General features: G+C 46.8%; 64 protein-coding genes, 4 tRNA genes, 1 rRNA gene and 1 riboswitch (1 of these 70 running past the window's edge). Of the genes, 53 read left to right on the top strand and 16 right to left on the bottom strand.

Translation table 11 applies throughout. The features are described from left to right. From AC58QO_RS21845 to AC58QO_RS21800, 10 genes are all read left to right on the top strand, one after another. Positions 1-98, top strand: a 23S ribosomal RNA gene (locus AC58QO_RS21845); the annotation flags it as partial. A 68-nt stretch (positions 99-166) separates the two neighbouring features. Then, positions 167-239, top strand: a tRNA-His gene (locus AC58QO_RS21840). 16 nt (positions 240-255) lie between these two features. Continuing rightward, positions 256-327: transfer RNA gene (locus AC58QO_RS21835), tRNA-Gln, on the top strand. 14 nt (positions 328-341) lie between these two features. Continuing rightward, positions 342-423: transfer RNA gene (locus AC58QO_RS21830), tRNA-Leu, on the top strand. A gap of 243 nt (positions 424-666) precedes the next feature. Then, positions 667-2,037 (top strand): aldehyde dehydrogenase, encoded by a 1,371-nt coding sequence (locus tag AC58QO_RS21825; RefSeq protein ID WP_497269180.1) that lies wholly within the window; start codon positions 667-669, stop codon positions 2,035-2,037. Positions 2,038-2,066: 29 nt separating this feature from the next. Further along, positions 2,067-3,257, top strand: coding sequence for an amino acid deaminase/aldolase (locus tag AC58QO_RS21820; RefSeq protein ID WP_497269178.1), 1,191 nt, complete (start codon positions 2,067-2,069; stop codon positions 3,255-3,257). After that, complete coding sequence (locus tag AC58QO_RS21815; RefSeq protein ID WP_497269176.1) at positions 3,254-4,567, top strand: D-arabinono-1,4-lactone oxidase; 1,314 nt, start codon at positions 3,254-3,256, stop codon at positions 4,565-4,567. Before AC58QO_RS21820 ends, AC58QO_RS21815 begins: the two co-directional genes overlap by 4 nt. Positions 4,568-4,596: 29 nt before the next feature. Beyond that, positions 4,597-5,814 carry an MFS transporter gene (locus AC58QO_RS21810; RefSeq protein WP_497269174.1) on the top strand — a complete coding sequence of 406 codons (1,218 nt, stop codon included), beginning with the start codon at positions 4,597-4,599 and terminating at the stop codon, positions 5,812-5,814. A gap of 281 nt (positions 5,815-6,095) precedes the next feature. Then, positions 6,096-7,529, top strand: a complete 1,434-nt coding sequence (locus AC58QO_RS21805) for an ADP-ribosylglycohydrolase family protein (RefSeq protein WP_497269172.1) — start codon at positions 6,096-6,098, stop codon at positions 7,527-7,529. A gap of 224 nt (positions 7,530-7,753) precedes the next feature. Next, positions 7,754-10,267: a carbohydrate-binding protein gene (locus AC58QO_RS21800; RefSeq protein ID WP_497269170.1), complete on the top strand. Its 2,514-nt coding sequence runs from the start codon at positions 7,754-7,756 to the stop codon at positions 10,265-10,267. A 50-nt stretch (positions 10,268-10,317) separates the two neighbouring features. Here the strand turns inward: AC58QO_RS21800 and AC58QO_RS21795 are convergent, their stop codons facing one another. Next, positions 10,318-12,648 (bottom strand): helix-turn-helix domain-containing protein, encoded by a 2,331-nt coding sequence (locus AC58QO_RS21795; protein ID WP_497269168.1) that lies wholly within the window; start codon positions 12,646-12,648, stop codon positions 10,318-10,320. 285 nt (positions 12,649-12,933) lie between these two features. Between AC58QO_RS21795 and AC58QO_RS21790 the strand changes: the two genes are divergently transcribed. The 9 genes from AC58QO_RS21790 (at position 12,934) to AC58QO_RS21750 (ending at position 24,344) form a co-directional block, all read left to right on the top strand. Next, positions 12,934-13,845 (top strand): ABC transporter permease, encoded by a 912-nt coding sequence (locus AC58QO_RS21790; protein ID WP_497269166.1) that lies wholly within the window; start codon positions 12,934-12,936, stop codon positions 13,843-13,845. Between the two features lie 17 nt (positions 13,846-13,862). After that, a complete protein-coding gene (locus tag AC58QO_RS21785) occupies positions 13,863-14,741 on the top strand; it encodes a carbohydrate ABC transporter permease (RefSeq protein WP_497269164.1) in 879 nt (292 codons plus the stop codon). A 68-nt stretch (positions 14,742-14,809) separates the two neighbouring features. After that, on the top strand, positions 14,810-16,393 hold the full coding sequence (locus tag AC58QO_RS21780) for an extracellular solute-binding protein (protein WP_497269162.1): 1,584 nt from the start codon (positions 14,810-14,812) through the stop codon (positions 16,391-16,393). A 60-nt stretch (positions 16,394-16,453) separates the two neighbouring features. Then, positions 16,454-19,012: a glycoside hydrolase family 2 protein gene (locus tag AC58QO_RS21775; protein WP_497269160.1), complete on the top strand. Its 2,559-nt coding sequence runs from the start codon at positions 16,454-16,456 to the stop codon at positions 19,010-19,012. Between the two features lie 113 nt (positions 19,013-19,125). Beyond that, complete coding sequence (locus AC58QO_RS21770) at positions 19,126-20,082, top strand: hypothetical protein (RefSeq protein WP_497269158.1); 957 nt, start codon at positions 19,126-19,128, stop codon at positions 20,080-20,082. 131 nt (positions 20,083-20,213) lie between these two features. Beyond that, entirely contained in the window at positions 20,214-20,420 is a 207-nt protein-coding gene (locus AC58QO_RS21765; RefSeq protein WP_497269156.1) for a hypothetical protein, read from the top strand. Between the two features lie 281 nt (positions 20,421-20,701). Continuing rightward, on the top strand, positions 20,702-20,848 hold the full coding sequence (locus AC58QO_RS21760) for a chemotaxis protein CheB (protein ID WP_497269198.1): 147 nt from the start codon (positions 20,702-20,704) through the stop codon (positions 20,846-20,848). Positions 20,849-21,006: 158 nt separating this feature from the next. Further along, positions 21,007-21,897 (top strand): phosphate/phosphite/phosphonate ABC transporter substrate-binding protein, encoded by an 891-nt coding sequence (locus AC58QO_RS21755; RefSeq protein ID WP_497269154.1) that lies wholly within the window; start codon positions 21,007-21,009, stop codon positions 21,895-21,897. Between the two features lie 35 nt (positions 21,898-21,932). Next, positions 21,933-24,344 (top strand): bifunctional diguanylate cyclase/phosphodiesterase, encoded by a 2,412-nt coding sequence (locus tag AC58QO_RS21750; protein WP_497269152.1) that lies wholly within the window; start codon positions 21,933-21,935, stop codon positions 24,342-24,344. A 38-nt stretch (positions 24,345-24,382) separates the two neighbouring features. Here AC58QO_RS21750 and AC58QO_RS21745 read toward each other — a convergent pair whose 3' ends face one another. Next, positions 24,383-25,693 (bottom strand): aminotransferase class I/II-fold pyridoxal phosphate-dependent enzyme, encoded by a 1,311-nt coding sequence (locus AC58QO_RS21745; RefSeq protein ID WP_497269150.1) that lies wholly within the window; start codon positions 25,691-25,693, stop codon positions 24,383-24,385. Between the two features lie 748 nt (positions 25,694-26,441). Then, the gene (locus AC58QO_RS21740) at positions 26,442-27,023 is read right to left on the bottom strand and encodes a GNAT family N-acetyltransferase (protein WP_497269148.1); all 582 of its coding nucleotides are present in this window, start codon (positions 27,021-27,023) and stop codon (positions 26,442-26,444) included. 130 nt (positions 27,024-27,153) lie between these two features. Here AC58QO_RS21740 and pdxR point away from each other — a divergent pair, with 130 nt between their 5' ends. After that, complete coding sequence (pdxR, locus tag AC58QO_RS21735) at positions 27,154-28,710, top strand: MocR-like pyridoxine biosynthesis transcription factor PdxR (RefSeq protein WP_497269146.1); 1,557 nt, start codon at positions 27,154-27,156, stop codon at positions 28,708-28,710. Between the two features lie 138 nt (positions 28,711-28,848). Continuing rightward, entirely contained in the window at positions 28,849-30,288 is a 1,440-nt protein-coding gene (locus tag AC58QO_RS21730; RefSeq protein WP_497269144.1) for an NAD-dependent malic enzyme, read from the top strand. 1,124 nt (positions 30,289-31,412) lie between these two features. Here AC58QO_RS21730 and AC58QO_RS21725 read toward each other — a convergent pair. Together AC58QO_RS21725 and asd are read right to left on the bottom strand one after the other, a co-directional pair. Beyond that, positions 31,413-32,672: an MFS transporter gene (locus tag AC58QO_RS21725; protein WP_497269142.1), complete on the bottom strand. Its 1,260-nt coding sequence runs from the start codon at positions 32,670-32,672 to the stop codon at positions 31,413-31,415. 30 nt (positions 32,673-32,702) lie between these two features. Then, entirely contained in the window at positions 32,703-33,491 is a 789-nt protein-coding gene (gene asd, locus AC58QO_RS21720; protein ID WP_497269140.1) for an archaetidylserine decarboxylase, read from the bottom strand. 203 nt (positions 33,492-33,694) lie between these two features. Between asd and AC58QO_RS21715 the strand changes: the two genes are divergently transcribed. Together AC58QO_RS21715 and nagZ are read left to right on the top strand one after the other, a co-directional pair. Then, a complete protein-coding gene (locus AC58QO_RS21715; RefSeq protein WP_497269138.1) occupies positions 33,695-33,991 on the top strand; it encodes a transposase in 297 nt (98 codons plus the stop codon). 79 nt (positions 33,992-34,070) lie between these two features. Further along, positions 34,071-35,360: a beta-N-acetylhexosaminidase gene (nagZ, locus tag AC58QO_RS21710; protein WP_497269136.1), complete on the top strand. Its 1,290-nt coding sequence runs from the start codon at positions 34,071-34,073 to the stop codon at positions 35,358-35,360. Here nagZ and AC58QO_RS21705 read toward each other — a convergent pair. Both AC58QO_RS21705 and AC58QO_RS21700 read right to left on the bottom strand, forming a co-directional pair. Continuing rightward, on the bottom strand, positions 35,347-35,490 hold the full coding sequence (locus AC58QO_RS21705; protein WP_497269134.1) for a hypothetical protein: 144 nt from the start codon (positions 35,488-35,490) through the stop codon (positions 35,347-35,349). The two genes, nagZ and AC58QO_RS21705, sit on opposite strands and share 14 nt — an antisense overlap. Continuing rightward, positions 35,484-36,584 (bottom strand): YheC/YheD family endospore coat-associated protein, encoded by a 1,101-nt coding sequence (locus AC58QO_RS21700; RefSeq protein ID WP_497269132.1) that lies wholly within the window; start codon positions 36,582-36,584, stop codon positions 35,484-35,486. Before AC58QO_RS21700 ends, AC58QO_RS21705 begins: the two co-directional genes overlap by 7 nt. A gap of 218 nt (positions 36,585-36,802) precedes the next feature. On the opposite strand from AC58QO_RS21700, the gene AC58QO_RS21695 reads away from it, so the two are divergent. The 13 genes from AC58QO_RS21695 to AC58QO_RS21635 all read left to right on the top strand — a co-directional run bounded on the left by AC58QO_RS21695 (position 36,803) and on the right by AC58QO_RS21635 (position 49,160). Continuing rightward, on the top strand, positions 36,803-37,993 hold the full coding sequence (locus AC58QO_RS21695; protein ID WP_497269130.1) for a glycosyltransferase family 4 protein: 1,191 nt from the start codon (positions 36,803-36,805) through the stop codon (positions 37,991-37,993). A 91-nt stretch (positions 37,994-38,084) separates the two neighbouring features. Next, positions 38,085-41,417, top strand: coding sequence for a WIAG-tail domain (locus tag AC58QO_RS21690; RefSeq protein WP_497269128.1), 3,333 nt, complete (start codon positions 38,085-38,087; stop codon positions 41,415-41,417). A 225-nt stretch (positions 41,418-41,642) separates the two neighbouring features. After that, positions 41,643-42,362 carry a sugar phosphate nucleotidyltransferase gene (locus AC58QO_RS21685; RefSeq protein ID WP_497269126.1) on the top strand — a complete coding sequence of 240 codons (720 nt, stop codon included), beginning with the start codon at positions 41,643-41,645 and terminating at the stop codon, positions 42,360-42,362. Then, positions 42,362-43,363 (top strand): dTDP-glucose 4,6-dehydratase, encoded by a 1,002-nt coding sequence (gene rfbB, locus AC58QO_RS21680; RefSeq protein WP_497269125.1) that lies wholly within the window; start codon positions 42,362-42,364, stop codon positions 43,361-43,363. The genes AC58QO_RS21685 and rfbB overlap by 1 nt, the downstream gene beginning before the upstream one ends. Then, positions 43,360-44,247 carry a dTDP-4-dehydrorhamnose reductase gene (rfbD, locus tag AC58QO_RS21675; RefSeq protein WP_497269123.1) on the top strand — a complete coding sequence of 296 codons (888 nt, stop codon included), beginning with the start codon at positions 43,360-43,362 and terminating at the stop codon, positions 44,245-44,247. Before rfbB ends, rfbD begins: the two co-directional genes overlap by 4 nt. After that, positions 44,241-45,329 carry a CgeB family protein gene (locus AC58QO_RS21670; protein WP_497269122.1) on the top strand — a complete coding sequence of 363 codons (1,089 nt, stop codon included), beginning with the start codon at positions 44,241-44,243 and terminating at the stop codon, positions 45,327-45,329. Before rfbD ends, AC58QO_RS21670 begins: the two co-directional genes overlap by 7 nt. A gap of 23 nt (positions 45,330-45,352) precedes the next feature. Then, positions 45,353-46,498: a CgeB family protein gene (locus tag AC58QO_RS21665; RefSeq protein WP_497269120.1), complete on the top strand. Its 1,146-nt coding sequence runs from the start codon at positions 45,353-45,355 to the stop codon at positions 46,496-46,498. 47 nt (positions 46,499-46,545) lie between these two features. After that, on the top strand, positions 46,546-46,926 hold the full coding sequence (locus AC58QO_RS21660; protein WP_497269118.1) for a hypothetical protein: 381 nt from the start codon (positions 46,546-46,548) through the stop codon (positions 46,924-46,926). Positions 46,927-46,977: 51 nt separating this feature from the next. Next, a complete protein-coding gene (locus AC58QO_RS21655) occupies positions 46,978-47,472 on the top strand; it encodes a glycosyltransferase family A protein (RefSeq protein WP_497269196.1) in 495 nt (164 codons plus the stop codon). Next, positions 47,438-48,166, top strand: a complete 729-nt coding sequence (locus tag AC58QO_RS21650; protein WP_497269116.1) for a glycosyltransferase family 2 protein — start codon at positions 47,438-47,440, stop codon at positions 48,164-48,166. Before AC58QO_RS21655 ends, AC58QO_RS21650 begins: the two co-directional genes overlap by 35 nt. Before the next feature lie 60 nt (positions 48,167-48,226). Then, complete coding sequence (locus tag AC58QO_RS21645) at positions 48,227-48,514, top strand: nucleoside-diphosphate sugar epimerase (protein ID WP_497269114.1); 288 nt, start codon at positions 48,227-48,229, stop codon at positions 48,512-48,514. 5 nt (positions 48,515-48,519) lie between these two features. Next, a complete protein-coding gene (locus AC58QO_RS21640) occupies positions 48,520-48,882 on the top strand; it encodes an alpha-helical endospore appendage domain-containing protein (protein ID WP_497269112.1) in 363 nt (120 codons plus the stop codon). Further along, entirely contained in the window at positions 48,879-49,160 is a 282-nt protein-coding gene (locus AC58QO_RS21635) for a hypothetical protein (RefSeq protein WP_497269110.1), read from the top strand. The genes AC58QO_RS21640 and AC58QO_RS21635 overlap by 4 nt, the downstream gene beginning before the upstream one ends. A 32-nt stretch (positions 49,161-49,192) precedes the next feature. Here AC58QO_RS21635 and AC58QO_RS21630 read toward each other — a convergent pair whose 3' ends face one another. Both AC58QO_RS21630 and AC58QO_RS21625 read right to left on the bottom strand, forming a co-directional pair. Beyond that, positions 49,193-50,182: a ketoacyl-ACP synthase III gene (locus tag AC58QO_RS21630; RefSeq protein ID WP_497269108.1), complete on the bottom strand. Its 990-nt coding sequence runs from the start codon at positions 50,180-50,182 to the stop codon at positions 49,193-49,195. Positions 50,183-50,406: 224 nt separating this feature from the next. Then, positions 50,407-53,400, bottom strand: a complete 2,994-nt coding sequence (locus AC58QO_RS21625; RefSeq protein WP_497269106.1) for an efflux RND transporter permease subunit — start codon at positions 53,398-53,400, stop codon at positions 50,407-50,409. Positions 53,401-53,681: 281 nt separating this feature from the next. On the opposite strand from AC58QO_RS21625, the gene AC58QO_RS21620 reads away from it, so the two are divergent. Beyond that, positions 53,682-54,458 (top strand): peptidoglycan-binding protein, encoded by a 777-nt coding sequence (locus tag AC58QO_RS21620; protein ID WP_497269104.1) that lies wholly within the window; start codon positions 53,682-53,684, stop codon positions 54,456-54,458. A 519-nt stretch (positions 54,459-54,977) separates the two neighbouring features. Here the strand turns inward: AC58QO_RS21620 and AC58QO_RS21615 are convergent. Both AC58QO_RS21615 and AC58QO_RS21610 read right to left on the bottom strand, forming a co-directional pair. Then, positions 54,978-56,009 carry an anthranilate phosphoribosyltransferase gene (locus tag AC58QO_RS21615; RefSeq protein ID WP_497269102.1) on the bottom strand — a complete coding sequence of 344 codons (1,032 nt, stop codon included), beginning with the start codon at positions 56,007-56,009 and terminating at the stop codon, positions 54,978-54,980. Next, the gene (locus tag AC58QO_RS21610) at positions 56,006-56,656 is read right to left on the bottom strand and encodes an ANTAR domain-containing response regulator (RefSeq protein WP_497269100.1); all 651 of its coding nucleotides are present in this window, start codon (positions 56,654-56,656) and stop codon (positions 56,006-56,008) included. The genes AC58QO_RS21615 and AC58QO_RS21610 overlap by 4 nt, the downstream gene beginning before the upstream one ends. A 470-nt stretch (positions 56,657-57,126) precedes the next feature. On the opposite strand from AC58QO_RS21610, the gene AC58QO_RS21605 reads away from it, so the two are divergent. The 4 genes from AC58QO_RS21605 to AC58QO_RS21590 all read left to right on the top strand — a co-directional run bounded on the left by AC58QO_RS21605 (position 57,127) and on the right by AC58QO_RS21590 (position 63,674). Continuing rightward, entirely contained in the window at positions 57,127-58,368 is a 1,242-nt protein-coding gene (locus tag AC58QO_RS21605) for a nitrate/nitrite transporter (protein ID WP_497269098.1), read from the top strand. Positions 58,369-58,710: 342 nt separating this feature from the next. Beyond that, positions 58,711-61,137, top strand: a complete 2,427-nt coding sequence (gene nirB, locus AC58QO_RS21600) for a nitrite reductase large subunit NirB (protein WP_497269096.1) — start codon at positions 58,711-58,713, stop codon at positions 61,135-61,137. 33 nt (positions 61,138-61,170) lie between these two features. Next, positions 61,171-61,521 carry a nitrite reductase small subunit NirD gene (gene nirD, locus AC58QO_RS21595; RefSeq protein ID WP_497269094.1) on the top strand — a complete coding sequence of 117 codons (351 nt, stop codon included), beginning with the start codon at positions 61,171-61,173 and terminating at the stop codon, positions 61,519-61,521. Positions 61,522-61,565: 44 nt separating this feature from the next. Continuing rightward, positions 61,566-63,674: a molybdopterin oxidoreductase family protein gene (locus AC58QO_RS21590; protein WP_497269092.1), complete on the top strand. Its 2,109-nt coding sequence runs from the start codon at positions 61,566-61,568 to the stop codon at positions 63,672-63,674. Positions 63,675-63,940: 266 nt separating this feature from the next. On the opposite strand, the gene AC58QO_RS21585 is transcribed toward AC58QO_RS21590, so the two are convergent. Further along, a complete protein-coding gene (locus AC58QO_RS21585; protein ID WP_028556998.1) occupies positions 63,941-64,162 on the bottom strand; it encodes a helix-turn-helix domain-containing protein in 222 nt (73 codons plus the stop codon). Between the two features lie 194 nt (positions 64,163-64,356). On the opposite strand from AC58QO_RS21585, the gene AC58QO_RS21580 reads away from it, so the two are divergent. Genes AC58QO_RS21580 through AC58QO_RS21570 form a run of 3 tightly spaced genes read left to right on the top strand, consistent with a single transcriptional unit; the run spans position 64,357 to position 66,804 of the window. Continuing rightward, positions 64,357-65,031, top strand: coding sequence for a DUF6483 family protein (locus tag AC58QO_RS21580; RefSeq protein ID WP_497269090.1), 675 nt, complete (start codon positions 64,357-64,359; stop codon positions 65,029-65,031). Positions 65,032-65,084: 53 nt separating this feature from the next. After that, positions 65,085-65,816 carry a class I SAM-dependent methyltransferase gene (locus AC58QO_RS21575; RefSeq protein WP_497269088.1) on the top strand — a complete coding sequence of 244 codons (732 nt, stop codon included), beginning with the start codon at positions 65,085-65,087 and terminating at the stop codon, positions 65,814-65,816. A gap of 10 nt (positions 65,817-65,826) precedes the next feature. Next, a complete protein-coding gene (locus AC58QO_RS21570; RefSeq protein WP_497269087.1) occupies positions 65,827-66,804 on the top strand; it encodes an MBL fold metallo-hydrolase in 978 nt (325 codons plus the stop codon). A gap of 376 nt (positions 66,805-67,180) precedes the next feature. Here the strand turns inward: AC58QO_RS21570 and AC58QO_RS21565 are convergent, their stop codons facing one another. Continuing rightward, entirely contained in the window at positions 67,181-68,143 is a 963-nt protein-coding gene (locus AC58QO_RS21565) for a phosphatidylglycerophosphatase A family protein (RefSeq protein ID WP_497269085.1), read from the bottom strand. 317 nt (positions 68,144-68,460) lie between these two features. On the opposite strand from AC58QO_RS21565, the gene AC58QO_RS21560 reads away from it, so the two are divergent. From AC58QO_RS21560 to AC58QO_RS21550, 3 genes are all read left to right on the top strand, one after another. Continuing rightward, the gene (locus AC58QO_RS21560) at positions 68,461-69,507 is read left to right on the top strand and encodes a GerMN domain-containing protein (protein WP_497269083.1); all 1,047 of its coding nucleotides are present in this window, start codon (positions 68,461-68,463) and stop codon (positions 69,505-69,507) included. Between the two features lie 193 nt (positions 69,508-69,700). Further along, positions 69,701-70,459, top strand: a complete 759-nt coding sequence (gene rph, locus AC58QO_RS21555; protein ID WP_497269081.1) for a ribonuclease PH — start codon at positions 69,701-69,703, stop codon at positions 70,457-70,459. Further along, the gene (locus AC58QO_RS21550) at positions 70,443-71,090 is read left to right on the top strand and encodes an XTP/dITP diphosphatase (RefSeq protein WP_497269079.1); all 648 of its coding nucleotides are present in this window, start codon (positions 70,443-70,445) and stop codon (positions 71,088-71,090) included. The genes rph and AC58QO_RS21550 overlap by 17 nt, the downstream gene beginning before the upstream one ends. A gap of 71 nt (positions 71,091-71,161) precedes the next feature. Here AC58QO_RS21550 and asnB read toward each other — a convergent pair whose 3' ends face one another. Next, positions 71,162-73,006: an asparagine synthase (glutamine-hydrolyzing) gene (asnB, locus tag AC58QO_RS21545; RefSeq protein WP_497269077.1), complete on the bottom strand. Its 1,845-nt coding sequence runs from the start codon at positions 73,004-73,006 to the stop codon at positions 71,162-71,164. A 190-nt stretch (positions 73,007-73,196) separates the two neighbouring features. On the opposite strand from asnB, the gene AC58QO_RS21540 reads away from it, so the two are divergent. Further along, positions 73,197-73,310: a DUF4023 family protein gene (locus AC58QO_RS21540; RefSeq protein ID WP_082595252.1), complete on the top strand. Its 114-nt coding sequence runs from the start codon at positions 73,197-73,199 to the stop codon at positions 73,308-73,310. 220 nt (positions 73,311-73,530) lie between these two features. Further along, positions 73,531-73,662 carry a hypothetical protein gene (locus AC58QO_RS21535; RefSeq protein ID WP_497248594.1) on the top strand — a complete coding sequence of 44 codons (132 nt, stop codon included), beginning with the start codon at positions 73,531-73,533 and terminating at the stop codon, positions 73,660-73,662. Between the two features lie 55 nt (positions 73,663-73,717). On the opposite strand, the gene metE is transcribed toward AC58QO_RS21535, so the two are convergent. Together metE and AC58QO_RS21525 are read right to left on the bottom strand one after the other, a co-directional pair. Beyond that, the gene (gene metE / locus AC58QO_RS21530) at positions 73,718-76,018 is read right to left on the bottom strand and encodes a 5-methyltetrahydropteroyltriglutamate--homocysteine S-methyltransferase (RefSeq protein ID WP_497269075.1); all 2,301 of its coding nucleotides are present in this window, start codon (positions 76,016-76,018) and stop codon (positions 73,718-73,720) included. A 151-nt stretch (positions 76,019-76,169) separates the two neighbouring features. Then, positions 76,170-76,369, bottom strand: a riboswitch (cobalamin riboswitch). A 168-nt stretch (positions 76,370-76,537) separates the two neighbouring features. Next, positions 76,538-76,611: transfer RNA gene (locus AC58QO_RS21525), tRNA-Arg, on the bottom strand. Between the two features lie 165 nt (positions 76,612-76,776). Between AC58QO_RS21525 and AC58QO_RS21520 the strand changes: the two genes are divergently transcribed. The 4 genes from AC58QO_RS21520 to clpX all read left to right on the top strand — a co-directional run. Continuing rightward, positions 76,777-77,688, top strand: a complete 912-nt coding sequence (locus AC58QO_RS21520; protein ID WP_497269073.1) for a hypothetical protein — start codon at positions 76,777-76,779, stop codon at positions 77,686-77,688. 110 nt (positions 77,689-77,798) lie between these two features. Then, the gene (tig, locus tag AC58QO_RS21515) at positions 77,799-79,100 is read left to right on the top strand and encodes a trigger factor (RefSeq protein ID WP_497269071.1); all 1,302 of its coding nucleotides are present in this window, start codon (positions 77,799-77,801) and stop codon (positions 79,098-79,100) included. A 195-nt stretch (positions 79,101-79,295) separates the two neighbouring features. Then, a complete protein-coding gene (clpP, locus tag AC58QO_RS21510; protein ID WP_068665411.1) occupies positions 79,296-79,886 on the top strand; it encodes an ATP-dependent Clp endopeptidase proteolytic subunit ClpP in 591 nt (196 codons plus the stop codon). A 12-nt stretch (positions 79,887-79,898) separates the two neighbouring features. After that, a protein-coding gene (gene clpX, locus AC58QO_RS21505; RefSeq protein WP_497269069.1) for an ATP-dependent protease ATP-binding subunit ClpX crosses the window boundary here: on the top strand, positions 79,899-80,915 show its 5' portion. It continues 252 nt past the right edge of the window; 1,017 of the gene's 1,269 nt are visible here — the first part of the coding sequence; the start codon lies at positions 79,899-79,901; its stop codon lies off the right edge, out of view.

Genomic DNA, 80,915 nt, shown 5'->3' with positions numbered 1-80,915 from the left:
TGTAAGACCCCTTGTAGACGACGAGGTTGATAGGTTCGAGGTGGAAGTGCGGCAACGTATGCAGCTGACGAATACTAATCGGTCGAGGGCTTAACCAAAATTCCTAAGTAAATACTTTACGTTGAAGTTTCGTATCTAGTTTTCAAGGAATAATATTCCTACTGTGGCGATCGTGGCGAAGGGGTTAACGCACCGGTTTGTGGATCCGGCATTCGTGGGTTCAAGTCCCATCGGTCGCCCTTTTCCCTTATCTAATGGGGATTAGCCAAGCGGTAAGGCAACGGACTTTGACTCCGTCATGCCTAGGTTCGAATCCTAGATCCCCAGTTTACTTCCTATAAGCGGTCGTGGTGGAACGGCAGACACACCATCTTGAGGGGGTGGCGCTCACAAGGCGTGAGGGTTCAAATCCCTCCGACCGCATCCCAGTTTTACAATTAGCAACCCTTACCTAGTAAGGGTTTTTCTTTTAGTCCTGAGCAATCAGGGCTTTTTTTATTTTGCCAAGAATTATGGAGGAATCTATGGGGTTATTTCGTATTATTGTCACTGAGTGGATTGGGATGGTAAAATGATTGGATTAAGTATGTGTACAATACAGCTATTTGTAAGCGTTTGCAGAAGTGACGCAGCCGAGATATAAATATCCGAGAGGAGTAGAGCCGTATGGCGATAAGCCAATTGATGGATCAGCAAAAAAGGTACTATCACACAGGTGCTACGCGAGGGCTCGATTTCCGGATTACACAGCTCAAAAAGCTGAAGCAAGCAATTGTCGAACGGGAATCAGCGATTATCGAGGCGCTTCGCACGGACTTGAATAAGGGAGAGAAGGAAGCGTACGCATTTGAAATAGGCATCGTATATCAAGAAATAGCGCATGTCATCAAGCATCTGAAACGATGGATGAGGCCGAAAAAAGTGAAATCGCCGATGACGCATTCGGGAAGCCGAAGCTACATCATCCCTGAACCACTGGGTGCGGCACTTATCATTGCACCGTGGAATTATCCGTTTATGTTGGCTTTTGATCCATTGGTGGGAGCGATTGCGGCTGGGAATACGGTTGTGTTGAAGCCTTCAGAGCTAGCGCCAGCGGTATCCGCTGTGATGACCGCGATCATACGTGCGACCTTCGAACCGCAGTATGTGGCCGTTGTGGAAGGCGGCGTGGAAGAAAGTCGCGTGCTGCTGGAGCAGCCGTTTGACAAAATCTTTTTTACGGGCAGCGTAGCCGTAGGGAAAGTTGTGATGGAGGCGGCATCGAAGCGGCTCACGCGAGTCACGCTAGAGCTTGGCGGAAAGAGCCCCTGCATCGTACATCATGACGCGCATTTAAAGCTGGCGGCGCAGCGTATCGCTTTCGGGAAGTTCTCGAATGCGGGACAGACCTGCGTGGCTCCAGACTATTTGCTCGTGCATCGGAGCGTGAAAGATAAGCTGCTGGCTTATCTTCAAGAAGCGATTGTCTTTTTCTATGGCGACAAGCCGCTGCAAAGCCCTGATTACGGCAAAATTATTTCTCGCCGACATTACGAGCGGGTGCATCATTTTTTGCATGACGGGAAGGTCGCTATCGGTGGGCAGGCTGACGATCAGACGCTGCAAATTGAACCGACGGTGCTTGAAGATATCACATGGGAAATGCCCGTGATGCAAGAGGAGATCTTTGGCCCTATTCTTCCTGTCCTGACCTATGAAAGCCTAGATGAAGTCGTAGGCATGATCCTAGCTCGGCCGAAGCCGTTGGCACTGTATGTATTTTCGGAGGATAAAAAGGTGCAAGATGCCATGCTTGAGCGAATTTCATTCGGCGGCGGTTGTGTCAATGATACGCTGATGCATTTTGGTTCGACGCATCTGCCTGTAGGCGGAGTTGGCGAGAGCGGAATGGGCAGCTATCATGGCGAGATGAGCTTTCACATATTTTCACATATGAAAAGTATATTAAAGCAGACGACGAGGTTCGATATTCCTTTTCGGTATCCGTCTAGCAAAATCGGGTTGAAAATCATTCGTATGCTGACTAAGCCATAAATACGGCTTAATAGGAAGAGGTAAGTCTCATGATAGGATCCTATGAGTATTATAAACAGATTTTCAAGGAAGTACCGAAACCATTCGCATTCGTAGATTTGGATTTATTGGACGCTAACATCAAGGCCATTGCGCAGGAAGCCGGGGGGAAGAAAATACGGGTGGCGAGCAAGTCAATTCGCTGCCCGGATGTGCTTCGCCGTATTTTGGCAGCTGACGATGTGTATCAGGGGATTATGTGTTATACGGCGGCGGAGGCTGCTTTCTTAGCGAGGCAAGGATTTGATGATCTTTTACTGGGTTATCCGCAGTGGCACGCAGAGGCCATAAAAGATGTAATTTCGCTGATTGGCGAGGGCAATACGATTACGTTCATGGTCGATTGTATCGAGCATGTTGTGCAGTTAGAGCGTCTCGCAGCGAAGCTGCAAATAACTGTACCCATTTGTATCGACATCGATATGTCGACCGATTTTCCTGGGCTGCACTTTGGCGTGTGGCGATCCCCGTTAACGCGCTGGGAGCAGGTTCGCCCTGTGGCTGAGCGGATCGTCGAAGCGAGTTGGCTGCGGCTTGACGGTATTATGGGGTACGAGGCGCAGATTGCCGGTGTTGGCGATAACGTGCCTGGGCAAGCTGTGAAAAATGCGTTAATCCGCAGGTTGAAAAAGTCCTCCATTCTCAAAGCTGTGAAGTGGAGAGAGGAAGTGACGCGTGAGCTTGAGGCAATGGGTGTCGAGCTTCGTTTCGTCAATGCGGGTGGGACAGGAAGTATGGACAGCTCGCGGAAAGAAGCATGTGTGACTGAGATCACGGCAGGTTCTGGCTTTTACGCACCAGGCTTGTTCGATAACTACACGTCCTTTCGCTATAAGCCTGCTGCGGGGTATGCAGTAGAGGTGGTGCGCTGTCCACAGCCAAACATCGTGACTTGTATGGGCGGCGGTTATACGGCCTCGGGGCCAACGGGGTTAGACAAACGGCCTAAGCCGTATTTGCCGGAAGGTCTGGAGCTATATCCGTTGGAGGGCGCAGGTGAGGTACAAACACCGCTGCGCGTGCGGGGCGAAGTCCAGTTGGAGCTGGGCGATCCGGTGTTTTTCCGTCATGCGAAGGCAGGGGAGCTGTGCGAGCGATTCCTTTCGTTATATGCCGTTTCGCAGGGCAGCATTGTAAGTACATATCCAACATATCGCGGTATGGGGGCGTGTTTTCTATGATAAGCAAATCAGGGACATGGACGAATTGGTCGGGAATCGTACAGGCATCGCCGCAGACGGTGCTTTATCCAGACTCTATAGAAGCGGTGGTTGACGCGGTTCTGCTTTGCAGAAGAGAAGGACGCAGACTGCGGGTTGTCGGTACGGGGCATTCTTTTACGCCGATTGCGGCATCTGATGATGTGCTCATCACGCTGGACCGCATGCAAGGCTTAATCGAGGTAGACGCTGAGGAACAGACCGCGACGGTATGGGCTGGCACGAAGCTCAAGTTGCTTGGCGAACTTTTGTTCGCCAAAGGGTTAGCACAGGAAAATCTCGGCGACATCGATGTACAGTCCATTGCTGGAGCAATCAGCACAGGGACGCATGGCACTGGTCAGCAGTTCGGCAACATAGCTACGCAAGTGGTTGGACTGACGATGGTGACTGGCGCAGGGGAAGTTCTCACTTGTACACCTGTGACTCACCCTGATTTGTTTAAAGCGATGCAGGTATCCCTTGGCGCTTTGGGTATTATTGTGCAAGTGACGCTCAGGCTTCAACCCGCCTACAAAATGAAGTATGAAAGCAAACGCATGCCACTGAAACAATGCTTGCAAGAGCTGTCTGATATCGCGGGCGGACATCGGCATTTTGAGTTTTATTGGTTTCCTTATGCTGATCCGTGTCAGCTGAAATTCATGAATCCGACGGATCAAGCGGTGACGAGCCGAAAGGTGCGTGATTACATCGGGGATGTCCTACTCGAAAATACGGTTTTCGGTCTATTGTCCGAATTATGCCGTAAGGTCCCGAAGCTCAGTCGGACGGTGAGTCGGATATCCGCATCGCAAGTGCCCGTGGGAAGCAAAGTTGATTACAGTCATCGACTATTCGCGACGCAAAGACTCGTTCGTTTTAATGAGATGGAATACAATCTCCCAGCGGAAGTCATGCCGGCCGTCATTCAAGAAATGCGCGAGAAGATGTCAAGGGACAAGTACAACGTTCATTTTCCGATCGAGTGCCGCTTTGCCAAAGGGGACGATATCTGGTTAAGCCCGGCGTTCGGACGGGATTCATCCTACATTGCGATTCATATGTATAAAGGGATGCCGTATGAGGACTATTTTGATGCGATGGAGGAAATTTTCCTGAAACACGGCGGCAGGCCGCACTGGGGCAAAATGCATTCACTGATGACCGCAGATAAGCTGAATGACAGGTATCTGATGTGGCAGCCATTTTGCCGCATTCGAGAAAAGTTGGACCCGGATGGGATTATGCTGAACGGGTATCTGGAAAAGATTTTCGGCGTGACAGGATAAGGTTGACAAGAAAATGGGGAGGTGTCTGGATGATGGAGCCAAGTGCAAGTACGCCTCAATCTCGCTGGTCGGTCGTCACTGCTTACGCGTTATTGGCGGCGGTAACTCAGCTGCTATGGGTAACATTCACACCCATTACGACGGCTGCTTCTCAGGAGTGGCATGTTTCTGTTGATGCCGTAGGCTGGTTATCACTCGTATTCCCGCTTGTCTACGTACTGCTGTCTATTCCTTTTGGTGTGGCGGCTGACCGTTGGTTTCGAAGATCGCTGCTCATCGGCGGTGCATTGACTGCGATCGGAGGACTTATCCGCATACTGCCTGGCTACGAATATGCTTTCATCGGACAGATTGTGATCTCCGTAGGTCAGCCGCTTGTACTCAATGCGGTGAATAAATTAGCAGTGCTCTATGTGCGTCCAGAGCAACGAGCCTATGCGATTGCGGCAGGTACGGCCAGTTTGTTCGTCGGTATCCTTGTCTCTACCGTTACCGTTCCTTTTCTAATGGCTTGGCAAGGGATGTCGGCTGTCCTATGGTCGCAAGGCGCCATTAGCGTAATTGCAGCCGTGGCGATGCTTTTGACGCTAAGACGAGCGCCAGTCTTTGAGGTCGATGCGGCTGCTGAGACGAGCAGCGCGTTCGGGTTCAGCGCGATTGCGACCCTCTGGTCGCAGCGTTGGGTAAGATTGTACAGCCTGCTATTGTTCGCAGGCTTCGGCATTTTCATTACGCTGGCGACATGGCTGGAAGTGTTGGCCAGCGCGATCGGCTACAATGCCCAGCAAGTCGGCATTGGTATTGGGGTTATGACGGCAGCGGGTATTGTCGGCGCTGCGGCCCTGCCACGATGGGCGCTGCGCGGTCAGCGCGCGCGAGTGGTCGTACTCTTGTCACTTGTGGTGAGCGTGTTCCTTCTGTTCGGGCTCGCAGTTGGTATGCCACAGTGGGTGTTCATCAGCTTGCTGGCGGTGTGCGGTTTTCTTCTTCTTGCCGATCTGCCTGTGATGCTCTCGCTGGCAGAGGCCAAATCCGATCCGCAATCGGTTGGCGCCGTCACAGGCCTGCTGCTGCTGTTTGGCAACTTAGGGGGCATCGTGCTTTCCTTGGTTGTTCAACTCTTGTTAAACAACCGAAGTGTTGCGATCGGCACGTTAGCTGCTGTCGCGATTCTCATTTTGCCAGCGGTTAAGTGGCTGCAGACGGCAGCTTCGATGACGCCAAGTGAAAAAAGCGAACTCATGTAGCCAAGCGGAGTAGACAACGCAATTTGAATCCGTCATGCCATGGTTCACATCCCTCCGACCGCATCCCAGTAATACAATCAGCAACCCTTACCTAGTAAGGGTTTTTTATGTTTCTGAATGTAAGAATCGCCATTCCTAACCTCACCGCTAAAAAAGAAGTAATCAGTGAAATTCGTAGTAAGTCCTATTTGAAAAGTGAATAGAGCTGTAGATTTAGGAGTTGTGACAGCGCCTAGGAATGTCTACATTTATAAATAGATCACTACTAGGAGGAATTCCAAATGCTCATACCATTCCATGAATTACGGAAAACGTGCGAGAATCGCATCCGTATGCTTGAAACCCAAGGCCATGATATATCCGGCCTCCAAGAGCAGCTTGATCGTGTTCCTGATGGCTATGATCCGCTTCTTGCTTTCGGCCGCTCGATCGTGGACATACCCATGCGCCCCGAATTTCCATATCAGGAGCCGAACGACCTTGATTGCATTCGGGACGAGCGCCCCGATACACGGCGAGATGTGGTTCCTGGTTATCTGAATGAACTCGAAATTCGTGACAAAGTATATGGCGGTGTCTACGGTCGGATGCTCGGTTGTATCCTAGGCAAGCCGTTCGAGATGGGATGGACATTGGCGGACATTCGCACGTACCTTGAGGGTGCAGACGCTTGGCCGCTAACGGACTTTGTACCCGCCTATAGTCCAACGCAGCGAAACCCTCTTCGTCGAGATTGCATAGAAAGCACGAAGGGCTTCGTGACGCATGTCCAAGCGGACGATGACATTAACTATCTCGTGCTTGGTTTGAAAGTGCTGGAGCAATTTGGGCCAGGCTTCCGCACCCAAGACATGGCGAATCTTTGGAAAGAGAACATTCCCTATGGTTGGAACTGGGGGCCAGAGCACACCCGTTATTGTCTGCTAACCGGCCTGTGGTGGGATCACGATAATAAACTGCCGGAAGGCAAGGAATGGAATGATTTTGTCGCTTTGTTCAACGATGGGGAGGAATTAATTGGCGCCATGATTCGAGGTGACGCTTTCGGCTTGGTTAACCCTGGTCGGCCGGCGATTGCGGCTGGGATGGCTTGGCGGGACGGACGTTTGACGCATGCCAAAACCGGTCTGTACGCGGAGATGTGGGTTGCATCGGCGGTAGCAGTGGCATTCCATGAACCTGATCCGGCGAAAGTTGTGCAAGCGGGAATTAATCAGCTTCCGAGGAACTCTCGATATGCGGCTTGTCTCAGCGAAACGCTTGATTGGGCTAGTCATGATAAGGATTGGCTTAAAACGTACGATAGGATAAACGCCAAATGGGGATATCTTGGCTTCAATGGAACGTTTAATGAGAGCGCGGCGATCGTCAATTCGCTTGTGAACGGCGTGGACTCCACCGGGAGAGTCGATTTCGAGAAAATCATTTGCTCTCAGGTGATGCAGGGTTGGGATTGCGACAGTGCCGGAGCGACTGCTGGCTGCTTAGCGGGGGTTATGGCGGGAGTTCGGAATATACCGGATAAATGGTTGGGAAGCGTACGTGACACGTTTCATTCAACAGTTGCAAGCGAGAAAGAAACACGTATTAGCGCGCTAGCTGAGCGGATGTACCAGATGAGCCGAATCGTCCGGGCAGCTGTGCCGGCTGAAGAGATAGCGAACAAGAAAAGTAACCCGGATGAAGTTTCGAAGCATTTTACAGTGAAGGAGTAGCTTATGATTAATCCAATAAAAAAGAAAGAAACAGAGGAAATCGTAGTAAGCCAGCTTTGAAAAAATGATGAGAATCGTGGATATGAGAGTTGTGACGCAGGCAATGTATTTCTATGATAGAACCAAACGAGTAAGCGCTTACTTGTTTAATCTTCGCAAAGGAGGACTGTAATATCAATGGAAGTGAGGTTGGGCAAATATCTTAAAGACGAGGAGAGTTAACGATGAAAAAAAGGGTTATCTCATTCGTACTGACTTGTTCCATGCTTTTCACTTTATTAGGCATAAGTTTGACTTGGGATCAAACATCGATCGTTGAGGCAGCGGATTATACGGCAAAGCTACCGAAAATGCCTGCAGCTTCATCTGTTGTTGTTTTGGATTTGACGAAGGATAAAAGCGAGCATGCTTGGGAAACCACAGAGGCTCTTCTGGCAATAACCACTATTCAAGGCATCGTGAATCGGACCAGCAGCACCAAAATTTACTTGGTCAATGCGCCTCAGAAGTGGACTGGGGTGTGGAATCCTTCAGCAACAGATCAAATGGCTCTGGATGATGGTCTGGTGCCCGTTACGAAAACGTATCCAACGCTTAATCAAAGTAAACGTTTCCCCGTACTTAGTTATTTGGTACAGAATTATTCTTCTTACCTAACAGGCAAGGTTATGTATCCCAGCTTGTCCACGACTGTAAATGATAGCGCGGTTATGGCAGCGATCACGGCAGCTGCCCAGACGGACGCCATTCCCTTGTCATCGGCTATAGAGTCGTATTTGTCAGCCGAGGGAAAAACGTATACGCAAGTCGCGGATACACGGGGATTCACGAACGAAATTGATGCATTTCGTTGGGCGAAGAACAACTACTTTCAAGCGGATACCACGAAAGCATTCGTTGCTAAGCACGGCTTCAAATATTGGGGCGGCAGCCCTGCGCTGGTGCCAATGATGTTTGATTATTTTGTTTCAAGTAAAGCATTCATTTACAGTTTAGATTCGAATAAACCTACGGAACGAGCGGAAGTGGCAAGCCTTCTAAACACGAGTAATTACCCTGCTGGTACCCCTGTTCTTGGGGAGATTAATGGTGAAGGGGTAGAGCTCCAAGAAATTGAAGATCGTGGCTATTTCTTCACGTTCTTGGACGGAGCGAACTATTCCGTGCACAGCTCTTTTACCTCTGATCCAGCAGCGATTACCGCTCCATCAGCTCCGACTGCAGCGACCATTCAAAACAATGGTGCCTATGTCGCATTTTATATCACAGATGGAGATAATTTGAGCATTGCGGCTTATAACCATCACAATTACTGGCGAAATTCTTCCTACAAAGGTCAGGTGCCCGTAGGTTGGTCATTGCCGCCGTTGTTGCTGGATATTTACCCCAAAAAGATGCAGTGGCTTTCCTCACATACTTACAATAACGCTTATGAACTTGTAGCGAATTATAACGACGGCAGCGCACCGAATACGACAGCTGGGGAGAGCGCATTTACGTCGGCCTATAAGTATTACATGGATAGCTCCAATGGTTTATTTAAAACAATGAATTATTTTGATACATCGACTGCGGCAAATGCGATTATTACGTCTATTAATCCGTTTTTTTCAATACGAGGCTATCAAGGGGCAACGAACGGTAACTCAGTTACATGGTCTTCCCTCGGTCAAATTTCTCAAACGACAATAAGTGGTTCGACACAGAATGGTGCCACGCCGCAAGAGATCGCAAATGCAGCCAAATATGTGGTGGACAGTACGCCACAGGGAACGCCAGCCTTTGTCGTCGTTGCAATAGGTGATGGGGGGCATTCCGGTGACCCTGCTGAGGATGCTGCACTAGCCAAGAGCATTCTTCTCGCTAACAGCAATGGCCGTAATTATCAATTCCTGAGGCCAGCGGATCTCGCAGCCACATGGAAAGCGTACTCCTCACCGGGATCTACGACGAGTGAATACGAGGCAGAAAGCGCCACACTTACGGGTGGAGCAACGATTTACAGCAACAGTGCCGCATCGGGCGGTCAGATTGTCGGCTCTTTCTATCAAGGTGGGGCAATTAGCTTTGCCAACGTCGCCTCAGGCAGTTCCGTGCAAGTTCGCTATGCCAATGGCAGCGGTGTTCAAGGTAAAGCGAGTCTGTACGTAAACGGTATGGATGTTGCGCAGTTGACGCTACCTCCAACGGCGAATTGGAACACCTTCGCTACAGTGACTGTTAACACAGCCGTCAGCGGAACAGTCAAAATCCAGATCGACGCGGATGATGCCAGTGCCATGGGCGGCAGCTTTATTACTGCGGGCAACATCGATAAAATGACAGTAGCAGGATCAGGCGGAGGTGGTGGCGGTCAAACCAACTTCGAGGCGGAAGCGGCGACATTAGCCGGAGGCACAGCTATCTTCAGCAACGGCGGCGCTTCTGGGGGACAGATCGTGGGCAGCTTCTATCAAGGCGGATCGCTGACGTTCAGCGGTGCAGCAAACGGAAGCAGTATCACTGTTCGTTACGCCAACGGGTCAACGATTACTGGGAAAGTAAGCCTATATGTGAACGGAGTAGATGCAGCCCAAATCAGTTTGCCCCCAACAGCCAATTGGAACACATTTACTACAGTCACAGTTAACACGACTGTAGGCGGCACGGTGAAACTCCAAATTGACGGGGACGATGCGACCGCGATGGGCGGCAGCTTTATTACGGCTGGTAATATCGATAAAGTAACGATTAACTAAATGCAGCAAAAAGGAGAGGGCATATCGCCCTCTCCTTTTTGCTGTGCATGTTAACTAATATATCGGCTCTGTTGATGTTCCTTTCGGTATTGAGCAGGGGTTACACCGTAATTTTTTTTGAAAATGGTGTAAAAGGAATTAAGTGCAGAGAAACCTGCGATTCTGGATATTTCTTCTACGGTTTTGTCAGATTCGATTAATAACCGTTTGACTTCTTCCAATCGCAGACCTGTGATGTAATCGGATAAGGATTGATTCATGATTTCCTTGAACAAGGGGCGTAAATACGGAACGGACATCCCCAGCGAGTCGGCGACGAATTTGGAAGAGAGGTTGACGTTGCTGATATTCAATTCAACAACATGTCGAATGTCGTTGATTAATTTGGTATGTCTTTCGGATTTGTTACTTTGGGTTGCCTCAAAGGCACAGCCTATCAAGGAGATTAACCATGCCAACACGTTTTCGGTTGTCTCTAAGGCATCCATCTGTTTCTCGATATGCGTTAGATTCCATAAGTGAGATTCGTTGTAATCATGGCGAACTTGCCTCATGGTTTTACCTAAATTGATCATGAAATGGGTAAGGGCAAGTCTAATTTCATAATAGGAGTATTGTGAGATATGTCCAACGAATTGCTTGAGGTGATGGATACATTCCTCTTGGTGTCCAAGCTTTAATTCCTTCAATACGGAACGCTCAAGCTCCTCCGGATAAATATACTCCATTTCGTTCCTGATCGAAGAATCTTCAGTAAAGAGCAGTTGCCCCCGGCCGCTTTTAAAGCGTTCGTTTGAGTGCTCGAGAGCTTGCAGGTATGCCTCAGGAAGGTCCGTAAACTGTTGTAGGTAGCTGCTGACAACAACGGTAACGGATAGCGATAAATACTGAGCAAAATGACTCTGAATTTGCTTGAGCGTATTAGATAAATTGGACGAGTAGTGCTCGCTCTCCAGATTAAAGACAGCAACGATATGGTCTCCCTCCATGCTTACTGTTTCAATTGCAGGCACGGCGAGATCCTCCCTGACTATATTTTGCATGGCATATTTAATAAGACGTTGATTCCGTGTGTTATTCGTTTCACAAAACTTAACATAATGGTCGATGCGGAACATCACGATAACAAGGGATTGAGGGGTTAACGTAATTTCATGTTCTTGCAATGCTTCCTGCAGTTTCTCCATGGGTTTCTCCACAGGGTGTATGAAAAGTTCCTTGATAAACATTTCTTTAGCTGCCATTCGATTGTCCCTCCAATATTTCGAGAGACGGCCAAGCTGTGTCTCCTGCTTATTGAAAATGTGGGATAAGTAGGACAGCTCGTTAGGTTGTTGAAGATTAGGGTCATCCGCTTGGATGACGTTGTTCTTCTTGACATCAGCAATGAGTTCCTCGAGTGGGGAATAGATTTTACGGGATAAACGCCATATCATCATCAAAAGTGAAAGAAAGAATGCGATGTAGAAAGCAATCGTCAAATTACGAAGTACATACAATTTTTTGAAAACCGTATTCTTGGGTATGAGCTCGACCATGGTCCATCCAGTGATACCTTGAAAAGGAACAAAAGTCAGCAGGTAGTCATCGCCATTAACGACATGCTGGACCCATCCTTTATCCTGATCGGAAGCCTGAGTTAGCGCGGGTAGCTTCTGTAATTCTGGAGCAGCCTTGTTGCTGGTTACTAAAACATGGTTTTCATTAAATAAACTGATTTCATTGCCTGCCTCACTGTCAACTTGATTGCCTACATAGGACTGAACTTTCTTCAAGTCAACGTTGAGCACGAAAGAAGAAATAGAGCGATTCGCTTCATAAGAGATAATAATAGAAAGAAGGCTCTTGTTGTAGGGTTTGCCGATCAAATTGGTATCCAAATTGCGCGGTAAAAAGGTAACCTGATATGCCTGATTCAGTGAGCGAATGGTATCTATGACCTCTTTGTCCCAGAACTCATCGACGGATTGCAAGCCAGCGTTGGATGTCATGACGGAATCGGTATACCCATTCACAATGTAAACGGATTCAATAAAGGGGTTGAATTTAATGATTTCCTTAAATCGCATCCAAGTTTGGTTATCCTCATAGGAATCTTTCATATTCATCAAGGCATAGGTTGTAATTTCCGTTTTCTTGCTCCAGTTAATCGCATAAGTGGAGACTGACCCCAGCAACAATGAAGCCATATTGGCTCGTTCCTTCATTAAGGTTACGGAGTGCTCTGCGATCTCATCCGATGCAGATCGAGAAAATAACGCGTAAATAAAAAACGTACTGATGGTCATGGCCCCTAGACTGATACTTACAAAATAAATAAGAATACGCATATAAGTTTGTCTGTTTTGTAAACGTAATAACATGCGTCGTTTTGAAACCAACTGAACCCCTCCGTAATCAGTTTCAACCAGGAACTATAGCTAATCATAGCATATTCCTTGATTCATCATGAAGAAGTGAGTGATTTTCTTATTGTACTCGTTTCATGATCTGTGTTTTTCTGAGTCATATGCGTTTTTCGGAGACCAGTTTCAGAGCAATACGGAAGCTCCTGTTCATTTCGACAATTTCCATAATGGCTGTTGCTTGGTAAGCTTTGTTTGTGAGCAAGACGATCAGCTTTACAGCGAGAGATCCTACAAAGAAAGAGAAAGGAAGATTTGGGAATGAGCTTGTTAAAAACGATGAAAAAAAGTCCATTTATATTACTAATGGCAGTACCGGGGATCTTGTTTTTGCTTCTCTTTAACTACGTCCCTCTATATGGGTTGTTAATTGCCTTCAAGGATTTTAATATCTCGAAAGGTATTCTTGGCAGCGACTGGGTTGGACTTAAAAACTTTGAGTTTTTCTTGTCTTCGGATAAATTTTTTCTGGTCATTAGGAACACGCTCGTTCTAAATGTGATGTTCATTGTGTTTACGAATGTCTTCGCAATTGCGATTGCAGTACTATTAAATGAAATTCGCGTCCAGTGGTTCAAACGCGTGTCACAATCACTCATATTCCTTCCATACTTTATGTCTTGGGTGGTTATAAGTATGATTGTGAACGCCTTCCTAGGGGGACAATCCCCGACGTTAAATAACTGGTTATCTGCGATTCATTTGCCTGAAGTCAATTGGTATTTTGAAGCTAAATTATGGCCGTGGATCTTAACCGTCATTCGTGTATGGCAAGGAGCAGGATATCTGGCTATTATTTATTTGGCAGCCATTAGCGGAATATCGGAAGACATGTATGAAGCAGCTCGAATAGATGGTGCATCCCGGTTTCAAATTGTGCGACGCATAACATTGCCGCTTCTGGTCCCAACGATATCCATATTGATCTTACTGGCGGTCGGCAGGGTGTTTAACGCTGATTTCGGTATGATCTATGCGATTATACAAGATAATTCCACCTTATTTCCAACAACAGATGTCATTGATACCTTCGTTTATAGATCCATGAGACAACTGCATGATTTCGGAATGTCGTCAGCCGTTGGATTATTTCAATCCATAATGGGATTTATATTTGTACTTATTGCTAATGGAATTGTAAAAAAATACTCGCGAGAATCCGCACTATTTTGAATGAAGGAGGGGCTGGAATGCAAGAAAGCTTCGGAGATCGCATTTTTAAATGTGGAGCCTATGCGTTTATCTTATGTTTTGCGTTATTTTGTTTGACGCCGTTCTGGCTTATGGTTGCAGGTTCATTAAGTACGGAGAGAGATCTGCTCTTACATGGATACTCGATTTGGCCGAAGGAGCTATCATTCAGGGCATTTGGAGCAGTCCTTCAGTCGCCTATCATTAAGTCCAGTTTTTTTATTTCAACGTTCATTACAGTAATCGGTACGCTATTAGGACTGACATTTGGTTCCATGCTTGCCTATTCGATATCCAATCGCCGAAATCCTGTGCGCAATGTGATCGGATTCTATGTGTACTTCACGATGCTATTTAGCGGAGGTATGGTTCCGTTCTATATCCTGATGTCTAATTGGCTCCATCTGTCTAATTCGTTATGGGCGCTCATACTCCCCATAGCTGTTCAACCTTTCTATGTATTTCTGATGGTTAGCTTTTTCCGTACTATTCCGGAAGAGTTGGAGGACGCAGGAAGAATAGATGGAGCTAACGAGATGACGATATTTATCCGAATTATGATTCCGATATCAACGCCTATTCTGGCTTCGGTAGGACTATTCTTAGCACTCGCTTATTGGAACGATTGGTTTATGGGGTTATTATTTATCACTGATGATGCCAAATACCCGCTCCAGCTCGTATTGCGACGTTTAATCTCGAATATCGAAGCGTCGAAGAGACTAATGCCGGCGGGGGCAAATTACGTGACCGACTTCCCGAGCCTTGCTGTTCGGATGGCTACCACGCTAGTTACTATTGGCCCCATTGTTTTCTTGTATCCTGTGCTGCAGAAATATTTCGTTAAAGGTTTAACGATCGGTGCGCTCAAAGGCTAATCCAATGATCTCGGCTCTTACTGAACTCTGTTCAGTTCAGCATAAACAAATTGAGGAGGAATACGAACATGGCAGCAAATAAGAAGGGGTTCGCAAATCGGAAGGCAATGCCAGCATTGTTAACGATCCCAGTCGTCATTGCAATGGCGTTAACAGGGTGCAGCAAACAAGAAACGGTTAGTCCAACTGCCACGGAAGCGCCAAAGTTAGAAAGCACAGCAGCGGCAACAACAACACCGAAGCCCGCAGCGCCGATTGTTGAGGTTAAAGGGCTTTTTCCAGGGGATACGCCCAAAGACTTTGAAGTTGTCCTGAACGCTGTTAACCAAAAGCTAGCTAAAGACAATGTGGGCATTAAATTAAATGTTCAATTTATTCCATGGTCTGATTATGGGGATTTGGTATCCGTTAAAGCATCCGCAGGCGAAAATTTCGACATGTTCCTAGATGCTCCTTGGCTTCATATGAATCAAATGATTACCAGTGGCTCTATTCTTCCGCTGGATACCTATATCAGCAAAGAGAAGACACCGAACCTGGTACAATCCATTCCGCAACAAATGTGGAGTGCCAACAAATTCGAAGGCAAGGTATACGGCATTCCTCTCGGTGTGGTACAAGGCAAGATTAACGGATTTGTTATTCGCAAGGACTTGCGGGAGAAATATGGCTTAGGCCCCATCAAAAGTCTGCAGGATATGGAAGCTTTCTTATATAAAGTCAAACAAAATGAAAAAGATATCGTTCCATTCGGCTTAAATACAGGAGATGCCAGTCTGCTCTGGGAGAATTATTTCTCGGATACCGCATGGGAAAAAGTAAATAAGTATATGCCTATCGGAGTTAATTATTTTGTTGGTTCATCTGAAGGCAAGATTGCTCCTCTATCCGATATACCTGAATTCAAAACTTTTACCGAAAGAATGTCGAGATATTATAAAGACGGTATCTTCTCCAAAAATATCGCGCAAGAAGAAAATACGCCTTCCTTGTTCAATCTTGGGAAATTTGCGGCAGTCAAATATGTGGCGGATGGTGAAGAAGGCAAGAAGTATCTGGATGCTATGAAGCTTCCTGGTGCAAAGCTTGAAATTGTTCCGGCCTATACGATGGAAACGCCAAAGCCGTATTCGGATTTTAAACAGTGGAACTTCCTTGTCGTGAATAAAAACTCCAAAAACCCTGATAAAGTGATTGCTTTGTCTGAATGGTTATCTATTAAAGAAAATCACGATTTACTTGAGTTAGGTATTGAAGGAACTCACTGGAAAGCCGTTGGAAATGATCAATACGAAACGATAAAAGGCAGCGGATACTCTTTCCCTGGTTTCGTTCTGACCTGGAGACCGACCCTAGTTCGTACGCCTACTTCTATGCTGCCGGAGGATAAGAAATGGTTCGACTACGCACGTAATGCGGAGAACTTTACAGCTTCTCCATTTAGCGGATTTGCACCAAATACGGAATCCATCAAAACAGAGGTAGCGAAGGCGACGCCACTAGACAACGAATTTTTCAAGCCACTCAACATGGGTGTGTTGGATTCTGCGAAAGGAATCCCTGCTGTTCAAGCAGCGGTAACCAAAGCAGGAGGCAAAGTCATCACGGATGAGCTGACCAAACAATATGAAGCATTTAAGGCCAAAAAATAAATGGAGGAGGGGCCGATTATCGGCCCTCTCTTTTTCGTTGAAGAAGTGAGGAGCTTAATCATGATCAATCGCATTGTGCTAAGCAGTATAGACTGGAGTCTGACGGGATGGAATAGGAATCAGTGGAAGCCCAAGCTTTCCATGGAACTCGGATTTGCGATTAACCCTATTCTCCCGAAAATGCAGGCATCCGTTCCGGGTTCTGTCCAGATGGACTTAATTGCGGCAGGTTGGCTGCCCGACCCGAATCAAGGCCTTCGAAGCATGGAGATGGAATGGGTTAACCATCGGGATTGGGTCTTCGAAAAGACGTTCGAGCTTTCCGACGACTGGATCAAGGATCGATGCGAACTGGTATTTGAAGGTCTTGACGATAAGGGACATATTTATCTGAACGGTGAAGAACTTGCGACTTTCGATGGCATGTTCAAGCCCGTGAGAATCGAAGTAAGCTCCCGACTACACATGGGAAAGGGAAAAACGAACCAGCTGCAAATCGTATTCCTACCCAGTCCAGAAGTTGATGGTCAGATCGGGTATTCCAACGAGATTAGTCGACTGAAATCACGGTTCAATTACGGTTGGGATTGGTGTCCTCGTATCGTCCCGGTTGGAATCTGGAAGGACGTGATGTTGAACACATATAATGATCTTAAGATCGTCGATTATTATCCAGAATCCCGTGTAGAAGACAATGGAATAGAGGGAACCGTACATTTCAAAACGGAAGTGGAAGTATGGAAATCAGGCAGGTATGCCTTCGAATATCGCGTCGATAACGATAAGGACCAAACTGTTTACTATGAGCGGGAAATTGTGCATCTTCAGGGGGGCGCTCGTAAAGCGGAGCATCAGGTCACAATGAAGGAAATAGAGCTGTGGTGGCCGAACGGTTATGGCAATCACCCGACATATCAAGCAAGTGTAGCCATTTCCAATGAGGAAGGTCATCTTTGTCATTCGGATACCAAACGAATCGGTTTCCGCACTATGGCATTCGTACAGAACGAAAGTTCACCAACAGCTGCACTGCCATACACCTTGCTTATCAATGGTAAGCGAATCTTTATGAAAGGTGTGAATTGGGTGCCTATCACCCCGTTCTATGGAAATGTATATCGTGAACAGTATGAACATCACTTAGGGCGGTTTAAAGAAATGAATGTGAACTTGCTTCGTGTTTGGGGCGGAGCAATTATCGAGAAAGAGGCGTTTTACGATTATTGCGACCGTAACGGGCTTATGGTTTGGCAAGAATTTCTACAATCCTCAAGCGGGTTGAACAATTGTCCACCGGATAACCAAGTTTTCCTTTACCAACTGGAGGAAGTCTCACGTGCGGCCGTGCTGGAGAAGCGATCGCATCCAAGTCTGATGATTTGGTGTGGAGGGAACGAGTTGATGTGGGAGAAATTTCAGCCGGTTGACGAACGTCACGGGAATATTGCCATGCTAAAAAAGCTTGTTGACGAGCTTGACCCAAGCCGCAGGTTCCTCCCCGCTAGTGCCTCGGGACCCCGGTTCTGTGCAAGTGAAGTGGATTTCGGAAAAGGTGTGCATCACGACGTACACGGACCTTGGTTATTTATGGGGGAAGAGCAGCATTATTCGTTCTTTAATCATAACGATTGCTTATTGCAAACCGAGGCGGGCACACCTGGCGCTTCCAGAGTAGAATTATTGCAGAAGTGGGCTGATCGGCTAACGCCTTGGCCACCGACGAAGGATAATGCCTATTGGCTTCATCGAGGTGCTTGGTGGATTCAATGGGACCAGCTTAGTGAGCTATTCGGCCAGTGGGATGCTAAGCGAGATGAAATGGCCCTCTATTGCCAGGCTAGCCGATTCGTACAGATGGAATCCTTGAGGTACATGGCGGAAGCTACCCGCCGTCGTGAACCCATCACATCTGGATTTATCGTCTGGATGGGTAATGAGCCTTTCTCTAATAATGCGAATACATCGCTGCTCGAGTATGACGGTATGCCTAAGCCGGCCTACTATGCGATGAAGAAAGTCTTCAGCGGTCTGCATGTGTCTGCAAGATACGACCGACTATCGTATGCGCAAGGCCAGGACTTCCTTAGTGATATTTTTCTGCATGATGAGACTATGGGGTTGTCCCGAAAAGCGCATAGAATTCATGTGGAGCTAATTCGCGTAGATGGTTCCGTGATTCAGCGGCAAGAGTACCAAGTAGATGACAAAGTATACAACAAGTATGCAGGCCAGATAAGGTGGCACGTGGAGACTGTTCCGGAACAAGTGTTTTGCATGCGTCTGACAGTCACGGATGTCAATCATCAGGTTCTTGGAGGGAATGAATACGTATTTACCGTGGATGCACCAAGTCCGCTTGAGCCCTTCAGACGCCTGCCATCAGCAGATGTTCAGGTTAGACTAGGAGCACAGCCTAATCAAATTGTTCTCACTAACACGTCATCTGTAGCAGCACTGGCGGTTTATCTTATTCAAAAAGTTCCTCAGGAGCTAATCCATCTTGATCGTAATTACGTAACGGTGTTCCCAGGCGAGGAAATTGTGATTACTTCTTCTCATCCGATCACGCTGAATGACTTTTATTTGGAGGGTATGAATCTCTCGACAAGATATGAATAGGAAACAGGGCAGGGATCATTCGATCATTCCTTGCCCTGTTTTTTCTATTTTCATTTCCCAATTCTTAGCTTAAAATGACGGAAGATCAAACTACGAACATAGGGGTGTGACCCGTGACTCAGCATAAGAGTGTTCAACGCATTTTAGACGAAATAGGCAAGCCCAATTTGATAGACGAATTAAGCCAACAAATCCCTTTATCTGACCTCACCACGATAATGCTCGCATTATTTAGCAAGAAGACGAGTGAAATGTCTCCCCGTGAATTGATGAATGCCTTTGCAACGAATCGATTTGTGGAGCCATCATCTACAAATCCAATCGTTCTGAAGCAAATGGAAATTGACATGCTGACCATGGCTCAATTGGCAGCCTACAAACCCATTCAACTATCACCAGTTGCTCCACTAGGCTCTTGTTCAGTTGTTGCTCCAGCGAGTCAAAACAAGATTGTATCGGCCCTGAGGGGGACTGAGGTGGTGTCGGACGCCACCAATGTATTAGCGCTGCAAATCTGTAAGCTGCTAAAAGAAGGCAAATTATCAAATCGGGAACAGACGGTTAAATATTGTACAACACACCGACTTGTGAGAGCACAACAATTTACGAGTCCAGGTTCCCTAACACACTTCAGTCTATTTCATATGGTTGCTTCTGGGAAAGATAGCGGATCCTATGCCTTTGAGAAAAAGACACTAGTTGAACAACTTCGCATCTATCAAAGCATATTCCATACTTTATTTCAAACCACGATCAAGGTTAGATTCAAGCAGCTTGAGGGCTATACAGATTCTAGAGGGCTCATTGAACATCTTAGTGAACACATCAAAGAGCAGTTGCCAGAAATCATGACCTACGAAAGCTCAGATAAGGCAAGTAATCCCTACTATAAAGGCGTCCAGTTTACGATTATTGTAGAGATAAACGGACGAGAGCTTCTGATCGGGGACGGTGGTTTCGTAGATTGGTCGCAAAAGTTGCTAGGAAATCACAAGGAAAGAATGATGATAAGTGCCATTGGCTTGGATCGACTTATAGAAGCAACGTTGAAAGACAGCGACGACATATAGTCGTTGTTTGTTGAGTGCCCATTCAGTTCGAATGGGTTTTTCTTACCACATTAGAAAACTAAACTATATCAATGGAAGGAATTATTCATTATACCGAGAAGTAATATGTATACTACATTCCAGGGGGGCACATGGTTATCATTCATCGAGATGTCGATTTTACGAACGCAATGTTGTTTGCAACCTATATCATGGTGTTGTTAAATGGAAAAATGATTGACGGAGGCCTTGTTGAGGAGTTCGACGATTCCGAGGTAAAGGTGGGACGTGGTCGATATTCCCGGAGCAGCTCAACCTTTGTAATAGCGCCGCCTCCACAATGCCCGACTTCAATGTGAGCACTTTCAAAAGTATTCCCAGAGGACGTTCTATTGAAAAATAGAACGTCTTTTTGTCGTATATAGTTTCCAATGAAACTGTTTAATAGTCTTTTTGGACTACCTACTCATAGGCATATATAACTATTTACTTATTATTTTATCGGGATTATAGTCATGGTAATATATTCCTTACAAATTCAAACATTTTTCTACATTTACTGATTATTCAGAAGATATTTCCAAGCGCTTTTATCTACCGAAAGGAGTGAGTGGATGAAGGTGCAACCTGAACGTTGGCGATGCGAACGAAAGGAGCGCGTACGATTAGGCAAGATGAGCAATCTTCCATCGTCTATGGGATGCCCAGGGTAGCGAAACAACTTGGTGCGCTTGAATACGAAGTGTCATTGCAAGCAATCGCTGGGAAGTTGGCTTCTATGTTGTAAAAGAACAAATAGGGGCATCTGAGCAGAAGAGACATTAAGCATGTGTTTTACAATTGGTTAACAAAAAAACGCAATATTTAATGTTATATTACTAGTAATGTCCTACTAGTCCGCATAAGCTTTCAAGGCTAGCTTCCAGAGGAAGCTTTTAGGAGAAAATGATGAAGCGACAAATCAATCTTGCAGTACTGATTATATTCCTTGTAACCAGCTTAACGATGGGTTGTGCTAGACCTCCAGCCAAATTAACAATTGGGCTTATTCCTTCAAGTCAACCGGAGACGATGCAGAAGAATTTTATGCTGATTAAAAACTATTTGGAGCAACAGACCGGGTATGAGATCGAAGTTTTTGTATCTAAGGATTACGCTGGCTTGATTAATGCTATGAATGAGAAGAAGGTAGATATCGCCTGGTTGGGAGCTTTCTCATATATTGCTGCTGAGAGTGAAATGAAGCTGGAACCTTTGGTGATTCAACATAGGGTCGGGACAGGAACCGGTTATCACTCTCTCATCGTGGCTCGGAAGGATGCAGGGTTCAGCACGATTGACGAGTTGAAAGGTAAAAAATTTGCTTTCGTGGATCCTGGTTCGACTTCAGGCTTTGTGATCCCCTATTCGCTGTTTCAAAGCAGAGGCTTGGATTATACGCGTTACTTTAATCAAGTCATTTACTCCGGCACACATGACAAAGTGATCATGGATGTCATGGAGAAGAGGGCAGATGCAGGTGCTTTAGAAGATTTAACTTTAAATCGATTGATTGAAAGCGGTAAGGTTAAGCAGAAGGAAGTCACTATTCTCTGGAAGTCTTCACTGATTCCGGGCTCGCCTTTTGTAGCGAGGGCAGATATTCCTAAGGCTGCCAAAAATAAATTCAGGCAAGCCATGACGACGATGCATGAGAAGGCTCCAGATGCTATTGTGGCATTTGATTCCAAGATTGAGAAGTATGTTACTTTCGATGATAGCATGTATAACGAAATTAGGAATATAGCGACTTTGCTTGGGAAGCAGTTTATGATCGATAACTTCTTAAGGAAATAAATGCATCCTTTGATATAGCAGAAGGAGAGGTAAGCTTGAAATGGAATAGCATTAAATATAAAGCGACAGCCTTATTAGTGATAATCGGATTAGCTTCAATGGTGATTTTCTCTTATTTTTCCTACATAAATACGAAAGCAAGTCTCGAAAAAAAATATTATGATCAGTCCGAACTGGTGCTTAAGCATTCTAGCCAGCAATTTCAAAATATGTTCAGCCATGCAGATCAGTTTATCAAAGAGTTTGCTCAAGTCAAAGAGATTCAAAATGTGCCTACGACGTCCGAACCATTTTGGTTGAAGTCACTTATTGATTTAATGCAAAAAACGATACCGAACAGCAGTGGCATCAAGTTTGGTGTTGTGAATGGCAAGGTATATATAGGCTTATCTGATGATCTTCCTGCTAATTACGATCCTCGGGAGCAAATTTGGTACAAACAGGCTTTACAGACAAATGGGCGGACGGTTTGGTCCGAACCGTATCTAGATTATTTGGATCAAAAGATCATTATGACTGCGTCTCGTACCGTTCAAACAAACTCTGGAAATCTCGTAGGTGTCGTAGGTGTAGATTTCGACTTATCCTCCATCAGCCAAATCATTGGTCATGCGAATATGGGGAAGCAAGGGTTTGTTTTGCTATTGAATCCCAATGGAACAGTCATTGCCAATGAAGAAGGGTACTGGATCGGTGAGCGACTCTTTGGAGACGAGATGGCGCAGATTGTAAAAACGGCTGAAACCGAGCAAACGGCGTATCGCATAAAAGGGAAATCCTACTATTTGAAGCTTGGTACATTAACGCCGAATGGCATGATGGTTGTCACGGGAATAAGCAAGCAGGAAATTAATCAGGACTTATGGAGGATTCATTTGCCGGTCTTTATGATTGGTTTATTTTGTTTGGCCGTGTTTGGTCTCTTTGCATACTTCTTTGCGTTGAGGGGGATAGCTCCAGTAGTGAGACTGGTAACGCTAATGAAGTCGGTAGAGCAGGGAAACTATCATGTACGTGCTAGAGTCGATAGTTATGATGAGGTAAGGGCGCTCGCCAATGGTTTTAATCATATGATCGACGGTATTCGAAATCGAGACCAGGACTTAATTGCATCTAAGGAGAAGAATTACAAATTAGCTTACTTTGATGTCTTAACTAATTTGCTAAATCGCCGAAGCTTAATGGAATCGATAAGTGAGTCTATTAAACGCGCTCATGATGCTAACATAGCCTTCATTTATATTGATTTGGATAATTTCAAGTTGATCAACGACACATTGGGGCATTTGGCAGGTGATGATGTGTTGAAAGCGGTTGCTGATCGATTTCAATCCATCCCTTATGGAGACAAAATGATCGCTCGGATCGGTGGAGATGAATTTATTATCGTTCTGAATCAAGCGGAGGTCAGAGATGATGTAGAAGCTATTTTACAATATATTATTACCGTGCTTATGACACCGATTATGATAAAGGGACAAGCTTACCAGATTTCATCGAGCATTGGGGTCGCCTACTATCCCGAGCACGGTGACCATGCGGAGGAATTACTGCAGAAATCAGATATGGCGATGTACCGAGCTAAACAGAATGGGAAGAATCAGTACAGTATCTATGATGAGAGCATACAGATCCAAATTGCTCGAAAATCAAGAATTGAACATGGGATCAAGGAAGCGCTGCGAAATGAGCAGTTTGAGCTGTACTTCCAGCCCATTTATGAATCTGAAAGCGGGAGAATCGCGAGTGTCGAAGCCTTGCTACGGCACCATTCGCCGGTATTATCTGAAGTATCTACGTTTGAGATTATCCAAATTGCAGAGAAGTCGGGAAGCATTGTCAATATTGAGAAATGGGTATTCAATCGTGCTTGTATGTTTGCAAAGCAGTTAAATGAAGGTAGAAGTCATATGGTAAGAGTGACAATCAACGCATCTGGTCATCATATTATGCAGCCTGAATTTGTAAGTAATGTGCAAAGCATTCTGAACGATACAGCTGTTAATCCTGAATGGATTGGAATTGAGATCACAGAAACGGTGATGATGGAATCTTTCGATTCCAATAAGAGGAAGCTTGAACAGCTGAAAGACTTAGGTATTAAAATGTTGTTAGATGATTTCGGTACGGGTTATTCTTCTCTCAATTATTTAAAGAGCCTGCCGATCGATTATGTAAAAATTGATAAGAGCTTCGTTGATGCCTTGTCTCATTCCGACAGTGACAGCCGAATTATGAAGACGATTATGAAGACCATTGTTGAGCTGTCCCATAATATCGGACTAAAGGTCATAGCCGAAGGAGTCGAACATAAGGAACAATTGGATGTATTGCGTCAATATGAATGTGATAAAGTTCAGGGTTATTACCTCAGTAAACCGATAAGTGCAGAGGCTACTTTGAACTTGCTGAAAGAATATTCGCCCATGATAAAAAGCACTCTCTAACACTGATGAAGTTAGAGAGTGCTTTTATGTTACAGCAGTTATTTATGTGTGGCAACTGCCTCTATTTCTTTAACACTTTGATAAATAAGGTTGAACAACTCTTCCAAGTTGCCTTCTTCGATGCAAGAGAATGCTACGCGAAGGTCAGTCTCGCCTAGCGCGATTGTACCTACACCATGCTGATTCAGCAGATGCACACGCAACGTTTCGGCATCAACAGTTTTGAGCCTCAAGCACATGAAATAACCGGAGTTGAAAGGGTAGTAGCCCCATACATCGTCGAACTTTCCGCTGTCCAAGATGGACTTCGTACGGTTCGCGCGGCCTTTCATGATTTCGTATTTCTCTTGCTTCTGTACATTGAATTCTGGTGAATTCAAAGCATGAAGCACGAAGGTTTGCGATGGATGCGGTCCGCTGGAAATCGTGGCACGAATGATCCCCATTGTTTTCTGCTCGAGCGCACTAAGTAGTGCATCGCTTTGACCCGCATACGTAATGAAGCCTACACGGAAGCCCCAAACGTATTCTTCTTTGGTTGCTCCGTCAACTTTGACAGCAAGCACGCGCGGGTGAAGGTCAGCCAATTGACCGAACAAGGATTCATGCAAGGAATTTTCAAAGAAAAGTCCGAAGTAAGCATCGTCGGTTAGAACAACAACGTTAATGCCAGCTTCTGCTGCTTCATGAATCGCGGCAACAATCGCGTTACCGTCTTCCGCGTCAGGTGTGTAGCCAGTTGGATTGTTAGGGAAATTCAATACGACAATCGCTTTGCCTTTGGACTTCTGAGCGAGAAGCGCTTCACGCAAGCCTTCGGAATTAAAACGCTCTTGCTCGTTATAGAGCGGGTAATTCACGATTTGAGCGCCGCGGCGAATCTCGAAGGTAAGCTCGTAGTTTTCCCAGTTTTTATCAGGGATAATAACGGCATCACCCACATCAGCAAATAGGTCAGCTGCGATACTTAGACCATGTGTCAAAGCATTCGTGACAATCGGATTACCGATGAGCTTACTGCCAATGCTTGGATTCTCTTCGAGCATTTTTTTGCGCCAAGCGGTACGAAGCTCAGGCTTACCAGCAGGTGGAGCGTATTCATATATATCTTTAGGGTTGTAGGTGGAGAGTGTGTCTTGAATGACCTTCAGATGCATAGGCTGACCATTCTCGATGGCAATACCGATCGTTGCATTGAATTTCTTGGCTTTGGCCTTCGCTTCAGCCGATTGGCTAAGAATGCCTTCTTTCGGGAAGTAAATCGATTTACCTAATGCGGATAGCATGTCATGTACGTGAGAATTTTCACGTTGCAGGGTCTCGTTTAGCTGTCTTGCCAAAGGATTCATAAGAGTGGGTCATTCCTTCCAATGAGCGATTCATTTTTTCCCAGTTATTATATCACTTTCATACCTATACGTCACTGCGCTAAACAAATTTTCCGAGGATTTCTAGCGTGCTTACTCGGTACTGTGTGTTTTTGGTACCCATATTGTTACTTTGGGCCAATTACAGACGACGAGAATCTCTTTAAAATAAGGAAGAGCATTGTAAAATCACTCTAGGAAATGCAGGTGAGTGTTCGTGAAATGTACCTATCAATACAAGGATCCTATCATAAAAAGAGGAATGCTTGGTACGGAAGACAATCAATATGGATTCGAAGGCGGCACGGTAATTAGGCTGGATCATACCTACTATTTATAAGAGGGGCTGGTCCCCAACCCAATACACAACGTGTAAATGTAAAAGAAAATGAAATAAAAATGATCAAAAATGCTAAAGTGCACTTATTTTCGGGGGAAACGGCTAAAGATTGAAGAATGCGTGCGAAAGTGCAACCTTTTGGTCGAAAATGCGCCAAAATGAGGAGTGTCGGCAGAAATAGTTGCACTTTCGCAAGCATTTTAGATAGAGAGGTTCATTTGATAAAAAAGGTTGCACATTTACATTTTTCAAGTTGCGCAGCTGTATTCACGACACGAACAAGGTGCTTAAAAAGAGGGTTCCTAGCCACTTAGATGGCTTTTGGGAAACCTCTTTTTAGTTTGTAATAAAAGCAACAAAAAGGAGTAGATGATAGTTTCCTTCTTCCGCTTATCTATTCAAAAAACCCTCCAACCGTTGCTTAACCTGCGGCCACTCTTTATCGAGGATACTGAACATGACCGTGTCACGCACATAGCCGTCGTGAAGCACACGATGCTGACGAAGAACGCCTTCCTTTTGAGCGCCTAGACGAGCAATTGCGGTTTGAGAGCGTTCGTTACGAAGGTCTGTTTTGAGTTGGACACGCAGCAGGTTCAGAGTCTCGAAGCCGTATTGGAGCAGCAAATACTTGCATTCTGAGTTGACGCGTGTACGCCAGACTTGGGGGTTGTACCAGGTATGACCAATTTCTAATTGGCGGTGCGGGGCAGAAATATCAAAAAATCTCGTACTGCCTACGATTTTCTCCTGCTGCTTATCATAGACACTGAAAGGAATACTTTTCCCGGCCTGCTGCTCTTCTAGTGCTTGATGAACGAATTGTTGGACATCGACTAGTCGAGCTAGCGGAGTCATGTAGGACCAGATAGCTGGATCATTGGCTGCCTCGGCTAATTCTGGCATATGCGATTCTTGCAGGGGAAGCAGTGTTACGCGAGTTCCTTCAAGGGTTGGTGGTCGTAGATTCATGGTTTGTATTCTCCTAACATGTGAAAAATAGAATGTGGTTTTAGCTAGCATACGGTATGATTGGATTAATAAAAAGAACCAATATGACTTAATTTATATGTACCACTACAAAGTGAAAAGTAGGGATCTTATGGCTATATATGTGCCATTTCAAGTGTACCTCACACGGTATCCTAGTAAATATGCCGCCTTGTATCATGCGCTTCGCGATGAAATTGTGGGGAATAAGCTGAAGCTGCATACGAAGCTGCCATCCAGCAGGGAATTGGCAGATATGCTAAGCATTTCGAGAGGGACCGTGAATCAAGTGTACGATATGCTGATCGCGGAGGGATATTTGCAGGCGGATGTAGGCAGGGGAACATTCGTTGTATATGCCGATGGTCAGATGCAGCTTCAAGCGCACGCTGGGAAGCAGATTGAATTATCGGCTTGGGGCATGCGGGTGATTGGGACGGCTGGTGCAAGGGAGCAGGGAATAGAAGGGGAACGGGCAAGGACAAGTGAGACTGCTGGCGTAGGGATGCAGGAAGAAAAGCAAGATCGTGTGAATGAGACGGTGAGAGAGGGGAAGCAGCCAGAAAAGCGAGATCGTGCAAGTGCGGAGATTTCGTTCACTGTGGCGCGTCCGCATATGGAACAGTTCCCGCGGGAGCAGTGGAACCGCGGGATGTACGAGCAGGTGCGGCGGATGACGGAATCGCCGCAAGAGGACGCTCACATCGCCGAGGGGCACTACGCGCTTCGCGAAGCGATTGCGCTGCACCTGAGGCGAATGCGGGGCATCGATGCGCCACCAGAACGCATCGTGATCGTCAATGGGTCGATGCAGGCCATTGCCCTGCTGACCCAATTGCTTGTAAACCCGGGCGATCCCGTGGTGCTGGAGCGCCCCGGGTACCAAGGCGCCAGCCGCGCTGTGCTGGCGGCTGGCGGCGTGCCCGTCCACGCGGCGGTGGACGGGCAAGGGCTGATCCCGCAGCCGTGGAACGCGCGGCTGCTGTTCGTGACCCCCAGCCGCCAATTCCCTACGGGGGCGGTGCTGGGGCTGGAGCGCCGCCAGCAGCTGCTGCGCTGGGCGGCGGAGCAAGGCGCTGTCATCGTCGAAGACGATTATGACAGCGAGTTCAGGCACCGCGGGCGGCCGATTGAGCCGCTCAAGGTGCTGGACCAAGAGGGCCGAGTGGTCTACATCGGCACCTTCTCCAAAACGATGCTGCAGGACCTGCGCATCGGCTATGTCGTGCTGCCGGAGGCGCTGCACGACGCTTTCGCAGCCGCGAAGCGGCTATACGAGCCGCACCCGACGGGGCTGCTCGAACAGCGCTCGCTCGCCGCATTCATGGCGAGCGGCGGCTACGAGCGACACCTGCGCCGCATGCGGCGGGTGTACGCGAGCAAGTTCTTGCTCCTGCAGGCGCTGCTGCAGGAGCAGCTGTCCACCCTCTTCGAGTGGGTGGACAGCGATAGCGGGCTGCATCTGTTTGGGTGGTGGCGCGGAGACCTGCGCAGCTACCACGACTATGCAGCCGCATGCAGGGCTGCCGGCGTCTCTTGGACCGACGCCGGCAACTACGCGCTCCCAGACAGGAGAGCAGGCGCCTGCTTCGGATTTGCACATTTGACAGAGACAGAGATCAGGCAAGGAGTCAGTCTGCTTCGGTCGGTTTATGAAGGCCTTTCCTAACTCTGTTCATAAACCATAAAAAGTCTCTATCGCTGCGCAAAAGAAGTCTTTTGGCTGATTGCTTTGATTGCAATAGGTTGTATGTTATTATCTAACATGTGGTCAATTAAATTATTTTTCGTAGGAGTGATCCTTAAGATGGCTGGATTAAATGGCGGAGGCACAAGTGTCATCGTACGTCTGGAAATACATAAAGAACTCGTAACTTTTGGGAAAATTGCTACAGCAATCGGTGATGCGGGCGGAGATATTGTCGCGATTGACGTCACTCGAGCTAGCAAAACAACGACAACACGTGATATTACGGTCAAAGTAAGTGATCCCCAGCATACGGAAACGATTACGAAAGCACTTAAGGTTATTCCAGGTGTTCGCATCATTAACGTATCCGATCAGACCTTCTTGTTACATTTGGGTGGCAAAATTGAAGTTACGCCCAAAGTACCGATTAAAAATCGGGATGATTTGTCCCGCGTATACACACCTGGTGTAGCTAGGGTTTGTATGGCCATTCATGAAGATCCGAGCAAGGCACATTCGTTAACGATAAAAAGGAATACTGTTGCCGTTGTTTCGGATGGTACGGCTGTTCTTGGACTTGGCAATATTGGACCCGAAGCGGCAATGCCCGTGATGGAAGGGAAAGCGATGCTCTTTAAACAAATGGCCGGCGTAGATGCCTTCCCTATTTGCTTAGACACGCAGGATACCGAAGAAATTATCCGTACAGTGAAGGCGATTGCGCCAGGGTTTGGCGGAATTAATTTGGAGGATATCTCCTCGCCGCGTTGTTTTGAAATTGAAGAACGTCTCATTGAAGAGCTTGATATTCCTGTTTTCCATGATGATCAGCACGGAACTGCGGTTGTTATTCTAGCTGGACTGCTGAACGCTGTTAAGTTGGTTGGTAAGCAGTTGGAATCGTGTAAGGTTGTTATCACAGGCATCGGGGCAGCAGGCATTGCATGTACCAAAATGTTGATCTCAGCGGGTGTTACCAATGTCATTGGTGTTGATCGTCAAGGGGCTATTGTTCAAGGAGACGAATTCACGAATAAGACTTGGGAATGGTACGCTGCAAATACGAATCCTGGTCTAGAACGGGGTACATTATCGGATGTCATTTCTGGTGCGGATATTTTCATCGGACTTTCAGGACCAGGGGTACTGAAGCAAGATGATGTGAAACGCATGGCGAAAGATCCGATTGTGTTCGCAATGGCGAATCCAACACCGGAAATCACGCCTGAGGAAGCAGAGCCTTACGTTCGCGTAATGGCGACAGGGCGCTCGGATTATCCGAATCAAATTAATAACGTACTTTGTTTCCCGGGTATTTTCCGCGGCGTGTTGGACTGCCGGGCATCCAAGATCACGCAAGAGATGAAGCTTGCAGCAGCCAAAGCGATTGCAGCAGTTGTGAATGAGGACGAGCTGAACGAATACTATATTATTCCAAGCGTGTTCAATCATGCGGTTGTCGAGAAGGTTAGAGAAGCCGTCATGGAAGCAGCTTATGAATCTGGTGTTGCGCGTCGTCGCAGCCAACGTGAGGCGCATGAACCACAACACGATTAATTGAAAAAAGCAGTTCGGTACAACGCTGGTCACAGCGTGCCGAACTGCTTTTTCTCATGCATCCGCCAAAAGTCTTTGTCATGCGCGATTCAATCGAAAAAATCGAGTTACGTGCGGCGAAAGTGGCAAATGGAGTAATAAGGGTATGGAGCAGAGGCTCGTTCGCAAAAATAGCGCTATGAAAACATCTTATTTACTCGTCTGGTAGAGAATTCGGAAGAATAGCGTTATTATATAGCGTTATTTCGGCATAAACGGTAGGATTCCGTTCTTTTTGATCGAAATAGCGTTATTTTGTAATGCTATTTTTTCGTGGAACATCCATGTGGGGCAATTAGCGTTATGGCGGACCCTTATTTGAAGTCGCATGTGACCGCACCTTTAAGGGGGGGGGACAACCGCCTCTGAAATATACTAGCGCACAAAAATTGTGCTCAAGAGCGGCGTCCCGTCAGCGGCAGCATGCTAGCGCACAAAAATTGTGCTCAAGAGCGGCGTCCGGTCAGCGGCAACATGATAGCGCACAAAAATTGTGCTCAAGAGCAGCGTCCCCGTCAGCGGCAGCATACTAGCGCACAAAAATTGTGCTCAAGAGCGGCGTCCGGTCAGCGGCAATATGCTAGCACACAAAAATTGTGCTCAAGAGCAGCGTCCGGTCAGCGGCAGCATGCTAGCGCACAAAAATTGTGCTCAAGAGCGGCGTCCCGTCAGCGGCAGCATGCTAGCGCACAAAAATTGTGCTCAAGAGCAGCGTCCTCGTCAGAGGCAGTAGGCTAGCGCACAAAAATTGTGCTCAAGAGCGGCGTCCGGTCAGCGGCAACATGCTAGCGCACAAAAATTGTGCTCAAGAGCGGCGTCCCGTCAGCGGCAGCATGCTAGCGCACAAAAATTGTGCTCAAGAGCAGCGTCCTCGTCAGAGGCAGTATGCTAGCGCACAAAAATTGTGCTCAAGAGCTGCGTCCGGTCAGCGGCAGCATGCTAGCGCACAAAAATTGTGCTCAAGAGCAGCGTCCGGTCAGCGGCAGCGACAGTTTCATCAATCGAACTAGCGTAGACTGGGCAGCAGAAATTTTGGCAGGAAAAAAGCCACTTCACAATAATAGGCGAAGTGGCTTTTTCATTTCTTACGCTTGTTCTTCCGTCCATTCCTTCAACTTGCGATCCGTAGGAAGCAAGAATGTGAGTACCCCCAGCAAAGGCAAGAAAGCACATAGCTCCATGACGCGGGTTGTTCCGATGGCATCGCAGAGGTTACCGAGCACGACGCTTCCGATGCCTCCTAGACCAAAGGCGAGACCCGTGATGAGCCCTGATACTGTCCCAACTTTGCCTGGGAAAAGCATTTGAGCATACACGACAGTAACGGAGAAGCTGGATAACAGGATAACACCGATAATGACGAGCAATACATACGCCCAACCGACGGATACATGGGGTAGTAATAAGGCGAATGGTGCTGATCCTAGCATGGAAAAGAAGATGACATTGCGCTTACCGAAGCGATCCGCGATCGGCCCGCCGAAGAAAGTGCCCACAGCTCCCGCTGCTAGGAATAAGAAAATGAAGTTTTGCGCACTGTCGATGGAAATGCCATATGTGTCTTGAAGGAAAAAGGCGAAATAGCCGCTCATCGCCGCGCCATACCAAGAACGAACAAATACAAGGAAAATCAAAACACTGATAGCGAACATGACTTGCTTGCGTCGCTGAGGACTAACGACGCGCTTCACAACGGTTTTGGCTTTCACCGGTGCGTCTTGAAGGACAACTTTGTACCAACGTGCTATGTACAATTGTACAGCGATCGCGACAGCCGCGACGCCGGTAAACCAGATGGATCCGAACAAGCCCAGCGGAATGAAGATCCATTTGGTCATAATCGGAGCCAAGGACTGCCCAGCATTGCCGCCAACTTGGAAGATCGATTGGGCGAGCCCTTTACGGCTTCCGGCAGCCATATGCGAAACACGCGATCCTTCTGGATGGAAGGCAGCCGAGCCTAGTCCGACAAAACAGACAGACAAGAGAACAACCCAATACGAATGTGCAAAAGCGAGCAGCAGCATGCCGATTAACGTCGATGTCATCCCAATTGGCAGCATGTAAGGCGATGGCTTCTTATCGGTATAGAGTCCAACAACGGGCTGCATGATGGATGCTGTAAAGTTGATGGCGAATTGCACCCAGCCGACTTGGGTGTAGCTTAGTCCCATTTCATCTTTCAAAATGGGGAAAATAGCAGGAATTACGGATTGAATCGAATCGTTGAGCAAATGAACAAGCCCGATTGCGAATAAAATCCGATAAACAGTTGGTTTGATATCTCCAATCCCTTGCAAGCTCTTCGAGCTATGGTTAGGAGATGGTGTTGAAATGGATGCCATGGTTTTCTCCTCTCAGGTTCTGTTTCCCGACTAGGTGTCCAAGAAACGTCCGAGGTCTTCGCCCATTTTTACTTTTGAGCCTAGCTTCAGATCAGGACGCGGTTCGAACATCCCATCTTCAAATAGCAGTACAACGGTTGAGCCGAACTCGAAATAAGCGAGCTCTTGACCACGCTCGAGCTTAGTCGGAAGAGGTGTCACATATTGAATGGAGCTCACATTGAGTGCGCCAACTTTGACAACGGCTACTTCTCCAGAGGCATGTTGAATGAAAGTGATCAGACGCTCGTTACGGCTCAGCACGCGTTTCATATGACGAAGGCCGAACTCATTAACAGGATACACTTTCCCGAGTACATGCTCTTTCTCTAAGATATCACCTGAAATAGGTGAATGGATCCGGTGATAATCCGTCGGGCTCAAATACAAGACGAAATAAAAACCATTATTGTAGTTCACCGTGCGCGGTGAGCGGTTAAGCAGCTCGTCAATAGTATAGTCTTGACCTTTGACATTGACGATCAAGCCCTCTTTGATATCACCAATACCTGTAATCATGGCATCCACAGGACTGACAACACGAGTCGTGTCTTCGTGAATCGGACGCAAGCCTGGTTTCAATCTGCGCGTGAAGAAATCATTCAGGGACTTATACTCCTTGATATGCTTCTCAGCATCTTCAATACGAATGCCATAGGTTTGGGCAAAGCGTGGGATAAATAACCGGCTTATTTTGGAACGGGCAAGGGCACCTGTCAGTTGAGAGACCCATTTGCGTGAAGACAACTCGGTCAATAATCGGAAAAAAGGTTTAGACATAGATCATAAACTCCTGTTCATTCGTTGGTTAGGAGGGACTTCGGCATTTGCACAAAGTATCCTATTAGCGGTTCTTCGCTAATCTTGCCACAGAAAGGTAAAAGAATCAATTGCCTATTGCTCATTTTCATAGGAGAGGCAAAGATGGTTTCTGTATTTTCGACAAGAAAAACGTCAATGCTGTTGAAGAGGTGAAAGTGAAGATGTCGATCATTATCGTTATATTTGTTATTTTGATTCCGCTGGTGATGCTGTGTAGTGCTTGGTTACTGCCCCCCTTCAAACCGGTGTTCGAGGGAGCAGCGGTACTATGCGCGTATGTGGTTGGTGTAATCAGCTCCCTGAGTGTGTACCAGATCCTTCGGGATGATACGGTATTCATGACGAATATCCATGTTGTTTTTACGAACAAGCTGTTTCTGTTCACTGGCGCTTATCTAGGTGCTTATGGCATTTATGCCTTGTTGCTTTGTTTTTTGAAAGGTCTTCGAAGTGATTAAAGCCACAATGCAACGATTTCTATGAATGGAGCGTCTACTCTATAGTTGATTGTGAAAGTAAAGACAGGCAGGTGACCCTATGAAACAAGTGTTATTCCCAAAAATGCGACGAATTGGAATCATAGGCGGACTTATGCTTCTAATCACGGGTTGTAATTCACATTCGAACGTTCAGCCAACGGGATCTCCCATACCAAGTACTGCGCCTGCAAGTGTTTCACCGTCATCGAAGCCAACATCTACGCCAATCCCAACGTCTTCACCATCCCCGGTGGCGACGATAGGTCTTCCAAAGTTGACCTTGGATGAGAAGCTGGGTCAGATGATTATTGCGGGTATCGATGAGTACAGTATGAACGAGGAAGCGCGACAATTGATTGCAACCTACCATGTGGGCGGCATTATTCTGTACAAGCCGAATGTGAAAGATACGAAACAATTGGTAAGCCTAGTTAACGATTTGAAAAAGACGAATGCGGCGAACAAGCTTCCGCTATGGCTTGGCGTCGACGAAGAGGGCGGTAGGGTAACGCGTCTGCCTGATGAAATTTCGAAAACACCGACAAGTCAGACGATTGGAAAATCAGGTAAAACGCAATTGGCCCACAATATCGGTCAACTGCTGGGGAAAGAATTGAATGCCTATGGGCTTAATATGGATTTCGCGCCTGACTTAGACATTAATAGCAATCCGAAAAATCCAGTCATTGGCGACAGGTCTTTTGGAGCGAACGCAGCCCTCGTAAGCAGTTTCGGTATTCCGATGATGAATGGCTTGCAAGAGATGAAGGTCGTTCCGGTGGTGAAGCATTTTCCGGGACATGGCGATACAGCTGTAGATTCACATATTGGTCTTCCTGTTGTGCAAAATGACCTGGCTCGACTGCGTAAGTTTGAGCTGATTCCTTTTGCCGATGCGATCAAGCATCAGGCGGATGCTATTATGGTCGCGCATATTCTGCTGCCCAAAATCGATACGAAGTATCCGGCTTCGATGTCGAAGACGATTATGACGGATCTGCTGCGCAAGGAGCTCGGCTTCAACGGGCTTATCATGACCGATGATATGACGATGGGCGCGATTGCGGAAAATTATGAGATGGGTGAAGCCGCCGTCAAGTCTGTGCTTGCGGGCTCCAATGTCGTGATGGTCGGTCACGATCCGCAGAAAGCGATAGCCGTTATAAGCGCGCTGCGTACCGCTGTTGAAGCGGGACGGATACCGATGGACACGATTGATCAGAGTGTGGCACAGATTTATAAGCTGAAACAGAAGTATCAGCTTCAAGATCGTCCTGTGACGGCTCCGGATCCGAAGGTATTAAATGCGGAGGTTCAGCGTGTACTCGCCCCACTTAACGCCAAGTAGGTTCTTGGCAGCAAGCGTAAGGCAATTCGTGTGCTGCACGATGTTCGGCAACTACACGCTTGAACCCAAAAAACACCGTACCACCGAGAACATCTCGGAAGTACGGTGTTTTTTTGTAACGTCTTAGCATGGCGGTGTGCCGCCTCCTAAGATGAATTTGGCATAGGCTATTGGGTTGTAATAGGTAGCCTTCCAACAATCCTGCATGTCTGCTTCACGGAAGCTGTAGCGTTGATCCTTACTGTTGCATTCGATAAATAGGGGAACCCCCTCATTGGTCATGGCAATGTCGAGTCCCAAATCAGCTAAGTTCGGCAGCTCTGTGCTGAGTTGCTGAGCAACCAAGATCGCAAAGTTAGTCATCTGGAGACAAATTTTTTCAGGATCAAGCTGCGGATAGTGTTCGTTCAATATATCGGACAAGGATTTCAACCTCCCGCCATGCGCGACATTCGTGATGAAATGTGATTGGGAGGCTACTTTGGCAACCATACCGGTAACCCCCCATGCACCTTCTGCCCCGCGTTGAACGGATATGCGGAGATCAAAGGGACGTCCCTCAACAGTGGCTAGCGGCAGGCATTGTTGAACCATATAGCTGCTCTTTTGAATCCTCCGGCGGAGAAGGACGGGCAATTGTTGGCGGAACTTGAACGTTCGCCAAGTCCGATTCGTCAGCTTCATATTTACTGGATAGGTAAGCTTCCATAAATGCCCTTGTCGCTCTAATTTCATCACACCGCGCCCGATGCTAGAATTGGTTGGCTTGATAATCAGTGAGTCAAAGGCGTCCATCATGGCTTTCACATTTTCGATGGTTGCTGGAAATGTGCAGGGAAGGTGGGGGCGAATATGCTCGTTTTTCATTAATAGGTCATGTATGCGCATCTTACTATAGCGGTTCCAATGATTAAACAGTGTCACGCCTCTGCGTGTCCATCCATCCAAAACTTTCGCTGAAGCCGTATCTAAATAAATCGCCCGGTTATGAATGACTTTAGGAAGATCGGACCATTTTCTTTTGAAATGGTGGCCATCTTGTACATAAGCGTATACTTTCATAGTTTTCATATGAACATCTTGAATTCGGAAATAACAAGGCGTAAGGCCATAGAGTTTACCGGCATCCTCGTAAAATCGAATAGCTTCGTATTGTGTGTTCCCTAGAGGAATACCTGCAAACAAGGAATCGTTAACTAAAATACCCACATAGGGATTACTCATTGACTTCACTCCCTCTCGAATTGGGGCCTGAATGCTCACCGAAAACGGAATCACTCTTAGTTTATGGAAAAAGAACGCCACTTGTTTGTACAAACGCTGATACTTTCTTGTGAAACCGGGACAGATGCCCATGCTTTAGCACTTTATCCGCATATGTATAGAAGGAAGAAGTGAAATGGGGTGGGTCTGAGCCTCATCTCATCCAGGAGGCTCAGAAATTGAAGACTAAACGGAAGCCCCAATCGAATCGTCTCGTCATCGTCACACCTGGATCTTTTCCAATACCCTCAGGGACTAGCAGCTCGGTCGAGCAGGTGGTTCATAAGACAGCGGAGCAACTGGTTAAGTGCATGCCTGTGGTCGTATTGGGCAGGAAGGTATCTTATCAGCCTGTGAAGGAAATACGCCAAGGTGTAACGTATCAGAGAGTACCTTATCAGGGGCAAGCCGCTTATATTTCGCATGTTGATAGACGAATTGCACAGCTAAGTCCAGGTATTATTCAAGTGGAAAATCGGCCGCGTTTCCTTCCCTTTCTTCGCAAACGATACCCTCATGCCATCCTAAGTCTTGTCCTCCATTCCACTTCATTTATTACTAGGCCTTATATTTCCAATACTTCGTTAGCCAATTGTTTGCTTGCAGCCGATGTCATTATCGTGAATAGCGACTTTCTCAAGCGATTTCTGCAAAAAAAGGCACCAACCGCTGCCCAGAAAATAGTCACGCATTATTTGGGTGTTGATGTCGCGCAGTTTACATCCAAATGGACGAAGGAAGGGACTGAATCCCGCTCCATTATGCGCAAAGAGCTAGATTGTGAGCATCGCAAAATCATTTTATATGTGGGCAGATTGATCCCGAAGAAAGGTGTTCATCATCTGCTGACAGCGATGCAAAGTGTCACTAAGAGCGAACCAAGCGCGAAGCTGGTTATCATAGGTAGTGCTTTCTATGGGTCTAAAAAAGTAACCACTTATGTAAAGCAATTAGTTAAAGCAGCGAAAGCTATGCCTGGCTATGTAAAATTTATTCCGTACGTGAAGCATCAAGAGATGCCCAAATGGGTCCGAATTGCCGATGTTCTCGTCGTCCCTTCCATCGGCAATGAAGCTTTCGGCCTTGTGAATGTAGAAGCGATGGCTACCGGAGTTCCTGTTGTCGCGACGAGAATAGGCGGGATTCAAGAGGTTGTGGAGGATGGACAAACAGGCTGCTTAATTGACCCGAAGGCAATTGAAACGGAGCTCCCAGCGTGTGTCATACGGTTACTGAAAGATGAAAGCCAGCAGCGGAAGCTGGGGGAGAACGGGATCAAAAGGGTGGATGAGATGTTCACTTGGCAGAGAGCCGCAGAGGTTAGGTCATCTTTGTACAGTCAAATGTTGAAGGAAACGGCTCTTGTCTAGGTTAGCGCACATTTTTGGGGGCTAATGTACTTATTAAGGCGAGAATGAATATGTTACCAATGATAAATCTTGGCGAATGGAGAGGAGTCATATGAATAAGCGAAAGATCGGCAACACCCAGAAGGCGAACGTGCATAAAGTGAACTCCAATTTGAACGAATTAAAATGGCTCGATGAATCACCGACAAAGTCAGACAAAGTGGTCGATCAGCCCAAACTAATAGCGAAAACGAATCCGCCTGCTCCGGAGAAGGTGGAGCCCATCAAAGTCTTGTCGGTACCCAAGGTTACCGAACAGGTCACGCCTGACTTATTACTGACGGAGCGTAAAACAGGAAAATTCGTTGACCCGGTTGTTTATACGGATGACATTGTAGATGAAGCGGTAACATGGGATAAACTTGCAAGCCGGTCGATAGATGAGACGAAAATAAAACCGTTTAGCATTGGCGTCAAATCGATCAAAGATGGAGCCATTGAACACTCCAAGCTGGCTCAAGCAAGCGTAACGCGTCCGAAAATTGCCAATCAAGCGATCCATGATGAACACGTTGCACCCAACAGTATTGCGGGCGATAAAATTCAAGATAACACATTGTCTGGAGGGAAGCTGTTCGATAGCAGTATTACATCCGCCAAAATTGCTGATAAATCGGTTGATGCCACGAAGCTGGCAGACGGTGCCATTTTGCCGCAACATATATCAGAACTGATTATTACGAGTGACCTGATTGATCAACAAGCGATCACATCAGATAAAATTCGTAGTGGAGCCGTACAGACGAAGCATTTGGCTAATTATACTATCGACACGGCAAAGCTCATGGATGCTTCCATCACCTCTGCGAAATTGAGAGATGGTGCAGTTACGGAAGAGAAATTGGGGATGGACAGCGTCGGTTCAGCTCATATTCAGGGAGAAAGTATTCTTACGGATCATCTAAGGAAACATTCGATCACCACAGATAATCTGGTTGATCAGGCTGTAACAGGAGCTAAGCTAGCTCCCCAGGCTGTAGATTCGATTCATCTTGCACAATCCGCAGTGAGAGGCGTTCATATTGAGGGCGCTGAGGTAACCAGTTACCACATCGCTGATCAAGCCATTCGGACGAAACATATTGGAGAAGGCGCCATAGAGACGAAGCTCATTCAAGATGGTGCGATTACGGTTGCGAAATTGGCCGAAAAGATCGTAGCGAGTAAACATATCACTCCGCTAGCTATTGAGACTGGCCACTTGAACGAAGAAGTCATTTCAAGCAGCAAATTACAAGATGGTGCTGTCACGGCAGATAAGCTTGCGCAAGGTGCCATTATCGCCAAACACATTGGTTCACATATGATTCGAACTGAGCATCTGGAGGAAAATGTAGTATCTACCTCCAAAATTGCTGCTGGTTCCGTCATTACAGATAAACTGGCAGAAGGCAGTGTCGTTAATTCTAAGATCAAGGATGAAAGTGTCACTTCAGGTAAAATCGCGTACCGCTCCATACTGGCGGCTCATTTGCAGGAAGAGATCATTTCATCCAGCCACATCGTCAAAGGCGCGATTGGTGAGAAACAAATCGATTTGCATGCGATTCATCGCAATCATATTGCAGACGAAGCCATTACAACGAGACATATTCAGGAAGAATGCATTACGACGAGTAAGCTTGCTGAAGAAGCCGTAACAACGGCGAAAATAGCTTCGCTGTCAATTGAATCACGCCATTTGCAAGATGAAATTATTGAGGGTGTTCATATTAAACCGGGAGCAATTACTTCCGATCATTTGGCGCAAGGCTCCATTACACTGGATGTATTCGCAGATCGCAGTCTAGTGGGCAGTAAACTGCAGGAGAACGCCATTTCCACAGAAATCTTAGCAGACGGTGCTGTTACGGAAGAGAAGCTCGCGAATGGAGCAGTAGGCACACAGCATCTTCAAGCGGAATCGGTCACTACGCGTATCATTGAGGATCAAGCTATTACGAACGCGAAGCTAGAGGATCATGTGGTGACATCCGATAAGCTGGCTGATGGAAGTGTAATCAGTACGAAGATTTCAATTAAAGCAGTGAATTCAGAGCATATTATTGACGGTGCGATCACAGCTTCGAAATTGGCAAATGAAAGTGTACATGGCAGCAAGCTGGCTCCCGGTGCGGTCGTTGCACGGCATTTGGCGGATGGCTCCGTTATTAGCTCGAAAGTTGCCTTTCGTGCAATCAATAGCGAGCATCTGGCAGAAGGCTCAGTCGTGGGTACTAAGCTTGCGAATGACAGCGTAGATGGCTCGAAGATCATGCAGGGCGCGATCACAGACGAACATCTGTCACATGGTGTGGTGAATGGGGCGAAGCTGGCGCTTGGTGCTGTAAGCAATCAGCATCTGGTTGCAGGTGCCATTGACAGTGAAAAGTTGGCAGTGAACTCGGTAGACAGCAGTAAACTAATGTCTGGTGCTGTTCAGAACTATCATTTTGCAGATCAGGCGGTATATGGGGCGAAATTGGCTTCTGGAAGTGTGGATAGCAGCAAGCTGGCGGAAGATGCTGTACACACAGAGCATCTGACTGATCAAGCTGTAGTTGGCTCCAAGCTGGCATCCGGAAGTGTGGATAGCAGTAAAATCATGTATGGTGCGATTCAACGAGAACATTTGTCGGACTTTATCATTGATGGATTGAAACTTTCCTTAGGCTCCGTGACAAGCAGCCATCTGGCTCCTGGATCTATTGATGGATGGAAGCTGCTGGATGGCAGTGTAGATAGCACGAAGCTAAACTCGGATGCCGTTGGAAGCGAACATCTTCAAGACGAAGCCGTTACAGGTAGTAAGCTTGCGCCTAGCAGCGTAGACAGAAGTAAGCTCGCTTTCGGTGCTGTGAATGGCGATCACCTTGCAGATGAAGCTGTGACTGGATCGAAGCTGTCCAATAACAGTATTGATGGCAGCAAAGTGATGGACGGCGCGATTGATACAGCACAGCTAGCAGATGGCAGCGTAGACAGTTATAAGCTGGCTCAGGGAGCGGTTACTGATTTCCATCTAGCTACAGGTAGTGTGGATGGAACGAAGCTTCAAGCTGGGGCTATCACGAATCAACATATCGCAGACGCCTCCCTTACTGTGACGAAGTTGGCAGATAGTGTTGTGCGAGCCCCTTCGCAGCAGAGAAATGTGCTGCAGCAGTTTGGACTTGAGCCCTTTGTCATGAAGATTCAAGATGAAACGATTGAATTGGTGCTCCGCTTTGAAGAGGAATATGTGGATACGAACTATGTGTTAACGGCGATCACGAATCATCCAGCGTGCTATGTGATTGTTAGTCAGAAGTCTAAGGGCAGCGCGGTGCTGTCCATCATTCGAGCCAAGTTTTCACCTGATCAACAAGGGATCGTCAATTGGATGGCTATCGGGAAGAGTTTGTAATCGAATAGGAGGGAGTCCTTCCATCAGCAAACAAAAAACGGAGTATCGCAACCTATGCGAGACTACCGTTTTTTGTGTTGAGTTGCGATTCGATAGATAGATGACCAATTTTCAATTTAGGGTTGTTCGTCCAATTTCCGTCTATCATGAAAGCATATGATAGTAGAAATGGATGTGACTATGCACCATACGAAACATAAGAGCAATCGTGAAGGGGGATGACTTGTGAAAGGTGTCGTGCTTGCAGGAGGAACAGGAAGTCGTTTACGCCCTTTGACGCATATTATCAATAAACATTTGCTTCCTGTTGGTGACCTGCCGATGATTCAATATGCCATTCATAAACTAGGTCATGCAGGAGTTCAGGATATACTCATCATCACCGGGAAACAATCTGCGGGCTTATATCTTGATTATTTGGGCAGCGGTGAATCATTCGGCGTCAATCTGACTTATAAGATTCAAGAGAAAGCCGGAGGAATTGCGCAAGCCTTGGCCTTGGCAGAGGATTTCGTGCTGGAGGATGAGAAATTCGTGGTCATTCTAGGGGATAACTTATTCCAAGATCCACTCTCGCCTATGATTGAAGCTTATAAGGATCAATCCAAAGGGGCTATGGTCATTTTAAAAGTGGTAGAAGACCCTAGAAGGTATGGCGTAGCGCAAATGAGAAATGAGCAAATTGTACGTATTGAAGAAAAACCGGAGCATCCAAGTTCCCCTTACGCGGTGACAGGTATTTATTTATATGATTCTACTGTGTTTAACATTATTAAATCGCAGTCGCCTTCAGCAAGAGGAGAGATGGAAATCACAGATGTGAACAATGTGTATGCGGCATCAGGCACACTTTCTCATATGTTTCTCACAGGATGGTGGATTGACGCGGGGACACATGAATCGCTCTTTCAGGCCACTCTTTTAGTTAGGAAGGAGAACTACTAATGCAATCGTTGCTTGTAACGGGCGGTATGGGGTTTATTGGAAGTAACTTTATTCATTATTGGAAGAAACATCATCCAGAAGATCGTGTGATCAATGTCGATTTACTTACGTATGCAGGAAATAAGGACAATGCCACAATGTTGGAGGGGCAGGCTGGTTATCAATTTGTACATGGAGATATTGGCGATGAGGCACTCATGATGAGGCTGTTGCAAGGCATCGATGTGGTTGTTCACTTTGCGGCTGAATCTCATGTAGATCGAAGTATTCATAACCCTGGAAGCTTTGTGATGACGAATGTGGTTGGCACGCAGATATTGCTCGAAGCCGCGCGCCAGCGGAAGGTTAAGAAGTTTATTCATATCTCCACAGATGAGGTCTATGGCACACTTGGGGAAGATGGTGCTTTCAGTGAAGTGACACCATTAGCTCCGAATTCTCCCTACTCGGCAAGCAAAGCTGGCTCTGATCTGCTTGTTAGAGCTTACTATGAAACGTATGGTTTCCCTGCAGTGATTACACGTTGCTCCAATAATTATGGTCCCCGCCAATTTCCCGAGAAGCTGATCCCTCTCTTAATTACCCGTGCCCTTCGCGATGAAAAGATACCCTTATATGGTGATGGATTGAATGTACGAGACTGGTTGTATGTAGACGATCATTGCTCTGCCATTGAATGCGTAATTGCATCTGGTGTACCTGGGGAAGTGTACAATGTTGGCGGTCAGAACGAGCGGACGAATCTGGCAGTTGTCCAAAGCATTTTGAAGATGCTGGGCAAACCCGAGTCATTAATTCAATATGTAGCGGATCGGCTTGGACATGATCGGCGATATGCCATCGACAGCTCAAAGATACGTCGCGAGTTAGGGTGGGTGCCAGCGTACACATTTGAAAATGGATTGCAAAAGACGTTGGACTGGTATGTCCAAGAAAGCGAATGGTGCGCCCGCATTGCAGACGGTTCGTACCGAATCGATAAAGAAGCTGATCCCACTTGAAAATAGTTATTACGGGAGCAGGCGGGCAACTAGGCTATGACCTTAAGCGTGCACTGAGTCCCCTGCATGAGGTCATTTCTTGGGATAAAGAGAAATTGGATATTAGACATGAGCAAGTAGTCATGGAGAAGCTGTTGAACGAACGGCCGGACGTAGTTGTGCATGCTGCTGCTTATACGAATGTTGATAGAGCTGAATTCGAGAAGGAGTTAGCCTATCAAGTAAATGCATTAGGTGCCCTTCATATTTCGAATGCTTGTGAGATTCTTGGAGCCAAGCTCGTCTACGTCAGCACGGATTATGTGTTTGATGGAACGAAGTCCATGCCTTATGAAGAGAACGATATGCCGAATCCGCTCAATACCTACGGAGAATCCAAGCTTCTTGGAGAGAAATTCGTCACAATGAGCTGTTTGAAGCATTTTATCGTACGAACTTCTTGGTTATATGGACTGAAAGGAACAAATTTTGTTACCAAAGTATTGGAGAAGGCGCGCGATAATCCGACGCTATCCATCGTGGATGATCAATTTGGCTCACCTACGTATAGTTTGGATCTGGCGCTTTTCATTCGTGAACTCATCGAAACGGACAGATATGGTCTCTATCATGCCTCAAATCAAGGCGTATGCTCCAGGTATGAATTCGCCCTGCACATTCTCCAGGCGGCTGGCATGAAGGATGTTTCTCTCAAGGCTGTGCCTACTCATTTATTTCCACCAGCGCCAGCACCAAGACCGATGTACACGGCATTTGCACACAAGGCCATACGAGACAATGGGTTTACGCCATTGCGAGATTGGCGATCGGCACTGGATTTCTTTTTACAGGTTGATTATTACGATACAGCTGTTAGAGCTAAGAGGGTGAAGGAAACATGGTGATACGTAACCGTATTGCGGAGGGACGCAGCCAAGGATTTCAGGCTGGTTGGGAAAGTGGCTTTCGCATGGGCAGATGCCAGTTTGCAATCGACACCTGCCACCCAGCGCCAATTCCGTTGCGAGAAGCAAGTGTTCTATTTATCGTTCAAGGGTTTGATGCGATTGATCAAGGTATTATTCAGGGCTTACAGCAGACCGTGCATGTCGTGCATGCAGCCGTAGCTGCCGATATGCTCCGATTAGCCAGAGAGCTTAGGCCGAATCTGGTACTTGTCATGAATGGTCTTCATGTTTTCCCGGTTGATCATGCTCATCACATAGATCTAGTTAGGCAGATGGGGATTCGCACCGCTATCTGGTTTGCGGACGATCCCTATTTTACTGACCATACAGCCGCATTAGCCCCTCATTATGACTATGTATTCACGCACGAAATGTCTTGTGTACCGTTCTACCAAGGGATCGGCTGCGGGCAAGTTCACTACTTGCCTTTGGCGGCTAGTCCAGCCGTGTTTAAGCCTGTGCATGTAGGACCTGAGTATCGAAGCGATATCTGCTTCATTGGCATGGGCTTTCCTAACCGGATCGCCCTTTTTAATGAGCTAACCCCCTTTTTGCTAGGGAAAAAAGTGGTTATTGCCGGGGGGCTCTGGGATCGGCTGGCGCACTATGAGCTGCTCCGACATGGGATTAAGCCACACTTTGTTCCGATTGAAGAGTCCGTTAAGTATTATAACGGTGCCAAAATTGTACTAAACATCCACAGGCTCACCTATCATGAAACCTTTAATAAGAACAGTAGAAATATTCCTGGCCTTTCAATTAATCCTAGGACGTATGAGATCGCTGGGTGCGGCACGCTGCAATTAACGGATTATCGTCAGGATCTGGAACAGTATTATCGAATTGGACATGAAATCGAAACCTTCCATACGACGGGAGAGCTTCTTCATAAAATGAGTCATTACTTAATTCATGAAGAGGCCCGATTGCGTATTGCGATTAATGGGATGAGAAGAACACGCATGGAGCACTCATTCGCATCCCGCTTAGTTAAGCTGTTAGACATTGTATTCGCCTAGAAGGATAGAAGGGAGTGAAGTTTGTGAGTTTTAATAATCCTGCGCATGCGCGAGCACGCGGACATGCTGACGGTTATCAATTAGGTCACGCCAATGGCGTCAGACTGGGACAATGTGAAGCGATCATACAAAAGGCGGTTCGTGACCGTACGCCAAGTCCTGTGTGGGACGTGCGCGTGTTGTTCGTTACATCGGGGAAAAGTTACCCTTACGAGCCATTGGACCTCGCTGTTATTAACAGCCTTCGCCCATTAGTTCGCGAATTAATAATAGGAAACTCTGACAGAGATTCGACGCGAATTGGACATCCCAAGGCCAGTGTTGAAGCGATAGCCGCGAGGTATCGACCTGATGTGATGATTGTGCTGGAAGGCATGAATCTCTCTCTGAATATCGTCGATCGGGTAAGACAAATGGGTATTCGAACCGCGATATGGCTAACCGATGACCCCTATTACACGGATATTACAGCTGGTTTTGCGAGGCACTATGATTATATTTTTACCTTGGAAGTGAATTGTGTGCAGTTATACCGGGAGTTGGGATGCGGACAGGTTCATTATTTGCCGTTAGCTTTTCAACCCGAGATGTTTCGTCCAAGGCCCGTACCGAAAGGGGTTCATCGCGATATTTGTTTTATTGGATCTGCCTACTGGAACCGAGTCGGTGTATTTAATCAGATTGCGCCATATTTAGCGACGAAAAACGTTCTCATCTCCGGAATATGGTGGGAACGGCTCCAGAATTATCGTCTATTAGCACCTCAAATCCAGTTGAACACGTGGATGCCGCCGGACCAAACCGCCACATTCTACAATGGGGCCAAAATCGTCATTAATATGCATAGAGCCTTCGATGACCAAGCGTATAACAATAATGCTCGCCGGATAAGCGGAGCCTCGCCTAATCCTCGGACATTTGAAATTTCTGGTTGCGGAGCTTTTCAATTGACGGACATTCGGGATGATTTAGTCAATTTCTATACACCCGACTATGACATTGTGACGTATGCGTCACCAGAAGAATTGCTGCACAAAATGAATCATTATTTAATTCATGAAGAGGAACGTAAGTTAATTGCTATGCGTGGGCTCTATCGCACGATGAGAGATCATACCTATACCAATCGTCTAATTACGATGCTTTCCGTCATTTTTGGGCCTAGATAAGGGCTGAATAATTCAAGAGAATCATTTAGAAAGATGAGGTGTAGAATGTGATCACGAAAAGAAAGGTTCGCAAGGTGACTGTGGGCAGAAAGATTCGGAAAAAGCGAGTGGGATCTCCAAGGAAAACAGGTCTGAAGAAACGGATCACGGTTAGAAAAAAGGGGCGTGCCATTCGTCGCTTGAGACCCTTAGCAAGACGTAAAGGGAGACGCAGGTTAATTCGAAAGTTAATCCGATTCCCTAGACGTAAGGGGAGTCGAATCGTAGCTCGTCGCCGCAAGGTTCAGCGTCCTATCATTCAAAGTCCAAGAGCTAGGAGAGCCCAATCGGCCTATGATCGAGCATTTAATGAAGCTTACAATTCGGGTTACGGCGTTGGCTTCGCAGAAGGATATACGTGGGAGCTTACGCATCCTACGATTGCTTAAAGTTAAGTCATGAGGTGAGCTCAATTGCTGAAACATAACAGAAGGAAGCGGATGAGGGGGAAGGTCTCCTTAAGAAAGGGAAGCAAACGAAACCTCCGAAAAAAACCGATACGCCGGTTCATTGCTAAGCGTAAGAGAGCTTTTGCTAGGGGAAATAGGACAAGTGTCCATCCAGTTGGTGCAATAGTTATAGCTTCCAATGCAGAAGGAACAATCGTAAACGTGTTGGAGACGTTGAAACGTTTGCCGCTTAAAGAGATCATCGTCATCGTTCACGGCTCTACAGATCGTACGTTAGAGAAGGTTAGAAGCCATTCCCGCGCAATCATTGTTCAACATCCCGAACCTATTGAACAAGATACCGCAAGAGCTCTGGCAGCGAGAATATCGCGGTCGGACTTCTTGCTTTTTATAGAAGGTGACAAGGTGATTAGTGCGGATGAACTGCTTCCGTCTATTCAGAATATGGACATGGGCATTGAAAATGGCACCTTAGCGAGGAGGCAGGAACTTGCAATTAACGAGCATCATTATTCCTACGTTTAATGGTTTAGCTTTGTTGAAAGCCTGTGTCGCATCCATCCGTCAGCATACCTCCGTGCCTTATGAAATTATTGTTGTTGATAATGGTTCTGGGGACGGTACATTGACTTACTGCCGCAATGAAAATCTCAAGCTCGTGGCGCTGCCAGCCAATCTCGGTTTTCCAGCTGCATGCAATTACGGGTTACGTTATGCCGAAGGCGACACCTTAATGCTCTTGAATAACGATACGATCGTAACGCCAAATTGGCTGCCAAAGCTGCTGAACTGCTTATATAGTCGAGAAGATATCGGCATGGTAGGTCCAGTGTCTAACTATGTGAATGGCAAACAAAAAATCCGTATCCCCTTCACAGGGATTTCCAACATGGCTCACATCTATAATCATGTAAATCCGGGGAAATGGCGGGAAACGAAGAGGCTGGTTGGCTTCTGTTTGTTATTTAAAAGAAAGTTGTTTGAGCAGGTAGGGTTGTTGGATGAAAGATTTACACCTGGGTATTACGAGGATGATGACTTATCCTATCGTGCACGAATAGCGGGCTATCAGCTGCTCATAGCAGGAGATTGCTTTGTTTATCATCGCGGAAGCGTTAGTTTTCGTAAAAACAGCCGTCGATCGAAGCTGCTACTGCTGAGACGCAATCGCAAGAAATTTATTCACAAATGGGGCGTTGATCCCTTTAGGTTTATTTAAGCACCGTTTCACAAACTGTCGCATAACGTAGTGTGAAAAAGGTTGTAGGAGGGAGTTGCCGTGGAGGAGCGGGTAACGCGTATTATTTCTCAAATTGCAGCTTCACATAGCCAAATGGGACGGATACTCGAAACACACCGGCATGTGTCTTCGCAAATGGCTGCAATTGCTGGAGATCTGCCTGATTCACATCCTCAATTTGAAGGATTAGAGATGCTGCAGAAGCGTGCTTTACAACTAACCAAAAATGTTACGGCCTATCTAAATAGCCTCGCCGAATTGGAAGAGGCTATGGCGAAGCAAACGGAATTGGTTATGAAGGAAATACACGTACCTGATGAGGAATAGAGGGAATGACATTGGATAGAACGGATCTCTATTTGCAGATGCTTGAAGCGACAGCCAAGCTGCAATATGAAATAAGTCTGATGCTGGAAGCAAGAGTTGTTGAAGCATCGAAGTCGCAGAACTGGATTTGTCAGCATATCAACACGACAAATTTAGAGGGGCATGACCATAAAATGGAAGTAACTGGCGAAATCCATGAGAGTGTCATTGAACTAATAGATGGCATAACGAAGCTGGAGAATGCGCTAAATCGCCAGATGAAGGCGTTACTAGGGAAACATCCTTCAGGCTCCGCTTTAGGATTAGGGTCCGACGACGGGATGGAATTCGGCAGCCTGCTACCTTTTGGTGAGGATGGGAAGCTGTGAAGGAATGGAATAGGGAACGCGTGGAGCTGCACATGATGATCTCGCTGGCGAGGAGCCAGCGAGCATTATGCAGAATTATTGAATCTGTTGCGGATCAAGTGGAGGGCTCTGAACAACTGGCCAGCCATGTCGCGGATAATCTCAAGACGATAAGTGAGTATCAACGTGCCCTGATGTTGAAATTAACGAATCAGAGCAGAAGTACGCGTGTGATAGGTAAGCCCGGTAAGCCCGGTAAGCCTTGTAAGCCTTGGATGAATAAGCGTGTGAAGACTTAACTGGCTGTAACTATAAGCGCTTGAAATCTGACTTAACCCCAGCGAACAATTAATCCTGCATGTGTTAATCCACCGCCAAAACCATAAAGTAACAGCGTGTCACCGGTCTGTACTTTCCCTTCTTTAATGCCCAAATCCAATGCAAGCGGGATGGAGGCTGCGGAAGTGTTGCCGAAGTATTCAAGACTAACCAGCGCTTTTTCAATGGGGATACCGCTTTTCTCACAGATGGAATCAATCATGCGCAGGTTCGCGCTATGAGGGATGAACCAATCGATGGCTTCGAGAGGTAATCCGCTTTTTTGAAGCAGCATCTCGATACCCTGCGGTACGGTTGAAACAGCGAAACGGTACACTTCACGCCCGTTTTGGACAAGCTTTCCGTCTCCGGACAAAGGGGTTCCATTCAGCTCTGTGGCAAGTCCTGTGCGGTATACATGCTTGGCACCCGTGCCATCAGATCCCATGTGATGAGCGAGAAAGGCAGGCTGAGCTTCCTCTCTTTCAACGACAACCGCGCCAGCGCCATCGCCGAATAAGATGCAGGTGGAACGGTCGGTGTAATCGGTGATTTTGGATAAGGCATCGCCGCCGATGACGAGGATCTTCTGATGCACGCCTGCAGCAACGAGTGCACCAGCGGTGTGAAGCGCATAGGCGAAGCCAGCGCATGTGGCATTGAGGTCATAAGCTCCCGCGGCCGCCATGCCGAAATGGCCTTGCACCTGACACGCGACTGGCGTGGATGGTAACTCCGGCGTATGCGTGGAAACGATAATGAGCTCTACATCGTCGAGGGAACTTGGGTAGCGATCGAGCAGATTCTGCACAGCAGCTATACATAAATGACTTGTGAACTCATGCGCTTCGGCTATTCGGCGTTCTCGAATTCCTGTGCGCTGAACGATCCATTCATCATTCGTATCTACCATGCGGGAGAGATCCTCGTTGGTTAAAATGTGTTCAGGCACATAGGTGCCGATGGCTGAAATTCGTGCCTGTAAGGGACGTGAAGAAGGCATGAGTAACACTCCTTTAGAGTTTATATTTAGGAAAAAAATTAGCATCAAGTATTAGTACCAAGTACTAAATTTAGTTTAAGGTATAGTGGAATCTTTGTCAATGGGATAGATAGACAACCTCCATCTATTTCATCCTCGCCACCTTGCCCATCAGCGCACCATACTTAGTACAAAAAAGCTGACCCCAAGCAGATAAATCTGCTAGGGTCAGCTCTATTTACTTATCAAGCATTTTCAAGCCGTCTACGTTGACGCTTTGCTTTTCTAGCATGCAGAAGCTCATAAACCGTTGGCACCATAATCAGCGTGAAGAGCGTTGCTGAAGTTAGCCCGCCGATAACCACTACCGCTAGGCCTCGGGAAACGATACTTCCCTCTTCGGCTTTGGCAAGAACAAGAGGTACCATCGCGCAAATGGTTGCTACAGCGGTCATCAAGATAGGACGCATCCGGGTAGCCGCGGCTTCAAGTAAAGACTCACGAATGGTCATATGCTCTTCGTTTTGCTTCACACGGTCAATCAAGACGATGGCATTCGTGACGACGATACCGATCAGCATCAGGAATCCGAAGATCGAGGTAACGTCGAAGGACGTTTTCGTGATCATCATACCGACAATGGCACCTACCGCTGCGAAAGGAAGGGACACCATACTCGCAATCGGTGCACGGAATGATTTGAACGTAATAACCATGATCAATAGCACGATTCCAATGGAAATCCCCATCGTCATAAACAAGTCGGCAAAATCACTGGATTGCTGAGCAGAAGCTCCGCCAACAATCAAAGCAATACCTGCAGGAAGCTTCAGATCTTTTGTGTTTTCCGTAATTTCTGTGTTGATTTTAGATAATTTGGTTGAGTCTACGAGAGCCGTCACACGTAAGAATTGTTGATTATTCTTGTGTAGAATGGTGTTGGACTCATTGGTTTTTTCGATCTTCGCCACAGATGTGAGGGCAGCTGGACCAGTAGCGGTCATAATTTGAATATTGGAAAGGTCTGATACGGTTGTCGGATTGATCAAAGCATCTAACACAACAGGTATCTCTTTGTTTTCTAGCTTCATGGAACCAATTGGCGTTGGGTTCATCAAAGAGCGGATCGTACCCGCAATTTCCTGTGGCTTAGCCAATGTAGGATCTACTGTAATGGCATAGCCTGGTTTCGTTACATTTTGATTACTCGTAACCTTCTCCACGCCTTCGATATCTTTAATTGCCGCGATTACATCAGCTGCAGCTTGATCAAGATCCTTCGCGGAATCGCCTGTAAGATCAACAGTAATCGCTGAACCGCTGCTGCCATCGAAGCCGCCGGCTCCAGCTTGCAAATCAGCGCCTGGATATTTAGACTTTTGGCTATTGACTTGATCGATAAAATGCTGAGTGTCAACATCCTTCTTCATGAAGACTTGGAAATTCGCAATCGTAGGAGGAGCTACACTGCCCCATTTGGCATTATCCTCGGTATTGCCTTGTTGTAGAATCAGATGATCAAGCTCACTTTGCTCTAACATAAATTTCTCTAGTTCTATCGCTTTTTCACGTACGGTTGCGATCGGTGTTTCAGGTGTGTACGAGAGACTGACAACTAATTGGCTGGCTGTGGAGCCACCAACCGCACCTTTTGGCATAACGAAGTACAGGGCGATTGAACCGCCGAAAAGGATAAGGGAAACTAGAATGGAGATGAATTTATGATTCAAACTCCAAGATAAAATATTTCGAAGACTTGTCGACTCTTTATGTTCCTTTAGTTTCGTATTGCGAAGCAGCCAAGCGCTCATTAGAGGAACGACGGTTAAAGCAACTAGCAAGGAGGAAAGCAACGAATACGTAACCGTTAAGGCGAAAGGAAGCAGGAACGCTTGCAATGATCCTTGTAAGAGTCCCAGCGGCAAGAATACGGCAACGGTTGTAAGGGTAGATGCGGTAATCGCTCTAGCAACCTCACGTGTTGCATCAATGATCAATTCCTTAGAGAATTCGGCCTTCTGCGTTCTTCGGAAAATATTTTCGATAACAACGATACTATCATCGACGAGTCGACCCACGGCGACGGCGACCCCGCCGAGCGTTAAGATATTCAAGGTTACACCTGATTGGGAAAGCAGGAATAACGTTAAGCCGAGCGATAACGGGATGGAGACAATCGTAATCAACGTGGAACGGATGTTTCTAAGGAAGATCAGAATAACGATTGTCGCAAATAATGCGCCGAGCAGCACTTCTCTCATCATGCTGTTAACGGAAGTGACAACCGATTCCGCTGTGGAGTAGATAACCTCTGCAGTGGCATTCGGATATTTTGCCGCGATCTCCTCTGAGATTTTATCAACTTCCTTGCTGATATCAACCGCGTTGGAGCTAGTGTCTTTCGTAACGACCAATGTAAGGGAATCCTTGCCGTTAATGCGTGTTAATGTATCTTTGTTTGCGGTTACCTCAATGGTAGCAACATCTTTTAATTTGACTCCTGGCGCTACAGTTAAATTGCCCAGTGTATTGAGATCGTCTAGGTTCCCGACGACTTTAATCGCACTCGTTTTGCCATCGAGGGGTCTTTCCCCAACATTGACGGTTACATTTTGACCTTGAAGGACACCCATGAGAACTTGGGCAGGCAATTTCGCGTTAGCTAATTTATCTTTGTCTGGGTGGATAATGACTTGAGATACGGAAGTACCACCAAGAGCAACGCTAGCAAGACCTTTGATTTTTTGAAACTCAGGCAAAATTTTCTCTTGCGCAAGCTCGATATTTTGTTTCGTGATGCCATCTTTGAAGTTAAGGGCTACCCAGGAGAGTGGAATCATCGAGGTGTTCAGACGTATAACGAAAGGCTTAGACATGCCTGCGGGGAGAACAATTGAGGAGATCGCTTCTTGAACGCTCGCTTGTGCATCCTTCATTTTAATATCCGAATCAAATGTCATATCAATTTTCATAAAGCCGTCGGATGATGTGGAGAATACTTCTTTCTTACCCGGCACACTGGAGACAGCTTTCTCTATAGGTGTAGTTGCACTATCTAGCATGGATTTGGCATCGTAGCCTTGACCGACGACCGTCACACTAATTTGTGGAAAATCTGCGCTAGGCAGGAATTCCATCGGCAATTTAAAATAACTACCGACTCCTGTTCCTAAAATTAATATCACCAAAAAAATTACTGCTGCTTTATTGCTAAAAGCCCATTTCGTAAACCATGTCACGCGTCTCGCTCCCTTTCATTATCTATCTCTTTATTTCTCTAGGTTTAAGTATAGCAATATCAATCCATAAGCGAATATGGCTTGGGTCGGGTTTCAACTCGGTCTAGAGTCTGAGAAATCCCTTAGGTGTAGAATTCCATCTTTGGAGTGTTATATGTAAATCAGGAATTAGATCAATCGTATTTCAGGATTTGGATAAAAGGAAATCTTAAAGGAAATGCTACCCTTATCGTCCATAATGTGACGAAGATACTGAAGATGACGGGAAGTGAACGTAACGCATGTTACAAGGCAAAAAGAGGTTAATCTGGATAGCCCTCATCTGTGTGGTCTTGTTCAGTGCTTCCACAACGACAGTTTTTGCGTATGGCAAAGGAGCGAAAGGCCCTGATGTCTACGCGGTTCAAGGGATGCTGAAATCTCTTGGTTACTATTCAGGACCGATTACAGGCTATTATGGCAATCAAACACTAGCTGGGGTTAAAGCATTTCAAAGTAGATACGGTTTGGCGGTAACGGGAAATGTAGACGATCAAACGCTGCAATCGATTCTCTGGGCTTATGGAAATCTTAAGATTCCGAAGAAGGCAACACCTACGCCAGTGCCAACACCGGCGCCGACGCCATATACACCAAGCCCTACACCAGCACCGCAGGTTCCATCGACATCTGGATTAACTGTGGAAGAGCAGCAAATGCTCGATCTCGTAAATAAAGAGCGTACAGCTGCGGGGCTCTCACCGCTTGCAGCAGACTTGGAGCTCACCAAAACAGCTCGTCTCAAAAGCCAGGATATGGTGGATAACAAATATTTCTCCCATGACTCACCAACGTATGGATCCCCATTCGATATGATGGAGAAGTTCGGAATCACTTACAATGCTGCTGGGGAGAACATCGCTTGCAATCAAAGTGTAACGGCGGCACACGAAGCGCTGATGAACTCGCCAGGACATAAGGCGAATATTCTGAGTAAAGATTACACGCATATTGGCATAGGCATTGTGGACGGCGGGCCGTGCGGTAAAATGTTTACCCAACAATTTATTGGTAAATAAAATAGCGTAGCAAAGGAGCTAAGTGGCGGGTTTGCGCTTAGCTCCATTTTTTTGAAAAAATAGGATGAGTTCCATTGGGAATCTCTCGAAAAAATCGAGTTACGCGTGGCGACCATGGCAATAGGAGTAGTATAAGTCGAAAAAATCGAGTTACGCGTGGCGAGTATAGCAATAGGAGTAGTGTAAGTCGAAAAAATCGAGTTACGCGTGGCATGAAGGGCAACAGGAGTAGTGTAAGTCGAAAAAATCGATTTACGCTGGCGAGAATGGCAATAGGAGTAGTGTAAGTCGAAAAAATCGAGTTACGAGTGGTGAGAAGGGCAACAGGAGTAGTGTAAGTCGAAAAAATCGAGTTACGCGTGGCGAGTATAGCAATAGGAGTAGTGTAAGTCGAAAAAATCGAGTTACGCGTGGCGAGTATAGCAATAGGAGTAGTATAAGTCGATAAATAACTGCAAAAAGAGTGCCCCCGCCACATACATGGCTTTGGGACACCCTCTCACGCTTAACATATATGAATTATGTCGTTGATACTGGTTTAATTGCTTCGGTCCATTCCGTATACTTCTGAAGCGCAGCGCCTTGCTCAATCGCATGACGGGCCATGTAAATGCCCTCTTCGATGGAGCCTGCTTTTTGGGACACCCACAATCGAACAGCACTATTAAGCAAAACCATATTCAAGTAAGGAAGTGCTGCATCTCCGCGCAAAACGGACAATGTGGTTTCGGCTTGCAGTTCAGCCGTCCATTCCACCTCAGGAACCTCGACCATCAGCTCATAAATTTCAGGATCTACAATGAATAACTCACTAGTCTGATCTTGAATCAGATAAGTTCTTGTTCGCTTATCGACGCCTAAGTCTTCCGAGCCTTCCATACCCTGCACCACGATGCCTCGAGAAACGCCTAATTCAATAAGCAGATTCGTGATTTTCTCAAAAACAGTCCCGTGGAAAACACCAACAGCCATGTATGGAGCTTCTGTGAAGCGCAGCAACTTTTCGGCGGTATTGAACACGGTACGCAAACCAAGTTCTTTGCGCAGCTCGCGCAGCTCACCAAGCGGCGCACACCAGCTCTCGGTTGGTGTGAATAGGAAGCCTGTTCGCGCTGCAGCGGAGATCAGTGCTTCGCGTGAAGCGCCAAGCGCATTGACGCCCATCGCTGCAAGCACATCGGACAGCGTGATGCCCCATTTGGGCGGCATGCTCGGGCTGCCGTGCAGCGTTGTTGGCAATCCGCACGCTGCGAGCACGAATGCCGTTGGCAATGTCGCGATGAACGTGCGCGTACGCCCATCATAAGGGCCGGCACAGTCTATGCTGCCAGCTATGGGATAGGTGGTCACACGCTCGCGCAACGCGTGAATGAAAGCTTTGATTTCATCAGGGGATTCCATTTTAATTCGTTCTGCTACGAGAAAAGCGCCAATTTGGGCTTGTGTGGCCGTTCCAGTTATTATGTGTTCAGCTGCTTGGGCAGCTTCCTCATAGGAAAGATCTCTGGCTCCGCGCTTGCCGCGGCCTACTTCTTTTAATAGAGATATCATCGTTTGCGGCCTCCTTTGTTCTGATCCTGTAATATCTGATATACCTTGACGATGGAGGTGGCAACGTCTACCATTCGCTTACGTTCATTCATGGCTTGTTTGCGGAGAAAATCATAAGCTTCAGCTTCTGAAATGCCTTTGATTTCGCATAAAATTCGCTTAGCCTGATCGACCCACTTGCGTTCCTCAAGTTTGGAGAGCAGTTGTTCACGTTCTTGCTGCCACTCGGTACGTTGAAAATAATGATTTACGCCAAGAAGCAAAGCGGCGTGAATTTCCAGCGGACTCATCTTGGAACCGATCAGCCCATCAATACCTGCATCCATTTTACATTCATTAGAAGGAAATGTGTGTGCATCACACCACCAGAAGAGGGGGAGACTCCGCACAGCAAGTAAGCGTGAACGCCAGTCTGCTACTTGATCAGGACTTACCGATAATAATACAGCATCGACCTTAGGGATGATAAAGGAAATTTCTTTCATATTAGATGAAGAATAAATGCGGAATCCCATATCCTTCAGGATTTCATCAGGCAAATATTCCTTTCCAAGCGTATCTTCCGTTCGTATAGCATATGACGGCTCAGAGGAGGTAGCTGAGCGAGCTGACTTCAACTCGTCGATCAGTATGAATGATTGTAACATGGTAATACCTCCATCTTGAATAGCGTTTATCTCATGACAACTACATGTTAGGTTTTGGGGCTAATTGGAATTATTATACGGCAATACTATAGCATATGCACCTAAATTTTGTCGATATGCTACCCAGATTCTCATGTATAATATTTTTGTGTTATGTTTATTGACATGTAGTTGAGCGCATCGTATAATCAAGTTAGAAATCGGCACAATGATGTGCCACCTAACGAAGGCAATGGCGCCTATCCCCTTACAAGTACGTAAATGGATAGGCTTTTTATGTTCACTTTTATGCAAGGAAAAAATAATCAATCATGCTGATCACGAAGAAGTGGCAGCAGTGGCAATGAGGCCGACGAACATCCCACCTACTGATGGGGTATGTTTGTCGGCCTTTTCTGTCAATGAACAGTCAAACACGGTAGGATAGGAAAAAAGAAGGCGAAAAGCCTCACAAAAAGGAGAGGGAACACATGGTAGATCGGAAAAGTTTTATGCAAGTGGGGCACAAAGGGTCTTTATTCAGTTCATTCTTGTATTTTGACATGAGCTTCATGGTATGGGTGCTCTTAGGACCGCTAGCTGTCATCCTTGCCAAAGATTTTGGATTGGATGCGGCACAGAAAGCCAATTTGGTTGCTTTGCCAACCTTGGGAGGGGCGGTCCTACGATTAGTACTTGGCGTACTAACAGATAAGATTGGTCCTAAACTAACAGGACAGATTGGACTTTCGTTAACCTTAATTCCATTATTCTGGGGATGGCAGTTCGCTAACACGATGGGAGATATGTATTTCGTAGCTCTAATGCTTGGTATCGCAGGAGCAAGCTTTGCTGCAGCATTGCCGCTCGCTAGCAGTTGGTATCCGCCACAGTATCAAGGATTAGCAATGGGGATTGCAGGGGCAGGAAATAGCGGAACGATCTTTGCTACCTTGTTTGCAAATCGTTTAGCACAACATTATGGAGACTGGCACGTTGTTTTCGGTATTGCCATGATTCCAATTGCGCTAACGCTGGTCATATTTAGTATTTTGGCAAAGGATAGTCCGAATAAACCAGCACCAAAAACGATTGCAGAGTACGGTAAAGTATTGAAGCAGAGAGATTCGTGGTTGTTCTGTATTTTCTATAGTGTTACTTTCGGTGGTTTTGTAGGAATGGCATCTTATCTTACGATTTTCTTTAATACACAATATGGACTTTCGCCTGTACGTGCTGCAGACTTTACAACTCTTTGCGTCATCGGCGGCAGCTTCTTCCGTCCCGTTGGTGGATGGCTCGCAGATAAGCTAGGCGGAATTCGCATGTTGATGGTTCTTTACGGAGTTGTTGGTTTAATGATGGCCGGTATCTCGACGCTTCCTGCACTGTCATTGACGACAGTCATGCTCTTCGTTGCTATGATGGCTTTCGGAATGGGGAATGGTTCGGTATTCCAACTTGTGCCACAGCGCTTCAAATCGGAAATTGGTGTTATGACAGGAATTGTTGGAGCAGCAGGGGGGTTAGGTGGTTACTTCTTGCCTAAAATTCTTGGGAATCTGAAGTTATCTACGGGATCATTCACACCAGGCTTTCTGATTCTAAGTGGCATTGCGCTCTCCTGTATCGTGATCATCGCGGTTGTTCAAGGACAATGGAAACGCACTTGGATTGGTGAAGGCGGTAAAGTAAAAGTAGCATCAGCTAGTATGGATACAGTTCAAGCATAAATTCATGTGATGCCGCTGATTCAACTCGGTCAGCGGCAAATACAGTAAAGTTTTTGCTCATGCAGCTTGCCTATCAGGCTGTATGGGCAAAGACGTTACGACTAGCGTCTTTGCCAGTAGATACGAAAGTATAAGTTTTATACTTTTGCTTCGCATCTACCTTGGTAAACGAGTTCGTCCTCGAAGGTCGAAGGAGTCGTTTATCCTTGATTCAATTAATCGAACTGCTCAAGCTCCATATCCCAATTTGTCATTTGGGAGCTTGGCTCCTGAATGACCCTTTTTTCACAACCACTCAAATTCGAATGAATGCCCTAGTAAATGGATGGAAGGATGATCACAATGACAGTCAAAAAAGAGAAGTTAGTCCTGGTCGGAAACGGAATGGCGGGCGTAAACGCCGTTGAACATTTACTAAAGCTGACACCAGATAAATATGAGGTTACGATTTTCGGCAGCGAACCGCATCCCAACTACAATCGAATCTTGTTGTCCTATGTGCTCTCCGGTGATTCTAAAGTCGAGGACATCGTGATTCATCCCTACGAATGGTATGCGAATAATAACATTACCTTATATACGAATCAAACGATCACGAGCATCGACACGCAGACACAAACCGTTACAAGCGATAAAGGACTAACGGTTTCATACGATAAATTAATTCTAGCAACCGGCTCAAATCCATTCATGATTCCTATGCCTGGTGCGGACAAAGAAGGCGTCATGGCCTACAGAACCATCCGTGATTGTGAAATCATGATTGAGTCAGCTAAAAAGTACAAAAAAGCGATTGTAATCGGCGGCGGCTTGCTAGGTTTAGAAGCAGCGCGCGGATTCCTCAATCTCGGCATGAAAGTCGATGTTGTGCATATCGTCGATACGATTATGGAACGTCAACTCGATCGGACGGCTTCCAAAATGCTGCAAGCAGCGCTCGAAGAGCAAGGGATTAACTTCCTGCTTGAGAAGCAATCCGCGGAAATTATAGGTGATAAGCGCGTAACGGGCTTGAAGTTCAAGGACGGCTCTGTAGCTGAAGCAGATTTGATTGTGATGGCAGTAGGCATCAGGCCGAATGTGGCGCTTGCCAAAGAAGCAGGCATCGAATGCAACCCAGGCATCATCGTCAATGATTACTTGCAAACGAACGTGCCGAATGTGTACGCCGTTGGCGAATGTGCGATGCACAGAGGCATCGCGTACGGTCTCGTAGCACCGCTCTACGAGCAAGGTGCCGTGTTGGCGAAGCATTTGGCCGGGGTCGAAACAGGCCCGTATGAAGGCTCTATTTTGTACACGAAGCTCAAAGTATCAGGTGTTGACGTATTCTCTGGCGGTAAATTCGTGGATGCCGAAGGAACCAAAGCGATTCGCATTCATGATGAGTTCACGGGTGTTTATAAGAAAGTCGTCATTCAAGACAATAAAATAATCGGAGCCGTGCTCTTTGGCGATACGGCTGACGGTACGCGACTGATGCAAATGATCCGGGAAGAAACGGATATTAGCGGGATGGCGAAAACGGCGATTCTAACAGACGGTTCAAGTGGCGGCGGGGGAGCGGCTTCCGGTGTTGCTGATATGAAGGATGACGCGATTATTTGCGGATGTAACGGCGTAACAAAAGGGACGATCTGCTCCGCAATCAAGGATCAAGGCTTAACAACGGTCGATGAGGTCAAAAACTGCACAACGGCGTCTCGTTCCTGCGGGGGCTGTAAGCCGTTAGTTAGTGATCTTTTAGCCTTTACCCTTGGATCTTCTTATGATAAAAACGCAGCGAAAGAAATGATTTGTGGCTGTACAACACACACACGTGATGAAGTCGTTAGCGCAATTCGGGAAAAAGGATTATCCCACGTTCGTGAAGTGATGAACGTTCTTGCATGGAAAAATGAAGAGGGCTGCTCCAAATGCCGTCCAGCACTGAATTATTATTTGGGCATGATTAGCCCTGAAACTTATAAAGATGACAGTACGTCTCGCTTCGTCAATGAGCGTATGCATGCCAATATTCAAAAGGACGGCACGTACTCTGTTGTTCCACGGATCTATGGCGGTGTTACGAATCCAACCGAGCTTAAGCGCATTGCAGAGGTTGCTGAACAATTCAACGTTCCAACCGTGAAATTTACCGGAGGACAACGTCTTGACTTACTAGGTGTGAAAAAAGAAGACCTGACCGCGATGTGGGAAGCGCTGGATATGCCATCGGGGTACGCCTACGGGAAAGCTTTGCGGACAGTCAAAACATGTGTCGGCGAAACCTTCTGCCGCTTCGGTACAGGGGATGCGATGGGCGTTGGCATTGAGCTGGAGAAACGTTTTGAACGATTGAATACACCAGCCAAAGTGAAGCTTGCTGTATCGGGTTGTCCGCGAAATTGTGCGGAATCCGGGATTAAAGATTTAGGTGTCGTGTCTGTCGATGGCGGCTGGGAGCTGTATGCGGGAGGTAACGGTGGTGTCAAAGTTCGCGTGGGTGATTTGATGAGCACCGTTAAGACTGAAGAGGAGATCATCGAATATACGGAAGCTTACCTGCAATACTACCGCGAAACAGGCAAATACGGCGAGCGTACGAGCGAATGGGTACACCGTCTGGGCATCGAACATATTCGTGATGTTGTTCAAAATGAAGAAGAACGCAAGAAATTGTGTGAGCGTATGGATTTGGCGCTTTCTGTGACACAAGATCCATGGAAGCAAGCCATCGATAGCAAGAAAATCCAACGTGATCTCTATGAAGTTGTTGAGCTGAAGTAGGGCTAGAGAGATAAACCGGGAGGAGCAGAGAAAATGATCACACAAAATGAGCAAATGGTTTGGGTGCAAGCCGTTTCCTACGAGGAATTAGCTTTTAATACGGGGAAGACGATTCGATATCAAGGAGAAGAGGTTGCTCTGTTCAAATTGAAAAGCGGTAAACTTCAAGCGATTCAGAATCGTTGTCCGCATAAAGAAGGCGTACTTGCCGAAGGGATTGTCTGTGATGACCATGTGTTCTGCCCCATGCATGATCGCAAGATTCATTTGCCTTCCGGACTCGTGCAAGCTCCTGATACGGGCTGCGTGAAAACGTATCTGACCAAAGTGGATGATGGAACAGTTTACATTGGGTTTCCTAAGGCTAAGGAAATGGCGAGTTAATTTTTTCTACTATATAAAGAGATTGATCAGCGGGGGTGGGGTGCGTGAAATCAGCACTTGTCACATTAACGGATGAACAGCCCTCCTCCCATTGTTGCTTTTGCAGTATGCAGTGTGGATTGGAGATTCTACCTAGTGAGAAGACAGAAGGGCTCACGATAAAACCGAGCGCGAATTTCCCAGTTGCGACAGGCCGACTGTGTCAGAAGGGCTTAAACGCATTAGAGCATGTCATTCATTCGGAACGTATTCTGGAGCCTCTTCATAGGGAGAAAGCTAGAGTAGGTCAGTGGCAAACGGTGACATGGGCAAGCGCTTATGCGGATATTGCTGAGCGGATTCATGTTCTGCAATCAGAACATGGGCGTGATGCCATCGGCGTTTATGGCGGCGGCTCCTTAACGAATGAAGTAAGTTACTTACTTGGTAAGTTTACGCGTGTGGCCTTGAGATCCAAATATATCGATTACAACGGTCGTTATTGTATGTCATCGGCTGCTGCGGCGAGTAATCAAGCTTTTGGTATCGATCGCGGGATGACGATGCCTCTATCAGAAATTCCCAATGCGAAATATATCATTCTAGCTGGCACGAATATTGCGGAGTGCCAACCTACGATGATGCCCTATCTATTAGAAGCAAAGAAAAAAGGCGCCGTGATTGTCACAATCGATCCTCGCAATACGATGACCTCCAAAACCGCGGATATTCATGTTCGTCTGCAGCCAGGCTTCGACTCCGTCTTCATCAATGGACTCCTGCATGTGATGATTGAAGAGAAGCTCGTAGATCACAAGTTCATTCAATCACGTACAAGTGGCTTCGAACAGGTGAAGGATGCGGTCAAATCATTTACACCAGCTCGCGTTGAGTATTTAACAGGCGTGCTTGAAGCAGTCATTCGTACAATCGCTCGAGGCTTCGCGAAGGCGGAGACGGGCATTGTACTCACTGCGAGAGGTTTGGAGCAGCAAGTGAATGGTGTTGAAAACACACTCAATTACATTAACCTGACACTGCTCACGGGTAAAATAGGGCGTTCCGGCTGCGGCTACGGGGCTGTGACCGGTCAAGCGAACGGTCAAGGCGGCCGCGAGCATGGGCAAAAAGCCGACCAGCTCCCAGGCTACCGGTTGATCGAAGATCCAGCTGCACGAGAGCATGTGGCGAAGGTATGGGGCATCGATCCGAGCGAGCTGCCGGGTAAAGGTGTCTCCGCCTACGAGCTTCTGCAGAAGATCGATGAGGGAGAAATTAAGGCTTTGATCGTGCTAGGATCGAATCCGCTCGTTTCCAGTCCGAATAATCGCATGGTCGAGCGTGCTTTGCAAAAGCTGGATTTGCTCGTGGTCGTGGATATGTTCGAGACGGAAACCGCTCGCTACGCGCATTATATACTTCCGGCATCCTCCTTTGCGGAGGCGGAAGGCACCATGACTAACCTCGAGGGACGCGTGTTCCATCGGAGGAAGGCTATGGAGCTTCCGGGGAATTGCAAACTCGACTACCAAATCATCAGCGAGCTAGCTAAAGCATTAGGACGTGGCGCGTACTTTCAATATGCGGGTATTGAAGAGGTGTTTCGTGAGCTCGCTGCAGCAACGGCAGGCGGCAAAGCCGATTATAGCGGAATTACCTATGAACGCTTGCAAAAGGAGAAAGGGATCTTCTGGCCTTGCGGGTCGGCTGACCATCCAGGAACACCGCAATTATTTCAAGATCGTTTTCATCATACGGATGGGAAAGCCAAACTATTCGGCATCCAGCCCAAAATGCCAGCAGAGCCCATTGATGCCGAGTACCCTTTCGTGCTGACAACCGGCCGTCTGGCCAACCATTACTTGAGCGGTGCGCAAACGCGCCGCACTGAAGCTTTAAATAAAAAGGCACCCGTTCCGGTTGCCGAGATTCACCCTTCTTTGGCCCAACGGATTGGCTTAAGTGTGGAGCAAAAGATCAGAATCACAAGCCGGCGTGGTTCACTTGTATTTCAAGTCAAGGTCACTGAGGGCATCCAACCTCGTACCGTCTTCGTGCCCTTCCATTGGGGCGACGAGCATTCGATCAACGTGTTGACGAACGATGCCTTGGATCCAACGAGCCGGATGCCGGAGTTTAAAATTTGTGCGGTGCAGGTTGAGCGAGTGGAATAGATGTAGTGTAGGGAAGCGTAACAGCCCAGTTGGGGAGCCAACTGGGCTGTTTGTTGTTCCGAGCTAGGCGGTGCTCTTCAATCTGCTGCGAATAAGGTGCCTGTTTAACAAAGTAACTCTCTAACTTGCTGCCATTGCATCGAATATCCCCTTCAGTTAGAATATCAAACTTGTTTAGGTCTATTTTATCATCTTTCAAACATAAAAGCCCCCGTTCCCCTCCGAAGGAGGGTGGGTGGCTTACATGGATCCCTTTGCTGACGGAATCAGATCTTTAATTCCCCAAGCTTAATCAGTTCTACAACCGCTTGTGAACGACCCTTTACGTTCAGCTTTTGCATGACGTTCGATATATGATTCCTCACAGTCTTTTCACTTATGAAAAGCTGCTGTGCGATATCCTTTGTCGTTTTGTCCTGCACTAAGAGTTCGAATACTTCGCGTTCGCGGTTCGTAAGTAAAAATTTGTTTTTGTGGTCGCTGCCCATGGATGTGTGTCACCCCTCCTTGCTCGGGTATTGGGAATTACAAGGTTAAGGGATACAGTCAAAATTAGTTTATGAAGGGCTGTTGTCAATGGTGCGGTATCTAAGAAAAATAGGCGGAATGTATTTTTGAGTTTCGAGGCGATGCATGGTAAGCTGAAATGAGGTGTAAGTGAAACCGAGAGGGGCTGCTACGGATGTTCAGGCGTGATTATTTGATGCGACAGATTGAACAATTGACGGTGGTGCTGCATCGGATTCTTTTTAATAAGGAACATATCCCGATTGAAGATGCGCAGAGACAGCTGGATGAAGTAAGTCGTCATTTGCTGGGGTTGAATATTCGCTCGCTGCAATCTCTGTCCAGCAAGGATATTCTGGAGTTGCTCTCCTACCAAGGAAGCATTGACACGGCAAAAGCACTAGTCATCAGCGATATGTTTGTGGGGCAAGGAAATTTGCTGCAGGGGCACGAGGAAAAAGGGGAGTCTTATTGGGCGTACCTGAAGTCTTTGGATCTGCTTTTGCATTTGTCACACTCGGAGGAAGTTGAGGCTGGGGATGAGGTTGTTCCAGAAATTGCTGCCCGAGTGGATGCCAGTTTAGGTCATCTTCAAGGTTGGGAAGTTCCAGAAGAGCTGCAGAGACTGCTTTTTTCACATTATGAGAAGATGGGTAATTATGCGAAGGCTGAAGATGTTTTATTTCATTATATGGAGGACCATCCAGAGAAGTCAGAGCTGCCAATGCAGGGTGTTCATTTTTACGAAAATCTTCTGCAGGTAGAGGACGAGCAGCTGATGGCGGGTAATTTTAGCAAGGATGAAGCAGTGGAAGGTTTGCGAATTATGAAAAAGAGGTTGCGCTTATAACATTTTTATTTTATTCGTCGTTTTTTAATCATAAAGTTGAAGGTGTTGACAAGATGGCTTGGTATCAAGAAAGTTTTGGCAATGATTATTTGCTAGTTTATAAACATAGAGACATGCAGGGCGCTTATCATGAAGTGAAAAAAATGGTGAATTGGTTGAAGTTGGAGCAAGGGGCTCACCTACTGGACCTTTGTTGCGGGATGGGGCGGCATTCCATGGCGCTTTCGGAGTTCGGTTTTGAAGTAACTGGCGTGGATTTGTCGAAGGTGCTGCTGCAAGAAGCGGTCAAGCAGGATTGTGAAAGGCATGTGACATGGATTAACGGGGACATGCGGGATGTGCCTTTGAGCGAGACGTTTGATGCGATTGTGAACTTGTTTACGTCTTTTGGTTACTTTGATGAGGATGAGCAGAATGAGAAAGTGCTGCATGAAATGCATCGGCTGTTAAAAAGAGAAGGCCGATTCATTATCGATTTTTTGAATCCAGTCTATGTGAAGGCGAATTTGGTCCCTCAGTCAGAACGAAAAGAAGGCGATCTCACCATTCGCGAGACGCGGGCGATCGAAGAGGGCTGTGTGCGTAAACGAATTGTGATCTCACAAGCGGGTGAACCGGATCGTCATTATTTGGAGCAGGTGAAGCTGTATGAGCGTCCGATGTTCGAAGCGATGCTGAAAAAAGCTGGATTACATATCGATCATGTCTACGGTGATTATGAAGGTCAGGCTTATTCGCCGGAGGCTTCGAGTCGAATGATTTTTGTTGGACATAAGGAAGGATGACAACTCGGATATGAACGTCGTGACTGTACATACAGATGAAATTACACAAGTGAAGGTGCCGTTGCCATTCCCTTTGCGTTGGGTGAATGCCTACCTAATCCGCGGCAGCCGCGGATATACCGTCATCGATCCGGGGCTGCACACCCCGGAAGCTGAGGCGCTCTGGCTGCAGGTGCTGCAGGAGCAAGGGATTGGGTTCGAGCACGTGGAACAAATCGTGCTCACCCACCACCATCCCGACCACTACGGGATGGCCGGTTGGTTCCAGGAGCGAACGGGCGCGCCGGTTCTCCTATCGGAGACCGGATACGCGCAGGTGCAGCTCTTGTGGGGCCCGGAGCAGCCGTTGTCGCCGCTGCTGCTGGAGCTTTTTGCCCGGCACGGCTTCCCCGAAGCCGGGCTGGAAGAGATGACGAAGCACATGGTGAGCTTCGTCGAGATGGTTTCCCCGCAGCCGCAGGTTACCCTGCTGCGTGAAGGGCCTGTGCGCCTCGGCGACCGCGTCTATGAAGCCATCGAGACCCCCGGCCATGCCGCGGGTCATCTCGTCTTCTACGACGCTGAGGCGCAGGTGATCTTTTGCGGCGACCACGTCCTGCCGCAAATATCGCCCAACGTTTCCTTCCTCCCGCAGGTGGAAGAAAACCCGCTCGGCGCGTACCTGAGCAGCCTGCAGGAAATCGGCAGGCTGCCGGTTGTGATGGCTTACCCGGGTCACCGGGAGCCATGGCAGGGCTTTGGCGCACGCGCAGAGGAGCTCGTGCGCCATCACCATGAGCGGCTCGCGCTCATGGAAGGGCAGCTAAGCGCGCCGCTGAGCGCTTATGAGGTGTGCCGGGCGACGTTCGGCGACCGGCTGAGCATTCACCAGATGCGATTCGCGCTGTCGGAGACGATCGCACATTTGATCCTGCTGGAGGCCGAAGGCCGCATCCAGCAGGTAGATCCGCAGGCAGAGCGCGTGTACTACGTCGCGACATCCAAATAACGAAAACCCCTCCAACAATTGATTTGTTGGAGGGGTTTGTTTAATTAGGGGAACCTACATCCCCTATTTGCCCCAATACAGCTCTATCCACCGTGTAGGGGAACGTAGATCCCTTATTTCTCCCCAAATAGCGCCCATAGGTGAGGGTTAAAGGTGTGTAGAGCATGCCTTGGCGTGTGCGCTTCGAGGGAGCACTTGAACTCCCAAACTTACGAGCACTATCCCATTAACTCAGAATAGGGATCGACCGTCATTGTCCTGAGCGAAGGGGATAGTGGCGATAAGATGAGACCGTCAACTAATGACAAGAGCTAGAATCGACGTTCTCCTACATTTCGTAACATGCATATCGGAGCAAACAAGCAGCTGCCACCACTTACTTCAAAGGCTTACTATACGTTGGCGTATGATTATGCGCCAACCGTCCGCAAGCTGCAGCCACAATACCGCATACCATATCATCGATGAATGTATTGCATTTGCCATCCGCATGATCACTATCGAGCTGCTCGATAATACCGATTTTTGCTTTATCCAGATACCCGAAATTCGTCAATGCAATGGTCCCGTACATGAGAGGGACGGCAGTTGCGATGCTTTCATCTACGCCGAAAAGACCTTCGTCCATCCCTACAATGTGATTGTATTGCGGATTGAATTCTTTGGCTTCGACAGCTGTATCAATTTTGATCGCGAGTTGAAGCGCATGAAAGGTTTGCTGCTTGCGAAGCACAGCTACTATATGTTCCTCACAGAGGCTGCGCGGCATATCTGGATTGTAAGGACGCTGCAGCTGATCGAGGATATCGACCATGTCATCCAGAAGCACCCCGCGTGCCTCCAGCAATTGTAGATTGCGCTTGGTGTAATCAACTTTCACATTGTCCGAAATAATCACACTGGCCGTTGACGCGACAATCGCACAAATCCCCTTAGAGATGAAGGATTTAGGTCGTTTTGTCGGAAAAAAGAAACGGAATTTGCAGTCGATGAAGCCAAAGAGGGATATCGCACCGCTTCCGTACAGACCGCAGATCGACATCGCTATGGTGCGATGGACGTTATAAGCGGGATCTTTCATACTGGCTAGCAGCTCAGCATCATGTTTTACTTTTTTCTGAAGCTCCATCAGGGTAGACATGACGTTAAACGTTTCTGTTTTACTTAATACCCCTAATAAGGTGGTTGTGATCAAATCGGTGGGGATTTTCTTAATGCCCTTTATTTCAACCAGCAATCTAGCAACGGCTTCCTCGATGACGGCTTGGGGATAATGACTGAAAACTTCATCGCGAAATTCATTGAATATGAGGGTTTTCTCCTTCAAAAATGTTCTCATCACAAGCACCTCCTTGTTCAAATCTCAGAAAGTATATGCTGCGCCTGATAAAGCCACCCGTCCTAAGCGGACGATGTAATCATTTATTTGAGGTTCATGTTGATATTCAGTATATCATATGAGTTTGAATTGACGAAAATGGGCTGCTTTTACGCTTGAATCATACTTTTCTCCGTTGATGCCACGAAATCTCTCTTTTTTACGAAAAGGTGGACAAAAAGTAGTTATAAATCGGACAAAGCCTCGTATACATAATAATACGAAAAAGCATCGTACAGGCCATGCGAATAGCCAAACTCGAAGGAGGAAATAAGCAAATGAAACATCAACATTGGATTCGTTCAGCCGCTTTAGCGGGGGTGATTGTTCTACTGACCACGGGATGTTCGATTTTGGGCACCGGAAAGAAGAGTGACATCGATGCACCTCCGACAACGGGTGCAGAGGTAGACGCGAAGACGACTTCAGCTGCGGTTACAGTCGACATGACCGAAGATATTACGTCGCAAATGACTGTGTATGTGAAAGACGCCAAGGGCTTTGTCACCCCGATAAGTCTCGCCTTACCTAAGACGGTCTCTGTCGCTAAGACAACATTGGAGTACATGGTGGACGGAGGTCCGGAAACAAGTCAGCTGCCATCAGGGTTCCAAGCGCTTTTACCGAAAGGGACGAAAGTCATAAGCTTAAATGTGAAGTCGGACAAAAGCGCTACAGTTGATTTCTCCAAGGAGTTCCTCAACTACGATGTGAAGGATGAGCGCAAGCTTCTTGAGGCCATTACGTGGAACTTAACGAACTTCCCTACAATTGATAAAGTTCAGCTGCGTGTGGATGGCAAGGACTTGAAAGAGATGCCGAAAGGCAAAACACCACTCGATCTACCATTAGCACGTACCATGGGGATCAACCTAGAGAAAGCGGAGGATACTGAATTTGGTCAAGCGACACCAGTTACCCTCTATTTCTTAAATCAAAATGATCAAAACTACAAATATTACGTCCCTGTGACTCGCCTAGTTAAGAGAACTGATGATGTGGCGAAGGCTGTTGTGGAGCAATTAATTAAAGGACCGGATCAGAAGAAGGGACTTGCAGCTGTCATGAATGCAACAACGATCGTGAACAGCATCAAGCCAGGTGAGGGTCTGATCACGGTTGACTTCTCCAATAAGCTGCTGGGTGCTGATCAGAAGGCTTCTGCGGATGCGTTGCAATCTGTCATCTTGTCATTAACGGAGAATACGACTTTCAAACAGGTGCAAATTAAAGTGGATGGTGCCGTGAAAATAACGTCCACAGATAATCAAAACTATAGTAAGCCTGTCCTTCGTCCAGCGCATATTAATCCAGCGAAGCTTTAAAAACATATCGTAATCACGAACTACTAGGTTCCCCCACTATTCAAAATTAGGGGGAGTAACCTAGTAGTTTTTGATTATTTCTTTATTCCCAGGGTTATTCCGATGCGGCAGGATGCTTTTCCTTAACTAGTTTGATACAATGGGGCGTAAGGATTAGCGCATGAGATGTAGCTACAGGAGGAGAAAGACATTTATGAGAATTGGTGGAAGAACGGATCAAGAACTGCGACCTATGCAAATAACCCCTCATTATATAAAACACGCTGAAGGCTCGGTCCTCATTGAAGTCGGGGATACGAAAGTCATTTGTACAGCTACGATAGAAGAGCGAGTTCCCCCGTTTATGAAAGGGCAAGGGAAAGGCTGGGTAACGGCAGAATATTCGATGCTGCCGCGAGCTACGCAAGTAAGAAATCAACGTGAAGCGGCAAAAGGCAAGCTCGGTGGACGGACGATGGAAATCCAACGTCTCATTGGACGAGCACTTCGTTCCGTTGTTAATTTGGAAGCACTAGGCGAAAGATCCATAACGCTAGACTGCGATGTTATTCAAGCGGATGGCGGCACGCGCACAGCGTCCATTACGGGAGCATTCGTAGCTATGGCTTTTGCGATTAATAAGCTTGCCACTGATAAGAACCTAGCTAAGTTTCCGATCAACGACTTCCTTGCTGCTGTCAGCGTAGGGGTCATTGGAGATACGCCGAAGTTGGATCTGAATTATGAAGAAGATTCTAAAGCAAAGGTTGATATGAACGTCGTTATGACGGGTCAAGGTCAATTCGTTGAAGTCCAAGGTACGGGTGAGGATGCACCTTTTTCCCGTAAAGAGCTTGATGAATTACTAGCACTCGCAGAAGCGGGTATTAACACGATGATTGAAGTGCAGTCGGGTGTGCTAGGACCGATTGCCGATCGTATTCGAGGTGCTCAGCATGCGGCTACAAAGTAATTTTGTCGTCATTGCAACACGTAACGAGGGCAAGGTGAAAGAGTTTGCGAAGCTTTTCGGAGCCAAAGGCTATAAAGTTCGCAGCTTGGCGGATTATACAGATTTACCGGAAATCATTGAGAGTGGCTCTACCTTTGCTGAAAATGCTAGGATCAAAGCCCAGATTATCTCTGCACATCTCCATGTACCAGTTCTAGCGGACGATTCTGGCTTATGTGTAACAGCATTAGGCGGTGAACCTGGTGTGTATTCAGCACGCTACGCGGGAGAAAATGCAACAGATGCTGACAACAATGCGAGGCTGCTCCAAGCTTTAAAAGAGCTGAAGGAGCGAAGTGAGTTGACGGCTGGGGAAGGCCATCCTCCATTGCTGAGCGAGGCTTCCTTCGTTTGTGCGCTCACTTTGATTGACCCTGTGGCGAATGAAATCATCGAAGCAGAGGATGTCTGCCAAGGCTACATCATTCATGAGGAGCGTGGCGAGAGTGGCTTTGGCTATGATCCCTTGTTCTATATTCCATCGCTTGGCCGGACGATGGCTGAGCTGAGCATGGAAGAGAAGAATGAAATGAGTCACCGCGCCAAAGCCTTGCGCATGTTTCTAGATCAACTTCCTGATCAAAACAGCTAAGATACACAGAAAGACCTGCAACCACGTGAATGCGTGGCGGCAGGCCTTTTTTATTTTTTCTTCCATGTCATCTATCGAATAGATATTTTATAAGTTCTTAACCAAGTATCCACTTGAGCCAAGTAAGCGAATAGCTGAGGCCCTGTCATTAACTGCCCAAACCAAGGGAGGTCGAAATCGTTCGACTCCGAGCTGGCGAGTGCGCGAATCTTTTTGACATCGATGAAAGGTAAAAGAGGAGACGACGGATCATCGAGAATTTCCAGCACCCATTTTCGCACGGCGGTTAAATAGTTCGGGTTATGCGTTTTCGGATAAGGACTTTTCTTCCTTGTCAGCACATCTTCAGGCAATACACCTCGTAAGGCTTGACGCAAAATCCCTTTTTCCCGATCGCCGGATGTTTTGATTTCCCATGGAATGTTCCACACATATTCAACGAGTCGGTGATCACAGAACGGGACGCGGACCTCGAGGCCGACGGCCATGCTCATGCGATCTTTACGATCAAGCAACGTAGGCATGAAACGCGTAATGTTCAAATAAGACATTTCCCGCATGCGATTCTGCTGCTTCGTTTCCCCAGCTAACCGCGGTACCTCGCTCAAAGCTTGCTGGTATCGATTACTGACATACTCGACAGGCTTAATCCAATCGACGAAGTCAGGCGCCAGCAAGTCAACTCGATTCGCCAGTTTGAGTGACCAGGGGAACGTATTCGCTTCAAGTGCTTCTGTATTGTGGAACCAAGGGTAGCCACCGAATATTTCGTCGGCCGCTTCACCTGAGATAGCAACTGTCGCACCCTTTTTAATTTCTCGGCAAAATAAATAAAGGGACCCATCGACATCGGCCATCCCTGGTGTATCGCGCGCTATCACAGCTGTCTTCAGAGATTCCACAAGCTCAGGTGTGTCAAACTCGATGTAATGATGCTCCGTGCCGAGGTGATCGGTCATCCGCTTGATCCAAGGGGCATCCGAGTTCGGTTGGAACAGGTTGGCTTTAAAATGCTTATCATTATCCTTGTAATCGACTGAAAAGGTATGAAGCGGTCCTTGCCCGCTTTCTTTGTAATGAGCCGCAGCGAGCGCCGTGAGTGCGCTAGAATCCAATCCGCCGGACAGCAATGTACAGATGGGAACATCTGAAACCAGTTGACGTTCAGCGGTATCGCGAAGCAACTGCCCAACCTGCGCGGCTGTAGCAGGGATATCATCGGGATGCGTGTGGCTTTCGAGCTTCCAGTACGTTCGAATGGATAATCCATTGCGATCAAAAATGGCAAATTGACCTGGCTTCAGCTCTGACATATTTCGATAAATCCCATGTCCTGGCGTGCGAGCCGGTCCCACTGCGAATATTTCAGCAAAGCCTTCAGCACCAACCTCTGCTTTGAAGTCAGGGTGAGCTAGAATCGCTTTTGGTTCAGAGCCGAATAACAATACACTATCCTGATGGGAATAAAAAAGTGGCTTAACACCGAGTCTATCCCGCACTAAGGTCAGGGACTGCTCTTGGTCATTCCAAGCGGCGAAGGCAAAAATGCCGTTCAAGCGGTCAATACATGCTTTTCCCCACTCGATAAAAGCCACAAGCAGCACTTCGGTATCGCACGTCGTGCGGAAGTGGTGACCGCGGAGCTCGAGCTCCTTTTTTAACTCTGGGGCATTATAGAGTTCGCCATTATATACGATGGTATACGTATAGTCGCCTTGTTTACGGACCATAGGCTGAGCGCCATTCTCAGGATCCATAACACTTAGACGTCGATGTCCGAGGGCACAATGCTGTGAAATCCAGGTACCTGAAGCATCTGGTCCACGCAGTTGGAGCGTTTCCGTCATATTTTCTAGAATGGACGGGTACCCGGTCAAGTCTTTCCGCCAATCTATCCAACCCGTTATTCCGCACATAGACGTTCCTTCCTTTCTTTTGAAGAGAGCATAATGATAAAGGGTATGCAAATGAAAGGTATTAAATGTCTGTCCAGAATCCGGTGGAGCAAGCAGGGCGTGCTTTTTGTAGAGATTGGTTGATTAAATTACGGGCTGCTGTGACATTCTAAAGGGGTAATGCCATTCTTTCTTCAGGAGGCGAGTGCTCATGGATAGTCATTTCATTAGCAAGCTGCATGAGAAGCAGAGGAAAGCCGAGAAGAACAAAAGGACACAAGGTGACGGTCATACAGGCAAAAACTTGCCTCATAAGATGCACTAACGTCGTTTGGCATGAGCAAGAGCCTGCAGGGAGTAATCCCTTCAGGCTCTTTGTTATACAGGCTCGGAAAGCGAGCTACTGTCAGCGATCGCCGAGAAATAGGCTCAAAGTCCTAGCTTAACCCCGCGTCATCTTTACTCCTAGAATATCCAGCATATTCAGCACGGAACTTCCCATACTAATGTAGCGTTCATTCTATGAGTAGAAGGAGTTGCTTATCATGGGTAAGAAAAAAGGTATGGATCAGAAAACGCAAAGCACCATCGACCACTCGAAGCAATCATCTCGTATTCAATCGAATCTGGATTCCACGGAACCAGGTCACCACCAGCCGAACAGGCCATCTGTGTAAGCGGATGATCTTCAAAACACCCTTGCTTGCAACAGCAGGGGTGTTTTTCTTTATATTAGGAAGATATCAATTCACTGCGGCTTTCTCTAAAGAGCTTGGCAGCCTCGACCATCACGCGTAGCGCAGCAATGGTCTCTTCTTTACCTCGTGTTTTCAAGCCACAGTCCGGATTAATCCAGAACAACTCTGGCTCTAACACCTGAAGAGCACGTTCAATCATTTCTACCATTTCTGTTACTGAGGGTACGCGCGGACTGTGAATGTCATAAACCCCAAGCCCGATTCCTTGGTCATACGTATGCTCCTCGAAGCTGTGGATCAGCTCACCATGACTTCGTGAGGTTTCGATCGAGATGACGTCGGCGTCTAGCGCGCGAATGGCATCAATAATGTCATGAAACTCGCAATAGCACATATGCGTATGAATTTGCGTCTCATCGCTTACGGTTGCCGTCGACAATCGGAAGGCGAGTACAGCCCAGTTCAGATAAGCTTGCCAATCACTTTTCTTTAATGGCAGACCTTCTCGCAGAGCGGGCTCATCCACTTGAATCATCTCAATGCCTGCTTGCTCCAGCGCTTCTACTTCGTGCTGCAGGGCCAATGCGATTTGGTAGGCAACCTGCTCGCGTGAAATATCGCTGCGTACGAAGGACCAGTTCAGAATCGTAATGGGTCCTGTTAGCATGCCTTTGACTGGCTTTGTAGTGAGTGATTGGGCAAATTTCGTTTCTTTGACCGTCATCTCTTGCACGAATTCCACATCGCCGAAAATAACAGGAGGTTTCACACAGCGTGAACCGTAGGATTGAACCCAGCCGTTGGAGGTAAATGCAAAGCCATCCAACTTTTCACCGAAAAACTCGACCATATCCGTACGCTCAAATTCCCCGTGTACAAGCACATCAAGTCCAAGCTCATCTTGGAGTTTAATCCACTCTGTAATCTGCTGTTGAATGAACGATTCATATTGCTCGGGCGTCCATTCGCCGCTGCGCCAATTTTTACGAGCATTCCGGACTTCAGCTGTTTGCGGAAAGGAGCCAATCGTTGTAGTCGGCAGGAAGGGTAGTTGCCATTTCGCTGCCTGAAGGCTTCTGCGCGTTGTGAAGCTGCTGTTTCTAGTGGAGCGTTGTTGACCGATATTTGCAATCGCTTGCTGGACGACAGCCTTATTTCGGTAGGAGGAGGCATTGAGCCTTGCAATGGCCGTTTGATTTATATCTAATTCCAATTGAATGAAATCTTGGCTGTGTTGAATGGCTTTTGTCAAGATAGAAAGCTCTGTCAGCTTTTCTTCAGCGAATGCTAGCGCATCCCGCAATACAGGCTCTAGTTTACTTTCTTTACGAGTTGAAACAGGAACATGCAGAAGGCTAGACGATGGCTGCAGCAGCATACGCTCATAGGGAACGATAGCTTCAAGCTGGGCAAGGAAAGCAAGCTGATTGCTCAAATCCGTCTGCCAAATATTGCGTCCATCCACAATGCCTACGCCAAGTACTTTATCCGTGGGGAAGCCATGTGTTTGAAGATTGCTCAAGTTCAACTCATACCCATGAATGAAATCTAATCCGATACCATGGACGGGAAGGGAAATAAGTTCCTCGTAATGATCGACAGCGTCAAAATACGTTTGCACCATCATTTTAAGTGTCGGAGCAGCTGCCGCAAGCGTACTGTAGATGTGTTTTACACGTCTAATATCTGCTGGACTCAGGGATTGCACGAGAATAGGCTCATCCAGCTGTACCCATTCCACACCTTCCTCCGTCAACTCTGTCAAAATACGTGAATAAAGCGGTAGAAATAACTCGATTAGCCCATCGATTTCTTCAGTTTTATAACCCTTAGCCAGCTTAAGAAAGGTAAATAGGCCAAGAACAACAGGCTTGCCGTTAATGCCTAGCTTTTGTTTAGCCTCTCTGTATGCCTCAAGCGGTTTGTTGATTGTGAGCGCTGGCCGTGCATCCTGTAACTCAGGAACGATGTAATGATAATTGGTGTTGAACCATTTGGTCATTTCACAAGCGGTTGCACCTTGACTGCCGCGAGCCATCGCATAGTAAGTGGCAAGTGGAACTTCGCCGCCTTCATACGGGAAGCGCTTTGGAACTAGTCCGAACATGGTGGACGTGTCCAGCACGTGATCGTACAGGCTGAAATCGCCTACAGGGATAAGGTCGATGCCTTTCTGCTGCTGCAGGCTTAGGTTCTGAAGTCGAATGTCCTCGATTTGCTTTGTAAAATCATGCTCATCCAGTTTGTCGGCCCAGAAGGCCTCCAGCGCTTTCTTCCACTCGCGGTTCTCGCCAATTCTTGGGTATCCTAAATTGCTATTGATCAGTGCACACATGGGATCATCCTCCTCAAATTTTGCTTCAAACGAATCACGGAAAATCAAAAAAAGGGCATCTCCAACCTTAATAAAAAAGGTTAAAGATACCCTGTGTATGTGTATACAGTGTTTACTATCTCTAACACCTCCCTATCTCCCGTAGGTAAAAACAGTGCTGTCAGAATTAGGCAGGTCTCCTGGCTCCAGAATCCTCGTCAAACGCTAGCCTTCCCGATCTTTCGATCAGTGGCACCTTAAGCGTCGACTCCTCTGTTACAGTGGCGGGACCGCGTCGGTATTACACCGAACTTCCCTTTTAAGCTCTCGTTTATTAGGCTAAACAAGAGCACCTATTCCCACAATATGCAATTGTTGAATACTATACATGAAATCTTTAAGTATGCAAAGAGTTTTGTTTTACATCGGCAGCTTCTCCATTTTTCAAAATTCTTCATTGAAAAATAAAGAGTTTAATTGGATCTGCCTGCGAAAAACAAAAAAGACCGCGATTTCTCGCGGCCTTTCCTTTTACATCTACGTCCCAGGAGGGATTCGAACCCCCGACCGCACGCTTAGAAGGCGTGTGCTCTATCCAGCTGAGCTACTGAGACATACCTCACTTCTTACCGCCTGGACATGATCCGTTTGGCGAAGCAAGAGTTATAATATCATATCGATTTATAAGAAGTCAACACTTCTTTTCATATTTATTTTTGCAATCATTTGGGTGATAGAGTAAACTGTCACAAGCGAGACCACGAACTGAGGTGATCCCTATGTCTGACCCTACGGCTAATAATGTCATTCTTTTTCCTAAAACAGAGAAGTACTACGAAGATGAGCTGACGAGGCTGTTGCGCTCCGAGCAATATAAAGAAGCACTCGAGATGCTTACATTCCTCCTGCAGTTTCCCAATGTCGAGTCGAGTAAATCCGAGCAATGGGAAGCTCTGCGCCACTGGCTGCTAACCATGTTTCCGGAAACGATGTTTCCAGCTACAGAGACAGAGGAAGAGGATTCGGAGGAAGAATCCGCCTTATTGCGACAGTACATTCATGATAAAGCAGCCTCGGATGATGGAGCATTCATACGCAAACTTCAAACCATGCTTCATGAGGGTACTTTAGAAGAACAAGTTAGTGCCTTGGAGCAGCTTGCTTATATCGATCAGTCCGAAGTGAGCCAATTCGTGAGGTCCTGGCTTTGCGAAAGGCCCAGACATCCTCATCTGCAATTCAAAGCCCTTCAGACGCTTAAACAAATGGGAGAGCATGGATTCATTGAGTTTCCCAAGCATGGTAAAACGGTTCTCGTCGAAATCGAGGAGACACCTCTGGCAGCGGAGGATTTTCCATTGCGAATTCGTGATATGATTCGCAGAGTCGGGGACATTAGTGAAATAAGCCAGCCTGACTTTGTCTACTTTGCAACTCAGACTTGGCAGGAGTTTCTTGCCTATGCGTATGGCACATCGATTTACACAGAGCTGCTTAGGACAGAAGAAAGTGCAGTAGACGTGTGGGCATCCGCGCTGCATGCGATTTTGCAGGATAAATTATTTGGTACGGTGGATCGAGAAGAGTTGCTAGAAACCTACGGAATAGTGGATGCCATGACGCTGCAATGGAAGCGGGCGCATAACGTGCTTAGCGCATTTGTGAAGCAATTTAGCCCAGATCCTAGCTAAGATCAAAGCTGGCTTGAAATGAAAATGTTATATGGTATAATAGAATGGTTATAATGAGCTTAACGTGAAAAATATATGTCATGGTACATTTTTGGAGGGGAAGGCATAAAATGAAAGCAAGTTGGGAAAAAATAGAGAAGAACGTTGGCGTTCTTGAAGTTGAAGTTGGGGCAGAACGTGTAGCAGATGCTTTGGATAAAGCATTTAAGAAGGTATCAGCGAAAGTGAATGTTCCAGGATTCCGTAAAGGGAAAGTGCCTCGTTCAATCTTTGAAGCTAAATTCGGTGTTGAAAGCTTGTATCAAGATGCACTAGATATCATTTTGCCAGAAGTTTACGTAGAAGCGATTGAAGAGGTTAAAATCGAGCCTGTTGATCGTCCTGAAGTAGATGTTGAGCAATTCGGTAAAGGTCAAGTCTTGAAATTCAAAGCTAAAGTAACAGTTAAGCCTGAAGTAGCGCTTGGCGATTACAAAGGTATCGAAGTAGAAGCGGTTAACGCTACTGTTTCTGAGCAAGAATTGAATGATGAGCTTGCACGTTTGCAACAACGTCATGCTGAATTGGTTGTTCTTGAAGAAGGACAAGCTGCTAACGGCGATGTCGTTATCATTGATTTCGAAGGATTCGTTGATGAAGTAGCATTCGAAGGCGGTAAAGCGGAGAAGTATTCCCTTGAGCTTGGATCTAACTCCTTCATCCCAGGCTTTGAAGAGCAACTAGTAGGTCTTGGTAAAGGCGAAGAGAAAGAAGTTAACGTTAACTTCCCTGAAAACTACCATTCCGAAGATTTGAAAGGCAAAGCGGCTGTGTTTAAAGTGAAACTTCACGATATCAAACGCAAAAACCTGCCTGAGCTTGATGATGAGTTCGCAAAAGACGTAAGTGAGTTCGATACACTTGTTGAGTACAAAGAAGAGCTTCAAAAACGTATGCAAGAGCGTAAAGAGAAAGATTCCGAAGCTGCACTTGAAACTGCAGTTGTTGAGAAAGCTGCTGCTAACGCAGAAGTTGAAATTCCAGGTTCGATGGTTGAAGCTGAGCTTGATATCATGGTGAAAGAATTCGAAAGACGTCTTCGCTCCCAAGGCATGACGCTTGAGATCTACTACCAGTTCTCCGGTCAAAACGAGAGCGCGTTGAAAGAACAAATGAAAGAAGATGCTGAGAAGCGTGTTCGTAACAACCTTGTTCTTGAAGCTATTGCAGCTGCAGAAAAAATCACAGTTTCCGATGAAGAAGTTGACGCGGAACTTGAGAAATATGCACCGTCCTACCAAAAATCAACAGCTGAGCTTCGTGAGCTGTTTGCTTCCAACGGATCTCTTGAAGGTCTTAGCAACGATCTAGTTATCAGAAAAACGGTTGATTTCTTGCTTCAAAATAGCAAGCATGTTTCCGCAGCCGTGTAAATAAGGTAAGTAAAGGCACGTACGCAAGCAACGTGCCTTTCTTTTACCCTAATTCACGTCCAAACTCCATAGTACATACGTATTACCGCTTACATAGCTGATTTCAGAAAAATGACATTGTTGACCAATCGTGTTAAACTGTAAATGAATCTCAAGTGAGAGAACATGGCGCTTGCCGCAAAAGGAGTTGGTACAATGAGTCTTATTCCTATGGTTGTAGAACAAGAGGCTCGTGGGGAGCGTTCCTACGATATCTACTCGCGTTTACTTAAGGACCGCATAATCTTCATCGGGACCGCTATTGATGACGATGTGGCTAATTTGGTCATTGCCCAGCTGCTCTTTTTATCCGCCCAGGACCCTGAAAAAGATATTCACTTATATATCAACTCACCTGGTGGGTCTGTTACGGCTGGAATGGGTATCTTCGATACCATGCAGTTTATTAAACCGGATGTATCTACGATTTGTGTAGGTATGGCCGCAAGTATGGGGTCTTTGCTGTTGACAGCAGGAGCCAAAGGTAAGCGATACGCGCTGCCAAATGCAGAAGTAATGATTCACCAACCGCTCGGCGGTGTTAGAGGTCAAGCAACCGATATCAAAATCCATGCGGATTGGATTATCAAGACCAAGCATAAACTCAACCAGATTTACGTGGACCGAACGGGACAGCCGCTTGAAAAGATCGAAAGAGACACCGACCGAGATAACTTTATGAGCGCTGAAGAAGCGAAGGCATACGGGTTAATCGACGAGGTTATCACTCGAAACGACTTGAAATAAAGGAGTGATCCCATGTTTAAATTTAACGATGAAAAAGGCCAACTCAAATGTTCCTTTTGTGGAAAATCCCAGGACCAAGTTCGTAAACTTGTTGCCGGACCGGGAGTTTACATTTGTGATGAATGTATAGAGCTTTGTACGGAGATTGTGGAAGAAGAACTAGGGCATGAAGAAGAGCTAGATCTGAAGGATGTTCCGAAACCAAAAGAAATTCGCAACATTTTGGATCAATACGTCATTGGTCAAGAACAAGCGAAGAAATCCTTGGCTGTTGCGGTGTATAACCACTACAAACGGATCAATTCCCAGAATAAACTTGAAGATGTTGAACTACAAAAAAGTAATATCGTCCTTTTAGGACCAACAGGTAGTGGTAAAACACTTCTTGCGCAAACCCTTGCGAAAATTTTGAATGTGCCTTTTGCAATTGCGGACGCAACTTCCTTAACAGAAGCTGGTTACGTGGGTGAAGATGTCGAAAACATCTTGCTCAAACTCATCCAAGCTGCTGATTATGATGTTGAAAAAGCAGAGCGCGGCATCATCTATATTGATGAGATTGATAAAGTTGCACGTAAATCCGAGAACCCATCCATTACACGTGATGTTTCCGGAGAAGGTGTACAACAAGCTCTTCTCAAAATTCTTGAAGGCACAGTAGCTTCCGTACCTCCACAAGGTGGACGTAAGCATCCGCATCAAGAATTCATTCAAATCGACACGACGAATATTCTCTTTATTTGTGGTGGAGCTTTTGACGGATTAGAGCAAATTATCAAACGCAGAATCGGTAAAAAAGTGATTGGCTTTAGCACAGATGGCGCGAAAGTTGATTTGAAACCAGGTGAATACCTATCCATGGTCCTTCCTGAGGATCTATTGAGATTCGGATTGATTCCGGAGTTCGTGGGTCGTTTACCGGTTATTTCAACACTAGAGCCGCTTGATGAAGCAGCGCTTGTGCGTATTCTTTCCGAGCCTAAGAATGCGCTCGTGAAGCAATACCAGAAGATGCTCGAGATGGATAAC

The sequence above is a fragment of the Paenibacillus sp. J31R30 genome, from assembly GCF_059692115.1.
Note: the sequence above shows the minus strand (reverse complement) of the source record. Positions and strands in the feature narration are given on the sequence as shown.

Excerpts from the sequence above, each read along its gene's own strand:
- AC58QO_RS21825 (WP_497269180.1), top strand. The coding sequence starts at position 667 with ATGGCGATAAGCCAATTGATGGATCAGCAAAAAAGGTACTATCACACA.
- AC58QO_RS21820 (WP_497269178.1), top strand. The coding sequence starts at position 2,067 with ATGATAGGATCCTATGAGTATTATAAACAGATTTTCAAGGAAGTACCG.
- AC58QO_RS21815 (WP_497269176.1), top strand. The coding sequence starts at position 3,254 with ATGATAAGCAAATCAGGGACATGGACGAATTGGTCGGGAATCGTACAG.
- AC58QO_RS21810 (WP_497269174.1), top strand. The coding sequence starts at position 4,597 with ATGATGGAGCCAAGTGCAAGTACGCCTCAATCTCGCTGGTCGGTCGTC.
- AC58QO_RS21805 (WP_497269172.1), top strand. The coding sequence starts at position 6,096 with ATGCTCATACCATTCCATGAATTACGGAAAACGTGCGAGAATCGCATC.
- AC58QO_RS21800 (WP_497269170.1), top strand. The coding sequence starts at position 7,754 with ATGAAAAAAAGGGTTATCTCATTCGTACTGACTTGTTCCATGCTTTTC.
- AC58QO_RS21790 (WP_497269166.1), top strand. The coding sequence starts at position 12,934 with ATGAGCTTGTTAAAAACGATGAAAAAAAGTCCATTTATATTACTAATG.
- AC58QO_RS21785 (WP_497269164.1), top strand. The coding sequence starts at position 13,863 with ATGCAAGAAAGCTTCGGAGATCGCATTTTTAAATGTGGAGCCTATGCG.
- AC58QO_RS21780 (WP_497269162.1), top strand. The coding sequence starts at position 14,810 with ATGGCAGCAAATAAGAAGGGGTTCGCAAATCGGAAGGCAATGCCAGCA.
- AC58QO_RS21775 (WP_497269160.1), top strand. The coding sequence starts at position 16,454 with ATGATCAATCGCATTGTGCTAAGCAGTATAGACTGGAGTCTGACGGGA.
- AC58QO_RS21765 (WP_497269156.1), top strand. The coding sequence starts at position 20,214 with ATGGTTATCATTCATCGAGATGTCGATTTTACGAACGCAATGTTGTTT.
- AC58QO_RS21760 (WP_497269198.1), top strand. The coding sequence starts at position 20,702 with ATGCGAACGAAAGGAGCGCGTACGATTAGGCAAGATGAGCAATCTTCC.
- AC58QO_RS21755 (WP_497269154.1), top strand. The coding sequence starts at position 21,007 with ATGATGAAGCGACAAATCAATCTTGCAGTACTGATTATATTCCTTGTA.
- AC58QO_RS21745 (WP_497269150.1), bottom strand. The coding sequence starts at position 25,693 with ATGAATCCTTTGGCAAGACAGCTAAACGAGACCCTGCAACGTGAAAAT.
- AC58QO_RS21740 (WP_497269148.1), bottom strand. The coding sequence starts at position 27,023 with ATGAATCTACGACCACCAACCCTTGAAGGAACTCGCGTAACACTGCTT.
- pdxR (WP_497269146.1), top strand. The coding sequence starts at position 27,154 with ATGGCTATATATGTGCCATTTCAAGTGTACCTCACACGGTATCCTAGT.
- AC58QO_RS21730 (WP_497269144.1), top strand. The coding sequence starts at position 28,849 with ATGGCTGGATTAAATGGCGGAGGCACAAGTGTCATCGTACGTCTGGAA.
- AC58QO_RS21725 (WP_497269142.1), bottom strand. The coding sequence starts at position 32,672 with ATGGCATCCATTTCAACACCATCTCCTAACCATAGCTCGAAGAGCTTG.
- asd (WP_497269140.1), bottom strand. The coding sequence starts at position 33,491 with ATGTCTAAACCTTTTTTCCGATTATTGACCGAGTTGTCTTCACGCAAA.
- AC58QO_RS21715 (WP_497269138.1), top strand. The coding sequence starts at position 33,695 with ATGTCGATCATTATCGTTATATTTGTTATTTTGATTCCGCTGGTGATG.
- nagZ (WP_497269136.1), top strand. The coding sequence starts at position 34,071 with ATGAAACAAGTGTTATTCCCAAAAATGCGACGAATTGGAATCATAGGC.
- AC58QO_RS21705 (WP_497269134.1), bottom strand. The coding sequence starts at position 35,490 with ATGCTAAGACGTTACAAAAAAACACCGTACTTCCGAGATGTTCTCGGT.
- AC58QO_RS21700 (WP_497269132.1), bottom strand. The coding sequence starts at position 36,584 with ATGAGTAATCCCTATGTGGGTATTTTAGTTAACGATTCCTTGTTTGCA.
- AC58QO_RS21690 (WP_497269128.1), top strand. The coding sequence starts at position 38,085 with ATGAATAAGCGAAAGATCGGCAACACCCAGAAGGCGAACGTGCATAAA.
- rfbB (WP_497269125.1), top strand. The coding sequence starts at position 42,362 with ATGCAATCGTTGCTTGTAACGGGCGGTATGGGGTTTATTGGAAGTAAC.
- AC58QO_RS21670 (WP_497269122.1), top strand. The coding sequence starts at position 44,241 with ATGGTGATACGTAACCGTATTGCGGAGGGACGCAGCCAAGGATTTCAG.
- AC58QO_RS21655 (WP_497269196.1), top strand. The coding sequence starts at position 46,978 with ATGAGGGGGAAGGTCTCCTTAAGAAAGGGAAGCAAACGAAACCTCCGA.
- AC58QO_RS21640 (WP_497269112.1), top strand. The coding sequence starts at position 48,520 with ATGACATTGGATAGAACGGATCTCTATTTGCAGATGCTTGAAGCGACA.
- AC58QO_RS21630 (WP_497269108.1), bottom strand. The coding sequence starts at position 50,182 with ATGCCTTCTTCACGTCCCTTACAGGCACGAATTTCAGCCATCGGCACC.
- AC58QO_RS21620 (WP_497269104.1), top strand. The coding sequence starts at position 53,682 with ATGTTACAAGGCAAAAAGAGGTTAATCTGGATAGCCCTCATCTGTGTG.
- AC58QO_RS21615 (WP_497269102.1), bottom strand. The coding sequence starts at position 56,009 with ATGATATCTCTATTAAAAGAAGTAGGCCGCGGCAAGCGCGGAGCCAGA.
- AC58QO_RS21610 (WP_497269100.1), bottom strand. The coding sequence starts at position 56,656 with ATGTTACAATCATTCATACTGATCGACGAGTTGAAGTCAGCTCGCTCA.
- AC58QO_RS21605 (WP_497269098.1), top strand. The coding sequence starts at position 57,127 with ATGGTAGATCGGAAAAGTTTTATGCAAGTGGGGCACAAAGGGTCTTTA.
- nirB (WP_497269096.1), top strand. The coding sequence starts at position 58,711 with ATGACAGTCAAAAAAGAGAAGTTAGTCCTGGTCGGAAACGGAATGGCG.
- nirD (WP_497269094.1), top strand. The coding sequence starts at position 61,171 with ATGATCACACAAAATGAGCAAATGGTTTGGGTGCAAGCCGTTTCCTAC.
- AC58QO_RS21585 (WP_028556998.1), bottom strand. The coding sequence starts at position 64,162 with ATGGGCAGCGACCACAAAAACAAATTTTTACTTACGAACCGCGAACGC.
- AC58QO_RS21580 (WP_497269090.1), top strand. The coding sequence starts at position 64,357 with ATGTTCAGGCGTGATTATTTGATGCGACAGATTGAACAATTGACGGTG.
- AC58QO_RS21575 (WP_497269088.1), top strand. The coding sequence starts at position 65,085 with ATGGCTTGGTATCAAGAAAGTTTTGGCAATGATTATTTGCTAGTTTAT.
- AC58QO_RS21570 (WP_497269087.1), top strand. The coding sequence starts at position 65,827 with ATGAACGTCGTGACTGTACATACAGATGAAATTACACAAGTGAAGGTG.
- AC58QO_RS21565 (WP_497269085.1), bottom strand. The coding sequence starts at position 68,143 with ATGAGAACATTTTTGAAGGAGAAAACCCTCATATTCAATGAATTTCGC.
- AC58QO_RS21560 (WP_497269083.1), top strand. The coding sequence starts at position 68,461 with ATGAAACATCAACATTGGATTCGTTCAGCCGCTTTAGCGGGGGTGATT.
- rph (WP_497269081.1), top strand. The coding sequence starts at position 69,701 with ATGAGAATTGGTGGAAGAACGGATCAAGAACTGCGACCTATGCAAATA.
- AC58QO_RS21550 (WP_497269079.1), top strand. The coding sequence starts at position 70,443 with ATGCGGCTACAAAGTAATTTTGTCGTCATTGCAACACGTAACGAGGGC.
- asnB (WP_497269077.1), bottom strand. The coding sequence starts at position 73,006 with ATGTGCGGAATAACGGGTTGGATAGATTGGCGGAAAGACTTGACCGGG.
- AC58QO_RS21540 (WP_082595252.1), top strand. The coding sequence starts at position 73,197 with ATGGATAGTCATTTCATTAGCAAGCTGCATGAGAAGCAGAGGAAAGCC.
- AC58QO_RS21535 (WP_497248594.1), top strand. The coding sequence starts at position 73,531 with ATGGGTAAGAAAAAAGGTATGGATCAGAAAACGCAAAGCACCATCGAC.
- metE (WP_497269075.1), bottom strand. The coding sequence starts at position 76,018 with ATGTGTGCACTGATCAATAGCAATTTAGGATACCCAAGAATTGGCGAG.
- AC58QO_RS21520 (WP_497269073.1), top strand. The coding sequence starts at position 76,777 with ATGTCTGACCCTACGGCTAATAATGTCATTCTTTTTCCTAAAACAGAG.
- tig (WP_497269071.1), top strand. The coding sequence starts at position 77,799 with ATGAAAGCAAGTTGGGAAAAAATAGAGAAGAACGTTGGCGTTCTTGAA.
- clpP (WP_068665411.1), top strand. The coding sequence starts at position 79,296 with ATGAGTCTTATTCCTATGGTTGTAGAACAAGAGGCTCGTGGGGAGCGT.